General features: G+C 57.0%; 96 protein-coding genes, 1 other RNA gene and 1 riboswitch (2 of these 98 running past the window's edge). Of the genes, 51 read left to right on the top strand and 46 right to left on the bottom strand.

Going from position 1 to position 115,343, the window contains the following annotated elements; translation table 11 throughout:
- Positions 1–1,087 carry the 3' portion of an alpha-galactosidase gene (locus LIO64_RS00730; RefSeq protein WP_290547538.1) on the top strand. It extends 1,049 nt beyond the left edge of the window, so 1,087 of the gene's 2,136 nt are visible here — the last part of the coding sequence; its start codon lies off the left edge, out of view; it ends in the stop codon at positions 1,085–1,087.
- A 168-nt stretch (positions 1,088–1,255) separates the two neighbouring features.
- Here the strand turns inward: LIO64_RS00730 and LIO64_RS00725 are convergent, their stop codons facing one another.
- From LIO64_RS00725 to LIO64_RS00705, 5 genes are all read right to left on the bottom strand, one after another.
- Positions 1,256–1,813: a hypothetical protein gene (locus tag LIO64_RS00725; protein ID WP_290547537.1), complete on the bottom strand. Its 558-nt coding sequence runs from the start codon at positions 1,811–1,813 to the stop codon at positions 1,256–1,258.
- 341 nt (positions 1,814–2,154) lie between these two features.
- Complete coding sequence (locus tag LIO64_RS00720; RefSeq protein WP_290547536.1) at positions 2,155–3,768, bottom strand: aspartate:alanine exchanger family transporter; 1,614 nt, start codon at positions 3,766–3,768, stop codon at positions 2,155–2,157.
- Between the two features lie 11 nt (positions 3,769–3,779).
- Positions 3,780–4,496 carry an anaerobic ribonucleoside-triphosphate reductase activating protein gene (locus tag LIO64_RS00715; RefSeq protein ID WP_290547535.1) on the bottom strand — a complete coding sequence of 239 codons (717 nt, stop codon included), beginning with the start codon at positions 4,494–4,496 and terminating at the stop codon, positions 3,780–3,782.
- A gap of 26 nt (positions 4,497–4,522) precedes the next feature.
- Positions 4,523–4,717 carry an anaerobic ribonucleoside-triphosphate reductase gene (gene nrdD / locus LIO64_RS00710; protein WP_012419909.1) on the bottom strand — a complete coding sequence of 65 codons (195 nt, stop codon included), beginning with the start codon at positions 4,715–4,717 and terminating at the stop codon, positions 4,523–4,525.
- 50 nt (positions 4,718–4,767) lie between these two features.
- The gene (locus LIO64_RS00705; protein WP_290547534.1) at positions 4,768–6,864 is read right to left on the bottom strand and encodes a ribonucleoside triphosphate reductase; all 2,097 of its coding nucleotides are present in this window, start codon (positions 6,862–6,864) and stop codon (positions 4,768–4,770) included.
- Between the two features lie 151 nt (positions 6,865–7,015).
- A riboswitch (cobalamin riboswitch) is annotated at positions 7,016–7,199 on the bottom strand.
- Positions 7,200–7,426: 227 nt separating this feature from the next.
- Here LIO64_RS00705 and LIO64_RS00700 point away from each other — a divergent pair.
- Positions 7,427–9,661 carry a glycoside hydrolase family 88 protein gene (locus LIO64_RS00700; RefSeq protein WP_290547533.1) on the top strand — a complete coding sequence of 745 codons (2,235 nt, stop codon included), beginning with the start codon at positions 7,427–7,429 and terminating at the stop codon, positions 9,659–9,661.
- 71 nt (positions 9,662–9,732) lie between these two features.
- Here the strand turns inward: LIO64_RS00700 and LIO64_RS00695 are convergent, their stop codons facing one another.
- Positions 9,733–11,457 (bottom strand): phosphoethanolamine transferase, encoded by a 1,725-nt coding sequence (locus tag LIO64_RS00695; protein WP_290547532.1) that lies wholly within the window; start codon positions 11,455–11,457, stop codon positions 9,733–9,735.
- A 300-nt stretch (positions 11,458–11,757) separates the two neighbouring features.
- Here LIO64_RS00695 and LIO64_RS00690 point away from each other — a divergent pair, with 300 nt between their 5' ends.
- Complete coding sequence (locus LIO64_RS00690) at positions 11,758–12,177, top strand: hypothetical protein (RefSeq protein ID WP_290547531.1); 420 nt, start codon at positions 11,758–11,760, stop codon at positions 12,175–12,177.
- A 160-nt stretch (positions 12,178–12,337) separates the two neighbouring features.
- Here the strand turns inward: LIO64_RS00690 and LIO64_RS00685 are convergent, their stop codons facing one another.
- Positions 12,338–12,886 carry a ferritin family protein gene (locus LIO64_RS00685; RefSeq protein WP_290547530.1) on the bottom strand — a complete coding sequence of 183 codons (549 nt, stop codon included), beginning with the start codon at positions 12,884–12,886 and terminating at the stop codon, positions 12,338–12,340.
- Between the two features lie 205 nt (positions 12,887–13,091).
- On the opposite strand from LIO64_RS00685, the gene LIO64_RS00680 reads away from it, so the two are divergent.
- Positions 13,092–13,604, top strand: a complete 513-nt coding sequence (locus LIO64_RS00680; protein WP_290547529.1) for a hypothetical protein — start codon at positions 13,092–13,094, stop codon at positions 13,602–13,604.
- A gap of 239 nt (positions 13,605–13,843) precedes the next feature.
- Here the strand turns inward: LIO64_RS00680 and LIO64_RS00675 are convergent, their stop codons facing one another.
- On the bottom strand, positions 13,844–14,992 hold the full coding sequence (locus tag LIO64_RS00675) for a M42 family metallopeptidase (RefSeq protein ID WP_290547528.1): 1,149 nt from the start codon (positions 14,990–14,992) through the stop codon (positions 13,844–13,846).
- A 78-nt stretch (positions 14,993–15,070) separates the two neighbouring features.
- Positions 15,071–16,693 (bottom strand): beta-N-acetylhexosaminidase, encoded by a 1,623-nt coding sequence (locus tag LIO64_RS00670; RefSeq protein WP_290547527.1) that lies wholly within the window; start codon positions 16,691–16,693, stop codon positions 15,071–15,073.
- 155 nt (positions 16,694–16,848) lie between these two features.
- Here LIO64_RS00670 and LIO64_RS00665 point away from each other — a divergent pair, with 155 nt between their 5' ends.
- Complete coding sequence (locus LIO64_RS00665) at positions 16,849–18,048, top strand: MFS transporter (RefSeq protein ID WP_290547526.1); 1,200 nt, start codon at positions 16,849–16,851, stop codon at positions 18,046–18,048.
- 28 nt (positions 18,049–18,076) lie between these two features.
- Here LIO64_RS00665 and LIO64_RS00660 read toward each other — a convergent pair whose 3' ends face one another.
- Positions 18,077–19,237, bottom strand: a complete 1,161-nt coding sequence (locus LIO64_RS00660) for an alkaline phosphatase (protein WP_290547525.1) — start codon at positions 19,235–19,237, stop codon at positions 18,077–18,079.
- 90 nt (positions 19,238–19,327) lie between these two features.
- Complete coding sequence (gene mscL / locus LIO64_RS00655) at positions 19,328–19,741, bottom strand: large conductance mechanosensitive channel protein MscL (RefSeq protein ID WP_290547524.1); 414 nt, start codon at positions 19,739–19,741, stop codon at positions 19,328–19,330.
- 187 nt (positions 19,742–19,928) lie between these two features.
- Between mscL and LIO64_RS00650 the strand changes: the two genes are divergently transcribed.
- The 4 genes from LIO64_RS00650 to LIO64_RS00635 all read left to right on the top strand — a co-directional run bounded on the left by LIO64_RS00650 (position 19,929) and on the right by LIO64_RS00635 (position 23,178).
- Positions 19,929–21,185 (top strand): acetylornithine transaminase, encoded by a 1,257-nt coding sequence (locus LIO64_RS00650; protein ID WP_290547523.1) that lies wholly within the window; start codon positions 19,929–19,931, stop codon positions 21,183–21,185.
- Positions 21,186–21,215: 30 nt separating this feature from the next.
- Positions 21,216–21,674, top strand: a complete 459-nt coding sequence (locus tag LIO64_RS00645; protein WP_290547522.1) for a hypothetical protein — start codon at positions 21,216–21,218, stop codon at positions 21,672–21,674.
- Positions 21,675–21,796: 122 nt separating this feature from the next.
- On the top strand, positions 21,797–22,363 hold the full coding sequence (gene efp / locus LIO64_RS00640) for an elongation factor P (protein ID WP_022396830.1): 567 nt from the start codon (positions 21,797–21,799) through the stop codon (positions 22,361–22,363).
- 161 nt (positions 22,364–22,524) lie between these two features.
- Entirely contained in the window at positions 22,525–23,178 is a 654-nt protein-coding gene (locus tag LIO64_RS00635) for a GDSL-type esterase/lipase family protein (RefSeq protein ID WP_290547521.1), read from the top strand.
- A 105-nt stretch (positions 23,179–23,283) separates the two neighbouring features.
- Here LIO64_RS00635 and LIO64_RS00630 read toward each other — a convergent pair whose 3' ends face one another.
- Positions 23,284–24,249, bottom strand: coding sequence for a glycoside hydrolase family 16 protein (locus LIO64_RS00630; protein WP_290547520.1), 966 nt, complete (start codon positions 24,247–24,249; stop codon positions 23,284–23,286).
- A 181-nt stretch (positions 24,250–24,430) separates the two neighbouring features.
- On the opposite strand from LIO64_RS00630, the gene LIO64_RS00625 reads away from it, so the two are divergent.
- Positions 24,431–26,668, top strand: coding sequence for a heavy metal translocating P-type ATPase (locus LIO64_RS00625; protein ID WP_290547519.1), 2,238 nt, complete (start codon positions 24,431–24,433; stop codon positions 26,666–26,668).
- A 70-nt stretch (positions 26,669–26,738) separates the two neighbouring features.
- Here the strand turns inward: LIO64_RS00625 and LIO64_RS00620 are convergent, their stop codons facing one another.
- Positions 26,739–27,155, bottom strand: coding sequence for a hypothetical protein (locus LIO64_RS00620; protein WP_290547518.1), 417 nt, complete (start codon positions 27,153–27,155; stop codon positions 26,739–26,741).
- A 61-nt stretch (positions 27,156–27,216) separates the two neighbouring features.
- Here LIO64_RS00620 and LIO64_RS00615 point away from each other — a divergent pair, with 61 nt between their 5' ends.
- The 3 genes from LIO64_RS00615 (at position 27,217) to LIO64_RS00605 (ending at position 28,727) form a co-directional block, all read left to right on the top strand.
- A complete protein-coding gene (locus LIO64_RS00615) occupies positions 27,217–27,402 on the top strand; it encodes a hypothetical protein (protein ID WP_290547517.1) in 186 nt (61 codons plus the stop codon).
- Between the two features lie 24 nt (positions 27,403–27,426).
- Positions 27,427–28,083 (top strand): outer membrane beta-barrel protein, encoded by a 657-nt coding sequence (locus LIO64_RS00610; protein WP_290547516.1) that lies wholly within the window; start codon positions 27,427–27,429, stop codon positions 28,081–28,083.
- 170 nt (positions 28,084–28,253) lie between these two features.
- Positions 28,254–28,727, top strand: a complete 474-nt coding sequence (locus LIO64_RS00605; RefSeq protein WP_290547515.1) for a hypothetical protein — start codon at positions 28,254–28,256, stop codon at positions 28,725–28,727.
- 286 nt (positions 28,728–29,013) lie between these two features.
- Here LIO64_RS00605 and recN read toward each other — a convergent pair whose 3' ends face one another.
- Positions 29,014–30,672 (bottom strand): DNA repair protein RecN, encoded by a 1,659-nt coding sequence (gene recN, locus LIO64_RS00600; RefSeq protein ID WP_290547514.1) that lies wholly within the window; start codon positions 30,670–30,672, stop codon positions 29,014–29,016.
- 64 nt (positions 30,673–30,736) lie between these two features.
- Here recN and LIO64_RS00595 point away from each other — a divergent pair, with 64 nt between their 5' ends.
- From LIO64_RS00595 to LIO64_RS00570, 6 genes are all read left to right on the top strand, one after another.
- Complete coding sequence (locus tag LIO64_RS00595) at positions 30,737–31,510, top strand: MBL fold metallo-hydrolase (protein WP_290547513.1); 774 nt, start codon at positions 30,737–30,739, stop codon at positions 31,508–31,510.
- Positions 31,507–32,322, top strand: a complete 816-nt coding sequence (locus LIO64_RS00590; protein ID WP_290547512.1) for a WecB/TagA/CpsF family glycosyltransferase — start codon at positions 31,507–31,509, stop codon at positions 32,320–32,322. Before LIO64_RS00595 ends, LIO64_RS00590 begins: the two co-directional genes overlap by 4 nt.
- A 162-nt stretch (positions 32,323–32,484) precedes the next feature.
- Positions 32,485–33,192, top strand: a complete 708-nt coding sequence (locus LIO64_RS00585; protein WP_290547511.1) for an MmcQ/YjbR family DNA-binding protein — start codon at positions 32,485–32,487, stop codon at positions 33,190–33,192.
- Between the two features lie 149 nt (positions 33,193–33,341).
- Entirely contained in the window at positions 33,342–33,668 is a 327-nt protein-coding gene (locus LIO64_RS00580) for a hypothetical protein (protein WP_290547510.1), read from the top strand.
- 78 nt (positions 33,669–33,746) lie between these two features.
- Positions 33,747–34,076, top strand: a complete 330-nt coding sequence (locus LIO64_RS00575; protein WP_290547509.1) for a hypothetical protein — start codon at positions 33,747–33,749, stop codon at positions 34,074–34,076.
- A 55-nt stretch (positions 34,077–34,131) separates the two neighbouring features.
- Entirely contained in the window at positions 34,132–34,305 is a 174-nt protein-coding gene (locus LIO64_RS00570; RefSeq protein ID WP_290547508.1) for a hypothetical protein, read from the top strand.
- A gap of 90 nt (positions 34,306–34,395) precedes the next feature.
- Here the strand turns inward: LIO64_RS00570 and lpxI are convergent, their stop codons facing one another.
- From lpxI to LIO64_RS00545, 5 genes are all read right to left on the bottom strand, one after another.
- Positions 34,396–35,259 (bottom strand): UDP-2,3-diacylglucosamine diphosphatase LpxI, encoded by an 864-nt coding sequence (lpxI, locus tag LIO64_RS00565; protein ID WP_290547507.1) that lies wholly within the window; start codon positions 35,257–35,259, stop codon positions 34,396–34,398.
- Positions 35,260–35,289: 30 nt separating this feature from the next.
- Positions 35,290–36,564, bottom strand: coding sequence for a 2-oxo acid dehydrogenase subunit E2 (locus LIO64_RS00560; RefSeq protein WP_290547506.1), 1,275 nt, complete (start codon positions 36,562–36,564; stop codon positions 35,290–35,292).
- Positions 36,565–36,582: 18 nt separating this feature from the next.
- The gene (locus tag LIO64_RS00555; RefSeq protein WP_290547505.1) at positions 36,583–37,557 is read right to left on the bottom strand and encodes a transketolase C-terminal domain-containing protein; all 975 of its coding nucleotides are present in this window, start codon (positions 37,555–37,557) and stop codon (positions 36,583–36,585) included.
- A gap of 21 nt (positions 37,558–37,578) precedes the next feature.
- Positions 37,579–38,580, bottom strand: a complete 1,002-nt coding sequence (locus LIO64_RS00550) for a thiamine pyrophosphate-dependent dehydrogenase E1 component subunit alpha (RefSeq protein ID WP_290547504.1) — start codon at positions 38,578–38,580, stop codon at positions 37,579–37,581.
- Positions 38,581–38,775: 195 nt separating this feature from the next.
- Positions 38,776–39,588, bottom strand: a complete 813-nt coding sequence (locus LIO64_RS00545) for a MerR family transcriptional regulator (protein WP_290547503.1) — start codon at positions 39,586–39,588, stop codon at positions 38,776–38,778.
- 333 nt (positions 39,589–39,921) lie between these two features.
- Between LIO64_RS00545 and LIO64_RS00540 the strand changes: the two genes are divergently transcribed.
- Together LIO64_RS00540 and LIO64_RS00535 are read left to right on the top strand one after the other, a co-directional pair.
- Positions 39,922–41,040: an efflux RND transporter periplasmic adaptor subunit gene (locus LIO64_RS00540; RefSeq protein WP_290547502.1), complete on the top strand. Its 1,119-nt coding sequence runs from the start codon at positions 39,922–39,924 to the stop codon at positions 41,038–41,040.
- 6 nt (positions 41,041–41,046) lie between these two features.
- Positions 41,047–44,151: an efflux RND transporter permease subunit gene (locus LIO64_RS00535; RefSeq protein WP_290547501.1), complete on the top strand. Its 3,105-nt coding sequence runs from the start codon at positions 41,047–41,049 to the stop codon at positions 44,149–44,151.
- 262 nt (positions 44,152–44,413) lie between these two features.
- Here the strand turns inward: LIO64_RS00535 and LIO64_RS00530 are convergent, their stop codons facing one another.
- Together LIO64_RS00530 and LIO64_RS00525 are read right to left on the bottom strand one after the other, a co-directional pair.
- Positions 44,414–45,085 carry a zinc metallopeptidase gene (locus LIO64_RS00530; RefSeq protein WP_343230513.1) on the bottom strand — a complete coding sequence of 224 codons (672 nt, stop codon included), beginning with the start codon at positions 45,083–45,085 and terminating at the stop codon, positions 44,414–44,416.
- A 202-nt stretch (positions 45,086–45,287) separates the two neighbouring features.
- Positions 45,288–45,746: a PepSY-like domain-containing protein gene (locus LIO64_RS00525; protein ID WP_290547499.1), complete on the bottom strand. Its 459-nt coding sequence runs from the start codon at positions 45,744–45,746 to the stop codon at positions 45,288–45,290.
- A 140-nt stretch (positions 45,747–45,886) separates the two neighbouring features.
- On the opposite strand from LIO64_RS00525, the gene cobA reads away from it, so the two are divergent.
- The gene (cobA, locus tag LIO64_RS00520; RefSeq protein WP_290547498.1) at positions 45,887–47,407 is read left to right on the top strand and encodes a uroporphyrinogen-III C-methyltransferase; all 1,521 of its coding nucleotides are present in this window, start codon (positions 45,887–45,889) and stop codon (positions 47,405–47,407) included.
- A 74-nt stretch (positions 47,408–47,481) separates the two neighbouring features.
- Here cobA and LIO64_RS00515 read toward each other — a convergent pair whose 3' ends face one another.
- Positions 47,482–47,916, bottom strand: coding sequence for a hypothetical protein (locus LIO64_RS00515; protein ID WP_290547497.1), 435 nt, complete (start codon positions 47,914–47,916; stop codon positions 47,482–47,484).
- Positions 47,917–48,158: 242 nt separating this feature from the next.
- On the opposite strand from LIO64_RS00515, the gene topB reads away from it, so the two are divergent.
- The 3 genes from topB to LIO64_RS00500 all read left to right on the top strand — a co-directional run bounded on the left by topB (position 48,159) and on the right by LIO64_RS00500 (position 53,060).
- Positions 48,159–50,792 (top strand): DNA topoisomerase III, encoded by a 2,634-nt coding sequence (gene topB / locus LIO64_RS00510; protein WP_290547496.1) that lies wholly within the window; start codon positions 48,159–48,161, stop codon positions 50,790–50,792.
- A 326-nt stretch (positions 50,793–51,118) separates the two neighbouring features.
- Positions 51,119–52,297 carry a hypothetical protein gene (locus tag LIO64_RS00505; RefSeq protein WP_290547495.1) on the top strand — a complete coding sequence of 393 codons (1,179 nt, stop codon included), beginning with the start codon at positions 51,119–51,121 and terminating at the stop codon, positions 52,295–52,297.
- Positions 52,298–52,463: 166 nt separating this feature from the next.
- On the top strand, positions 52,464–53,060 hold the full coding sequence (locus LIO64_RS00500) for a hypothetical protein (RefSeq protein WP_290547494.1): 597 nt from the start codon (positions 52,464–52,466) through the stop codon (positions 53,058–53,060).
- A gap of 281 nt (positions 53,061–53,341) precedes the next feature.
- Here LIO64_RS00500 and LIO64_RS00495 read toward each other — a convergent pair whose 3' ends face one another.
- The 6 genes from LIO64_RS00495 to acnA all read right to left on the bottom strand — a co-directional run bounded on the left by LIO64_RS00495 (position 53,342) and on the right by acnA (position 59,660).
- The gene (locus LIO64_RS00495) at positions 53,342–53,632 is read right to left on the bottom strand and encodes a hypothetical protein (protein WP_290547493.1); all 291 of its coding nucleotides are present in this window, start codon (positions 53,630–53,632) and stop codon (positions 53,342–53,344) included.
- Positions 53,633–53,840: 208 nt separating this feature from the next.
- Entirely contained in the window at positions 53,841–54,356 is a 516-nt protein-coding gene (locus tag LIO64_RS00490) for a hypothetical protein (RefSeq protein WP_290547492.1), read from the bottom strand.
- A gap of 27 nt (positions 54,357–54,383) precedes the next feature.
- Positions 54,384–54,890, bottom strand: a complete 507-nt coding sequence (locus LIO64_RS00485; RefSeq protein ID WP_290547491.1) for a hypothetical protein — start codon at positions 54,888–54,890, stop codon at positions 54,384–54,386.
- Between the two features lie 203 nt (positions 54,891–55,093).
- Positions 55,094–55,966: an aldo/keto reductase gene (locus LIO64_RS00480; RefSeq protein WP_290547490.1), complete on the bottom strand. Its 873-nt coding sequence runs from the start codon at positions 55,964–55,966 to the stop codon at positions 55,094–55,096.
- An 84-nt stretch (positions 55,967–56,050) separates the two neighbouring features.
- A complete protein-coding gene (locus LIO64_RS00475) occupies positions 56,051–56,716 on the bottom strand; it encodes an N-acetylmuramoyl-L-alanine amidase (protein ID WP_290547489.1) in 666 nt (221 codons plus the stop codon).
- Positions 56,717–56,906: 190 nt separating this feature from the next.
- Entirely contained in the window at positions 56,907–59,660 is a 2,754-nt protein-coding gene (acnA, locus tag LIO64_RS00470) for an aconitate hydratase AcnA (RefSeq protein ID WP_290547488.1), read from the bottom strand.
- Positions 59,661–59,975: 315 nt separating this feature from the next.
- Here acnA and LIO64_RS00465 point away from each other — a divergent pair, with 315 nt between their 5' ends.
- From LIO64_RS00465 to LIO64_RS00450, 4 genes are all read left to right on the top strand, one after another.
- Entirely contained in the window at positions 59,976–60,149 is a 174-nt protein-coding gene (locus LIO64_RS00465; protein ID WP_290547487.1) for a hypothetical protein, read from the top strand.
- Positions 60,150–60,225: 76 nt separating this feature from the next.
- Positions 60,226–60,564, top strand: coding sequence for a DUF2752 domain-containing protein (locus LIO64_RS00460; protein WP_290547486.1), 339 nt, complete (start codon positions 60,226–60,228; stop codon positions 60,562–60,564).
- 119 nt (positions 60,565–60,683) lie between these two features.
- On the top strand, positions 60,684–61,259 hold the full coding sequence (locus LIO64_RS00455) for a L,D-transpeptidase (protein ID WP_290547485.1): 576 nt from the start codon (positions 60,684–60,686) through the stop codon (positions 61,257–61,259).
- Positions 61,260–61,417: 158 nt separating this feature from the next.
- Positions 61,418–61,822: a hypothetical protein gene (locus LIO64_RS00450; protein ID WP_290547484.1), complete on the top strand. Its 405-nt coding sequence runs from the start codon at positions 61,418–61,420 to the stop codon at positions 61,820–61,822.
- A gap of 865 nt (positions 61,823–62,687) precedes the next feature.
- Here the strand turns inward: LIO64_RS00450 and msrB are convergent.
- Together msrB and LIO64_RS00440 are read right to left on the bottom strand one after the other, a co-directional pair.
- Positions 62,688–63,686 (bottom strand): peptide-methionine (R)-S-oxide reductase MsrB, encoded by a 999-nt coding sequence (gene msrB / locus LIO64_RS00445; RefSeq protein ID WP_345779554.1) that lies wholly within the window; start codon positions 63,684–63,686, stop codon positions 62,688–62,690.
- Positions 63,687–63,961: 275 nt separating this feature from the next.
- Positions 63,962–64,444 (bottom strand): hypothetical protein, encoded by a 483-nt coding sequence (locus LIO64_RS00440; protein ID WP_290547482.1) that lies wholly within the window; start codon positions 64,442–64,444, stop codon positions 63,962–63,964.
- Between the two features lie 215 nt (positions 64,445–64,659).
- On the opposite strand from LIO64_RS00440, the gene LIO64_RS00435 reads away from it, so the two are divergent.
- Positions 64,660–66,852, top strand: coding sequence for a M60 family metallopeptidase (locus LIO64_RS00435; protein WP_290547481.1), 2,193 nt, complete (start codon positions 64,660–64,662; stop codon positions 66,850–66,852).
- A 73-nt stretch (positions 66,853–66,925) separates the two neighbouring features.
- On the opposite strand, the gene LIO64_RS00430 is transcribed toward LIO64_RS00435, so the two are convergent.
- Complete coding sequence (locus LIO64_RS00430) at positions 66,926–67,306, bottom strand: RtcB family protein (RefSeq protein ID WP_290547480.1); 381 nt, start codon at positions 67,304–67,306, stop codon at positions 66,926–66,928.
- On the opposite strand from LIO64_RS00430, the gene LIO64_RS00425 reads away from it, so the two are divergent.
- Entirely contained in the window at positions 67,305–67,433 is a 129-nt protein-coding gene (locus LIO64_RS00425; RefSeq protein WP_290547479.1) for a hypothetical protein, read from the top strand. The two genes, LIO64_RS00430 and LIO64_RS00425, sit on opposite strands and share 2 nt — an antisense overlap.
- Before the next feature lie 13 nt (positions 67,434–67,446).
- Here the strand turns inward: LIO64_RS00425 and LIO64_RS00420 are convergent, their stop codons facing one another.
- Positions 67,447–68,679, bottom strand: coding sequence for an MFS transporter (locus LIO64_RS00420; RefSeq protein WP_290547478.1), 1,233 nt, complete (start codon positions 68,677–68,679; stop codon positions 67,447–67,449).
- Positions 68,680–68,758: 79 nt separating this feature from the next.
- Positions 68,759–69,505: a hypothetical protein gene (locus tag LIO64_RS00415; protein ID WP_290547477.1), complete on the bottom strand. Its 747-nt coding sequence runs from the start codon at positions 69,503–69,505 to the stop codon at positions 68,759–68,761.
- A gap of 179 nt (positions 69,506–69,684) precedes the next feature.
- Between LIO64_RS00415 and LIO64_RS00410 the strand changes: the two genes are divergently transcribed.
- The gene (locus tag LIO64_RS00410) at positions 69,685–70,242 is read left to right on the top strand and encodes a cob(I)yrinic acid a,c-diamide adenosyltransferase (RefSeq protein WP_290547476.1); all 558 of its coding nucleotides are present in this window, start codon (positions 69,685–69,687) and stop codon (positions 70,240–70,242) included.
- Between the two features lie 280 nt (positions 70,243–70,522).
- Here the strand turns inward: LIO64_RS00410 and LIO64_RS00405 are convergent, their stop codons facing one another.
- A complete protein-coding gene (locus LIO64_RS00405) occupies positions 70,523–70,792 on the bottom strand; it encodes a hypothetical protein (RefSeq protein WP_290547475.1) in 270 nt (89 codons plus the stop codon).
- Between the two features lie 179 nt (positions 70,793–70,971).
- Between LIO64_RS00405 and LIO64_RS00400 the strand changes: the two genes are divergently transcribed.
- Together LIO64_RS00400 and pbpC are read left to right on the top strand one after the other, a co-directional pair.
- Positions 70,972–77,073 carry an MG2 domain-containing protein gene (locus tag LIO64_RS00400; protein WP_290547474.1) on the top strand — a complete coding sequence of 2,034 codons (6,102 nt, stop codon included), beginning with the start codon at positions 70,972–70,974 and terminating at the stop codon, positions 77,071–77,073.
- A gap of 31 nt (positions 77,074–77,104) precedes the next feature.
- Positions 77,105–79,390: a penicillin-binding protein 1C gene (pbpC, locus tag LIO64_RS00395; protein WP_290547473.1), complete on the top strand. Its 2,286-nt coding sequence runs from the start codon at positions 77,105–77,107 to the stop codon at positions 79,388–79,390.
- A gap of 51 nt (positions 79,391–79,441) precedes the next feature.
- Here pbpC and LIO64_RS00390 read toward each other — a convergent pair whose 3' ends face one another.
- The 6 genes from LIO64_RS00390 to LIO64_RS00365 form a co-directional block, all read right to left on the bottom strand.
- The gene (locus tag LIO64_RS00390) at positions 79,442–79,780 is read right to left on the bottom strand and encodes a cupin domain-containing protein (protein WP_290547472.1); all 339 of its coding nucleotides are present in this window, start codon (positions 79,778–79,780) and stop codon (positions 79,442–79,444) included.
- A gap of 305 nt (positions 79,781–80,085) precedes the next feature.
- A complete protein-coding gene (locus LIO64_RS00385; protein WP_290547471.1) occupies positions 80,086–82,386 on the bottom strand; it encodes a VacB/RNase II family 3'-5' exoribonuclease in 2,301 nt (766 codons plus the stop codon).
- A gap of 128 nt (positions 82,387–82,514) precedes the next feature.
- Positions 82,515–85,025 carry a U32 family peptidase gene (locus LIO64_RS00380; RefSeq protein WP_290547470.1) on the bottom strand — a complete coding sequence of 837 codons (2,511 nt, stop codon included), beginning with the start codon at positions 85,023–85,025 and terminating at the stop codon, positions 82,515–82,517.
- 27 nt (positions 85,026–85,052) lie between these two features.
- Positions 85,053–86,267, bottom strand: a complete 1,215-nt coding sequence (locus LIO64_RS00375; protein WP_290547469.1) for a folylpolyglutamate synthase/dihydrofolate synthase family protein — start codon at positions 86,265–86,267, stop codon at positions 85,053–85,055.
- A 65-nt stretch (positions 86,268–86,332) separates the two neighbouring features.
- Positions 86,333–86,426, bottom strand: an RNA gene (gene ffs / locus LIO64_RS00370) — signal recognition particle sRNA small type.
- A 51-nt stretch (positions 86,427–86,477) separates the two neighbouring features.
- A complete protein-coding gene (locus LIO64_RS00365; protein ID WP_290547468.1) occupies positions 86,478–87,494 on the bottom strand; it encodes a hypothetical protein in 1,017 nt (338 codons plus the stop codon).
- A 165-nt stretch (positions 87,495–87,659) separates the two neighbouring features.
- Between LIO64_RS00365 and LIO64_RS00360 the strand changes: the two genes are divergently transcribed.
- Positions 87,660–89,081, top strand: coding sequence for a Gfo/Idh/MocA family oxidoreductase (locus LIO64_RS00360; RefSeq protein ID WP_290547467.1), 1,422 nt, complete (start codon positions 87,660–87,662; stop codon positions 89,079–89,081).
- Between the two features lie 234 nt (positions 89,082–89,315).
- Here the strand turns inward: LIO64_RS00360 and LIO64_RS00355 are convergent, their stop codons facing one another.
- The 4 genes from LIO64_RS00355 to LIO64_RS00340 form a co-directional block, all read right to left on the bottom strand.
- The gene (locus LIO64_RS00355; RefSeq protein ID WP_290547466.1) at positions 89,316–89,816 is read right to left on the bottom strand and encodes a hypothetical protein; all 501 of its coding nucleotides are present in this window, start codon (positions 89,814–89,816) and stop codon (positions 89,316–89,318) included.
- A 172-nt stretch (positions 89,817–89,988) separates the two neighbouring features.
- Positions 89,989–92,670, bottom strand: coding sequence for a DEAD/DEAH box helicase (locus tag LIO64_RS00350; protein WP_290547465.1), 2,682 nt, complete (start codon positions 92,668–92,670; stop codon positions 89,989–89,991).
- A gap of 78 nt (positions 92,671–92,748) precedes the next feature.
- Positions 92,749–94,206: a bifunctional UDP-sugar hydrolase/5'-nucleotidase gene (locus LIO64_RS00345; protein ID WP_290547464.1), complete on the bottom strand. Its 1,458-nt coding sequence runs from the start codon at positions 94,204–94,206 to the stop codon at positions 92,749–92,751.
- Between the two features lie 37 nt (positions 94,207–94,243).
- Positions 94,244–94,711 (bottom strand): septal ring lytic transglycosylase RlpA family protein, encoded by a 468-nt coding sequence (locus tag LIO64_RS00340; RefSeq protein ID WP_290547463.1) that lies wholly within the window; start codon positions 94,709–94,711, stop codon positions 94,244–94,246.
- Positions 94,712–94,898: 187 nt separating this feature from the next.
- Between LIO64_RS00340 and LIO64_RS00335 the strand changes: the two genes are divergently transcribed.
- The 16 genes from LIO64_RS00335 to LIO64_RS00260 all read left to right on the top strand — a co-directional run bounded on the left by LIO64_RS00335 (position 94,899) and on the right by LIO64_RS00260 (position 112,594).
- Positions 94,899–95,771 (top strand): NAD(+)/NADH kinase, encoded by an 873-nt coding sequence (locus tag LIO64_RS00335; RefSeq protein WP_290547462.1) that lies wholly within the window; start codon positions 94,899–94,901, stop codon positions 95,769–95,771.
- Positions 95,772–96,001: 230 nt separating this feature from the next.
- Positions 96,002–96,229: a 50S ribosomal protein L24 gene (gene rplX, locus LIO64_RS00330; RefSeq protein WP_012419972.1), complete on the top strand. Its 228-nt coding sequence runs from the start codon at positions 96,002–96,004 to the stop codon at positions 96,227–96,229.
- Positions 96,230–96,292: 63 nt separating this feature from the next.
- Positions 96,293–96,874: a 50S ribosomal protein L5 gene (gene rplE / locus LIO64_RS00325; protein ID WP_290547461.1), complete on the top strand. Its 582-nt coding sequence runs from the start codon at positions 96,293–96,295 to the stop codon at positions 96,872–96,874.
- 12 nt (positions 96,875–96,886) lie between these two features.
- A complete protein-coding gene (rpsH, locus tag LIO64_RS00320; protein WP_290547460.1) occupies positions 96,887–97,288 on the top strand; it encodes a 30S ribosomal protein S8 in 402 nt (133 codons plus the stop codon).
- Positions 97,289–97,309: 21 nt separating this feature from the next.
- On the top strand, positions 97,310–97,849 hold the full coding sequence (gene rplF / locus LIO64_RS00315; RefSeq protein ID WP_290547459.1) for a 50S ribosomal protein L6: 540 nt from the start codon (positions 97,310–97,312) through the stop codon (positions 97,847–97,849).
- Between the two features lie 35 nt (positions 97,850–97,884).
- A complete protein-coding gene (rplR, locus tag LIO64_RS00310) occupies positions 97,885–98,247 on the top strand; it encodes a 50S ribosomal protein L18 (RefSeq protein WP_022396876.1) in 363 nt (120 codons plus the stop codon).
- A gap of 16 nt (positions 98,248–98,263) precedes the next feature.
- A complete protein-coding gene (gene rpsE, locus LIO64_RS00305) occupies positions 98,264–98,935 on the top strand; it encodes a 30S ribosomal protein S5 (RefSeq protein WP_343230517.1) in 672 nt (223 codons plus the stop codon).
- Between the two features lie 62 nt (positions 98,936–98,997).
- Positions 98,998–99,456: a 50S ribosomal protein L15 gene (rplO, locus tag LIO64_RS00300; RefSeq protein ID WP_012419978.1), complete on the top strand. Its 459-nt coding sequence runs from the start codon at positions 98,998–99,000 to the stop codon at positions 99,454–99,456.
- 164 nt (positions 99,457–99,620) lie between these two features.
- Positions 99,621–101,099 (top strand): preprotein translocase subunit SecY, encoded by a 1,479-nt coding sequence (gene secY, locus LIO64_RS00295; RefSeq protein WP_290547458.1) that lies wholly within the window; start codon positions 99,621–99,623, stop codon positions 101,097–101,099.
- A gap of 38 nt (positions 101,100–101,137) precedes the next feature.
- Positions 101,138–101,788 (top strand): nucleoside monophosphate kinase, encoded by a 651-nt coding sequence (locus LIO64_RS00290; RefSeq protein WP_290547457.1) that lies wholly within the window; start codon positions 101,138–101,140, stop codon positions 101,786–101,788.
- A 13-nt stretch (positions 101,789–101,801) separates the two neighbouring features.
- Positions 101,802–102,599 (top strand): type I methionyl aminopeptidase, encoded by a 798-nt coding sequence (gene map / locus LIO64_RS00285; RefSeq protein WP_290547456.1) that lies wholly within the window; start codon positions 101,802–101,804, stop codon positions 102,597–102,599.
- Positions 102,600–102,617: 18 nt separating this feature from the next.
- The gene (locus LIO64_RS00280) at positions 102,618–103,691 is read left to right on the top strand and encodes an acyltransferase (RefSeq protein WP_290547455.1); all 1,074 of its coding nucleotides are present in this window, start codon (positions 102,618–102,620) and stop codon (positions 103,689–103,691) included.
- Between the two features lie 158 nt (positions 103,692–103,849).
- Positions 103,850–105,412, top strand: a complete 1,563-nt coding sequence (locus LIO64_RS00275) for an HD domain-containing protein (protein ID WP_290547454.1) — start codon at positions 103,850–103,852, stop codon at positions 105,410–105,412.
- Positions 105,413–105,447: 35 nt separating this feature from the next.
- Entirely contained in the window at positions 105,448–107,535 is a 2,088-nt protein-coding gene (ppk1, locus tag LIO64_RS00270) for a polyphosphate kinase 1 (protein ID WP_290547453.1), read from the top strand.
- 87 nt (positions 107,536–107,622) lie between these two features.
- Positions 107,623–108,918 carry a hypothetical protein gene (locus LIO64_RS00265; RefSeq protein ID WP_290547452.1) on the top strand — a complete coding sequence of 432 codons (1,296 nt, stop codon included), beginning with the start codon at positions 107,623–107,625 and terminating at the stop codon, positions 108,916–108,918.
- Between the two features lie 163 nt (positions 108,919–109,081).
- Positions 109,082–112,594, top strand: coding sequence for a VIT domain-containing protein (locus LIO64_RS00260; protein WP_290547451.1), 3,513 nt, complete (start codon positions 109,082–109,084; stop codon positions 112,592–112,594).
- 374 nt (positions 112,595–112,968) lie between these two features.
- Here LIO64_RS00260 and LIO64_RS00255 read toward each other — a convergent pair whose 3' ends face one another.
- Together LIO64_RS00255 and LIO64_RS00250 are read right to left on the bottom strand one after the other, a co-directional pair.
- A complete protein-coding gene (locus tag LIO64_RS00255) occupies positions 112,969–113,943 on the bottom strand; it encodes a glycosyltransferase family 2 protein (protein ID WP_290547450.1) in 975 nt (324 codons plus the stop codon).
- A gap of 496 nt (positions 113,944–114,439) precedes the next feature.
- On the bottom strand, positions 114,440–115,343 hold the 3' portion of the coding sequence (locus LIO64_RS00250) for a glycosyltransferase family A protein (protein WP_290547449.1). The gene runs 155 nt beyond the window's last position; only the last 904 of its 1,059 coding nucleotides appear in the window; its start codon lies off the right edge, out of view; the stop codon is at positions 114,440–114,442.

The following is a 115,343-nucleotide window of genomic DNA, read 5'->3' as shown; positions in this document are numbered from 1 at the left end:
TCTGGGGGACTGGAAGGTGAACCGTAACAAATTGCCCCATGGGCTGGAAGGCCTGGCCCGGCAGGCGGAAAAGCTGGGAATATGCTTCGGCCTCTGGGTGGAGCCGGAAATGGTGAACCCCCAGTCGGAACTGTATCAGGAGCATCCGGAATGGGTAATAGGCCTTCCGCACCGGGAAAACAGGCTGGAACGCAGCCAGTATCTGCTGGACTTGAGCAACCCGGACGTGCGCCGCTACATCCTCGGCGTGATGCGTGAGCTTCTCGGAAAGCATCCCGGCATTTCCTATGTCAAATGGGACTGCAACCGCAAGATTTCCGATCCCGGCTCCTCCTGGCTGGACGCCTCCCATCAGGGGAACCTGTCCATGGACTATGTCCGCGGCTATGAAATCATTCTGGATACGCTGGCGGCGGAATTCCCGGACGTGGTGTTCCAGGCCTGTTCCTCCGGCGGGGGCCGCGCCGATTATGGAACGATGCGGAGACACCATGAATTCTGGACTTCCGACAATACGGACGCCTGTGAACGCGTATTCATGCAGTGGGGCATCGGGCACCTGTTCCCGGCCATCTCCATGGCTTCCCATGTGACGGCTTCCCCCAACCATCAGACAGGCCGCGCAACGCCCCTCAAATTCCGGTTTGACGTGGCGATGTCCGGCCGCCTGGGTTTTGAACTCCAGCCCTGCGACATGACGGAAGAGGACATGGCTTTTTCCCGCAGGGCGCTGGCGGAATACAAGCGCATCCGCCTCGTGGTCCAGTTCGGGGACCTGTACCGCCTGTCCTCCCCGTATGAAAGCCGGGTGGTGTCCCTGATGTACGTCCATGAAAAAAGGGCCGTCGTCTTCGCGTGGCTGATGGACAAATGGCTGGCTGATTCCCCGCCTCCCCTGCGCCTGAAAGGCCTGGATCCTGACGCCAGATATCTGGTGAGGGAAATCAACATGGATGAAAACGGTCCCGTCACCGGCGCCCATGAACGGGTATTCGGCGGTGATTTTCTGATGAACGCCGGCATCCGCATCCCCTGGAGAAAAGTCTTCCAGTCCGTCTGCATGGAAGTGGTGGAAACAGGCAGCTGAACGGCAGTATATTGATGGGGAAGGAAGGAGGGTTATTTGCCGATAAACCGGAAGGCCCTCGTACATGCCTGTTTCAGTGCATCCCAGGCATGGTGAAACGGCATATGGTATTTTCTTTCCGGATTCATAGGAGGGATGGGCGCGTGTTTCTCTCTAATGGTTTGATCATTATCTGAGCACTTTCTTGGGAATCTTCGTAAACAGTATAAAGGAAGAACCGTCATGAAAAATAACGGCTTCCATATCGTACCAGAAATCGTCCGATCCTGTTATGGAATACCTTCCACGCCAATAAGCGTTAACATCCTTTTTCCTGATTTCAGGGTAGCCGTGATGATTTAGTACGGGATTAACCTTGTTAAGGAATTTCTTATTCAATGAATCTTTGACGGAAAATAACGTTATCTGGTCTGAATCAAAACTTCCCGGGAATGGCAGGGATTCAGAGGAATGAGTGAACACATTCCTGATGATGTCGTCATCGGGATAAATATGCATCAAAGTTCTCGGATTGGAATAATCGTTCATCTCTTTTTGAGACAGATCCCAGACGACATGGATGTGGGAGGCCTGCGGAAAATTCTTGAAGTCCTCTTTTTCACTCAATAATTCTCCCTTGTCTTCCCATGCATGCTTTTCCGGTTCCGGGCTGCAACTGGTTAAAACAAGGCTGAACAGAATTGAAATGGCAGGGATAATGGATAAAGCATGGGGCGTTTTTTTCATAAGCCAATCGTTTCAATCTATTTTGTTCCATAGTTTCCCGGTCCGGGTCTGGGTGGTCTTCCGTCTTGGTTTCTTCAAGGCTTGACGGCGGGAGAGCCTGTGCATCAACCTGCTTTACTCATTTAATATCTGATGGCCCCAAAAAACAACATCATTTTTTGTTCCTGGAGAGGGGATGGAAATTTTTGCCGCTCTCCTAAAACAATTTCATGGATAAAAAGATGGAATCAAAGCAATGGATAAATTCCACCTGGTGGGAAGAACAGGGGGCTGAGAACGGTTTTCCCCAGGAGAATGCGTATCTTCTCTTCTGAAGTTTGTGGCGCGTCCGGCCCTGCTGGCTAGATGCCCACCTGGCCGCCGATGGTCTGGATGATGACCTTGGCAATGATGGTCATCAGGATGAGGGCTACGGGGTAGGCGGTGGCGTAGCTGACCACGGGGGCCTGGGAGTCCGTCTTGCTGGCGATGGCGCCCAGGGCCGGGGTAGAGGTCATGCCGCCGCAGATGCCGCCCAGGCATTCCAGGATGTTCATCTTGAAGACCTTCATGCCGATGAGGTACCCGGCGAACATGCCGGAGCAGGTGACGATGATGCCCATGATGAAAACGGCCGCGCCGTGGGTGGCCACCGTATCCACCAGATCAGCGCCGCCCTTGATGCCGGCGTCAGCCAGGAAGAAGACCAGCCCCAGGTCCTGAAGAAGCAGGCGGGTGGGGCGGGGGATGTACCCCACGATAGGCCCCAGCCTTCCGAAGTGGCCGAGCAGCAGGGCCACGATCAGCGGACCGCCGGCAATGCCCAGGGAAATGCCCATGCCGTTGCCGAAGCTGAAGTTGACCAGCCCCAGGACAATGCCCAGGGAAAGGCCGAAGCCCAGGGAGAGCAGGTCCGTCTGGTTCATGTCCTGGCTGCGGTGGCCGATTTTATCTCCGTATTTGGTAAGGTTTTCCGGGGAACCTACGACGGTCAGCACGTCGTTGCGTTCCAGCGTGGTGTCCCCCGTGGGGACGAAGGTGAAGCCCAGGCGGGAGATGCGGGAGATGATAACGCCGTCCGTGCGCAGGGTTTTCAGGTCGCGCAGCTTGCGGCCGGCATAGTTCTTGTCCGTCAGGATCAGCTTGCGGCGTTCCTTCTGGGAGTCCATGGGGTAGGGATTCTCGCATGTTTCTCCCAGGAAGGCGATGTCATGCGGCATGGTGTCGCTGTTGCCGACGATGAGGACTTCCGTTCCTTCCCGGAACGTGTCTTCCGGCGTCAGGGGCATCAGCCTGTCATTGCGCACCACGCGGGTCACCATGCAGTGCAGGCCGTCCAGCAGCTTGCAGTCCGCAATGTTCTGGCCGATCAGGTTGGGCTGGGTGACGCGGACGAGGCGTGAAATAATGCTGGCCTCCTGCTTGGAGTGCATGACCTTGGCCTCCTTGTTCAGGTCAATGTGCAGCAGGCGCGGCAGAAGCTGGACGAACAGGACCACGCCCACCACGCCGAACGGGTAGGCGATGCCGTAGCCAATGCTGACGCCGCTGCCGGAGGTTCCGGGCAGGCTTTCCGTAGCCGCCGCCAGGGCCGGGGTACTGGTGCAGGCCCCGGCAAAGATGCCGGAGGAAATCCCGGCGGGAACCTTGAACCAGATGCCGCACAGGCAGGTGAAGAGGGCGGAAACGCCTACGATGACGGCGGCCATGACCGCCAGCTTGCTGCCCTGCTTGGCGATGGCGGAAAAGAAGCGGTTGCCCGCGCTCAGGCCCACGCAATAGACGAAAAGCGCCAGGCCCAGCTGGCCTACGCCGTTGGGGATGGCCAGGCTGTAGTGGCCGGCGGCAAGAGCTACGAAGAGAACGCCGGAAAGACCGAGGTTCAGGCCGTATATTTTAATGCTGCCAAGGGCGATGCCGAAGAAGATGATTCCAAAGAGAACCAGGGTGTTGTGATTGAGCAGGATGTCGAACATGGTCGGCTGGGTCAGTCTTTGCCCGGAGCGAACTCAAAGTTGCGGAAGCGGACGGGGATGGAGGACTGCTCCAGCCTGGTCCGGTCAAACAACCGGCTCGGCGCGGGGAGAGAGTTGAGTGTTTGTTGGGTCAGGTAAAAATTTTGCACGAAGTAGTTGCCCCCATACCCTCGCTTTGTCAAGTCGCGTATGATGTTGTTGACGTGATCTTCCGTCAATAAATCGGGATGGACGGTGGTTCTGACTTCAAAGGGGACATGGGAGGCGATCAGGTAGTCCAGCGTTTCGGAAAAGGAGGGGAACAGGTCGGGCCTTCCTGTAACGGTGCCGTATTGTTCGGCAGGCGCCTTGTAGTCCAGGGCGATGTAGTCGCAAAGACCCTCTTCCACCAGTGTTTTCACCACGCCGGGCCTTGTGCCGTTGGTATCTATTTTAATTGCGAAGCCGAGCTGCCGGATCTCGCGGCAGATGGGGATGAGGTCGGGACACAGCGTACACTCGCCGCCGGACAGGACTACTCCATCCAGAAATCCCACCCGATCTCTGAGAAAATCAAGGTAATCCGTCCGGTCTCCGGCAGGAGAACCCGTTCCTCTGACCAGGGAGACGTTGTAACAGTACTGACAAAACAAGTTACAGCCCCTCAGCCAGAAGATGCAGGCCACCTTGTTTGGAAAATCCAGCAAGGTGAGCGGCGTGATATCCGCTATGCCCCGACCCGTTCCCATTGACTTCGCATATGTTATTGGGAAAATTACCGCGGCTGTTCCGTTTGGGCGGAGCAGGAGCACGGCCGGCCCGGTTCCACAAAGTGGACGCGGTCATGGAATTCGCCCTGCTTGCCGGCGTTGAAGGTTTCCACAGGGCGGTGATAGCCCATGACGCGCGTGTAAACGGTGCAGCGGGTCCGGTCCTGTGCGTATTTGCTTAATATTTCCTGTTTGGTCATCGTCGTTTTAATGATTGGGGGTTTGAAATGGTGCGGTCGGTGGAAAAGAGTTATTCGTGCCTGTGGATGTGGAGCAGTTCCTCATCACAGAAGGGGCAGTATTGATGTTCCCCGCGCAGGTAGCCGTGCTTTTCACAAACGGAGAAAAGAGGCGTAACCGTCAGGTAGGGCATGCGGAAGCGGGTCAGCACCTTGCGGACGATGTCCCGGCAGGCTTCCGGAGAGCTGATGGCTTCATTCATGTACATGTGGAAGACGGTGCCCCCGGTGTAGCAGCACTGCAATTCATCCTGGAGCTGGAGCGCCCGGAACAGGTCGCTCGTGTGGTCCACGGGGAGCTGGGAGCTGTTCGTGTAATAACGCTGCCCCACGGGCCCGGCCTGGAGGATGTCCGGATAGCGTTTCTGGTCCTCGCGGGCAAAGCGGTGCGTGGTGCCTTCCGCCGGCGTGGCTTCCAGGTTGTACAGGTTGCCCGTTTCCTCCTGGTATTCCTGCATGCGCAGGCGGATGAATTCCAGGATTTCTTCCGCAAACGCCCTGCCTTCCTCGGAGGTGATGTCCATCGTGTCGTTGGAGAAGTTGCGGAGCAGCTCGTTCATGCCGTTGACCCCGATGGTGGAAAAGTGGTTGCGGAAGGTGGGCAGGTAGCGCTTGGTGTAGGGGTACAGGCCGCGGTCGTACATTTCCTGGACGAAGGCCCGTTTCTTTTCCAGGCAGGATTTGGCCAGGTCCAGCAGTTCCCCCAGCCGGGCGAACAGGGCTTCCCGGTTCTGCTTGAACAGGTAGCCCAGCCGGGCCAGGTTGATGGTGACCACGCCGATGGAGCCGGTCATTTCCGCGGAGCCGAACAGGCCGCCGCCGCGTTTGAGCAGTTCCCGCAGGTCCAGCTGGAGGCGGCAGCACATGGAGCGTACGGCGTCCGGCTTGTAGGCCCGCTCATCCGGCACGCGCTCCCCGTTTTCATTGACGGTGTACTGGCTGCCGATGAAGTTCTGGAAGTAGGATGAACCGATCTTGGCGGCGTTTTCAAACAGGAGGGGCACGTTTTCCCCCTCCCAGTCAAAGTCTTCCGTGATGTTGACGGTGGGGATGGGGAAGGTGAAGGGCTGTCCCGTGCTGTCCCCTTCCGTGAGCACTTCGTAAAAGGCCTTGTTAATCAGGTTCATTTCCTTCTGGAAGTGCTTGTAGGTCAGTTCCGTCAGCTTGTTCACGCCGCGTTCCCGGGCCAGGGCGAGCAATGCGGGGTCTTCCATTCCCTCAAAAAGGTGTTCCCCTCCGCTGAAGGGGGGCTGGTCCCGCAGGTCGCGTGGCACCGTCCAGTCAATGGTGACGTTGGTGAAGGGGGACTGGCCCCAGCGGGAGGGCACGTTCAGGTTGTAAACAAAGCTGCGGATGTCCTTCTTGATGCGCGTAAAGTCCGCCTGGTCCTTGAAGGCGTAAGGCGCCAGGAAGGTGTCAAAGGAGCTGAACGCCTGCGCTCCGGCCCATTCGCTCTGCAGAATGCCCAGGAAGTTGGCCATCTGGCCCAGGGCTTCCCGGAAGTGGCGGGGGGGCCTGCTGTTCACGCGGCTGCGCACGCCGTTGAATCCTTCATTGAGCAGGTTGCGCAAGCTCCAGCCGGCACAGTACCCGGTCAGGCAGTCCAGGTCATGGATGTGGTAGTCCCCCTCGCGGTGGGCGGCGCCTTCACGGGCGGAATAGACCTGGTCCAGCCAGTAGTTGGCAATCACCTTGCCCGCCGTGTTGTTGATCAGGCCGGCATTGGAATACGTGGTGTTGGAATTGGCGGCGATGCGCCAGTCGCTCTGGCCGATGTATTCCTCCACCGTCTGCTTGCAGTCCACATACGTGTTTCCGGAATAGAGGCCCCCCAGCTGCTCGCGCTGCATTTTGTGCAGGAAGCGGTAGGTGATGAAGGTCTTGGCCGTGTCAAAGTATCCGCAGCGGAACAGGGCGCGTTCAATCATGTCCTGGATCTCTTCCACATGCGCGCTGTCCTGATGGCTCAGCTTGGCTTCCACTTCTTCATAAATGGAGCGGTTGTAGGAGGTACCGGAGCTATGGAAGGCGTTCTTGATGGCTTCTTCAATTTTATAGCCCTGGTATTGTTCCTTTTTTCCGGAACGTTTAATGATGCTTGTTGCCATGGTGGATGTCTCGCTTGGAAGGGATGATGACCGTTCATCCGCGAGCCTGGGCAAAAGCCTGGAAAATCATAGGCAAGGGCCGCCGCATGCGTGCATTCTTCACAAGGGGCACGATGAGGACCTGTGCGTATGTTCATCCTGTCCGCGGGATGGGATACGGGGGCATCAGGTCGTCTTCTGGCTTCCGGTGCGACATGTGATGGGGACTTCCCGACTGCTGAGCAGTCAGTGTCCGGTCCATCGTCTACCGGTTACAGCGGCGCGTCCGCGACGGATTTTCACCGTCTTCCGTTACCTGCGCTGGAACGCAATGAAACATGGAAAGAGAGCTCTCGCAAGGAAAATGTGCAAATGATGTGTGAAATATTTATTAATATACTATATATAGTATATATTCCGTGGAGGATGGTTGGGAATGCGGCTTCCTTTTCTGTCATGGCACCATATGTGCCCATGTTTCCGCTTTTTCCAATGCCCGCGGAAAACAGAAACGGCTTGGGAAGGCGGGGGAGGAAATGCTCAGCAAGGAAATTTCCGGGCTGATTGTTCCGTATAGCATCTTATGTTCTCTTTCACTTCTCTATGTCGTCCATGGGCCAAAGGCGTCCTGGTCCCTGCGCTGTCCCTGCTGTTTGTGCCGCAGCCTGGTTCGGGAGCTTCTGCGGATTGGAAGGAGAAAACCATCCGGGACAATTTGAGCCTGGTTGCCCGGTGGCAGGTGGAACATCCCAAAAAACGCTCCCCGCTGCATTGGACCTATGGGGCGTTCTATTCCGGAATGGCGCAGTACGGCCTGGCCATTCCGGAGGGCATCGCGCTGTCGGTCCTGAGGAAGGCGGGGGAGGAGCTGGAATGGAAAACCTTGAAGCGCCATTATCATGCGGATGACCATGCCATAGGGCACGCCTGGCTGGAAATGGCCATGGAAGACGGGCGTCCCGCCGCGGCGGAAAAGATCCGCGCCGTGCTGGATCAAGTGATGACGCAGCCCTCTTCCGCCTCCCTGCAATTCCAGACCCCCGGATGCCAGGACCGCTGGAGCTGGTCTGACGCCCTGTTCATGTCCCCTCCCGTATTCGTGAAACTGGCGGCCTATACCGGAGACCGCCGGTATCTGGAGTTCATGGACAGGGAATACAAGGCTGCGTGCGATTATCTTTTTGACAGGAAGGAGGGGCTGTTCTTCCGGGATTCCCGTTATTTCACCATTCCGGCGGCCAATGGGAAAAAGATGTTCTGGAGCCGGGGCAACGGCTGGGTGATGGCGGGGCTCCCCCTCCTATTGCAGGATATGCCGCATGACTGGCCTTCCCGCCCCTATTACACGGCACTGCTCAAGCGCCTGGCGGCGTCTTTGAAAAAGCTCCAGTCGCCCGACGGGTCATGGCATGCCAGCCTGATGGACCCTGAACATCCTCCCTTGAAGGAAATGAGCGGAACTCTGTTTATCATGTACGGCATGATGTGGGGCGTGAACCAGGGGTATCTGGATGCGGAGGAATATCTTCCCGTCATCCGCAGGGCATGGAAGGCCGCCTGCGAGGCCGTGACTCCGGAAGGAGCCCTGGGATGGGTGCAGCCTATTGCCGACAAGCCGGGACATTATTCCGGGGAGGATACGGAGGTGTACGGCGCCGGAGCCTATCTGATGGCAGGCTGCGAATTGCGCAAGTGGGTCATTGGGCGGGACCATCCGCAGAAAAGAACCGTGACCGTCACGAACCCCCTCTTCATGTTCCGCCCGAATGAAACGGTGGCCGTTCCCTGGCCGCGGGGGGCTTCCGGGAATGACTCCCGTTTGCGCGTGTTTGATGTACGCCATGGGCGCGTGGTTCCTCACCAGCTGGCGGACACGGATGGAGACGGCCGGACGGATACCCTGCTGTTCCAGGGTAGTTTCCGTCCCGGAACGGTCCGTGATTTCTGGATTCTGGAAAATTCCTCCCTGAAGGCGGCTCCCTCTGCGGAAGTCTGTTTCAGCCGTCCGGTGCCGGAGCGTCTGGATGATTTCGCCTGGGAAAACGATCTTACGGCGCACCGGATTTACGGTCCGGCCGTTGCCAGGTCCGCTCCTGCGGGGGAAGGCCTGGTTTCCAGCGGAACGGACGTCTGGAGCAAGCGCGCCTGGCAACCCGTCATCAATGAATTTTACAAGAGGGGTGATTACCACCGTGACCATGGCAAGGGGCTGGACATGTACAATGTGGGGCGTGGCCGGGGCTGCGGCGGCATCGCCGTGTTCAGGGACAGGAAGCCGTATGTGTCAGGGAACTGGGTCAGCGCCCGGACGCTGTATAACGGTCCGGTGCAGACTGCTTTTGAGGTGGTTTATGCTCCGTGGGGCGTTGGAGACGGCATGCATGTTGCGGAGACGCGGAAGGTGACTCTGGATGCGGGCAGCCGTTTCTCCAGGGTCCGCAGCACGCTGGCCGTCCAGGGGGCGGACATGGTGAAGGCCGGAGTGGGATTGGATACGGGAAAAGGAAGGAATAAGTATGAAACCGTCATGGCAGACCGGGAAAACGGCGGGATCATCACCGCCTGGAGCACCCCTCGGAAGAACGACGGCTGCTTTGGAACCGCGGTGATCGCACCCTGGCTTCCGGAAGGCCGGGCGGAGGATGCGGAGGGCTGCACCTACTGGACCAGGGAAGTGGAGAGCGGCAAGCCTTTTGACTGGTACCTGGGAGCGGTTTGGGACAAGGCTTCCCCGGTTAAATCCGCCGCCGGATGGGAGGCGGAAGTGCGCCGCGTCCGCGAGTGCATCAGGCATCCCCTCCAGATCCGGGTGCGGTAGGATTCCCGGACTCCTTGCAAGTTTGCCGTCTCTCGCAGAAGGGTGGGATGTGCAGGGAGCCTCCGCCTTTTTTACGGGAGCGGCTGCGGCTGTGCGGGGGCGGCCATCCATTCGGCCAGTATTTCCGGCTGGATGGGGGCCGGAGTTTCCCGGACGTCCGGAGACGCCAGGTTCAACCCGTTTCTGACGACTTCCGAACGGATGGAGGCCATGGCAAGGAGGGTATGGAAAATATGGTCGTGGGAGACGGCTTTCAGGCGGTTGGCCTTCAAGGCGCGCACCATGTCCGGGTAGCGTGAGGCGAAGGCGTCCGAATACCAGACGAACATGGCGGGGCGGTAAACGGGCGGCAGCACGTGCCCCTGGAACATTTTCCCTTCTTCTCCCAGGGCCACGCCGTGGTCGGAGCAGTAAAAATAGATGGCCGGCCTGTCTTTCAGCTGCGCAATCATGCGGTGGATGGAGGCGTCCAGATCCACGATGGAGTTGTCATACGCATTGACGGTTTCTTCCAGCCGGGCCTTGGGGTCGTCCATATTGCAGGATGCCGGGGTAAAATGTCCGGCTTGCGCGGGATAGCTGAAAGCCATGTGGCTCCCGTTGTTGTAAATGACGTAAACCTGCTTGCCGCGGCCATGCCGTTTCAGGGCTTCCTCCATCACCAGGGAGGTGCGTTCCTGCATCATTCCGGGCGTCTGGTGCAGGGGAGGCGTTTGTTTCTGCTCCCGGCAGTTCCGGGTCAGGATGCCCATGGAATAGTCATGGATGGAATCCCCGTTCAGGTCCATGATCCGGATGGTACGGAAACCGTGCTTGTTGAACAGGTCGATGAAGGAGGAATGGCGGGGGCTCCGGCTGGACAGTTCCGCATCCGTGAACATGCCGATGGCGGAAATTCTGGTCACAATGCCGAAGGAGGTGGCATGCGGGAAGGAAACGACGTTGGATTCCTTCGAAAGCAGAGGCATCGTATTCCGGTGATAACCGTTGAGGGAAAGATGGTCGGCGCGAACGCTCTCGCCCATGTGGAAAACTACGGCAAGGTCATCCGGTGCGTCGCACCAGGAGAGGGGCTCCGCGCAGGAAGGCAGGCTCCGGAGTTCGTTGAAGCTTCCCGCGTCCTGGGTGATGTAGTCGTCCGTGAGCTTGTACGTCATCATGAAATCCACGAAGGGCCAGCCTTTGGCCTTGTCGGAAGTGTAGTAAAGGTAAAGGGGCTCCGAGCTGTAGGAGGTGGCCGGAATGCTGAGCAGCAGAAAGGCTCCGTACAGGCCCCAGATGCATGCCAGCGCGCTCCACGTGGCCTTTTGGCGCAGGGAACGGCGGCTCCAGTAAATAGCCAGGTAAATGAATGCCGCCAGCAGCAGGGCCCCCATGACGGAAGAGGCGGTGCAAAAGGCGCAGGCTTCCCGGAAATTCGTCTCCGCAATGCTGGAAAGGACGGAAAGGTTCAGAGTCAGGCCGTACCGCATCTGCATCATGTACAGGCCCGCATTGAACAGGATGACGGCCGGAAGGATGACGTACGCAGTGAAGCGGTATTTCAGGCAGAGGAGAATGGTGCCGCAGAGCAGGGAGGCGGAGCAGACAATGCCCATGCAGCTCATCAGCACGCTCTGTCCGTCATTGAGTACATACGGATTGACCACCAGCGCCGCCACGAGGCTGGCCGCCCACAGGCACCGCATGCGGCGCGGAATGAACGCGGCGCGGAGAGCCTGGCAGATGGCGGACAGAAAACCGTGTCTGTCCGGGTACCGTTCTACGGAACCGGTGGATGCATGGGGAGGGGTCATCGCAAAGAAGGAGAGAATTTCTTCCTGCTTGAAGGGGAAGCCATTGTAAGGGTTTCACAGTGATGCTCAAGCAGAATGTGACGGAACGCCTCTTCATGAAGGGGAAACCGTATCTGAAATGCCCGTGCTGATAGGGAGAGGAGGAGGGGAGATGAGAAGGAAATCCGGATATGGATGACCCGCAGGCGGATGACCATGGTGAACGGGGTCGTCTTCTCCCGCCATGGGGCTTTGACGGAAAAGGAAAGGGGATTCCCGTTGCGATTGACAAGTACTGTTCCCGGAGAGTATAGAGAAATTATGGAGAATCAATCCGTTGTGTTGCAATGTCTCCGGGCTGTGAAGGCGGCGGCCTGCATTTGCGTGGTGGCGGCTGTGACATTGCCGTGGTTTGCTGCGGCTTCCGACCTTGGGTTTGTTCCCGGAATGGTGCTGGGCATAGCCGGTGTTCTGCTGGCGGTGGCTTCCCTTGCCTGCTCCGTAGTCGCCTTATGCAGAAAATCCGTCGGATTCGGCGTCACCATGATTTTAGTCGGGGCGCTCGCCTGCGGCGTAGTTGAAGCAGAATGCATGTATTTGATGTATAACAAGAAGAGAGTTAACCTGATTGAACGTTCAGGACGGCCCCGGATGCACGTGGGAGAGGAAACCAGAACAACGCGGCCGGGAGGGAGTCCGGAAAAATCCGAAGGCCTGGAAAAAGATCGGGATACCCTTTAAAGCGCTGTTTCCAGGATGGTACGGAAGCGGAGGGCAGGTAAAACTTCTTCCATGGGGCCTTTCTGCGGGTGACGGCAGCTTTTGAAACGTAAAAAAACCGCCCGGAATGTTCCGGGCGGCTTGATGTGCCATGGACTGGCCTCCGGTGCTCAGGCGGAGTTTATCCAATGACGAGGAATTTTTCAGCCTTGGTCCCGCAGAGGGGGCAGGCGTCCACGCCTTCCAGGGATTTGAAGGTATCCCCGCAAACCAGGCAGATCCAGTACTGCTTGGGCAGCGCGCTGGTGTCTCCGCTTTCCAGCGCCTGGAGGGCGGCGGAATAAAAATCGGCATGTTCCTTTTCCGCTTCCGTGGCCCACGTGAAGGAACGGACGGCGGCCTTCTGGCCTTCTTCTTCCGCCACGGCGATGAATTCCGGATACATGCTTTCAAATTCATGGGTTTCTCCGGCAATGGCGGCTTTCAGGTTTTCCGCGGTGGTTCCCACGTGAATCTGGATGTCAATGGGGTCCATGGTGGCTCCCAGTTTTTCCAGCACCTTGTTATGGTTGGCGGCGTGTACGGATTCAGCCTTGGAAGCGGCTTCAAACAATTTCTGAATGAGGGGCTGCCCTTCCTGGGCGGCTTTGGCGGCATAGGCCGCGTAAGTGGCGGAGGCGGTGCTTTCGCCCGTAATGGCGGCTTTCAAGTTTTCTATGGTTTTAGTCATCGGGAGATAATTTATAATAATTCTAAAAAGATGCAACTGAAAAAATCCTTCCAGGGAAGAAAAAAGGCAAATTCCTCTTTCTGCGGCATCACGGGGATTCGTTACACAATGAGTCATTGACGCGTGCATGGTGAACCTGTACAAGGGAAACGTTATGAAGAGCATTGTAACAATTAGTTCGGCATGTGCCCTGGCATTTGCAGGTATGGCTTCCGCTCAGGATGCCCCGGCTCCGGCACCCGCCCCCGCCGCTGAAACCCCTGCCGCGCCCGCTGCGCCGGCCACTGAAGTTTCCAAGGAAGCGAAGGAAGCCGCTGACCAGATGCTGGCTTTGATGAAGGAAATGTCCGCCACGCTCAGCACGGTGAAGGACAAGGCCACCGCAGACGCGGCCGCTGAAAAGATGGCCAAGATCAATGAAAAGGGTGAAGCCCTTTCCAAGAGCGCCCAGAAGGTCCAGGCTGAAATGGATGCCGCCATGCAGGCGCGCCAGGCTGAACTCCTGCCCATTTTCATGGGCATGATGACCGATATGCAGCGTTTGCAGCAGGCCGACTTCTTTGGAAGCCAGGCTCTGAAGGACGCCATGAAACAGACCGGAGCTTCCGGCCCGGAAGAAGGCGTTGAAGTGGAGGAAGAAGAAGTGGAAGTGGACGCCGCCCCGGCTCCCGCTCCTGCTCCGGCCCCGAAGGAAGCTCCCGCTCCCGCCGCCAAGTAACTTTCTTTTTCAGAATTGATTCTCCTCCGGCATTCTCTGGATGCCGGAGGATTTTTTATGCCCGGATTGTCCTGAAAAAAACTCCGGGGAGCGTCGCAGGTTACTGCGGCCTTTCCTGCCGGGACACGGCAACGGTGTACCCGGCGTATTGCGGAACGCTTGAAGCATTCAACAACAGGCAGGCCGCCTCCGTTTCCGGTGCGGCCTGCGAGATGGTGGTGAAGAAATATTGAGGCTTTTTATTTGGCCTTTTTCTTCTTGGCGGCGGCTTTGGCCGGCTTGGCTGCCGCTTTGGATGCCTTGGCGGGTTTTTCCACAGGGCATTCATTGACGGAGTTCCAGGACCAGTCCCATTTGTCCACGTTCATGGCGCAGGCGGTCAGGAGCGCTACGGAGGCGTCCAGGTCATCCTTGTTCGCCATTTCAATCACCTGGTGCACATTGCGGGTGGGAACGGAGATGGCGCCTGCAATAGAGCCGCCCGGAACGAATTTCTGCATGGCGCCGGCATCCGTGCCGCCCGCCGGCAGCATTTCCGTCTGCCATTTGATCTTGTGGGCGTCCGCCATGGCCTTCATGAATTTCACCATGCGGCGGTCCGCAATGACGGAACCGTCATACAGCTTGATGGCGGCTCCTCCGCCCAGCTGGGAAACCTGGTCATGGGCCGGCGTGCCGGGAATGTCACAGGCGATGGTGACGTCCAGGGCGATGGAGAAATCCGGCTGGATGTCCAGCGTGCCGGCCTGGGCGCCTCTCAGCCCCACTTCCTCCTGGACGGTGAATGCGGCCACGAAGTTGCAGGAGGGCTTCTTTTTGGAAGCCTTGATGGCACGGAGGGCTTCAACCAGTACGTAGCATCCGGCGCGGTTGTCCAGGGACTTGACGTTCACGCAGTTTCCCATTTCCACCAGGTCCCGTTCGCGGGTGACGGAGTCGCCCACGGAAACGTATTTTTCCACTTCCTCCTTGCTCATGCCCAGGTCGATGAAGAAATCGGTCACTTCCGGCAGCTTGGTGCGTTCCGCAGGGGACATCACGTGAATGGGCTTGACGCCCATGACGCCAATAAGGTCTTTTTTGCCGTGAACGATGACGCGCTGGGCCGTCAGCGTCTTGGCGTCAAAGCCGCCCAGGGGCAGGAATTTGATAAACCCCTTGTCGTCGATATGACGGACCATGAAGCCGATTTCATCCATGTGGGCGGCGGCCATCATGGTTTTTTCCGTATCCTTGCCTTCCACAATGGCAATCACGCTGCCCATGTTGTCCACGCGCACGGCGTCCACCAGCGGGGCCACTTCCTGAATGATGAAATCACGGATTTTGTCTTCAAACCCCGGAGCGCCCGGAGTCACGCAAATCTGACGAAGCAGTTCCAAATTCATAATGCCGCCAATGTAATGGTTTTCGCGAAGGTTGGCTAGCCCATAATGCGGCCTCCGGAAGGACGCTCCTGCCAGTATTTACCGGCGCTTCCGGGTGATGACGGCTTCCGGTTGCGCGGGAGCCCCGTTGTCCGGGCGCTTGTAATTGACGCGCCGGGCGTCCAGATAGGGGAGCTGGCGGGTAAGGCGCTTTTGGAAATCCTTCTCATTTTTCAGTTCCCGCGGTGTCCAGGCGACTTCCGCCAATGCCAGGGCACGGGGGAAAACGTGGTACTCCCATTTAGGCAGGTTCGGGATGTATTCGGTCCAGATATTCGCCTGGCAGCCCAGCACCTGTTTTTCCCGTTCCCTGGGCGTGCCGTGCGGGATGGGTTCCAGCGCGTAGACGCGCTGCCAGGTCAGGTTGTCATTGTTGATGGTTTCATATTCCGGCGTGGAAGGTTTGCCGGGGCCCTGGTCATAATCAAAGTACAGGTGGCTGTTGGGCGTCATCACCACGTCATTGCCCTGTTCCAGCGCATGCCGGGCGCTGTCCGGCATCCAGCTCCGCCAGACCATCATGGTGGCGGTGGGGGAGAGGCCCCCTTCCTGGATTTCATCCCAGCCGATAAGCCTCTTGCCGTGGCTGTTGATTATTTTTTCCACGCGCCGGATGAAATAGCTCTGGAGTTCGTGCTCATTGGCAAGGCCGTTGTCCTTCATGACCTGCTGCGCCGCGGGGGACTGCTTCCACTGGTCCTTGGGCGCTTCATCCCCTCCGATGTGGATATAGGGACTGTCCGGGAACAGGCGGCACACTTCGTCAATCACGTCTTCCAGAAAGCGGAAGGTTTTTTCCGTGGGAGCGAACGTATAGGGGTGCACGCCCCAGGTTTCCTGTACTTTGGGCGCAAAGCCCGGGATGTCCGTGTTGCCCAGTTCCGGATAGGAGGCGATGGCGGCGGAAGCATGGCCCGGCAGTTCCACTTCCGGAATGATGGTAATGCCCCGGTCCCCGGCATATTGGACCACCTCCCGTATTTCGTCCGCAGTGTAATGGCCGGAATAGGGAGTGCCGTCCGCCTCGTTGCGGTTGCCGATGACGGGGGATTGCGCCCGGGTGGCGCCGATGGTGGTGAGCCTGGGGTACTTGGGAACGGGGAGCCTCCAGCCCTGGTCATCCGTCAGATGCCAGTGCAGGGTGTTGAATTTGTACCTTTCCATCAGGTCCAGGATCTTCTTGATGTCCCGCACGGGCATCATGTGACGGCAGCTGTCCATCATCAGGCCGCGCCATGCGAAGCGGGGCTGATCTTCCACGTTCAGCCGGGGAAGGGCGGGTACGCCGTTCTGGTCGCTGGCGATGCTCTGCACAAGGCTTTGAAGGGCGTACAGGCCACCGTTCAGGGAGCCGGAAGCAATGGAAATGGATCCCGGCGCTACGGCCACGCGGTAGCCTTCCCTGCCCAGGGTGGCATCTTCCGTAAAAACGACGTCCGCCCCGGTTTCAACCAGCTCCGTCTTGATTCCGTTATCGCGTAAAATCCGTTCCGCCTGTTTGGAAAGGGGATTTGCCTCCGGCAGCCTGATGCCGTCTTTCAGGGAAAACCCGGCTTCCCCGGTTTTGACGTGCATGGCGGCGGGGCGGGGAATGATATGGGGCGTTTCCAGAACCGGAGCGGATGGAGCGCCCCAGCAGAAAGAGGATAAGCTGAAAGCCATGGCAGAAAGAAGATGTTTGGAAATCATAGCGTAAGTACGTGGTATTTTCCAAAAAAATTCTGTCCGGGAACCGTTTTTTCCCTTAAGGAAGGAAAAGCCTGCCCGTAAAAATAGCGGTTGCCCCGCCTGCGTTCCTGTGAGAGTATCCCCGCGCTATGACTGATGCCGCTTCCCCTCCTATCAGGAAGACCATGGTGTTCGTGCTGCTGGCTCTCTTTCTGGGCCAGTTTGGAAGTGGCGTGTATGATTTGATTTTCAGCAATTTTCTGCGTGACGCCCAGCATCTGGACGTGGAAATGCGCGGGTTGATTGAACTTCCCCGGGAACTGCCGGGCATCCTGTCCCTGTTTGTGGTCAGCCTGTTTTTCATGTTCAATGAGGTGCGCATGGCGGGGGTGGCGTGCCTGTTGATGTTCGGAGGAATGTATGCGCTGGCCCTGTGCAGCGCCGGAACCAGCCTGTGGGTGCTGTCCGCATGGATTCTGACGGTAAGCCTGGGGCAGCATATCCTGATGGGCATGATTGATACCATTGTCATTCATACGGCGCGTCCGGAAAACCGTAGTCTGCGGCTGGGCCAGATGAAGGCGCTGGGAACGGCCGCCGCTCTGCTGGGCGCGTTGTGCGTCTGGATCAAGTGGAAGTTCAACCAGTCCTTTGCCGTGGATTTTTTCGTTACGGGAGGTGTGTGCCTGCTGGCGTTCCTATTCCTGAGCCGTGTGAAAACGCCTGTATTTCCGCAGCGGCGGGGTTGGCGGCAGTGCTTCGTCTTCAAGCGCAGGTACGCCGTTTACTACGGGCTGGAAATTCTGCACGGCATCCGCAAGCAGCTGTACCTGACCTTTGGCTTCTGGCTGATGGTCAGCACCCTGGGCCAGCCGCCGGGGTATATCGGGAAAACCCTGCTAATTGCCGGCATTATCGGGCTGGTCACGCAGCCTCTTATCGGCTGGAGCATCAAGCGGTACGGGGAAAGGAAGGTGACGATTTTCGATAGCATCGCGCTGTCCCTCCTGTGCCTGGCGTATGCCTTTGCGCCGGAGCTGCTGCCTCTGCACTGGGCCGTGGGAGTGGTGACGGCCTGTTTTGTGCTGGATAACCTGCTGTTCGCCCTGGGCATGGCGCGCAGCACTTACGTGGCCCGCATCTGCGAGAAGCCGGAGGACATCACGCCAAGCATTTATACCGGACTGGCCATTAATCATGTGGCTTCCATCACTTACGGCGTGCTGGGCGGCGTGATCTGGATGAACACGGGCGGTCCGCAGGCGGTGTTCCTGATAGGCGGCCTGGCTACCGCCGGGGCCGGGCTGGTGGCGCGGCATATGGATGGGCCGCGGAGGGCCGGGGCATAACCGGCCAGGGGCAAACGGAAGGGAAGGGTCAGGAGCCCCGGTGCGCGGGCGCAGGTTGGGAAGTCCCTTTTTCCATGGCTTCCATGATCTTGCGGAAGATGTCCGTATTTTCGTAAATTCCGGTGAATGCGCCGCTTCCCGCCCCAAAGGCGTAAACGGGCACCATGACGCCGTCATGATTGCCGGAACCGAATTGGGCGGTTATTTCTCCCTTCTCCCGGTCGCCTCCCGTAAGGGCAAACGCTCCCGTATTGTGGTCCGCCGTAATGACGACGAGGGTGCCGGGATGGCGTGAAGCCCAGTCCAGCACGGCGCCGGCAGTCCGGTCAAAATCAAGGAGTTCCTCCATCATTTCTTCCAGCTTGTTGCGGTGGGCGGCCTTGTCGATGTTGGAGCCTTCCACCATCAGGAAAAAACCGTTGGGATTCCGGGAAAGGTTCTCCAATCCCTTCAGCGTGGCCTGGCGGAGAACGTCTCCCCGTGCAGAAGGAGGGGGCAGATTCCCGGGAGCGGCGACGATGAGCGTTTTCCCGGGCGGCAGCGCGGCGGCGTCCTCCCAGCTGCGGGCTACGTGGTAGCCCTGCGCCGCCATTTCCCTGAACATGTCCCTGCCGTCCGGCCTTTGCGTAAAATACTTGCCGCCGCCTCCAAAAATGAAGTCGGCGCGGGAATGGGGATAATCCCCGATGATGCCGTAGGAATCAGACCTGTTTTTATTGTTGGCGCAGAAGGAGGCCGGGGTGGCGTCATTCAGCTCGCAGGTGACGATGACGCCGGTGGATTTGCCCATGCCCGCCGCCTTGTCCACCAGGGAATCCAGCTTGCTGCCTTGGGGACATACGGCCACCCTCTTGTAGAGAGTCTTGGTTCCCGTGGCCATGGCGGTGCCCGCGGCGGCGGAATCCGTGACCAGCTTATCCGCGCACCATGTTTTGGCAATGCCCGTCACCGGGCAGTTTTCCATGAACAGATGGCCGCGGTTGGCCGTCCATGCCGCGGAAAGGTGGTGAAGGCCCATGCCGTCCCCGATCATCAGGATCACGCTGGTGACGGGGATGTTCCGGTCCGGCTCCGGGATTTCCGTCACTTGATGGGGACGTTCCAGAACGAAGCGCTGGGAGTCCGCCGCCGGAAGCAGGGACGGAGCAAGCAGCAGGATACAGGCCAGCGGGCGCAGCAGGGAAATCATGCTGCCTACTTTCCCGCCCGTAAGGGAACAAGTAAAGAGGAAAAATGTGCCGGTTCCGTGGAGGAACCGGCGTGAACGGGGTTGTCCGGCTTATTTGGCGTCCGCCTGTTTTTGCAGGATGTCCCGGATCTGTTCCAGCAGGACAACGTTATCCGGTTTGGGCGCAGGGGCGGCCGGCGTTTCTTCGCTCTTGCGCCTCATCACGCCGATCAGCTTGATGGCTACAAAGATGGAGAAGGCAATGATGATGAAGTCAATGGTTGCCTGGAGCAGTTCTCCGTATTTCAATTCCACGTCCCCCAGCTTCAGGGTCAGGAAGGCCAGGTTCACTCCGGAGGTGAGGTAGCCGATGATGGGGGTGATGATGCTGGAAACGAAAACGGAAACGATCTTGTTGAACGCGCCGCCGATGACGACGGCCACTGCCAGGTCAATGACGTTTCCCTTCAGCGCGAAAGCCTTGAATTCCTCCAGAAAACCTTTGGGATTGAAAAAATGTGCCATAATGGATTGATGCTGGGTTCTGATTCATTCTGACGGCAAAATGATAAAAGAAAAGAAAAATGGAATGCCGCCGAATAGAGATGGGACTGCCCTGCGGGATAAAATGTGAGAATCATGACGTGCCTCCCAAAAAAATCATTTACAGACGAAGCCAGAAGAGCAAACTACACCCGTATCCCTTTAACTTATGAACACAGAAGAAAAACTTAACCAGTACGTACTTCATACTTATGGCCGTTATCCCATGGCTGCCGTTCGCGGAGAAGGCTCCCGCCTGTGGGACAGCGCGGGAAAGTGCTATCTGGACTTCTGTGCCGGCATCGCCACCTGCGTGCTGGGGCACTGCCATCCCGTGGTAACGCAGGCCCTGCAGAAGCAGGCGGCCACGCTGGTGCACTGCTCCAACCTGTACCAGATTCCCCAGCAGGCGGATCTGGCGGAATTCATCGTGACCCGGTGTGTGGAGCGGCCGGGAAAGGTCTTTTTTGCCAACAGCGGCGCGGAATCCAACGACGGCCTGATCAAGGTGGCGCGCCGTTACGGGCACCGGAAGCCCCAGCCGGACGGCAAGCCGCGGTATGAAGTGCTTACGTTCAACAAATCCTTCCACGGAAGAACGCTGGGCAGCATGTCCGCCACGGGGCAGGACAAAATCAAGATCGGCTTTGACCCCATGCTGCCGGGGTTCCGCCATTTGCCTTTCAATGACCTGGAAACGGCCCGTGAAGCCATCCGGCCGGAAACCGTAGCTTTTATGCTGGAAACCATCCAGGGTGAAGGCGGCGTCAACTGCGTGACCCCGGAATTCCTGCGCGGCCTGGTCCAATTGTGCCGGGAGCATGATCTCCTGCTGCTGATGGATGAAGTGCAGTGCGGCTTCGGCCGCTGTGGCAACATCATGGGGTGGCGCGCCGTTGCTCCGGAGGTGGAACCGGACGGTGTTTCCTGGGCCAAGGCGATGGGGGGCGGCTTCCCGATCGGCGGTTTCTGGATTTCCGACCGCGCCATCGATGACCAGGGCACGGAGCTTGCCTCCATCATGGACCCCGGCTCCCATGGCTCCACGTATGGCGGCAATCCGCTCGGCACTGCCGTCGGGCTGGCCGTGCTGCGTGAAGTCATTTCCCAGGACCTTCCGGAAAGGGCGCGGCGGCTGGGAGCGGAAATCCGCGCGGAAATAGAATCCTGGAATCTGCCCGTGATTCAGGGCGTGCGCGGCCTGGGGCTTCTTCTGGGCATCGGCCTGAACCCGGAGATGGTGGAAGCGCCGGAAGGCAAGACGATTGCCTCCGTGGTGGTGGAAGCCCTGCGGCAGGAAGGCCTGCTTTCCGTTCCCGCCGGGCCGGAAACCGTCCGTCTGCTGCCTCCGCTGACTGTAAGTGAAGAAGAAGTTCAGCAGGCGCTTGCCATCATCAAGCGCGTGCTTAAGACATACGTCAAATAGTGTAACCCAATCCCCTTTTGCTTTATTGTCATGAAGGATGAATCCATCAAAGCTCCCGGCAATGCGATAAGGCAATATTCCATCATGCTCCAGAACCGGGTGGGGGCGTTATCCGCCCTCCTCGGCCTGCTGGACATGCACGGTATTTTCTGCCTGGGGTTCAGCATGCATGACTGCCATGAGGCGACCATTGCGCGCCTGATCGTCAGCGATCCGGAACGGACGTCCGAAATCTTTCTGGAAAAGGGCGTCTGCTACACGGAATCCGAGGTTCTGGTGGCGGTTCTCCCCCATGGCCCCGCTGATCTCAAGAAATGCCTGGATGTACTGTATGCCGCGGAAATGAACGTCAACTTCCTGTACCCCCTTCTGCCATGCAGGAGGCAGGGTTCCCTGGTCGCGCTCCATGTGGACGACCTCAACTTCGGGCGTACCGTGCTGAATTCCAGCGGCATCAAGGTCCTGTTCCAGCAGGACCTCAGCCGGTGAGGAAGAGAGGTTTTCCCCCGTTTTACTCCACACGGATAAAGGCGTTTTCTCCAAGCGCATCAAGGGCTTGGCGGGTTTTTTCAGCTTGACGGGAAGGGAAAACGTGGTATGGTACGGGCCGCATGGCAAAAGTACCCGTAATCAATCTTCGCAAGGGACACGCGGTTAATCATAACAATGACGTTTGCGTCGTAGTCAGCATGGAGCACAAGTGCCCCCCCCGCATGGCTTCTTATGTGCAAATGAGCATCCGCAGCATTTCCACCAAGAAGGTGTATAACCTTCGCCTGACTTCCAATGAATCCCTGGAAGGCGTGAACCTCGCCCGTGAGGAATATGAGTTCAGCTACATTGACGGCATGGGCTACCACTTCATGAACCCCGATACGTACGAAGACATCACCGTGTCTCCCGACATCGTGGAACCCGTCAAGGATTACCTGATGGAAGGCAATATCTACATCCTGCTTTTCACGGATGAGACGGTTGTTTCCGTGGAACTCCCCGCCGCCATCACCATGGAAGTGGCGGAAGCCCCTGAAGGCGTCAAAGGCGACAGCGCGAACAACGTGTACAAGTCCGCCACGATGACCACCGGCCTGGTGGTGCAGGTCCCCCTCTTCATCAAGCCCGGTGAAAAGATCTCCGTGAAGACGGAAGACGGTTCCTATCTGGGCCGTGTGAACTGAACGTTCCATTTTCCCGTTTGAAAAGCCCTGTCCGGAAAAACCGGGCGGGGCTTTTTCATGCGGACACGTTCCGGAAAAAGACCAGAACCCCGTAAGCAGAGCGGGCTTTACATTCGGATTCGCTTCCAGTAGGTCATTTTCATCAGATGATGTTATATTCCATGAAAAAATTTATTGTCTTGTTGTGGATAGGCATGCTGGCCGCTTTTCTCCCGGTGGAAGGAGCTGCCGCAGTGAAACTGGCCTGTCTGGGGGACAGCATTACCGCCGGCATGGGGGTCAGGAAGGAAGACTGCTGGGTCTCCCGGATTGCCGCAACCCTGGGCAAGAAGGCGGAAGTAGGGAACTTTGGCGTATCGGCCCGTTGCCTGCTGTTCAAGGGGGACCGCCCCATCACGCGGGAAAAGGCCTACCGGGACGCACTGGCATTCAAGCCTGACGTGCTGCTGATCGGCATGGGCACCAATGACAGCAAAAAGCAGAATTGGATCCACAAGGATGATTTTGCCGGCAATTACAAGGAGATCATCGCGGAGTTCCGGAAGCAGAATCCCAAATTGAAGGTGTACTGCCTGCTGCCCATCCCGTCCCAGGAGGCCAGGGAAGGGGGCATCAGCAGGGAATGCATCGCCGGGGAAGTCATTCCGCTCATCCGGCAGGTGGCCAGAAGCACCAAATCCAAGGTGATCGACCTGAACAAGGTCATGAAAGACAAGGACAATCTGCTGGTGGACGGCGTGCATCCCAACGCGGAGGGGCACGCCCTCATGGCGGAACACATTCTCCTGGTTCTCAAAGGGAAGGCCGCTGAATAAAAGGCGGCTGCAAGGAGAGGCTTTCCCTCATCCCTTCCGCGCTATCGCCGGAAAACGGCACGAAGGCCATAGTCCGGCGAGGGAGAAAGGATTTTTCCTGCCCTGTTACTGTTTTCCGCGGGGTTCAAGCTTCTTTTCCGGCTGGTACGGGATGGTTCCCTTGTGGGGGGAATCCTTTTTCTGGTAAATGCGGACATAGTCTATTTCATACTTCTGCGGAAGGGGCAGCTTGTTCAGATCGCCGCCGGTGGCGCCCAGGGCCAGGTTCAGGATGATAAAATGAGGCTGACGGAAGGGGTTGGCGACTTCCTTGTAAACGGCGTTCACGGTGTTGTCCAGGGGCGTCCTGTTCAGCAGGATGTCGTCCGCGTACAGGCGCACTTCCTTTTCATCCCAGTCCATGCGGAAAATGTGGAAGCTGTCCGCCCAGTCCGCATGCCTTTCCTGGAGCCATTGGAGAGGCGTGTAGGTGGTGCTCCATTTGCCCACATGCTTTTTGGCGGAGGCCCAGCAGAGGTTGGCCAGGTAGGTGGACTGGTAGTATTCCATGATGTCTATTTCCCCGCACATGGGCCAGCCTTCCTTGACGCCCATGGTCCAGAAGGCAGGCCACATTCCCTCCCGCGGGCTGAATCTGGCCCGGATTTCAAACCGTCCGTACAGCCAGGAGCATTTGCCGCGCGTGGTGAGGGAGGCGGAGGTGTATTCCGCTTCCTTCCGCGTCGTCTGCCAGCTCTTTCCCTTCGGATTATAATGGGGGTTGGCGTGTTTTTCCTTTTTGCCTTCAATAATCAGCATCCCGTCCTGGCACCGGGCGTTTTCCGGCTGGTACCATTGCGCTTCCTTGTTGCGGACGAACCCGAGTTCGTAGTTCCACTTGGAGGGGTCCGGACGGCCGTCCTTGTCGAATTCGTCGTGCCAGACGAGTTCATAATCGGAATAACCCGCTTTTTCCACTACCCGCTCGGCTTTTTTGACGCCGTCTCCATGAAGGGTGTAAAGCTGGGCGTGGAGGGGGGAGGCGAGAAGAGCCGTGCAGGCCAGCATCCGGAAAAAGGAGGAAGCGTTCATGAGAAAAGAATAAAGGTGTTTTTTCTTCATACGGCGCAGGGGGCGTTTTTTTGTCATTTTTTATTGAAAAGGGGTGAAGCCGCGGAAGCGTCTTGAGAAACGGAATTGATGTGTTAGCTCTGTCTAACACCATGGGGCTTTTATTTGGCCCCGGAAAATGAAACGCCCGATTTTAACGACCATGGAAGAAAAGAATTATCTGGTTTCCGGCATGCATTGCGCCGGGTGTGCGGCCAAGGTGGAGCACGCCGTGGAAGAATTGGAGGGGGTGGAGCGCGTGGAGTTGAATTTGCTGACGGGGCGCATGACCGTTGTCTTTCAGGAACATGATTCTCCCGCCAGGGGCCGGATTGCGGCCGTTGTGGAGAAAGCCGGCTTCCACCTCTCGGAATGGAGGGAAGAACCGTTTTCCGGCCCGGAGGAAGAGGAAAGGCGAGAGGAAAACGGCGGGGCTCGCCTCGTCTGGTCCGTCCTGCTGCTTGTTCCGCTGATGTACCTGTCCATGGGGCCCATGTGGCATTGGCCCGTCCCGGGAGGGACCTGGGGCCTTTGGATGAATTTATGGGCGCAGTGCATTCTGGCGGGTGCGGTTTTGTGGCTGAACCGGCGTTATTTAATCAACGGGGTACGCCAGCTTGTCGCGCTGTCTCCCAATATGGATTCCCTGATTGCCATCGGTTCCGGCGCCGCCTTCCTGTACGGGCTGTATCTTTTGGTTGCAGGGGTGTGGCAGGGCGCCGACGTGGACGGAATGGAGCTGTACTTTGAGTCCGCAGCCATGATCGTCACGCTGATTTCCCTGGGCAAGTACCTTGAACGCCGCTCTTACCGGAAGACGAACGCCGCCGTGAAAGGGCTGGTGAAGCTGGTTCCCCGGGAAGCCCTGGTATGGCATGACGGAGCGGAACGTGCCGTTCCGCTGGAGGAACTTCAGGCCGGGAACTTGATTGTAGTGAAAACCGGGCAGAGGATTCCGGTGGACGGTATGATAGAAGAAGGGCAGGCCGCCCTGGATGAATCCGACCTGACGGGGGAAAGCCTGCCTGTGGACAAAACGGCCGGGGACCGGGTGATCAGCGGCACGTTCAACCGGGCCGGGTATCTCAAGGTACGCGCGGAGAGGGTGGGCGGGGATTCCACGTTGGCCCGCATGATCCGCCTGGTGGAGCAGGCCAGCCAGTCCAAGGCTCCCATTGCCCGGCTGGCGGACCGGGTGTGTTATTTCTTTGTCCCAGCGGTGATGGCCATTGCCCTGGTGGCGTTGGTTGGATGGCTGATGGCCGGGGAGGGATTTTCCTTTGCCCTTGCCAGGGCAATTGCGGTGCTGGTGATTTCCTGTCCCTGCGTTCTGGGGCTGGCCACCCCGATTGCCATCATGGTGGGTACGGGCCGGGGCGCGCGCCTGGGCATTTTGTGCAAGTCCGCCGGCGCCCTGGAGGCCTTGAGCCGGGTGGATACCGTCGTTTTTGACAAGACGGGCACCCTCACGGAGGGGGAACCCAGGGTGGTGGCCGTTCTGCCGGAACAGGGCATCAATGCGGATGAACTGGTGGAGATGACGGCATCCCTGGAACAGGGGTCGGAACATCCGGTGGGGAAGGCCGTTTATGAGCATGCCAGGCTGCTGGAACTTCCCGTTCGCGCGGTGGCGGATTTGTCCGTTGTTCCGGGGCGCGGCATTGCCGGAGTGGTGGACGGCGTGCCTTATGTGGTAGGCAATCTCGGCTTTATGCAGGACAGGGGCATCTCCTGGAAGGAGGAGGAAGGCCGCTTGAGGGAATTCATGCGGCAGGGCGCGTCCCCCCTGTATGTCGGCAGGGAAGGCCGTCCCGCCGGAGTGATCATGGTGGCGGATACCCTGAAGCCGGACAGCCGCGCCGCCGTGGACAACCTGAAGCGGATGAACCTGCGCGTGGTCATGCTGACGGGAGACAACGCCGCTACGGCGCGGCACATGGCCGGGGAACTGCATATTGATGAAATGATTTCCGACGTGCTTCCGGATGAAAAGGCTTCCCACGTCATGAAGATGGAGGAGAAGGGCGACAAGGTGGCGATGGTGGGGGACGGCGTGAACGACGCCCCGGCGCTGGCCTGCGCCCGGGTGGGCATCTCCATGAAGTCGGGAACGGAACTGGCTATGGAATCTTCCGACATTGTGTTGATGAAGAACAATCCCGTGGGCGTGGCGGAAGCCCTCCAACTGGGCCGTTCCACCCTGCACATCATCAGGCAGAACCTGTTCTGGGCTTTCTTTTACAACATCATCGGCATTCCGCTGGCCGCCGGGTGCCTGTATCCGGCCTTCGGCCTGACGTTGAATCCCATGATTGCCGCCGGAGCCATGAGCTTGAGCTCCCTGTGCGTGGTGTTCAACTCCCTGAGGCTGCGCGGTTTCAAGGCCCGTCTGGAAAAATAGGGAGTACTTCCCGAATGAAGAAAAATTTAGGAACTTATATACTTAAGCAGCCAAAGTTTTCAATGGCCTACTATTCGCCCCGTTTTGTACTGCCACTGGCATTTTGGGAAGCGTTTTCTTCTATAGCCTGAGCAATCCAGTCCTCTATCTTCATATTCGCTCTAACGGCCTCTCGCATAGCCAGATTTAGAATATGGCTGCTTAAAGGAACCACCAATTGAGACTTCATTTCCGTTGGGGAAAGTCGCTCACCCGCTATAATGCGGTGCAAAATGGCATGGAAATGGCTAGGGATGGAATTTCTTTTGCTGGAAAACCAGTTATCAACAGTAGACCTTTGTATGTCAAGAGCTTTTGCTAACGCGCTCCGGGAAACGGCATTCCCTTTCATCCATTTTCTTAATTGCTCAAGAGACACAACTGGAGCTTTTTCCATACCGTCATTTTCTGCCATGTGAGCGATTTTGTCGAAAAATAATCTCTTCATCCTGCAATTCTTTCTGGACAATCCGTCATACGATATAATATATACGCTCATAGGAGCGCATATGACTAATATCATAGCCAAAGAAGAACAGGGCAATTTGATAGTTCTGCCGGAATTATCCGCACAGGCTTACGAGTGGCTTTGCAAGAAGAGCATCAAGGAACGGATTTCTATTCCAGCTCTGATTGAGCAACTGATATTGGTCAAGCTGGTCCGCTCTCAACTACTGAGGAATACAACGCCGTAATAATTCATATTCACTATAATCACCATGAAGAGAAACTTATTTATAACCTGTATATTAGGTCTATTAACCTGTGCTTTTTCGGCTCAAGCATCCAACAATCCTTGGGAGTATTATTGGGCAGGAGGGAATTATAGTTCTTCCTATTTCCAGAAATACGATTCCACTTTTGGAGTTAGCCTTACTGGAATGCATGCATGGGCGACAGAAGAAGGTGAACCGAACCAATTTGGCGGCCTTCTAGATATCCATTCCAACATTGATTCAGGAAGCGTATATCATACGTTATCTTTGACTTCCGGGTATATGGGAGGAGAACATACGTATATGGGATTCAAATGCTTCCGTGAAATCGTGCCTGTTTTGGCAGGTTATACATTGAATCTGCCTTTGTCTGAAAAAGCCAGCTTTTACCTTGGTGGCAAAGCGGGAATTGCTTGGAGCTATGCGGAAATTAGAGGTTCTTCATCCTATGCAGTTTCCACCCCCGGAGGGGTAGCGACTGGCAGTTCTTCAGGAGTCCTTGCTTCTACTTCAGGAACAGCATTCACCTATGCCCTTTCCGCAGGTTTTTCCTTCGCTATTGGAGAAAAAACTGATTTTAAAATCGGATATGAAATGTTTTCTTTCAAAGGATTGGACCCATTTCATGCTGTAGAAATTGGGTTCAGTTGGAACTTTTAATCCCCTTAGGTGGTGAATTAACTGGCTTCCTTCCTTCCGGGGAAGGGAGCATATTCTAAGTTTTGATTTAGAAAGACTTTGGCTAATTAAATATATAAGTCCAAAAAAAAATCTTCCGGTATTTAGGACTTTTGGCAAGCTTGTTCTTCCATACAGTCGCATGAGGAGACATGGCCGACAACGGAGTGGAATGCTCCGTGGTGATGGAAAAGACCCAGTTCGATGCGAGAGCGGCTTTTCCGGACTTCAAGCTGGTGTTCGCCAACAAGGGAGAAAAGCCTGTGCGTCTTTTCGACGACTTCTATCCTCTGAAGGATGATGGCCCGCATATTTCCATAGAGATTTTTAAGAAACTGACAAAGGGGAAAAGGGAAAAAGCAGCAGCATATTATCCTAGGTATTGCATTGAGCGAGGACGTTTCTTGAGTTTCATTACACTGAAACCCGGAGAAAAGCATGAAGTGCTTATCAAGGATGCGTATCTGTTAATGCACTATTTCGGGCCTTTACGCCGTCTTCGCAACGGTGAAAAGTACGAGTTGGAAGTGACCTTTCGGGACGGATATGGAGATCCCGGTACTTGGAGAAAGTATGTAGGGAGAGAAGATTTTTCTGTGGTCGATCAGTCGCCTTGGAATCGGTAGGCGGTGATGAAGAAGTCAGAGAAAGGACTTATTACTGGGAACGCTGCCACATTGAGCGCCATGCGGAAAACATGAGGTTCATCGTGTTAAAGCATTGGATGCCCTTCCAGGTTTCCTCTGGAATTTTACAGAGCATGCCATCTATCTTCATCCCTTGGAAAAGGGGAAGAAGTATTTGATGAAAGTGATTTACCGGGACGATTATGGAACGCCAGGCCGTTCGGTAGGATATATGGCTGGAGAGGAATTTCTGACAAGATAACTTTTCTGGCAGAATCAGCCCTGTTCAGGAGGGTTGCAGCAGCGCCTGGGCCAGCGTGCGCGCGTGGTCTCCGCCTCCGCCCAGCATGCGGACCAGTTCATCTATCCGCTCTTCATGGCTCACCTCCCGCAGGCAGGAGATGGTGCGGTTGCCTGCGGAAGCTTTTTGGACCAGGTAGTGGTGGGAGGCCAGGGCCGCCACCTGCGGAAAGTGCGTGATGGAGATGACCTGGTGCCTGTTTCCGAGCTGCTGCATCTTGAAGCCTACGGCCCGCGCCACTTCCCCGCCCACGTTGGCGTCTATTTCGTCAAACACCAGCAGGGGGGTGGAATCCTTGTGAGCCAGGGCGCTTTTAATCGCCAGCATGATGCGCGCCAGTTCCCCGCCGGAGGCGATCAGCCGGAGAGGCTTGGAGGGTTCTCCCGGATTGGGGCCGAACAGGAATTCCACCGTTTCCATGCCCTGGGAGCCCGGTTCCCGGAGGGGGGACAACCCTACTTCAAAGACGGCTTGGCGGAACCCCAGTTCCCGGGAATGCCTGATGATGGAAGCCGCCAGTTTGGGAGCGGAAGCCTGGCGCGCCTTTGTCAGGGCTTGCCCGGCGGCGTCCAGCTGCTTGCGCAGAACGGTGATGGAAGCTCTGAGTTCTTCCAGGCGTTCCGTGCGGTGTTCGATGCGGTCCAGCCGATGGGCCGCTTCCTCCCTCCGGGCGCAAATGTCTTCAAAGGAGGGGCCGTATTTCATTTTCAGGGATTCCAGCAGGTTGATGCGTTCTTCCAGCTGAAAGAGTTCCTGCGGGTCACAGTCCAGTTCGGAGGAATAATCCGCCAGGCGGCCCTCAATCTCCTTGAGTTCCAGATTCACTGCCGCCAGGGGGGCCAGCCATGCGGCGGTGGACGCGTCCATGCGTTCCAGCTCATGGGCCGCCCTGGTCAGCTCCCTCAATTGGGAGCCCAGTCCGGGAACGTCCGTTTCCTCCAGCATGGAGAGCATTCTGGACACCTGTTCCCGGAGCCTGGAGCCATTGCGGGCCCGCTGCCAGCGTTCTTCCAGCGTAAGCACTTCCTCCGGCGTGAAGGCGGCGGCGTCTATCTCGTCCACCTGGTGGCGCAGCAATTCTATTTCCCGTGCGGTGGCCGCTTCCGCGTGTTCCAGGTCGTCATAGGCCCGGCGCGTGTCCTGCCATTGCCGCCAGGCGTCCGCATAGGCGTGCAGCAGAGGGGTATGTTCCCCAAAGGCGTCCAGCAGGGAAAGCTGCCTTTCCTGGGAGATGAGGGAGCGGTGGTCGCTGGGGCCGTGCATATCCACCAGGCAGGCGCCCGTTTCCCGCAGAAGGTTCAGGGTGCAGGGGCTGTCATTCAGGAATTGGCGGTTGGCCGCGGGGGAGATGATGCGCTTGATGATCAGGTTGCCGTCTTCACAGGGGGGCACGCCGTGCTCGTTCAGGATGGCGTGGACGGGGGAGGATTCCGGCAGATGGAAGACGGCTTCCACGCTGCATTGCTGTTCTCCGGAGCGGATGAGCGTTTTATCCGCGCGCTCCCCCAGCGCCAGGCGTATGGCGCCGATGATGACGGATTTCCCCGCTCCCGTTTCCCCCGTGATGCAGATGAAGCCGGAGCTGGGTTCCCAGAGCAGCTGGTCCACGAGAGCCAGGTTTCTAATTTTCAGCAATGTAAGCATTCGGGCTTTGGATTTTGAATGCATTATGGCATCATTCGCTCTAAACGCAATCATGACCTCTGTGATGAACATTCTCTTTCTGGGTACCGGAACTTCCACCGGAGTACCCCAGATAGGCTGTTCCTGTGCGGTCTGCACGTCGGCGGATCCCAGAAACAAGCGGTTGCGTTCTTCGATTTACGTGGAGGCCGCAGGTTCCCGCATTTTGCTGGATTCCTCTCCGGATCTGCGTCAGCAGGCCCTGCGGGAAAACATCATGGATGTGGACGCCGTGCTGTACACGCATGCCCACGTGGACCACGTGGGCGGCTTTGACGATTTGCGCGCCTTCTGCTGGCGCAGGACGGGCGGCCTGCCCATGTACGCCTCTCCGGAGACGATGGCCGCCCTGCGGTCCATGTACGGCTGGGCGTTTGAACCGAAAACGGGCCGGAGCGGCTATGTCAGGCCGGAACCTCATGAGATAACGGAGCCGTTCCGCGTGGGGAATGTGCAGGTCACGCCTCTTCCGGTGCTTCATGCCGGAGTGGAAACCTATGCCTACGTTCTGGAGGCGGACGGGCAGCGCCTGGCATACATGCCGGACGTGAAAAGCATTCCGGAGCCATCCCTGGAGGGGATGAAGGGAGTAGATCTATTGATTATTGACGGGCTGCGCTACCATCTGCACCCCACGCACATGTGCCTGGAGGAAACCCTGGCTGCCATTGACGCCATCCGGCCCCGGCGCGCCGTGCTCACCCACATGTCCCACGACATGGATTACGGGATTCTTTCCGGCAAGCTTCCGGAGAACGTGATGCCGGCCTACGACGGGCTGAGGCTGTCCCTGCCGTGAATTTTCTTTACTCTTATCAGGCCATGACTGTTTCCAATGACCCTGTCCAGCCCGGCGTACGGGTACCGTGTGAGAGCGGAAAGGTATTCGGCTTTTCCGTGGCCGTCAGTTCCGTGGAGAACATGTGCGCAGCCCTGGCGGAGCGCGCCTTGAAGGCGGACGCTCCTTATCTGGTGGCTGCCGCGGATGTGCATGTGGTGACTCTTGGCGTGCATGACCGGAGTTATGGGGCCGTGCTGGAAAAGATGGACGTGATTTGTCCGGATGGAATGCCGGTGGTATGGAAGCTCAACAGAACCCTCCCGGAAAGAGGAAAGGCCGCCGAACGCGTGAGCGGCCCTGACCTGATGGAGGCCCTGACCGGGATGGAGCATCCGGGTCTGCGCCATTTCCTGCTGGGCGGGGAGGAACAGACGCTGCAAATTCTGGCGGACAGGTTGAAGAAAAAACATCCCGGTTGTCAGCTGGCAGGCATGTATTCCCCCCCTTTCCGTTCCTGGACGGAGGAAGACCTGGCAAATATGCGGCAGGCCATTGCCGCCAGCGGGGCTAATGTGGTGTGGGTGGGCCTCGGCTGCCCGAAGCAGGAGAGGTGGATGGCGGAACAGAAGGAGCTGCTGCCTCCCGCCGTTTATGCGGGCGTGGGCGCGGCGTTCGCCTTCCATGCCGGCACGGTGAAGCGCGCTCCCCTGTGGATGCAGAGGAACGGCCTGGAATGGCTGTACCGCATTTACCGCGAACCGGGAAGACTGCTCAGGCGGTACGTGAAGTACAACAGCCTGTTCGTGTGGTACGTGCTGACGGGGAGGTAAAACCTTTTCTCCGATGCATACACTCCGGAGATAAGGGCATGTTATTTTGACCTTGTACCGTTTCCGTGCGGCTTTATCATAGCTTCGTCTGGACCTGCATGTCTGCAAAGGATGCGGGTGGCGGTTCTTTCTTCTTCTACAGCTTTTAACTTCTTTTGCCCCATGTTTTTCCGCCGCGTTCCCCAGAAAAGCTGGTATGAAAAAGCCGTGGAACGCGTGTTCAGGGACAGGAAGCTGTGCGGGGATAAACTGCTTCCCTTCGGCTGTGTTTGCGGGGAAAATGGTTTTTTATACAGGACAAAGCTGCTGCATGGCCGGTACCGCATGGAATTTGAAATACACGCGGACGGTTCCGTCCGCGTAGCGGTGCGTGGAGCGGACGGGGAGGAGGAAATGCCGCATCTGGCGCCGAAAACGGTGGACAGGTTGCAGGAAAGGGCGCTCCGCAGGGAATATGAGGAAGAGTTGTGGCATGTGGCGGAATGCTGCTTTGAGCCCGATTTCTTCAAGGCCGATCCTGCCCGGAGCCTCGTGGCGCACGTCCGGGAAGCTTATGGGGACGAACTGGAATTCCTGTGGAGGAAGTCGCCGGGAAGCGCTGTGGTGCGCCGGAAGGATACGGAAAAATGGTATGCCGTTTTTCTGGCCGTGCCGCGGTCGAAGCTGGGAGGCAGTTCCAGGGAGAGGGTGGAGGTGCTTAATCTGCGGGTTTGCCCCGGTGAGCTTGATGGCCTTGTGGATTATTCCAGCCGTTTTCCGGCCTACCACATGAATAAGAAGAACTGGGTGAGCCTCTGTCTGGACGGGAGCATTCCCGTTGAGGAACTGGCGGAGCGCCTGGAGACCAGCCGCCGGCTTGCCGGAAAGTGAGCGCTGTTGCCGGAGGTTTCCCGTGCAGGCTGTCCTTTCGCCTTTGGAATCCGCCTGGAGAATGGCGGTTGCGGATGCAGCGGAGTTCATCGGTGCAGGAAGTGGACCGGGCTCTTGACCCGGAAGGGGGGCGGGCCTACAGTGGTGGCATGAACGTTCAAGAAAAAGCGCTGTCCACCTTTCGCACGGAACCCTGGCGCCACAACTGCGCCCAGGCCGTTTGCGCGGCTCTGGGAAGAGAGGATTTGCTGGAAGCCGTTTCCGCGTGCGGAACCGGAAAAGCGCCTGACGGGGTGTGTGGCGCTTTGCATGGAGCCCTCCTGTGTACGCCCGTGCAGTCCAGGGAGGAGCTGAAGCGGCGGTTTGTGGAAAAGCTGGGTTATTCCCATTGCAGGGATCTGAAAAGGGAGGGCCGTGTTCCGTGCCGGGACTGCGTTGCCACTGCGGCGTTTCTGGCTTTTGATATGCTGGAGTGAACGTAGAATGACACGACAGGATTCATAGTTTTTCATGAAGAAAGAGTCTATTGGAATGAATCCAAATAGAACAACATCATGAAAAAATTGATATATGCTATAGCAGCGGTAGCCGTTGCAGTTCCGGTAGTGGCCCTGGCGCAGAGCGCCTGCGGCAGCGGTTCCTGCACCAAGGGTGACAAGGACATGACTGAAGCCAAGGAGCACATGAAAAAGGGCGCTAGAGCCGCCAAGGACGCCGCTTCCGAAAAAATGAAGGAAGGCAAGCAGGCGGCTAAGGACGCCTACGAAAAGAGCAAGGACGCCGTCAAGGATACTTACCAGGACAGCAAGGACGCCGTTGACCATGCGGCGGACAGGGCGGCCGATAAGGCCGAAGCTATCGGTGACGCTGCTAGAAACGGTTAATTCAAACAATTAAAAACAAAAACATTTATTTATTATGTGTGAATCAAATGATCATATGAAGAAGGGCTGTGGATGCTCGAAAGATGCTGCTTCCGGAAAAATGGAAGAAGGCAAGCACGAGATGAAGGAAAGCTATGAAAAGGGCAAGGATGCCGTCAAGGATATGGCTGACGGCATGGGCGACAAGGCCAAATCCATGATGGGTAAGGACAAGGACAAAAACGCTTAATTCCGACGGTTGAAACAAGCCGTTTTCCTATTCTGCATCCCGTATGCGGAATGATTTCCCCTTGTCCGGGTTTCCGGATGAGGGGATTTTTTATGCAGGCGGGTTTGCCGGAGAAGGGCGGCCCTGCTCTGAAGCCTCCAGGGCATGCAGGCTGATCTTGTGCTTTTTACAGAGTTCCGCCACCCGGCCGCGTTCCAGCAGAATAGTCTTGCCCGCTTCCAGGGCGATTTGCCGGACGCCGCATTCCGCGCACGTTTCAATGGTGGCGGGGCCGATCGTCGGGATGTCAAAACGCATGTCATGCCCCAGACGGGCCACTTTTGCCAGCGTGGCGGGTTTGCCGCTGCCCAGCTCTCCGCTGCGGCGTATGCAGTTGTTGGTTCCTTCAATCGCTTCCACGGCGACGACGGTGCCCCCGTGCACGACGACGGACTGCCCGATGTGGAGGCGGCTGATTTCCTTGGCCATCTGCATGCCGAAAACGGCGTCTTCCCATTGTTCAGGCGTGGGCTTCGGTCCGGCGATGTGCCCCGGCTGCGGCATGTGTTCTTCCATGTAGGTGGAGGCGGGCAGGATGGTGAAGCCTTCTTTTTCCGCTTCCGTGATGACGGCTCCCAGCAGGGAATCCGCGTTTTTTTCCGGCATGCGCATCAGCACGGAAAGGGCGCGCAGGTCCGGACGGAGGGAAAGGATGTTCTTCGGGTTGATGCCCCCCGCCATGATGACGTTCCGCACGCCGTGTTTTTTCAGGAAGGAAAACGGCTTGCTGATCTGGCCCACGCTGAATTCCTGATAAAAGTCGCACAGGGGGATGACGGCGGGATTGGTTTCCCCCTTGAAGCCCACGGCCACAATGCGCAGCTCCGGCGTCTGGCGGCGCGCTCCCCGGACAATGTATTCCGGATAGACGCCGTCTCCGGCTACCAGGCCTAATACGGGTGGGTCTGTCGTCATGCGGCGTAAAGCGTGCGGGAACGGGACGGGTTACAGGTATTCGGGGCGCTGGAGCAGTTCCGCCACGCGCTTGAGCAGGCGGCCGATGTCGGCGCCGTCCACCACGCGGTGGTCCCCCGTAGCCACGATGTTGGCTTTGGAGATGGGGATGAACGCCTCCACTTCGTCGCTCCAGACCGGAGTCTTGGTGACAGCTCCTACGCCCAGGATGATGGATTCGCTGGGCATCGGCATGGGTGCGGCAAACGTAAGGCCGAAGCCGCCGAAGTTGGTCACCGTGGCGATGCCGCCCGTACTGTCTTCAGGAGCCAGCCTGCGGCGGCGCGCCTGGGCGATCAGGCGGTTGTAGTCTTCCAGCAGTTCGTCCATCGTCCGTTCGTTCACGCGGCGCAGCACGGGAACCATGACTCCGTCCGCCACCTGGGCGGCAATGCCGATGTCAATCGTCTTGGGTGACAGGATGTTTTCCCCGACCAGGTAGCCGGCGCATTCCGGGCTTTCCGCCAGGGCCAAGGCCAGGGCGCGGGCAAAGTACAGGGTGATGCCGGGACGCAGCGGGGAATTCTGCCTGTGCTTGATGAGGGGGTCCATGAAGACGGGGCGCCCGGCGGAAGCCAGGGGGCGCGTCCAGCTGCGGCGCATGGCGTCCGCCACGGCCAGCCGCATGGAGGAGGCCTTGCGGTGAGGCCACTGGCTCACGTATTCCAGGAATTCTTCCAGGTCGTCAATGGTGACGCGTCCGCCGGCTCCGGAACCGGAGATGAACGCAATGTCGGAGGCGCTCATGCCCAGTTCATCCATGCGGGCCTTCATCCGGGGAGACATGTAGTGCGCGCCTTTCATGCCGGCAGGGACCGGAAGGCCGCGCACGCTGGGCTGGACTTTCAGGTCCGCGCTGTTTTCCTGGTAGGATTCCCCCGTCGCTCCAAAGTGGACTCCGGTGGGCTTCTCCTCCCGGCCGGAAGAGGCGGGCGCAGGCTGGGGCACGGATTCCGGGCTGGCCGGAAGGGAGGGCTGGGTGGATTCCCCGGCCGGGGTGGCGCCGGAGCGCTCGATTTCCTCTTCCGTGGCTTCAATCATGGCCATGCAGGCGCCGACCACGATGGATTCCCCTTCCTTGATAAATACATCGCTCAGGACGCCTCCGCACATGGTAGTGACGCCCATGGTCGCCTTGTTGGTCTCTACCTCAAAGATTTCCTGGTCGGCTTCTACGGTATCGCCCTGAGCCGCCAGCAGGCGCAGCACGGTGGCTTCTGCAATGGAATCCCCGAGCTGGGGCATCAGAATGGGTACTTTAGGCATGGTGGAAACTGGGTTGGATCAGATGGATAAAAGATGGCGGATGGAGTCTGCAATGGATTCCAGGGTAGGGCGGTGCGCCTTCCAGAGGTTGGGATGCTGCGGGATGGGCGTGTCTTTGGCATTGAGCCGCTGGGGCGGAGCGTCCAGCAGATGGAAGCCTTCCGCCACAATGCGGGAAACGACTTCCGCCGTGACTCCTCCCCACGGGAAATCCTCCCCGATGACCAGGACGCGGCCGGTGCGCGCTACGGAGGCGATCACGGTATCCATGTCCAGCGGGCGCACGGTGCGGAGGTCCACGACTTCCACTTCATAACCGCTTTCCTTCGCGAGAAGATCCGCCGCACGTACGGCTTCCGGCACCATGGCGCTGTATGCCACCACCGTGGCATGCTTTCCGGTACGGGCGATCCGGGCTATGCCGAAGGGAATGGCCGGGGCTTCCCGGTAGTTGTCTTCCGCTTTCAGCCAGCGGTAAAGGAACTTGTGTTCCAGAAAGATGACGGGATCGGGAATCTCCACGGCCTGGCGCAGCATCCAGTAGGCGTCCGCCACAGTGGCCGGGGTCATGACGTGCAGGCCAGGATAATGGGCAAAGAGGGCTTCCAGGCTCTGGCTGTGGAAGGGGCCCGTGCCGGGCGTTCCTCCGCAGGGCAGCCGTACCGTGATATTGGCCGGAATGCCCGTCCGGTAGTAATGGGTGGCCGCCATGTTCACGATCTGGTTGAACGCGATGGTGCTGAAGTCCGCAAACTGAACTTCCATGATGGGTTTCTTGCCCATGACGGCGGCTCCGGTGACCATGCCGGCCATGGCGTCCTCACTGATGGGGGCGTCAATCACCCGGTCCGGAAACAGCTCCTTGAGGCCCTTGGTCGCTTTGAAAGCGCCGCCGAAAACGCCTATGTCCTGCCCGTACAGGAAAACGTCCTTGTCTTCCGTAAGCAGGTCTTTCTGGGCGTCGTGAATGGCATCAATGTATGTTACGCTCATGGGAATGTTCCGTTTGCAGGCTTAATAAGGTCTCCATACCGTGGCGTTCCAGTCTTCCCGGAAAGGGTCCGGTTCCGGTTCCCGCTGTGCGGTAGCCACGGCCAGCTGGACTTCATCGGCATATTGCTTTTTCAGGTCCGCTATTTCTTCCGGCGTCAGCCAGCCGGCTTCCAGAAGCTGACGCTCCGCGACGGTGACGGGGTCCTTTTTGCTGTATTCCTCCTTCAGTTCTTTGGGAATGTAGAAGGAGTCATCATGTTCGCCGTGGCCGCACATGCGCAGGGTTTTGGCAAGGACCCACTGGGGACCCAGCCCTTCCCTCGCGTTGTTGACGGCGGTGTGGAAGGTTTCCAGCGTGGACATGAAATCCGTGCCGTCCGTTTCATGTACGGTGAACCCGTAGCCATGGCCCCTGTCCGCCAGGGAGGCTTCCCCGAATTCCCGGACGTTGGGCGTGGAATAGGCAAATTGGTTGTTGGTCACCACGAGCACCAGCGGGAGACGTTCCACGTTCGCCATGTTGGCCGCTTCATGAAAGGCCCCGGTGGAGGTGGTTCCGTCCCCGCAGAAGGCTACACCTACGGGGCCGGGCAGCTTGCCGTCCAGCCGCTTGGCAAAGAGGCAGCCGATCACGAAGGCCACTGTGCTGCCCAGATGGCTGATGGGTGCCATGTAGCCTTCCGCCGGCAGTCCGCGGTGAACGTTCCCGTCCCTTCCCTTCATATAGCCCAGGGCGGAACCCAGGTAGGAGCGCGCCGCTTCAATAATCGGTTCCCCCCAGGTGATGCGTGCCGCCTGTTCCCGGATGAAGGGAGCGATGATATCATAGCCCGCGGTCAGGAAAACGCCGCCGCACGCGGCAATCGCTTCATGCCCGCGGCCCAGGTAGACGCCGCCCGTGATTTTGCCCGCTTTATACAGGCTGGAAATTTTGGTGTCAAAGGCGCGCGCCAGCAACATGGCCTTGTAAGCCTTGACGGCGCTTTCCTTCAAGTCCGGTTGTGTAGTGTCGCAATGTGCCACCCCATTATTTTATATGCTGCATGGGGAAATGCAATGCCATTTCATGAAACTTCCGGAGAGGTTGCCGTCAGGAGCATGAACGTTTATTTCATCTGCTCCGCAGTGCAAAAGGAAGCGGACGGGAAAACCGGATTCCTGGAAAACCCGTTTTCCTTGCGCCTTGCCCCCTGCCTGTTCCGGAAATGCTTCTCCGTTTTATTTCTCTCCGGGCGGCAGGGAGCATCTCAGTTCGAATTGCGGATGCGCAACATCGTAATCTCCGGAAAACAATTCCGTTTCCATGATAATTTTATCATATTCCTGCGCGAACAGTTCCGAAAAGACGAAGGGGGCTTCCCCGATACCGCTTTCCCGCCTGATAGCGCAGAGGAAAGAGGCGGCAGGCAGGCGCATGATTTCCTTCAGCTTCCGGGCGTCTCTTTTTGTCGCTTCCACCTCCACATACAGGAACTGTTCCGTTCCGGTTCCCCGGTGGAAGGAAAGGAGGCCGGCTTCCGCGCCCAGCCGCAGCCCGTTGTGGTTGATGTCGTCGAACATGCTGGTAATGAGAATATTATAATCCGTACTGTGCTGTTTCCCGGAATAGGGAACCGCCCAGCAGTATTTTTCCGGCAATTGGTGGACGGTCTGCCCCTCATGGTGCCGGAGGCCTTCCATCCGGTCCATCTGTTTCTGGAATTTTTCCAGCAGATGCAGTTTTTCCTGAATCTCCCTGATCTTCTGGTGAGCCAGCATGGTACCGTGGGAAATCAGCTTCTTGTAATGGATTCTCTTCTGGTCCTTGGTCAGAAAGGTGGTGAATTCCTTCAGGGGAATGTCCAGGAAGATGCACGCGCGGATGGCGTCCACCACGGGAATCTGGGAAAGGGTGTAGTAACGGTATCCGGTATCCGGATCCGTATGGGCGGGGCTCAGGATCCCGAGCTGTTCATAATACCGCAGGGATTTGATATGTACGCCTGTCTGCCTGGACAGGCTGCCGATGGTGAGTAAATTCTGCTTGTCCATCCTGGTTGCAATGGGCGGGGGGACTGATTTTTCTTTCCGGGCGGGCTTCCCGGCAAAGACGGCTGGCGCCTGCAAGAGAAATCTTCATGAAGACGAAATCTCTGCGTCTTTCATTTAGTTTTTGCTGACAATAACTTACAACAAATGATAAAAAGCCGCTCCGCTTAATTCTTTCATTACCTCTTGACTCTCCCATTATGGGATACTTTACACCATATGACAATTGAAAAATCCCCGGTCTTGGCGGAAGCGTGGTTCCGGGGTCTTTTGCGGTCTTCTACAACGTTATTATTCATGAAAACAACTTGTCTTTTTTTCCTTTGCTCCGCTCTTTTGGCATTCCTGCCTTCGTGCCGGCAGGAGGATGAAACCCAGGGCGCCGGCTCTCCCGGAGAGACGGTGCCGGAAGTAAGCGTTCTGACGGTGCACAGCACGCAGGTTCCCGTAACCGCTAATCTTCCCGGCCGCATGGAGGCCTACCTTCAGGCGGAAGTGCGCGCCCGCGTGACGGGAATCATTCAGGAACGCTGTTATGAGGAAGGGCAGACGGTCCGGCCGGGCGACCTTCTCTTCAAAATAGATCCGGCCCCTCTTCAGGCCGTTCTGGATGAATGCCAGGCCGCGGTGGCCCGTGCCAAAGCGGTACTGGCGGATGCGGAGGACAAGGCCGCGCGTTATTCCTCCCTGGTGGCCAAGGGAGCGGTCAGCGTGCGGGAGCACAAGCAGGCCAAGGCGGAGGAAGACCGTGCCAGGGCGGAATATGCCGCTGCCGCCGCGTCCCTGGAGCAGGCCCGCCTGAATCTGGAATACACCAGGGTGGAGGCGCCCATCTCCGGCCGGGTGCGCCGTGCGCTGGTGACGGAGGGGGCGTTTGCCAACCAGAATGAATTCACCCATCTGACTACCATCGAGCAGATAGACCCTATTTACGTCCGATTCTCCCAGCCGGCCTCCCATTACAGCAGCCTGCGCCGGGCTGTCGTATCCGGGCTGTGGAAGGGAGTTCCCATTAAGGAGATCAAGGTGCGCCTGCTGCTTTCCAATGGAGAGGAATATCCCCATCCCGGCAGGATCATTTTTTCCGATATGGCGGTGGATCCTGATACGGATACCATTGAAATGAAAGCCCAGTTCCCCAATCCTGATGCCGAGCTTCTTCCCGGCGCCTATGTGCGCGTGGTGTTTGACAAGGCCATGCGGAGCAACGTATTCGCCATTCCCCGCGACGCCGTCATCCGGACGGCGCAGGGAGCCTCCGTTTTTGTCGCAGGCCCGGACGGCGTGCTGGAAGTGCGCCCCGTCAAGGCGGACACGCTGAATGGCCGGGAATGGCTGGTTTCAGAAGGTCTCAAGGACGGAGACAAGGTGGTCGTCAGCCACATCATGTCCCTCAGGCCCGGAATGAAGGTCCGCACTGCCGGTCCCCGGCCCCAATCCAACGCCCAGCAATAAACCTCCATGCCTGATTTCTTCATACGCCGCCCCATTTTTGCATGGGTAGTCGCCCTCCTGATTTCCCTGATCGGGCTGCTGGCTATTCCCAGCCTGCCCATTGCCCAGTACCCGGACATTGCGCCTCCGGTCATTACCCTCCGCACCACGTATCCGGGAGCTTCCGCCCTGGATACGGAAGAAGCCGTCACGGCCGTTATTGAAAAGGAAATCAACGGCGCGCCCGGCCTGCTGTACATGTCCGCCACCAGCAGTTCCAACGGCATGGTGGAAATTGCCGTCACCTTCAAGCAGGGCACGGACCCGGACATTGCCGCCGTGGAAGTCCAGAACAGGCTGAAAACCGTGGAATCCCGTCTGCCGGAATCCGTACGCAGGGAAGGCGTGTTTGTGGAAAAATCCTCCAACAACATTCAGGCGCTGATTTCCCTTTCCTCCACGGGGAGCCTGAATGATATGGAACTGGGGGAACTGGCTTCCGCCCGCATCATCCCGGAACTGAAACGAGTGAAGGGTGTCGGGCGCGTGGAACTGTTCGGCGCTGAAACGTCCATGCGCATCTGGCCTGATCCGGAAAAGCTGGAAGCCCTGGGACTGACGCCCACGGACATCGTGAATGCCGTGGCCGCCCAGAGCGAGCGCATCATCATTGGCGACATTGGCGGAGCGGCCGTTTCCGAATCCGCCCCCATCAATGCCAGCGTGGTGGCGGAGGAAGCCTTCCGCACGCCCGAGGAATTCGCTTCCATCGCCCTGAGGACGCTTTCAGACGGTTCCTCCGTGAAACTGGGGGACGTGGCGCGGGTGGAGCTTGGTTCCAACAGTTATGCGTTCTTCTCACGCTGCAACGGGCAGACCGCCACCGGCATGGCCATCAAGATGGCTCCGGGGTCCAACGCCGTGGAAACCATGAGGCTGCTCAAGGCCAAGATGGATGAACTGGCCAGGGACTTCCCTGCCGGAGTCTCCTACCAGATCCCGTATGAAACCACTCATTTCGTGGAAATCTCCATCCAGAAGGTCATATCGACCCTGGTGGAAGCCATTCTGCTGGTATTCCTGGTCATGTTTCTGTTCCTTCAGAACTTCCGGGCCACCCTGATTCCCACGCTTGTCGTCCCCGTGGCCCTGCTGGGGACCTTTGCAGTAATGTGGCTTTCCGGGTTTTCCATCAACATGCTCACCATGTTCGCCATGGTGCTCAGCATCGGCATTCTGGTGGATGACGCCATTGTGGTGGTGGAAAACGTGGAACGCATCATGATGGAGGAAGGGCTGGACGCCCGGCGCGCCACGATGAAAGCTATGAAGCAGATCGGAAGCGCCATTGTGGGCATCACCGCCGTTTTGGTGGCGGTTTTCATTCCCATGGCCTTCTTCAGCGGGGCAGTGGGGAACATTTATCGGCAGTTTGCCGTGACGCTCATTGTTTCCATCTCCTTCTCCGCGTTTCTGGCTCTTTCCCTGACTCCGGCGTTGTGCGCCGCCATGCTGAAACCCTCCTCCGTGGAGCACCAGGAGAAAAAAGGGTTCTTCGGATGGTTCAACAGGACGATTCACCGGTCCACGGACCGGTATGGCAGTGCCGTCTCCGGAATCATCCGCCGTCCCGTGCGCTCCCTGTTTCTGTATGCGCTCATCATAGCGGGGGCCGGCTACCTGTACCTCACGCTGCCCACCTCCTTCCTTCCGGAAGAAGACCAGGGCAACTTCATGGCGATGGTTTCTCTCCCGGCCGGAACTCTGCAGGAGGAAACCAGCACCCGGCTGAAGGAGGTGGAGGACTACCTGATGCAGCATGAACCCGTGGAATACGCCTACTCCGTGGGCGGGTTCAGTCTCATGGGTTCCGGCACCAACATGGCGATGCTGTTCGTCGGGTTGAAAAACTGGGAGGAGCGCGCCGCAGGCGGCAACTCCGCCCAGGAAATCATTGACCGCGTCAACGCCCGCTTTGCGGGAGACCATCAGATGATGGTCATGGCGTTGAATATGCCGTCCCTGCCGGAGCTGGGCAGTACGTCCGGATTCGACTTCAGGCTCCAGGACAAGGGAGGCCTGGGATATGACCGTCTGGTGGAAGCCCGGGACGAGCTTCTGGCCCGCGCCAATGCGGACCCCAACCTGATGGGCGTTTACTTCTCCGGCCAGGCGGACACGCCGCGGCTGCACGTTTCCATTGACCGGGAGAAAGCCTTCTCCATGGGAGTGCCCATCACGGAAATCAGCAACTCGCTGGCCGTCATGTTCGGGTCCAGCTACGTAGGGGACTTCATGCATAACAGCCAGGTGCGCCGTATCATCGTGCAGGCGGATGGGAAAAGCCGCCTGAACGGCAATGACATTGAAGACCTGCATGTCCGCAATGACCGGGGGAAGCTCCTGCCCCTGTCTTCCTTCGTCAGGCTGGACTGGACGGCGGGTCCTCCCCAGCTCACGCGCTACAACAATTATCCCTCCTTCACTATCAACGGTTCCTCCGCTCCCGGCAAAAGCAGCGGGGACGCCATGAAAGCCCTGGAACAGATTACCGCCACTCTGCCGCAGGGAGTGGGATTTGAATGGACGGGGCAGTCCTATGAAGAACAGCTGGCCGGTTCCCAGGCCACCCTTCTGTTCGCCCTGTCCATCCTGATCGTCTTCCTGGTGCTGGCGGCCCTGTATGAAAGCTGGTCCATTCCCCTGGCGGTGATTCTGGTGGTGCCTCTGGGCCTTCTCGGAGCCCTGCTGGCCGTTTTCCTGCGCGACATGCCCAATGACATCTACTTCAAGGTGGGCCTGATTACGACGATCGGCCTTTCCGCCAAAAATGCCATTCTGATTGTGGAAGTGGCCAAGGAATTCTACCGGGAAGGCATGGGCGTGATGGAGGCGGCCGTCGCCGCCGCCAAATTGCGGCTCAGGCCTATTCTGATGACTTCCCTGGCATTCGGGGCGGGCGTCGTTCCGCTCGCTCTGGCCCATGGGGCGGCGGCAGGCGCGCAGCGCGCCGTAGGCACGGGGGTGCTGGGCGGCATTATTACGGCTACGCTGCTGGCGATCTTCCTGGTTCCCCTCTTCTTCCGCCTGACGGCCGGAAAGAGGAAACAGGAGCATCCGGAAGAGGCATAAGGCAGGGAGGTTGCCGGGGAGGCGTCTGGAATCGCTGCTGTAGCGTTGGGGGCAAAGGCGCGGGGAGGCGGAAATCCCCGTGGGGCCGTAGCCCGCGCCTGATGCGTTAAAGGACGTTCAAGAAAGGGAGTCCGTAGGCAGGGTCTCCCGTTTTACGCAATGGAGGCGGGAAAAAGGGTAGGCCGCCGCTGCGGAGTTGGAGGCGGCTCCTTTCTCCGTCCCGTCCCGTGTACCTGTCATTTCATGAGGGCCGGACAACGCATCATTGCCTGCCGCGCGCATTCATGAAGATAAACACGTAGTACAGCAGCATGGCGAGGGAGGAAAGCGCACCCACCACGTAGGTCATGGCTGCCCAGAACAGGGCGCTCTTGGCCTTGCCGTGGTCGAAGTAGTTCATCAAGTGGGAACGGTCCAGCCATTTCAAGGCCCTGGCGGAAGCGTCAAACTCCACCGGAAGCGTGATGAAGGCGAAAATGGTGGTCATGGCAAACAGGCCGATGCCCAGCCCCAGCACCCACGGGGAACCGCCCATGGCCAGCAGGATAATGCCGAGAATCAGCACGATGCTCACCAGGTTGGAGGAAAACTGGACGATGGGAACCAGCGCGGACCGCAGCCCCAGCCAGTGGTAGGCCTGGGCGTGCTGCACGGCATGCCCCACTTCATGGGCCGCCACGGCCGCGGCAGCGATGCTGTTGGAATTGTAAACGGACTCGCTCAGATTAACGGTCTTGTTCGCGGGATTGTAGTGGTCCGTCAGGTGGCCGGGCGTGGAAATCACCTTCACGTCCGTAATGTGGTTGTCCTTCAGCATCTGTTCCGCCACTTCCCGCCCGGTCACCGGAATGGGAATCTGGGAATATTCGCTGAAGCGGCTTTTCATCCGTGCGCTGACCAGCCAGCTCAGAAGCATGGAACCCAGCAGAATCATCCAGTAAATAGTATAGGAATGCTGCGGGGCGGTTTCCGCCGTCTGGGTGTAATAGGAAAGGAGGTCGATATTGAATAACTCAATCATTGCAAATTAGACCTTATATCATAAGGCTTTGTTGAATCCAGCAGGCGCCGTGTCAGTCTCCGGAAGATTGGTCCCCGGCTTCTGTCATACGGAAACATGCTGAAGAACGGCAAATTCAATCGTCCGCTTTCCTGGAAAGGAGCTTGCCATCCGGGGCATAGTAAAGTTCCAGTTTACGGATGGCGGCGGACTCGGATCGGCAGTCCACCCGGTACTTCAGGGTGCCCCGGACGGTCATCTGCTTGGCCCGGCGGGGAGCATACCCCGGGAAATTGCGGGCGATAGCCGCCGTAACGGGGGCGGGAAGATTCTGAAGGGAGATGTCCGCCTTGGCCATGCAGATGGTGCCGTCAGGATAAAGCTTTACTTCGTATTCCAGGCCGTTGAGGTGGAATTCCGCCTCGTAGATGTCTTCATCGTTGTCGAAATCCCATTCGATGGCGCCTGCGTTCGGATACTGCTTCTGCACCTGCTCCTTCACGGGGGCTGGAACGCGGGAGGCCGGAATGTCCGCCAGAGCCGGCAGGGTGAATGCGGCGGCAAGAGTGGCTGTAAGGATACGTGAAATATGCATAAGTACGCAATAATTGTATTTATTCAACAAACAAGAAGCTTTTGCGCCTTCCCTGTGACAATTCAGCCATCAATGTAATGAATCCGGGCATGGCGGGGTTTGTTGTCGCCAACAAGAGGGTAATGGAGTTGAATGACAGCATGCAACAGGGTATTGTTTATTTGCTTGGAGCGGGTCCCGGAGACCCCGGCCTGATGACTGTCCGCGGCCGGAAGCTGGTGGAAACAGCGGAAGTGCTGGTATATGATGCGCTGAGTTCCGCGGAAATGCTGAACTGGGCTCCTGCCGCGTGTGAAAGGATTTTTGTAGGCAAGCGGGCTTCCCGCCACGCCCTGCCGCAGGAGGAAATCAATGCCCTGCTGGTCAGGCTGGGCAGTTCCGGTAAAAGGGTGGTGCGCCTGAAAGGGGGCGATCCCTACGTCTTCGGACGCGGCGGAGAGGAAGCGGATGCCTTGCATGAAGCAGGGGTGCCGTTTGAAGTCATTCCGGGCATTACTTCCGCCATTGCGGGGCCGGCCTATGCGGGTATTCCGGTGACGCACCGCAAGCATTGCACGCAGTTTACCGTGTTCACGGGCCATGAGGACGTCAACAAGAAGGAATCTACCCTGGATCTGAAAGGAATTGCGGCAGCGCAGGGCACCAAGGTCATGCTGATGGGGATGCAGAAGCTGGCGGAAGTGTGCGAAGCCCTGATCGGGTACGGCCAGGAGCCGTCCACGCCTGCCGCCGCTGTCCAGTGGGCCACCACGGGCATTCAGAGAACGGTCACGGGCACGGTGAAGACGCTGCCGGCCAAAGTCCGGCAAGCCGGACTGGGCGCACCCGCGGTTGTGGTGATCGGGGATGTGGTGAGGGAACGGGAGCATTTGGACTGGTTTGAAAAATTGCCCCTGTTCGGAAGGCGCATCGTCGTGACACGCACCCGTTCCCAGGCCGGGGAATTGAGTGAGCGTCTGCGCCGACTGGGTGCGGAGGTGTTGGAAATACCCACCATCCGCATTGCTCCCCCCACCAACAGGCGGGAATTTGCAGAAGGCGTGGTGCATGCCCACACGTACGACTGGCTGGTGTTTTCCAGCCCCAACGGGGTGGAACGCTTCTTCCAGGCGTTCTTTGCCGTGTACCAGGACATCCGGAGCATTGGGGGGGCCAGGATTGCCGCTATTGGCCCAGGGACGGAGGCGAAACTCCGGGAATACGGGCTGGCCGTGGATATCATGCCTAAAAAATTTGTGGCGGAAGGGCTTGTCAAGGCATTCAAGGATGCCCGTGAAGAAATCGGCACCATTGAGCACAGCACGTTCCTGTGGGTGCGCGGAGAAGAAGCGCGCCGTGTGATTTACGATGGCCTGACCGCTCTGGGGGCGATTGTGGATGAATGCATTGCCTACAAGACGGAAGCGGAGACGGAAGACGTAACGGGAGCACAGGCCGTTTTCCGGGAGCAGGGGGCGGATATTGTAACGTTCACCAGCTCCTCCACGGCGGAGAACTTCTTCAAGCTGGGGCTTCCGTGGCCGGACGGCTGCAAGGCCGCCAGCATCGGACCCGTGACTACGGCGACCCTCAAGGAGCTGGGCCATGCGCCTGCGATCACGGCGAAAACGCACGACATCAACGGACTGGTGGAAGCCATCGTCAAAGCCTGCGGAAAGTAAAGACCCCAATGAATTTGCCCGGGTTAAGGACTAGATCCGGGCGGATGCAGGACAAACGAGGTTGCGGAACCGGCTTAAAAGCCGTTTACGGCTTCCCAGCTGACTACTTTTCCGTTTTCAAACAGGACATTATAGGAAACGGGAGGGCGGCTGCCCATGGGCATCGTAACGCCGATCCCGGTGCCTATGCCGGCATCCCTGCCGCGGAATCCGCCGCCGCCCAGGCCTACGGACCAGCCCGTGCCGCTGCGCGTGTAAAGCCACCGTTCCGTATTTTTACCGTCCATCCTGCCTACCATCTTCTGTTCCGGTTCTCCCCACGCCAGCAGGACGGCCATGGGGGACATGCCTTTTTCCAGCTCTCCGCGCGCCACTTTCACCTGGTGTTCCTTCGGCAGCTGTTCATAGGCCGGCATGTTCTTGGCGATCCGGTCGGACGGCGTGGGGGAACAGGCTGCCAGCAGCGCAAGGCAGGCGGGAAGCAGGATGGAAGGAAGGCTCGTTTTCATCGTCCCACGAATAGCACGGCGGAATGCGGCTGGCAAGGAGGCAACGCGGCTTTTCCGCAAAATGGAGGACGGGAAATTCATTATTCTGACATAAAAAGGGCGCTTTTCCCGTAAATACATAATTGGTTATTGACAGGCATGGGGGGTAGGGGAGTAGGAATTCACTTCCAAATGCAACGCGCCGCCAATGCGGGCTGTGCTGCCTCCACTGTTTACCACTTTTATTTTTCCGAGCCGCCCATATGTCCAAAACGTTAATTATAGCAGAAAAGCCGAGCGTCGCCACTGATTTGGCGAGGGTTCTCGGCAAGGAGCTTGGAAAATTCACCCGGGACAAGTCCGGGGCGTTTTACCAGAATGACCGTGCCATCATCACGTCTGCCGTGGGTCATCTGCTGGAACAGAAAAAACCCATGACGGAAGGCGGCAAATCGCTGCCCTGGAAATTCGATTACCTGCCCGTCATTCCCAAGGCTTTTGAACTGGAACCCATCAAGCAGTCGGAAGACCGTTTGAAAAAAGTGCTTCAGCTTGCCAGGAGCAAAGAGGTCACGGAAATCGTCAACGCATGTGATGCCGGCCGCGAAGGGGAGCTGATTTTCCACAACCTGGTGCGTTACGGAAAGTGGAACAAGCCTGCCCGCCGCCTCTGGATGCAGTCCATGACGGATGAGGCTATCCTGAACGCCTGGCACAGCATGCGCAGCGAGGCTGACATGAAGCCCCTGACGAATGCCGCCGTCTGCCGTTCTGAATCAGACTGGCTGATTGGCCTGAACAGCACCCGCGCGCTGACCATTCTCCAATCCCGCGGCGGTTTCAACGTCACCCCCGCCGGCCGCGTCCAGACGCCCACGCTGGCCATTCTGACGCAGAGGGAACTGGAAATCCAGGCGTTTGAACCCGTGCCCTATTCTGAGGTATGGGCGGAATTCGACGTGCAGTCCGGTTCCTACTCCGGCCGCTGGATTGACCGGGACTGGAAAAAGAATGACGACCCCCAGTCCCGGGCGGAACGCATCTGGGACGCCGGACTAGCGACTGTCATCCGTGACCGCTGCCGCGGCAAATCCGGAACCGTGACCGAGGAAAAGAAGCCCGTCACTACGATCGCCCCGCTGCTGTACGACCTGACCTCCCTCCAGAGGGAAGCCGCCAACCGCTACGGTTTTTCCGCCAAGCGCACGCTTCAGCTGGCCCAGGAATGCTATGAAAAGCACAAGGTGCTTACGTACCCCCGTACGGACTCCCGCTACCTGCCGGAAGACTATCTGGGCAAGGTGTACGGCATCGTGGGAACGGTGGCGGAGCAGAATCCCGAATTCGCCCCTTTTGCCAAGGACATCCTGGACAACAAGCGCATCAAGCCCAACCGGCGCGTGTTCGACACTAAAAAGGTGAGCGACCACTTTGCCATCATTCCGACCGGGAAGATGGAAAAACTGACCGGGGACGCCCAGAAACTCTTTGAAATGGTCATGGCCCGCTTCCTGGCCGTCTTTTTCCCTGCCGCCGTTTTTGAAGATACGCGCAGAACGACGCTCATTGCCCACCAGGACGGCGTAACGGACGCCTTCCTGACCACGGGCCGCGTGCTGGTGGAACCGGGCTGGCAGGCCGTCTACGGACGCAAGGCGGGCAGCTCCGGCAAGGAAGAGCTGGTGCCTGTCCGGGACGGGGAAGAAGCCGCCGTACGCGAAATCGAGATCCGCAACGCCATGACCAAGCCTCCGGCCCGCTACAATGAAGCCACGCTACTGGCCGCCATGGAAGGCGCTGGAAAGCTGGTGCATGACGAGGAGCTGGCCGCTGCCATGAGCGAACGTGGCCTGGGAACGCCCGCTACCCGCGCCTCCATCATTGAAGGACTGATTTCCCAGGAATACATTGTCCGGGACGGACGCGACCTTCTGGCGACGCGCCGTGGGATTGAGCTGATCGCCCTGCTGGAACGCATCGGCCTGAAGACGCTCACTTCCCCCAGCCTGACCGGGGAATGGGAATACAAGCTCAAGCAGATGGAACAGGCCTCCCTGGGCCGAGATTCCTTTATGGACGGCATCAAGAATCTGACCGGGGAAATCGTGAAGAGAGTGAAAGACTTCCGGGAAGCCCAGCAGCAGGTGGAACTGCCGGAAATGGAACTGGACTGCCCGTCCTGCCATGCCCACGGCCTGAAGAACACGCTGGACGCCGTTTCCTGCCGTTCCTGCAAGTTCAGCATCCGCAAGGTCATTTCCGGCCGCGACATGACGGATGAAGAGCTGAAAACCCTCATTGTGGACGGTAAAACGGGAATCCTCCAGGGATTTACGTCGCGCTTCGGCAAACCCTTTGAAGCGGGGCTGGAACTCAATGACAAATTCCGCGCTACGCTCTACTTCCCGGCACGGGAGGAAGATGAAGCCGCAGGGGCGGAAGAAGCCGTGAAAGTAGCCACCGTGACCATTCCGGACATGGGGGAACACGAGGTGATGGAGACGGCCAAGGCCTGGAAAGTGCCTTCCCTGACGATGGGGAAGGAAAACGCCACCGTATCCGTTTCCCGGACTATTCTGGGGCGTGAAATCCCTCTGGACCAGGTATTGAAAATTCTGGCGGAAGGCAAATCAGACCTGATGAAGGGCTTCATTTCCCAGCGCACCAAGCGTCCGTTTGACGCTTATCTGGTCTTCAATGCGAAGACGGGCAAAATCGGCTTTGAATTCCCGCCGAGGGAAAAGAAATATCCTGCCAAAAAAACAGCCGCCAAGGCGGATGACAAGGAAAAGGCTCCGGCTCCCAAAACGGCCAGGACGTCCAAAGCTGCCGGGAAAAGCGCGGTAAAAAGCGTTAAAACGACAGAGGCGGTTCCTAAAAAGAGGAAAAAGCAATAACTGCAATCCGCGGGTTTTCTCCGGATGCGCGGTCAGGGCGCATGAGGCCGCTGATTGGCGGAATGATAAGGGGCGGGAGCCCCTCACTCCCAGGCAAGCCAAATTCAGCTTCCTCTGCTTCTTCCAATTCCTCCCGGTTTGTCACGGTCTCTCACCTGGGAAAAAGGCCTCCCGGCCCTTTTCAACCTCCCATTGCTTCCAGATGGCGTGTGATGAGAACATGGTTCCCTTTCTTGTTCCGGGTTCCCGGTGCAGCAGCGGGCAATTAAAAGCTTTTATCTGGCCAGCACTGTTGTTAGGGTGGCAGTTGTAACCCTGTGCCTCTAATGATGAAACTTTTCTTGATTGCCATACTGATTTGGTGCGGCGCGGTTTGCGTTCCGGCTGATGAAAATGTCTTTCCGGGAGAACGGGAATGGATTTCCAAGCTTGGAGACGTGGTGACGGGCAGTTTTCAATCGTGTACGGGAACTAAATTAGCGATTAAAACGGGACGCAAACGTGTGGAAATTCCTCTGACCCATCTGGATGAAGAAGATGCGGCGCTGGTGCGTTCCCTGACGGGAACGACGGCGCGACGGGATCTCAAGCTGGCGGCGATGCTCTGGCCTTTCCTGATGAAAGAGCTGGAAAAGGTGACATGGACGCCGGTGGAAAAGGACATCTCCCCTAAATATAATGAAGCGGCCCGGAAAAACCCTACTAAGACCTTTACGGGAACCAGGAAAATAGACGGCCTGGTTTATACAACTTCTCTTTCCGCCATCCAGGGGCCTCCGTTCCGTATCCAGGAATATTGCCGTCCGCAGAACCGTCCGGAAAGCATGAGAGGACAAAAAAACTTCACCATGGTTCTGGAGGAGGGGACCATTTACGCTTACTATGATACGAAGACCGGGTTGCTGGCTCCTTCAAAACGTATGCCTGAGGAACGGATAGAGATGCGCGGGCCCGTTTCCTCGCTGCTTCCCCCAGGTGAGAAAATCGCGGCAAGGGAGATAAAATCCTATAGCAACATAGACTATTCCCTGTCCATGGAAAGCCGTCCCGTCAAGGGCGCTTATGAAGCGTGCAGACCCAATTCTCTGGGAAAGAAGAAGTTGACCATGTACTGGAATACGGAGGGCAAAATGGTGTGCGGCATCCTGAGGCTGGAATATGACAATATGCTTTTGAGTGCCCTGTTTGACGATCAGCGGAAGCTGATGAACGCCCCCGGCCTGGGATATGCCGTCATTCTTTCCCGTCTGGATAAGAAAGGCAGGGACCCCAAAGGACAGGATGGCCATTACTATCATGTAGCGCTGGCTGCTGACGGATTACCCGTATACCACTATGAAGGGGTGGAAGACGAAGCCGGCCTCGATCCCCTGCGTTACGGAAAACTCCGTGATTCCGAAAAGAAGGCGGCCCTGGCAAAGGAAAAGGAACGCGAACAGGAGCTCCGCGCCAAACAGGAAGCCCGGCAGCGCCTGGTGGAATCCGCCAGGAAGCGGTCAAGCTAGTTTACAATAATCTTCTTGTCAAAAGAAAGAAACTATAATAACAAGAAGCAAATGAAAGTCAAAATCATTCAACTTAAAACATAACAGGTATTTTTCATGTTTATATATTTTTGTTAAACGTATGAGCAACAGCTTAAGAATGAAAAAATCAAGGTAAAATAAAACAATGACAATGAAAAAAATATTTATTTCCCCACTAGTATTTTGTTCGTTTTTTGTGTTGAATCATCACTCAGCTGCCGAGGAAGCTGGGAACGATAAAAAAGTTGAAACATCTAGCGTTGAAAAAAATAGTCCTGTTGTTCTTAAAGGAATAACTAAATACTATCGCGTTAAATGGGAACAACAGGAATATATAAGAAAGCACTACGAAAACTATCATCTTGTGATGAGACTTGTTTCTCTCCCGAAAGACAAGAATGGCTCTTTTATTCAATCATTTGTTTTAAAAGATGATGATGGAAAAAGTGTTCAAGTAGATTTTGATGCTACTGATGCCTATAAGGCGCGCGGTAAGAAAGGCAATGAAGAACTCGAAGACCTGGTAAAGAACATAGAAAAAGACAGGAAACCATTAACGGCAGAAGAGCAGAAGAATTTAAATGCAATAAATAATGCGGCTAACAAGATAGCATTGGAAGAAGTTAAAAAATTAGGGAAAAATCCAAAAGAATTAACTAAGGAAGAATGGGAGAGGATAGATAAAATAGTTCAAGAAGTTGTAAAAAAAGAATCGGATAAGAGTTCTAATTTATCTAAATAAGGAACTAAAATTCTTCCTTTTGACAATTAAACTAAAGAGGCAGCCTCAATAATAAGAGAGGCTGCCTCTTTAGTTTAAGACATGGAAATAGAAGCAAAAGAGATGAGAAAATGAAGAGTGAATGGGCAATGCTTGCTTGATTTTCCTACGTCGTGAAATAAGCTATCCTTTCTCGAGGAATGATCAATTGTACAGTTAATCTTCTTGCTAATAGATTTTCTGCCATTTGGCAAGAAGATTAACTACACATGAAATGAGCTGTTCCCCATCACATCATTATCTCATTCTATATTAAAAGATGCAATATATTCTTTTATCTCTTCTTTTGTTTTTTTGTCGCCGGATTTAAGGAGTTTGCTGAATATTTCCGTGACGTCAAAAACTAAAATTAACATTTTATCGTTTTCGTTGAAAGTAGCACAGGTTAATATGTATTTATTATCTTCCTTTGATAATGAACTTCCTCTCATTATTTGACCGTCATGATTTTTCCTAATATAATCATCGATTAAATTTTCCATCTGTTTAAGATTTTCAATCTTCTTGTGATCCAAGATGATCGGATTTTCCATATTCTTGACCGACTCCTTCAATTCTTCTGTCTTGATGGGCTCCTTTAGTTCTTCTATCGCTTTATTCTGGTCTGAATAAGATAGATTCGCGAGGATGATGAAGATGCATCCCGCAATAATTATTTCTATATTTGATAGTTGCATTGTTCTTTTGATATTCTGAATCCTCCGCCAAAGAGCTTGGAACGGATCATTTTATTCAATCAGATCATGATTGCTGGAATATTAAACGCCTTATCCAATGATCAGATGAAAACAAATCAAGCAATTGAGACAGGACAAGATTAAAGAATTTGGATTCAGACAAAGGAGTGTGCTTCTCTTCCATTTCCTTTATTTTATTTCTGGTCTTTTCATCTTTCGATTTACTTAAATTTTTATATACATCAGTCATGTCAAAATATAATATCTCTTGTTTTCCTTCCTCATTTTTCAATGAAAAGATGAGGATAAAATGACCATCTTCATCCATCGTGAACATTCTTCCCAAGACTTCATAACCTTCATGATTTTTTCTAACGTATTCCTGCAGCGCTTCCTCTAGCTGGCTATAATTTTTGATGTCTTTGGAATCCAGAATTACAGGCCTGTCCCAATTACCGAGTTCGGAATCATCTACTATGATAACTTTGCCGGATGCATCTTCTGATCCCAGCGATTGAGAAACTAATGGTATCACGCCGCACCCTATAGCTAAAATAGTAATTTTTGATAATGATTTCATATTAAATTATTGGATTTAGATTATTGTTCAATAGCATCCGCGTTTGATCGCCTCTTCTGCTTTGATAGCTTCTTGCTCATGAAATTCAATTTCCTTTTTAAACCGCTCATTTTTCTTCAATTTCTTGAAACACTCCGTCACGTCAAAGAAAATACTTCCCAATTTACCGTCTTTTGTTTTGAAATCTATCTTTTGAAGAAATTGTTCCTGTTCTTTTGTTGTATTAGGACCAATCCATTCATAACCGGGGTACTGTTCTGCCAAGTATTTACACTGAATATTCTGTAAATCTTCATACTTGTTAACTTCCTTGGCGTCTATCACAACAGGATTTTTCCTAGAACCTTTTTGATCGGGAGCCAAGCGTAGTTTTTCGCTTACCGGCCTTACAGAAAAGACCTTTCCGTCACGCATACATGTTACGATTTCTCCATCAGTGATAATTTTCAGTTCCGGGATATTGCCGCTATAAGCTACCGTGAACATCAAACATGATATGGTTCCTGCCACCGCCAATTTAGAATATTTTTTCATTTTATTCTAATATTCAGATTATTATGTTACTCGGTTACACCATGGCAATATCAAACGTGTCAGATTCAACTACTTTGACATTTCTAACAACGACTCGGCAACATGCTTCTGCCGCATTCGCCCTATTTAAAATGCGGGAGCCATTGCTATTAAACAAAATATCAACTTTTTAGGAAGTATCAATATTTTCATAAAAATAATTGCTATTCCTCAGAAAGATGGTCCGGGTGGAGGGAATAGTGGCCGGGGGAGTCCAGTGTTTCAATGAGGGCCATGTCTCCTTCATCCAGGGAAAAGTTGAAGATGTCCAGATTAGTCCGGATTCTGTCTGCATGCACGGATTTGGGGATGGGCACGATGCCGCATTGGAGTTCCCAGCGCAGGCAAATCTGGGCCACGGATTTTTTGTGCTTGTCCGCAATACGGCACAGGATGGGTTCTTCCAGCACGCCTCCGCGGGCTAGCGGCCCCCATGATTCCACCAGGATATGGTGTTCCCGGCAGAAGTCTACCGCTTCTTCCTGATGGTATTTCGGGTTGATTTCCAGCTGGTTCACCATGGGCATGATGTCGGCATGCTCCATCAGGGCTTCCAGATGATGGGGAAGGAAGTTGCTGACGCCGATGGCTTTCACTCGTCCGTCCCGGTAAAGCCGTTCCATGGCTTTCCAGGTTTCCCTGTTGAGTTTCCGGTAGTCTTCTTCATATCCGGCGGGGATGGGCCAGTGGATCAGGTACAGGTCCAGATAGTCCGTTTGGAGGCGGTCCAGGGAGGCTTCAAAGGCGTTTAGCGTAGTTTCGTATCCCTGGTCCGTGTTCCAGACTTTGCTGGTGAGGAAGATTTCCTCCCGCGGTAGGCCGCTTTCCCTGACAGCGCGGCCTACCGTTTTCTCATTGCCGTACACGCTGGCCGTGTCAATGAGGCGGTAGCCTGCTTCCAGCGCGTCCAGAATGCTCCGGACACCCGCCGTATCATCCGGAGCCAGGTAGGTTCCATAACCGATGCCGGGCATGGGTAGTCCGTTGTTCAGCTGCTGCGTATCGCCGGGAAAAGTGATGATTTTCATACTCTTCATGAAGCACCCTGTCCCGGAAACGGTAAAGAGGGCGCCTTGTCATGAATGCGGCATGCGTTGCAGCGCTGCGGAGAGCAGGAAAAGTTATTTCCCGGCCTGGAGGCAGCGGTAGTAGTAGTCCACGCGGGAGATGAACCAGCTCCATTTATAGCCGGGGCGCCCGTTGGTCATCAGCGGGGCGGGGCAGTTTTTGCCGGACCAGTAGTTGTGAGGCACCACGTTGCGCAGGGGAACGTTGTAGCGCATCATCAGCAGGGCGGTCAGCTTGGCCGTCTTGTTGTAGATGACGACGGGGTTGTGCGTGGTGCATTCACACATTTCAATGGCTACGGAGTATTGGTCTCCCGGGCCGGAGTGGTCCGCATGGTGGCCTGTTTCCGTGGTGGGGATGTGCTGGTAGGCCCCGAACTGGTCCACGGTGAAGTGCCAGTTCAGACTGCGGGATTTGCCGCTGTTCAGGTAACGGGAGTGGGCGTGCGCGTCTCCCTTGGGGTTGGCGGTGCTGTGGATGGTGATGAAGCGGGGCTGCATGGAGGCCGCGTGCCTGCGGGCGTACGTGCTTTTGGGCATGTAAGAGACGCGGATGCCCACTTCACGGCCCATCTGGTTGGTCGTGCGGGGAACTACGGGGGCTTTTTGAATTTTGAAGGAGACGGCCGGCGGCCTCATTTTATCGTTCTGCGAGCAGCTGCAGAACGCCAGGGCGGTGAATACGGCAAGAAAGCCCGTCCAGACAGATCTATATTCCATGTGTTTGTTCTAGAAACAGCCCGAATGGATTGCAAGCAGAATTTGGAATTAGTTCAAGTGAACTAATCCGGCCGTGTCATGAAATTGCAGGCGTTCCCGACGCGGCATAAGCTACGCAGGCCGCCTCTTCCGGAAAAGGGCGGCCTGCGTACAAGCGGAGACTGTGCCGGGAGAAGCCGGCCATGCTGCGTTATTTGAGGATTTGAGTGAGCACGTATGGCAGGATGCCGCCCGCCAGGTAGTATTCCTTTTCAATAGGCGTATCAATGCGGACGATGACGGGCACGTCAAACGCCTCCGCACCTGCGGGCTGCACGCGCAGGGTGACCTGCTGGCGCGGCGTAATGTCATTGTCCAGCCCCAGGATGGAGAAGGTGGCGTTCTTCAAGGGGGCGATGCGGTCATAGTCCGCCTTGTCGGCGAAGTTGAGGGGCAGCACGCCCATGCCGATGAGGTTGGAACGGTGGATGCGTTCAAAGCTCTTGGTGATGACGGCCTTGACGCCCAGCAGGTTCGTGCCCTTGGCCGCCCAGTCGCGGGAGGAACCCATGCCGTAATCTTCTCCGCCGATGACGATGAGCGGGACGCCGTCCTGCGCGTAGGCCATGGCCGCATCATAGATGAAGGCGGGAGCGCCCGCGGCAGGGGTTATTTTCTTGTCCGGGGCGGGAATGGGGCGGTCGCCGAAGTACAGCGTGTAGCCGCCTTCCGTGCCGTCCACCATCAGGTTCTTGATGCGGACGTTGGCGAAGGTGCCGCGGGTCATCACGCGGTCGTTGCCGCGGCGGGAGCCGAAGGAGTTGAAGTCTTTTTTGTCCACCCCCATGCGTTGCAGGTACAGTCCGGCGGGGCCCGTTTCCCGGATGGCCCCGGCGGGGGAGATGTGGTCCGTGGTCACGGAGTCGCCAAAGATGCCCAGGGGACGGGCGTCCCTGATGTCCGCCAGCGTGCGGGGCTGCCCGTTGAAACCGCTGAAGAAGGGCGGGTCCTGGATGTAGGTGGAGTTTTCATTCCACTGGAAGACGGAGCCTTCCGGCGCATAGACGGCTGCCCAGCGCGGATTTTTGTCCGGCGTGATGGTGTAAAGTTCCCGGTAAGCTTCCGGATTGCGGGATTTGGCGACGGCTTCCGCAATTTCCCCGGCGCTGGGCCAGAGGTCTTTCAGGAAGACGGGGTTTCCGTTGCGGTCCGTGCCCAGCGGTTCCGTCTGGAAGTCAATGTCCACCCTGCCGGCCAGCGCAAAGGCGACGACAAGGGGGGGAGACATCAGGAAGTTGGTTTTAATGGAGGCATGGATGCGCGCCTCAAAGTTGCGGTTGCCGGACAGGACGGAGGCGGCCACGATGTCGTTCTCCCTTACCGCCTGTTCCAGTTCCGGATTCAGCGGTCCGGAGTTGCCGATGCAGGTGGTGCAGCCGTAGCCGACGGTTTCAAAGCCAAGGGTGTCCAGGGATTCCTGGAGCTGGTTGGCCGCAAAGTAGTCGGAAGCGATGCGGGAACCGGGGGCAATGGACGTTTTTACGTGCGGCGGCACTTGCAGTCCCAGTGCAACCGCCTTTTTAGCCAGCAGCCCGGCAGCGAGCATCAGGCCCGGATTGGAGGTATTGGTGCAGGAGGTGATGGCGGCGATGAGGATGCTGCCGTCTTTCAGTTCCGCTTCCTGGCTGAACCCGTCCACAGGGACGGGAACGCCCGCCGGGGAATGCATGGTGACCTTGACGGACGGGGATTCCTTCTTTCCGTAACCGCCTTCCGCCGCAGGCATGCGGACCAGCTTGCGGAAGCTGTCCCTGATGGAGGACAGGCGAATGTGGTCCTGAGGGCGTTTGGGGCCGGAAACGGCGGGTTCCACGGTAGACAGGTCCAGTTCCAGCTGGTCCGTATAGTCCAGTTCTCCATTGCGGGGCATTCCCCACAGGCCCTGGGCCTTGAAGTAGTTTTCGTACGTGGTGATGGCTTCCTCGCTTCTGCCCGTCTGGCGCAGATAGTCGGAGCAATGTTCATCCATGGGGAAGAAGCCCATGGTGGCGCCGTATTCCGGGGCCATGTTCGCTACGGTGGCGCGGTCCGCCAGCGGCAGGGCTGCCGCTCCTTCCCCGAAGAATTCCACAAATTTGCCGACGACGCCGTGGCGGCGCAACATCTGGGTGACATGCAGCGCCAGGTCCGTAGCCGTTACTCCTTCTTGAAGTTTTCCCGTCATGTGGACGCCCACCACTTCCGGCACCAGGAAGGTGACGGGCTGGCCCAGCATTCCGGCTTCCGCTTCAATGCCGCCTACGCCCCAGCCTACGACGCCGATGCCGTTGATCATCGTGGTATGGGAATCCGTCCCCACCAGAGTGTCCGGGAAATAAACGCCGTCCTTTTCCATGACGCCCGGCGTCAGATATTCCAGGTTCACCTGGTGGACAATGCCCACGGAGGGCGGCACTACGGAAAAGGTCTGGAAGGCCTGCTGGCCCCATTTAAGAAATTCGTAGCGTTCCGCATTGCGCTGGAATTCGATGTCCAGGTTCTTTTCCAGGACGTCCGTACGGCCTGCCCAGTCCACCTGAACGGAATGGTCCACGACCAGGTCCACGGGAACCAGCGGTTCAATGACGGAGGCGTCTTTTCCAAGCCCGGCTACGGCGGAGCGCATGGCGGCCAGATCCACCAGCAGGGGGACGCCCGTCAGGTCCTGCAGGACGATGCGGGCCACCGTAAAGGGGATTTCATAGGAACCGGGATTTTTGGCGTTCCAGGAGGCCAGGTTGTCCACATCCTTTTCCGTTACCTTCAGACCGTCGCAGTTGCGGAGCAGGGATTCCAGAACGATCCGGATGGAGACGGGCAGGCGGTTCAGACGCGGATAGCCGTTTTCCGCCAGGGCTGGCAGTGAATAAAACTGTCCCGGGGTTCCGGCTCCCGTGGCGAACGTGCTCTTGGCAATCTTGGTCATGATGCGGAATAGAGGGTTAACTGTAAACAGGCGGCTGCCCTCCTGGCAGTCGCGGGTACTATACAGGCCAAGTTTGATAAGGCAAGGACTCTGTGTGACGGAGGGAATTTTTTCCGGTTCCCTCCGTGGGAAATTTCACGTGAGAGCCGGGAAGCGGACGAGTTCAACGCAGGTGTTTTCAGAATAATTTGCAGAACCGCCAGGACAGAGTTTTGTTGAACGGGGGAAGGGGAGTTTTTGTCGCAATTGTTACATAAACCATATGAATCAATGAATCTGGAAAATAATTCTGAATCTGTAAGACTGAGTAACGCATTGGCTATTTGGGCTCTTGTTTTTTCCGTCCTGTGCAGCCTGGTGGGGCTGATTCTCGGCATTATCGGGCTGAGCAAGTATCCGAAAAGCAGCAACGGCAGGACGATGTGCATCATCGCCATCGTGGTGAGCGTTCTGTTCATGCTGGGCGCTGTGGCCTGGCGCGGCTATTAAAAAAGTGCGGAAGGCAATGTGCGGAGCGTCAAGGCGCGCCGCCGGACATGTTCCGCAATCCTTTTTATTGTGGTGCATGAAGGCGTTCTCATGGTATGTGGCGATTCTGGCTCTGGCGTGCGCCGTCCTGTTGTGGGTTGGAGATCCCTCACAATCGGGCTGGCTGCCGGAGTGCCTGTTTTACAGGACAACCGGGTTCCTTTGCTATGGCTGTGGTTCCACAAGAGCCCTTCATGCTCTCCTTCACGGCCACTGGGTGGATTCTCTGCGGTATAATGCGCTGCTGGTTCCCACGCTTGCGTGGCTGGGAACGCTGTTTTTCATCCGGGACAAGACCGTATTCATGCGGGTATTGCTCCTAGGGGTGTCTGTTCTTGTCCTGTTCACTGTCGCGCGCAACATTCCGCTGTGCTGACAGCTTGCTTTTTTCCGGTTTTCCTTGCTTCCGTTCATGCCGGAGCTGTAAACAGAGTGCGTCATGAAATAGGGAACTTGAGTTCGCGGCATTGTCCAATCCTGTGAAAGGATTGAAAGATGATGAATGCAAAAAGAACCTTGTCCATCATTGCAGGGGCGGCGGCAGGCGCGTTGACGCTGGCGTCTTGTTCAGGACCGCAGGAAGAGAATTTGCGCATGGTGCCCCTGACTGCGCCTGTGGCCATGCCCATGACCTCTTATGGACCAAATACAAGAGTGGTCGTGGCCGGAGTGGATTATACGGAGGTGCATGATGAGTGGATGAATCCGGATGTCATGAAAAAAGCGGCTTCCGGCAATATGCGCGTGGTGATCAGCCGCGGACGCCAGAGGGGACAGCTGATGGTGGGGGATGAAGTAGCCATGGATTTTCCCGTATGTCTCGGTATGTCTTCCCACCGGACTCCCGTGGGGCATTTCCACATTACGGAAAAGGCGGTGCATCACGTTTCCAATTTGTACGACGCCTCCATGCCCTATTTCATGCGGTTGACGGACAGCGGCATAGGAATGCACGTGGGGCCCGTTTTCCAGACGCCGCAGTCGCATGGGTGTATCCGCATGACCCGCTCTTCCTGCGTGCCGCTGTTTAAAACCGTTAAAATCGGCACGCCCGTAACGATTGTGCAGTAAGGCGGGAAAGGTGACGGGAGACCGTTTCAGAAGAATCCGTTCCGTTTTTTGGAAGGTTGTTTCCGCGGGAAAAGATGGTAGCTTGAAAAAAGACAGGCCACGTGATGATCATGACGGCGGGGTCTGGTTTCCTGTGAACGGTGGAGATGGACTGCATCATGAAAGAGGACGGTACTCAAAGTTTCCTCAAAGAGCTGAATGGGGAAAAACTGCCGCATGCGGGGGAATGGAAGTATATTGTGGAGTGGTGGGAACAGGACAGCCTTGATGTGGACAGCAACCAGCATTTGCTTTTTATTGACGAGGAAGGAGAAACGGATTTCCTGGTTCATGAGGGCAATGTGACTGAATTGAATGAATTGCTGGCGTCCACGGGACTGCTGGAAATTCAGGAAGTGAGCATAGTCCCGGAATTCCATGTGCAATTCCATAGCAGGATTCTTTATCCTCCGGAATGGGCCGGAGAAGCGTATTTTGAACCGGACACCGCGAGGACCTGGCTGAAAAAGCTGCACGGATGGATGGGCTTCGTGAAGATGGCCAAGCGGAAGAGTTTGCCGTAAAGGGGGGAAAAGTTTCCAGCCAGAACGCTGCGCTTAAGCCGATGATTGACTTTGGGAAAAGCCATTCCGTTTTATCGGGGCCAAGTCCGGATAAGGGGAACGGTTGATACGGGCCGCGAATTCCCGCATGGCCCGTGATATTCATCCATCCATTTTTTATGCAAGTGATGGAAATCCGGTATAGGAAGAGGATATTTTCTATTTTTATTATAAGGTTTTCATCAATCGGAAGTGATGGTTTTTAGAAATCTATGAGACATCAGCGATAAAAAATTTGTTTTTTTAACACAAAACGGATTTGGCCGTCGCTATCTCAAATGAACGGCATGAAGATAAACGGTCTCCGCCGCAAGTCGTATTGCCCCGACAACCCCAATCCTCCATGTTCTGCTGTCCGTTGGACGGTTTCCATTCATCGGCAGCGGCATGGATGGAGGATGCCTTCTTTTGGACACAGGTGTGTCCGGGACTGATGGGCCGTTTGTTCTTCAGGAGCACCCCATCGTGCAATCTCCATGAATGCCCATGTCCAATTTCTTGGACAGACCGCCAAAACGGCGGGTTTTGCTCAAGTCCGTCAACATCATGATTAACTCAGGATCATGATGTTGACTTCATTAAAACCTGTTATCATTCCGCAAGGTCTTGCAAGTTTTCTGAACTTGGAAAAATGACGGACGGCTGGGGATGATCTTGTTTGTTGCCTCTCTGCCCGGCACAGCATGGCTGCGGCTCTGCTTAACGTATGGAACCCTTGCAGGGAGCAAATGCCGCGGTTTTCATCTGGCGGCGTTCGCTCTCTCCGGGCTTTGCCGGGTGCATGATTGGTAGATGCAGCAGCTCTCCTTCTTCCCTTGTCCCAAGGTTATTTACTCTTGGATTCCGTTTTCCCGGTTTCCTGGCGCAGTTGCGGCAGATATTTTCCATATCCCTGTGCCTCCATGTCCTGTTCCGGAATAAATTTCAGGGAGGCGCTGTTGATGCAGTAGCGCAGGCCGCCGCGGTCCTTGGGACCGTCCGTGAAGACGTGGCCCAAGTGGGCGTCTCCCGTCTTGCTGCGGACTTCCGTGCGGTGCATGCCGTGGGAAAGATCCTGCTTTTCCTGAATCAGTTCTCCCTTGATGGGCCGGGAGAAGCTGGGCCAGCCGCAGCCGGAATCAAACTTGTCCGTGGAAAGGAACAGGGGTTCTCCCGTCGTGACGTCCACATAAATGCCGGGTTTGTCGTTATTGAAATATTCGTTGCGGAAGGCAGGTTCCGTAGCATTGTTCCGCGTAACGGCAAATTGCTCGGGGGTCAGGATGCGGCGCAGCTCCTCGTCCGATTTTTTCCGATAGGCGGGTGCGGTTTCCCGTGCCTGCGCCGCCGCCTGGAATTTTGAGGGGGGAATGTGGCAGTAGCCTCCGGGGTTGTTGTCCAGATAGTGCTGATGATATTCTTCCGCTCGTGAAAACTGGCGGAGGGGCTGAACTTCAATCGCCAGAGGCTGCTTGAAGTGTTGCTGGAGCCGTTTCACGGATGCGTCTATAACCGGCTTGTCCTTTTCATCCGTATAATAAATGCCCGTGCGGTACTGAACTCCCTTGTCGTTTCCCTGCTTATTAACGGAAACGGGGTCAATGATGGAATAATACTGTTCCAGCAGGAAGGGGAGGCTGAGTTCTTCCGGGTCAAAAACCACTTTTACCGTTTCCGCGTGGCCCGTACCCCCCCTGCAGACTTCTTCATACGTGGGTGCGGCTGTAGAACCGTTGGCGTACCCGGCTTCCGTTTTCTTGACGCCGGGAATCAGGGAGAAGAATTTTTCCACTCCCCAGAAGCAGCCTCCCGCCAGATAAATCGTCTTTAAATCCTTGTTGTCCATATGATGTTTGTTGTCGCTTGCCTGGCTTCTTTCCCCGCAGGAAAACAGGGAGAGCATGGCTATTGCGGCCAGAATGGCGCATGCCAGGCCGGCCAGGGTCCATGATTCGTGATAAATACGTTTCATAAATGCTGTATGGAGGGGCCTTCCGGTCCGGGGGCATCCGCCCCGCGGGCTGGAGAATTGGTCGTTCTGCAGCTTTTCCAGGAAGATGAAGGATTAGACAGTACAAAGTCTATACCGTTCGATGCTTGTGTCAACATTTCCCCTGGTTCTCAGGGACCTTCCGCCCGCATCATATTTTTCAGCCATTGATATACCGCCCGGTCGGCGGCGTCCGGTTTTCTGCTCGTCTGCATGCTGAACCCGTACCTGGTGTGGAAATTGAAAACCGCCAGGGAGGGGCTCAATCCAATGGAGAGTCCGTCCATCCGTATTTCCACTTCCTGCGGGGCATGGGTGGTGAAGTCAAGGTGCCCGGCGTTGCTGACGGATCCCGCATAGTGTTCCAGGAAAGGCTGGATGCCGGCCAGGAAGGAAGGGTCCAGGGCCGTGGCATGATTTTCCGGGGAAGAACTGTTCCTGACAAGAATGACGGGAGGTGTGGGAGCGGAATAAGCGGGTCTCAGTGTATTCAGCGGAACGTTCCACAAAAAGGAGAATAGCCCCGTTCCCAGAAGAAAGAGGGGAACGGCCAGGACGGCAATCCATTTGCCCGGCTTGTTTCCTGATTGATGACGGGACCGTCTTCCGTTCATGAAAGATAACATGGCATAATGTTCCGTGGGGGTCCATCAAGAACTGGATGGTGAAAAAGATGTGAATTCCGGTTGTCCCGTGAAGGGATTTTACGCCATAACATGAAAAACATGAAAGAAAACGCTGTAAATCATGTATAATGCCACCAGGCACTATGTAGTTTATGAGAAGGGATCCGATTTTATCTCCGTTTTTTTTATTTTTCGTTTTTTTAATGTTTACCGCGAATATGTCCTTTGCGGAAAAATATCCTTCACTGGATGTTCCGGAGGACATCCTGCTTCAAGTAAAGGAGGCTTCTTCCCCTCAGCCCCCCTATTCCGGGAACCATTCCGTAAAGCAGGCGGTGGACGGTTCTCTGGAATCCGCCAACTGGCATGTTCCCGGAGCGCGGCATGTGGAAGGGGAATTTGTGTTTGAAGCGCCGGATACCATTAACTACATCACCTTTTCCGGAGCCAATTTCAATGAGGTTTCCGTATCCGCCATGATCGGTTCATCGTGGAAGAACCTTGGAAAGTTCGATCTCGGCGGCTCCAAGATCATCAGATTTAAAAACCCTCTTCAGAAAGTTCAGAAAATCAAGGTGGCGGTTGATTACCCTGAAGGAGCCTCCCCGGCGTTTACCGTGCGGGAGATTGGTTTTTACAAAAAGACGGAATCCCCGCTCAACCGTCAATTGCTGAAAGTGTTCCGGGACACGAGCTGCTCTTCCATCAATCCCAGGTGCACCCTGGCGGATCTCAAGGCGCTGCCGGAGTTTTTGCAGATGATCGCGCGGAAAGTGAAATCCGGCGCCTATGAGGACAAGGAATTCCGCATTGCATCCTACAAGGCTTACAGCCATCCGGAGTTTGCCGCCAAGGTGAGAAACATCAACGCCCTGAACAAGTTTGACAATCCCACCGGAATTGTGGCGGAGGCGGGAGACGAAATCCTTGTATTCGTGGGGCCCACCCATGGAGAAGAGATTGGACTGGCTTCCGTTTCCCCGGCGGGGATCGAGTCTTCCACCTATCCCCTGAATGAAGGAGTAAACAAAGTCAAAATCAACCGTTCGGGCTTGCTTTATGTGATGTATCACACCGATATCAGCACGCCCAAGAAGCCCGTGACGGTGCACATCCCCCTGGGCAGCGGGATTGTGAACGGATATTTTGACGTGACCAGGCACACGGACAAGGACTGGAAGCGCATGATCAGCAAGGCCCCCCACAGCATGTTCGACATCGTGGGGCGGAATGCCATGATGATCCTCCACACGGAATATCTGAAGGCTTACAGCCCGGATTCCATCACGAAATCCGTCAAGGTGTGGGATGAGAGCGTCAGGGCCATGTGGAAAATCATGGGCTTTGACAAATATCCCCAGCCGCATAACAACCGGCAGCTTGGGGTTTCCGTAGAAGGCGGCGCCCATATGTTTGCCACTTGGTATTACTGCGGCTACAGCGTCGGGAATCAGGGAAATACGCTGAAAAATGAAGTGCTCGCCCCCGGCGTTCTTCAGGGGAACCGCCTCTGGGGAATAGGGCATGAAATCGGCCACTGCTACCAGCATCCGTTCAACTGGCGCAGCATGTCTGAAAGCTCCAATAACTTCTTCGCCCAGTTGATCTTGGACCAGGTAACCAATCCCATCAATGGCAATGAACTGGCCTCAGACATGGAAAACCCGTGCAAGTACCTGCTTTCAGAGGCGGTGAAGGGCATGCCGTTCCATGATTTGAACGGCTGGGCCAAGTGGGGATTTGCCCAATATTCCTTTTACCTGTATTTCCATAAGCTGGGAATCAATCCGGAATTTTATCCTACGCTCTTTGAATCATTGCGCCGCAAGCCTCTTTCCACTCAGGCGTATGAGGTTTCCGAGGCCCATCTGGCCCTGTATGAGCGCATTTGCAATGTCAGCAGGACGGACTTTACAGAGGACTTTGAAATTTTCAATTGGTTCGTGCCGATTGACCACAAAGGGAACCAGTATGGGGAGTACAGTTTCAAGATGACGGAGGAAATGGCCCGCGCCTCCAAGGCCCGGATCGCCGCCAAGCGGTACCCCAAGCCGAAATTCCGCATCGCCTTCCTGCATCAGCATGGGAAGACGGTTGATTTGTGGGGACAGAAACTGCATGGTTCCCAGCTCAACGGTTATTGGACCAAATACAAGCAGAACGCCAAGCTCAGCCCGTCCGTGAGCGCCTCCAAAAAGGACGGCATGATTACAGTGCGGAATGGGGAGAATGCGGCCGCTTTCTGCGTAGTGACCAACGGAAAGGTGGTGGGGTATTATGACCGCCAGAAGTTTGACGTTTCCGGCGTGGAATGGAATGATACCTCCAAGGTGTATGCCATTCCGATTCAGACCGCGGAACCCTATAAGCTGATTTATTCCGCCAAGCGCTCCTGATCCGGTTCCGGAGATTGGGAAAAGCCCCTTCCGGAAAAAATTTTCCGGAAGGGGCCTGGCGTTGGGGCGCCTGTTATTCGGGAGCCTTGAAGTTGTACACGGGCCTGATGCGTTCCACGATTTCCGCGGTTTCGTGGATGTTGTCCAGCACGCTCTCTCCATCCTTGTAGGCCATGGGGGCTTCATCCAGCGTGGCGGGGGAGACGCAGGTGGAGAAAATACCCTGCATGGAAGTCTCGAATTCCTCCAGGGAAAGGTTGGCTTTGGCCCTTTTGCGGGACATGATGCGGCCTGCGCCGTGCGGGGATGAGGAATTGAATTCCCTGTTCCCCTTGCCGATGCAGATGGCGGAGCCGTCCCTCATGTTCAGGGGAACGATGAGCTTTTCTCCAAGTCCGGCCCGGACGGCCATTCTCCCCTGCATGGAGGAGCCGGAACTGGGAGAGGGTTTCATGAAGGTGACCCATCCGGCGCTGGACAGGCTTTCACGCAGTATTTCGCTGGCATGGAATCCGCGCCTGCTGCGCGTACGGCCTGCCGCCCGGCGCGTGATTGACGTTTTTTCCCTACCGCAACAATGACGGCGCGGGGAAATCAATCGGAATCCACGCCCAGCTTGTTCTTCCGGTAATGGTCCAGGGAGATGCGGTAGAAGTAAACGATCGCCAGCAGGTTCAGCAGTGCGCCCGCGCCGAAGGCCCAGTTCAGGTTCAGGTACGCGTAAATCTTGCCTCCGAAGAACATGCCCGTGCCCACCCCGATGTCAAAGGCGGTGAAAAACGTGGAATTGACGGCTCCCCGGTGCCCGCGGTCCGCCATGTTCAGCTTCATGGTCTGGAAGGTGGGGATGAAGATGCCGAAGCCGAAGCCGATGAAAATGGCGGAGATATAGTAAACCCATTCCAGGGGCGCGCACGCCAGCGCGCCGAAGCTGACGGTCAGAATGCTCAGGGAGATGACGGAAAGTTCCGCCACGCGCCCGCGGTCGATCTGCCTGCCCACCATGAACCGGGAAACCAGCATGCCGAGCCCCATCAGCGCATAAAACAGCCCGGCGTACTTGAATCCGTACATTTTTCCATACAGGGCGGAATAAACGGCCACCACCCCGTAGGAGAAGGAGGCGATCATGACGTTCACCGCCAGCGGAATGCCTACGCGCAGCACCAGGCGGTCCAGCACCTTTTTGGGCGTTTCCTGCACGGATTCCTGGACAGGGCGTTTGGGCGCGCGGATAAGGGAGGCAATGCCCGCTCCGGCCAGGCACAGGACCAGGGAGCTCCACGTAATCACGTAAAAACCGTACTGCTGGTACACCTGGAGGCCGATGACGGGACCCAGGCACATGCCCAATGTCATCGTCATGCCGAAAAAGCCCAGGCCTTCTCCGCGGCGGGAAGGAGGGATAATGTCCACCGCCATCGTCGGGCCGGAGGTGGTCATGCCTCCCCAGATCAGGCCCTGGACGAAGCGCGTCAGGAAAAACGCCAGGGCGGTGGCGGCTACGGCATATCCTGAAAAGGAAAGCGCCAGCAGAATGTAAACCGTGATGTAAATTTTCTTGCGGTCCCCGGTATCCACCCGGTGCGCAAACCAGGGGCGCGAAAGAATGGCGGCCAGTACATAAATGGACATGATCCAGCCCAGCCAGCCGGAGGAAACCTGCAAATTACCCGTCAGGTACAGCGGAAGGACCGGCACCAGTTCAAAAAAGGCCAGCCCCATCATCAGGTTGGCGCAGCAGGCCAGGATGTAATCCTTTGTCCAGAGAGGCACTTTGACGGGCGGTGCGGTTTCCGCCGCCAATTCATCTCTGGTCCGGGTCATGCAGGGGTTGTACAGCCATCGGCAAAAGTTTCAAACGGTTGACGTGTCATGCCGTTGCCAGCGCAGGAAAAAGAAGGATTCACGAATTCTTTTCCGGAAAATTGCCGGGCTGGCTGAAGGATATGCCGACCAAGGTGCCTCTTCCGTCAATGGCGTTCAAGTAGTCGAAAACCTCCCCGCAGGGAACCCCATCGTCCACGTTGAAAATAAATGCCCTGTGCTGGTTGATGTCTGCATTTGCCATGTTGGCGAAAACTTGAATGTCATTTTTCCGGCGTTCCTCGGCATCCTCCTTGCGGATGCGCCAGTAAACAAGCTGGTAGGAACCCCTTTCCGGATAAAAAGACCGGATGAACTGCACGATGGGATAAGCGGGCTCCCGGGAAGGCCTTTTTTTGACGGAAAGGAAGACGTTCTCCCGGAAAGGGTGTTCCAAAACGGTGTCATCAGGAAGATAGGGAACATCCGTCTCATCGTTTTCAAGTTCTGTCTCCGTATCGACAACGACGGGAATGTCCCAGCAAATTCCATTTTCAAAGGCAGACACGACGGCATCCCCCCTTCGCAAACGCAGATCGTCCACACCATGCGCGTAAGCTTCCGCCATCCCCTCGGCAACATGGGACCAGGGGAGGCCCGGACGGTCCAGATTGATGGTCAGGATTCTTTCAGAGGCTGAATCCCCCTTCCATTCCTGTATAGGGCCGGGCAGTTCCGAGGCGTTCACGACCGTTTCTCCGGGCAGCAGCGCAACTTTCTCTTTGGAACATGTTCCAAAAAGAAAGCAGATGCAGAAGGGGAGAAAAACGGCGAGAAGGCGAAGCATGGCAACAGGCATCCAACTTGTTTTAAATAGATATTTTCACATTGAAAGTCAACAAAATATGATGGGAATGCCGTTGCCGTGCCGGGAAATGGTGTAGATTGGAACTTGTTCCGGGACATGCCTTCTTATGCCTTCTTTTTTGTGTTCAGAGCCGTGCTGGCATGGTAGGGTACGGAAGTATGAGCGTGATCACCAAGCGTGGAGACAGCGGAGAAACGGACCTGATGTTTGGCAAACGGAGCCCCAAGACGGCCCCTCGCATTGAAGCTTACGGGACGGTGGATGAATTGAATTCCCTGATCGGCGTGGTACGGCATTCCGGGGTGAGCCCCCGCACGGTGGAGACGCTGGATGGTGTGCAGGCGCGCCTGGTGGGCGCCATGGGAGAATTGGCTACCCTGGAGGAAGATTTGCCCAAGTACGATGCCAAAGGCTATGCCCGCATTACGGCGGACGATGTGGCCTGGCTGGAAGAACAGGCCCATCTGCTGGAAAAGGAATGCGACATCCGTTTCAAGGGGTGGGCCCGTCCCGGCAAGGAGGGGTCCCTGGGCGCGGCCCAGCTGGACTTGGCCCGTTCCGTTTGCCGCCGTGCGGAACGCCGCGTGGTGGCGCTGAGGCTGGACAATGCCCTGAGCAACGTGAATACGGCCCTGTTCCTGAACCGCCTTTCCGACCTCTGCTGGGTTCTGGCCCGCTTTGAGGCTCTTGAGGCCAAGGAAAAGGAGGAAGCCTGAACAATCCGTTTCCGCCGCCCGTTTTGCCGTGCAGCGGTTTGTTCCATCGCTGTCCAGGAGCATGATGGTGCCGCTTAGTGGCAGGAGCAGCCCGTAGTGACTGTCGAACCCGATGCCGTATACGACCGTTCCATCCGGGAATTCCAGAGTGGATACCTTAAAAAATGTTTTCTGATGGCTTTTTACGAGGTCCGGATCCCTGCCGCCTCTCCAGAGGATGATGGGCGTGGAAAAGAAATAGAGTGCTAAGCCTCCCAGCAACAAGACAGCAACAAGCAGTTTATGTTTTTTTAAAATGGCATGGATGAAAAAATTTCTTCTTCACGCCTTCCCGGAAAGCTTTGCCTTTCCAAGGGCAGACTGAATTCCATTTTGCGGGAGAGAAACGCCGGCTTATTGCAGGAGAGATGCTGGATTGCTGAAACGGTGTAAAACCGTCGCAGGAACTCATTCTTTCCTCTTCTTTTACAGTATAATGACAATGATTTTCATCAAGTTCGGAAGGATGAGTTTCTTCCGTTTCCTGTTCAGGAATAGATGAATCCGGCAAGCAGGTCAGAATTTCCGCTTTGTTTTTTGCTGTCCGCGGATTTTCTGCTTGTGCTGGAGGCTCAAAAAGAGGAGAAGATGGAAATATAGAATGATCCCTTCCCTATGAATCTCCGTTCTTTTGTTATTGGCTGCTTATTAGGAATTAGCGGCATTTGCTCATCGTTTGCCGCCACTGCGGTGCGTTATCCGTCTTCCTCCTCCCATCTGGAAAAGGGGAAGCCGTTTCAACTGGTATTTGACAAGGCCGTGGTGTCTCCCTCCGAGGTGGGAAAACCGGCGGATCCGGAGCTGACGTCTTTTTCCCCGGAGGAAAAACCGTTACAACTGGTATTGGATAAATCCGCCGTGCCGGGCGCCTGTCCGGCAATCCTGGAAAATGCGAAGCTGGCGTTCGTTCCCCCTCCCTTGAAAGTTTCTTCTCAATGGATAACTCCCAACGTACTGGAATGCCGTCCGCTGGCGGAGGTGCCTTTCCGTGCCTCCTATGTATGGAAACCTGCGGAGAATGCCCGGTTTCTGGATGGCTCCCCGGTACCCGCTGTTCCGCTGCGCCTTACGGGGCGCCAGACCTGGAATTTCTTTTTGTCTTCCGTGGACAGGGGCTGGCGGGGCAGTGAAGTTTACCCATGGGAAAGTTTTTTTGTGGTGATTCCCGATATCGTTCCGAATAGGGGCGACGTGGAGGCTGGCTTGTACCGCAACGGAACGGGGTTCCTGATGCTTCCCGGGTATTGTTCATGGGAGGAGGCTTTGGAAAAGAATCTCCATTTTACTGAAGAGCCTGATAAGAAACAGATAGAGGACGGAATTCCCGGCCGTTCCCTGGGCGTAGTGGTGCAGGTTGCTACGTTGAAGGAAGTGAGGAATGCCGAATCCTACCGTGTAAGAAATATCACGAGTGGGGGAAATTTTCAGAACAAGCCGGATAATATGCCTGTGCCCGGAGTGTATGTGATCCGTCCAAAAGAGATGTTCCGGCATGGCAGGGACTACCAGCTTGTAAGCCGGGACGGTTCCTTTCTGTCCTCCCGGCCCGGCGACGCGAAGACCGGGGAGGATGTGACCAGCCTGGGAGGGGTGCCCCGTTTTTCCGCCTCCGGTTATTATCACGCTTTTTCCAGCCAGGAAGGCCGTTTGACTCTTGAGTGGACTCTCCCTGTACTGATTACGGATTTAAACCAGTTCTGCAAGAACCGGATGGTGGGGCATGTGGAATTTTTTATTGGAGATGACCCTAAACCGATGGTTTACGACGAACAGGAAGAGGCTTTCGTTTCCGTCATTGCAGACGAAGACGCAAAGACGGAGAAGAAAATAATGATTCGGCTGGACCGGGAAAGGCTGGCAGGCATGAAGCTTATCCGCCCCCAGTGGTATAAGACGCTGCCTTTTCTGGTGAGCAGTGATGATGCCGTGTTTAAACTGGGATGGAAATTGAAAGGCGTCTGGTCCGTGGATGACCAGAAACTGACCGGAAAGAACGCAGAAGGTTTTGTGGAAGTGCGGCCGGAGGATCCGTCCCTGTATCTGGATGCGGGCAACAATGGCGTCATGTACGCCGGATCCCGCAAATTGAAAGCCTCTCTCAGCAATTTAAAGGATTTAACAGTGCGCGGCTACCGGATCAAGGAAGGCTACCAGCAGCAGACGCTGGCGGCCTACAGGAAGATTTATGAGCGGGACCAGGCCGTGGACCTTGCCCGGACGGTGACGGATGACGACCAACGGCATTTCCTGCCTGCGGAACTTCTTGCGGCGGATAAGGAAGGAGTGCTGACTCTCGACGTCCGCGGTAAAACGGAAACGGCCATTGCCCTGGACAGCCTGTTCGGAGGAACCGTGGAGCCGGGCATGTATTTCATTGAAGTGGAAGGCCATGTCAGTGATCCGGTGCTGGAGGCGTACAAATTGTTTGGCGCGCCGTCGGAGAACGGATCAAGAAAGAATTTTGACAGGGAGGAGGCTTCCTATGGCGTGCAGGCCGTCGTCCAGGTGACGGATTTGGGTGTCCTTCATAAAAAGACGGCGGACGATATTTTCGTGTACGTGTATTCCCTTTCTTCCGGAAAAGCGGTGGAGAAAGCGCAGGTGCAGCTGCTGGATGCCGGGGGCGCCGTTCTGGCTTCCGTTCCCGTGGAGCGTGGAGCGGTAAGCCTGCCCATGGCCGGAATGAAGGGAAAGGCCGCCTACCTGCGCGTTATGTCCGGAGCGGACAGTTATCTGAGTGCCCTGGCGGATTGGCCGGGGAAGGTGGAAATGTGGTCCTTTGACGTCAAGACGCTTCCCTATGGATGGGAGGCATTGGGGCTGAATCCCGCCACTACTGCGGAAACCAGGCTGTTCATGTTTTCTGACAGGAACCTGTACCGTCCGTCGGAGACCATGCATTTGAAGGGGATCGTGCGCTCCCTGCTGGATAACCGGCTTCTTTTCGCTCCCGTGGAGGAGGTAAAACTGACCATTACGGACAGCCGGAACCGGGAAGTTGCCGTCAAGAAGGTGAATTTGTCCGATGCGGGAACCTTTGACCTGGATTTCACGTTCCCTGAAGAGGAGACGGGAACCTACAGCATTCTTGCCAGCCTGCGGATGAAGGGGGATACCGTCAAGAAGCAGGAAGATGAACCCTCTGACGGCGAATACGATTCCAGCAAGTATTACCGGAAGGAGTTCCAGAAGAGCAACCGGGAGTTCCGGTATGATGTGGAAGTGGCCGAGTTCAAGCGGAACGAGTTTGAGGTGGAGGAGAAGATTCATGAACTGAAGCCCGGCGCCCCGCTTCTGAAAGCCGACGTGAAGGCCACCAATTTTACAGGCACTCCGGTTTCCCGCGGTAAGGTGAACTGGGCCCTGCGCAGCGTTTCGTCCAATTTCTATCCCGCCGGATACAGGGATTACCGCTTTGGGGATTACCGGGATGACGACGGAGGCTACTGGGAGGCTTATTACGGTTATTCCAGCGGCGGCTCCTCTTCTTTCATGAAACAGCAGGCCGCCGTGCTGGACGGGAAAGGCATGAATACCGTGGAGTTTTCCCTGGACGGGCAGTCTTTCCCCAGGGTCAGGCGGTTGTCTCTCCAGGCTTCCGTGGTGAACGGGAATGAACAGCTGGTCAAGACTTCCCGAAGCGTCGTCTGGAATCCGGCCTCCGTGTTTGTGGGGGTGAGGAACATTTCTTCCATCTGCCGCCAGGGAACGCCCCTGGATTTGCGCCTGATTGCCCTGGGGCTGGACGGGAAGCCCTATGCGGGAAATGACCTTGACCTGAACATGACGGTAACGCGCACCGCCTTCCAGCCTACGCGTTACGAGGGTGATGAGGCCACGACCGTCCGCAATGACGAGGTAAGGAGCACCGTACTGGAGAAGGCTGTGACGCTCACCCCGGCGGATTCCTCTGATATCCGGACGGGAGGGAAAGCCGTTTCCATCCCTACTGCGCGGGACGGCATTTACGAGGTGACTTTTTCCGGCCGGGACGCGGAAGGCCGGGAATTCCGCACGGCCGTGAAATACTGGGTTTACGGCAGCGACGTTTCCCCGTGGGAATATCATGACGGGCTGAAGGTGAAAATCATTCCTGACAAGCAATTGTATAAGCCGGGTGAGACGGCTCGTCTTCTGATCCAGACGCCCATTGAAGGGGAAGTGATGGTGACGGTGGAGCGGGAAAAGGTGCTGCGGAGTTTCGCGAGAAAGCTGACGCTGGAAAATCCGGTGGTGGAGGTCCCGCTGGAAGATGCGGACGCCCCGAACGTTTATGTCTCCGTTTTCCTGGTGAAGGGGGCGGACCTGAACAGCCGTAAAGCCCGCAACCCCCAGTTGAAACTGGGATATGCCGCGCTGAAGGTGCAGCCGGTACGCCATACCCTGAATGTCCAGATATCTCCCCCTTCCGGCATGGTCCGGCCCGGTTCCCCCTCCGTGATCAGCGGCGTGGTGACGGATTATCTGGGCAGGCCGGTGCGGAATGCGGAGGTATGCCTGTTTGCGGAGGATGAAGGCACCCTCCAGGTCATCGGCTACAGAACGCCGATGCCCGTCCGGTATTTTTATGCGGACCGTCCCCTGTCCGTAGGCACATGGACCACGCTGGAACAGATTCTGGATGAAGACTGGGGAGAACGCTCTACGGACAACAAGGGCGTTTTCATCGGCGGCGGGGATTCCTCCAACGGTTCCCGTAAAGCGCCGGACGCTTTGGATTTAAGAAAGAATTTCACTCCCTGCGCCGTTTGGCTGGCTTCCCTCCGCACGGACGGGGAGGGACGTTTCCAGGCCCGGTACAGCAATCCGGACACGCTGACCCGCTACCGGGTGATGGCGGTCGCCCTGGCGGGTGATTCCGATTTCGGCACCGGGGAAAGCGCTTACGTGGTGAACAAGCCCGTGATGCTGGAACCCGCTCCGCCCTTCACGGCAACCGCGGGTGATTCCCTGAATATTCCGGTGACGGTCAGCCAGACGGGGGATAGAAAAGGGCCGTGGGTGGTTACGCTGAAATCAGGTTCCGCAGCGGCCTCCGTGCCCCAGCCTGTCCAGACGCTGACCTTGAACGGGAACCAGCCGGAGACGCTGGTGTTCAACGTGAAATTTACGCAGCCGGGAGAGGCCCGTCTGACCTGGGACATACGTGCCGCAGATGACAGCGGCAATCCTTATTCCTCCGGCGTTTACGCGTTGTTGAAGGATACCGTGGAACACACGTTTGAGGTCGTTCCTCCTTTCCCGGATCTGCGGGAGCTGCGCTGTTTCTCTCTTTCCTCCGGCCAGACGCTGGATCTGTCGGGATTGGTGACGACTCCCTTCCTGAAGGGGACCCCCATCCGTGTAACGCTTGGCACGTCTCCGCTGTTGTATGCGGACGGCAGCGTGAACTACCTGCTGCATTATCCGTACGGCTGCCTGGAACAGCTTTCTTCTTCCACGCTGCCCTGGATTTATGAACCGCTCCTGGCCAAATATCTTCCCGGGTTCAAGGGGAAATCGCCGGAGGACCGTTCCCGCGCCCTCCGGAGCGGCGTTTACAAGATCCTGAAGAACCAGCTTTCCTCCGGCGCGCTGGCCTACTGGCAGGGCGGCACGGAGGTGAGCGAATACTGCCCGTATGCCGCGCTGGTGCTGACCCTGGCGCGGGAACAGGGAGTTTATGTTCCGGAGCGGGACCTTGGCAAGCTGTACGCCTATCTGGAACACCGCCTGTCCGGGCATCCCCGGGAGGGGCTTCTGGCGGCATGGGTGCTGGCCCGCGCGGGACGCATGCCCGCCTCCCTGCTCAACCGCCTGCTGGACCATGCCCGTGAATTGAAGGGGGAAGACCGCCTGTACCTGGCCCTGGCCGCGGCTCTTTCCCCCCGTGCGGGGGTCAAGGCCCAGGCCCGGCTCCTGATGAATGTTCCCAGAGAGGAAATGAAGTCGTCCCGCTGCCGCCTTCTGCTGGTTCTGGCGGAGATGGCGCTGGCTCCCAATGAGCATGCCGTCCGTGAAAAGCTGGGGAGCCTGATCGTGGACAGAATGTCCGGCTCCTTTGGGGGAAGGGCTCCCTATTCCACCTGGATTTCCGGCTGGGACGTCATCCTGCTGGGGGAATACCTGAAAGGATTGCAGGAAGTTCCCCTTTCCGCCTCTTTCCATGTGGATCGCGGCGGCCAGCCACTTGACGGGACGTGTTCCATCTCTTCTCCGGCTCAGTTCCTGACTGCGGTTGGGGAAAAAGCCATGCTCAGTCTTCCGGAGGCGGGAACCAGGGTATATGGCATGGCGGAAGCCCGCGGACGCAGCAGAACGCAGCAGGACGGCGCCGCCGTCAACAAGGGCTTTGCCGTTTCCCGCGTCTATGAAAAGCTTTCCCCGGAAGGAACGTGGACGCCCGCGGCGGAGTTTGCGGTGGGGGATCTGGTGAGGATTACACTGCATGTGGACAAGTCCGCAAATCCCCTGACGTATGTGGTGATGGAGGATTACCTGCCTTCCGCTTTTGAAGCCGTCAATCCGGCGCTCCTTTCCCAGATACCGGGAGGGCGGGAGAGCGAGGCGGGGAATGAAGGCGAACGCTGGTTCTACTGGAGCGGATGGGTGTCCCACCGGGAATTCCTCAAGGACCGGGTGCGCTTCTTCGCCAATTCCTGGCACGGAGGCCGTTTTACGGCGCGCTACCTGGCGCGGGTGACCAAGTCCGGCGTCGTCATCGCCCCGTCCGCCAAGGCGGAACTGATGTACAGGCCGGAAACCTACGGATTGAGCATTCCCCAGAAGCTGACCGTTTCTCCGGGGCACTGACGGCCGCGTTTTCACGATGCAGCGGAGATCCATGATCAAGGCGTTTTTCAAAAGGCTTTTTAAACGGAAAAACCTTCTTTGGGCTGTGGGAGGGCTGGCCGCCGCATGGCTGCTTGCATGGTATGCCGTGCCCTGGCTGGTTCCCCTGCCGGAAGGACTGCTCCATCCGGAAGAGCGGGGCGCCCTGGTTCTGGACAGGGACGGCGGAAGAATCGCCACGTTGCCGGGGCCGGATTATTACCATACGGAGCCCGTCCGGCTCCGGGAGGTGCCGGACATGCTGCTTAAAGCCACCCTGGCGGCGGAAGATAAACGCTTTTTCAGCCACGGGGGAGCGGATTTCCTGGCGTTGGCCCGTGCCGTGACGGAGAACGCCGCTGGCGGGGAGGTGGTATCCGGTGCGTCCACCATCACCCAGCAGCTTGCCAAGAATGCCAATCCTCCCGTTCCCAGGAGCCTGCCTGCCAAGGCCAGGGAGTTTTTCCAGGCGCGGCGCATGGAGATGAGCATGAGCAAGGAGGAAATTCTGGAAGCCTATTTCAACCGTCTGGATTACGGCAATTTGCGCCGGGGGCCTGCCGCCGCGGCGCGTTTTTACTTTGGCCGGGAAATGGCCCGCCTGTCTCTGGCGGAGTGCGCCCTGCTGGCGGGTCTGCCGCAGGGGCCGTCCTACCTGAATCCCCTCCGGCATCCGGAACGTGCGCTGGAACGGCGGAACCGTGTGCTGCGCCGGATGAGGGAGGAAGGCATGTTTCCCGCCGACATGGTGAACCGGGCTTTGCAGGAGCCCCTGTTCAGCGCGGGAACGGAAGAAGAACGGCTGCCGCTGGCCCCACATGTGACGGCCGCGCTGGCGCATGCCGGGCGTACGGGGGAAGTGCGGACGACTCTGGACGCCTCCCTGCAGCGCGGCGCGCAGGAAATCGTAAAGCGGGAACTGGACCGCCTGAAAGGCCATCATGTGACGCAGGCCGCCGTAGTCGTGGTGGAAAACGCTACGGGAAATATCCTCTGCCTGGTCGGATCCGCCAACCGGAACCATCCTGTTGGCGGCCTGCTGGACGGGACTTCCCTGCTGCGCTCCCCCGGATCCGCCCTGAAGCCTTTCGTGTACGCCCAGGCGTTTGTCCTGGGTGCCTATCCCGGAACCGTCCTGCCGGACGTTCCCACCACGTACCGGAGCGCACACGGACTGGAAGCCCCGCAGAATTACAACAAATCCTACATGGGGCCCATTTCCATCCGGCAGGCGCTGGCCTGCTCCCAGAATATTCCCGCCATGAGGGCGCTGGATACCTTCGGCGGTACGTCGCGGCTGCTGAAACTGCTGAAAAACCTGGGCATCCGGGGGATCTGGGGAGACGCCGCGCATTACGGGCTGGGGCTGGCCATCGGCAATGCGGAGGTAACCTTGAGAGATTTGACGGGCGCCTATGCCTGTCTGGCGCGCGGGGGGGCCTTCCTCCCCCTGAAACTGGAGCATGGCGTTTCCGCCCCGGAACGGCCCGTGCTGCCTGCGGAGGCTTGCTTCATGGTGGCGGATATTCTGGCGGACCGGGAAGCCCGGATGGCGGCGTTCGGCGATGAGGAACTGATGAACCTGCCTTTCCGGTATGCCTGCAAGACGGGCACTTCTTCCGATTTCCGCGACAACTGGTGCATGGGCTTCACCCGTGAAATCACGGTCGGCGTCTGGGTGGGCAATTTTGACGCTTCCCCCATGAAGCAGGTGGGAGGCATGGAGGGCGCCGCACCCATTTTTGCAGAGGTTATGAGGCTGGCCCACCGGGACCGCACTCCTTCCTTTCCTCAGGCCGTCCCCGGCATGGTCCGCATCCTCATAGACGCGCGTACGGGGAAACGGGCGGGCGCGCTGCCTCTGCCCCGGGCCCATCTCCGGGAGGAATGGACTTCCCTGGAAACGATGCCGCAGGAGGCCACCCCTGCGGATTATGATGCGGCGGGGCGTGCATATCTGGACAGCCGTTATACGGAATGGTTTACCGGCCCTTCCTGTACGGCGGCGGACGCTTATTGCCTGCTTCCGGCGGCGTGGTCCGGGGAATCCCCGCGCATCCTGGTTCCGGCTGACGGCTCGCGCCTGGTTCTGGATCCGGAAATGCCCGGAAAGGCGCGCCGCCTTAAACTGCGCTCCAATCTGCCGGCGGGAGCGGTCTGGTCGTCCTCCACCCTGTCCATCGTGCAATATGGAGAAGAGGCTTCCGTCCTGCTGGAACCGGGCGTGCACGTTATCACCGTACGCCATCCGGAACTGAATCTGGAACAGAGTTCATCCATCACCGTCAGGGAATTGTAGGAACGGACCGGGATTTTTCCTCCGGAATGCCCGAAACCCGGCGTCCTCTGTTCAGTCCAGCGGCAGGATGGAGGTGACCAGCATCTTGAACCGTTCCTGGGCGATGACGGAATGAGGAACTCCAGCCGGGATCAGCAGCGTCCTGCCTTGCGTCAGGTTAATCTCTTCATTGCCTACGGTGAAGTACGCCGTTCCGTCCAGGATCTGCACCAGGGCGGGGCCGGGCGTCTGGTGGGTGGGAAGAAGCTGCTCGTCGTCAAACGCCAGAATGGTCATATTGACGCCCTTGGAGCGCACCAGGGCCAGACTGGTGATTTGTTCCTCGCGGTATTCGATCAGGTCGGCGTAATTGAAAGGCGTCCGTTCGGGGATATGCTGAATGGCGGTCATACAGGTTGGACACGCTTATTTCCCCTCTCCGCTTTCGTCATGACAGGCTTCCGGGAAAAAGGCCCGCTCCGGACCCTGGAGCGGACCTTGGCATTCAGCATTCACATAGCGCCTGCTTACGGGTTCAACGTCCTGATTTCATAGGCGTGGGGTCGGATTCACAAGTAAACAGCAGCCATTCTATAGATGAAAAGGGGATTTTGCTTCAAGAAAATTTTGGTGGAAAAGTCCGGATTTGATTCTGCTGCAAGGAAAACCGCCGTTGACGGACCCTCCGGCACCTTTCTACATTCGTCCGTGTGCCGTCAGCGGGTCCGCCGCTGGCGTCCGGGAGCATGTTTTTCTTTCCTGCCTTCCTTTCTGCCGGTCACGGCCGTCTTTTTGGGCTGCTGCCTTTTAGGCTGCTGCCATTTTTCCTGGGATGCGATGGCGAAATCCGCCCATTGCTGCTCCCTGTCCACTTTTACGGGAATGACGGGAACGCGCAATCCTGCGCACAGCACGGAACCGTGATCGCTCTTCCAGCGGTTGGCAAACGCCTCGTATACCCAGCGGCCGCCGGGGAGTTTGTCCGGCTTGATCAGTCCCTTGATCTGGAGGCGAGGGATTTCCAGCAGCACGCCGAAATGGCGCGTTTCCGTCACCAGGGCCTCGTGCACTTCCGGATGGTCCGCGTAACACTGGCCTTCCAGCCATTCAAAGAGCTTCATCCGGTTGGCGTCTTTTTCCGCACTGGCGGACGTGCGTTCCGTCTCGGAAATATGTTCCGCATCTTCCTCCAGCCTGCCCACGCTGCCGGCGCCTTTGGCCCCCTTGGGGGGATTGGCCAGCAGGGGATTCAGGGAACGGTGCACCACCAGGTCCGCATAGCGGCGGATGGGGCTGGTGAAATGGCAGTAATTGGAAGTGGCCAGGCCGTAATGGCCCAGGGGCTCCGTGTCGTACCTGGCCCGCATCAGGCTTTTCAGGAGCGCCAGCTTGAGCAACTGCTCGTCCGGGGAGCCCTTGATGGACTTCATCAGCTCATTCAGGTACTGGCGCTGGCTGATGTCGTGGACGGAGTGGCCGTACAGCTTGCACAGCTGGCCGAATTCAAAGAGCTTGGCGGAGTCCGGTTCTTCATGAACGCGGTAGATGGTGGGGCGATTTTTGTTTTTCAGCGTCAGGGCTACGGCCTCATTGGCGGCCAGCATGCATTCTTCAATCAGCTGGTGGCTCTCATCATACTCTTCCGTGATGATGTCCGTCACGCGGCCGTCCTTGTCCATGACGGCGCGCACTTCCGGGAAGTCCAGATCCAGGGCTCCCTTGGCATAGCGGTTGCGGCGCAGGATGGAGGCCAGTTTCCACGCTTCCCGGACCATGGAGGGAACCTTTCCCTTGTCATGGCCCTTGATCATGGTGAAGGCTTCCTGGTAGGTCAGGCGCGCCTTGCTGCGGATGAACGCGTCTGCAAAGCGGGCGTGCAGCATCTTTCCCTTTTTATCAAACTTCATTTCGCATACCTTGGTCAGACGGACGACGTCCGGCCGCAGGCTGCACAAATCGTCGGAGAGGCGGGGAGGCAGCATGGGAAGAACGCGGTCCGGCAGGTAGGTGGAGTTGCCGCGGCGCAGGGCTTCCTCATCCAGTGCGCCTCCGGACTTCACGAAGTGGGAGACGTCCGCAATGTGGACGGCCAGCGTCCAGCCCTCCGGAGTGGCTTTAATGGAGATGGCGTCGTCAAAATCCTTGGCGCTTGCCGGGTCAATGGTGATGACGGTGCGGTCCGTCCAGTCCTCCCGGCGGGCGAGCTCCCCGGAGGAAGGATCCTGGGGAAGGCTCTCCAGCTCCCGGAGCACGGAGGCGGGGAATTCCACAGGCAGGTCATACTTCCGAATGACGGACTCCATGTCCACATGAGGATCGTCCGGGTAGCCGAGCACTTCCACGATTTTTCCGCGGGGGCTCTTCTTTTCTTCTCCGCGGGACACGGGTTCCACGGAAACCAGCTGCCCCGGAAGTACCTCCATGGCAGGCTTTTCCACCAGTTCAATATATTCCGGGGAGCCAACGCCGTCCCCCATTACGCGGCCCAGCTTGCCCTTCCCGGCGCGGAAAACGCCCAGCCATCGGGACCGGGCGCGTTCCGTCACTTCCTCCACCCGCGCTTTCATGCCTGTATCCGGAGAAGAGAAGCGATGCCTGCGGACGTTCCTCCGTCCCCTGGCCTGCGCCTTGCGCTCCACGCGCACAGCCACCCGGTCTCCGTCCAGGGCGGTTCCCAGGTGATTGGGCTTGAGCTCCAGTTCCGGGATGGCGTCCAGGTCCCATCCCAGGGCCGCTGCGGCGGGGTCCCCCTTTTTAGGGAGAAAAAGAATCTTGCCGGAACGCAGGATGCGTATCATGCCGTGCACCAAGTGTTGGCGTTCCCTCTTCAGGGCATATCTTCCCTTTTGCAGGCGCACGAGCCTGCCTTCCTCCTCCAATTGGTCCACCAGGGCGCGGAAATCCAGCTTCTGCCGGGAATCCACGTTCAGGGCCCGCGCCAGTTCGGACTTGCTCTGGGGTTCATAATGCCCGTCTTCCATGTGACGGAGCAGGCGGTCTTTCAAGGGAGTATTCATACTGCAAAAGTTCCGGGAAAGGAGTTTTCCATTCCCATTAATGCCATCATAAGACGGTTTTTACACTGCTTCAAGGCGCGGGCGGTGCATGTTGTCCATTCTTCCGCTTTCCGGGGGGCCAGCCTTCGCTATCGGGGCCGCAGCGTGCCTTCCGTGGTGCCCAGCTGTTCTGCGACATCCAGTTCCCGGATGAGGCGGCCCGCGGTGCAGGAGCCGTCCATGAGGCCCCGGTAGCGGGACACCAGAAGGCTCACTTTATCCGGAGAGTCATCCAGCAGTTCCAGGCGGAAGCGGAAAAGGCCCAGGCGGCGGAAGTCCCGGAAAAAGCCGGCTCCCGTCTGGGCGCGTCCGTTGAACAGGGTGTTCCGGCAGCCTGCGTCCGCCAGCAGGGGATGGAGCTGGCCCACGCGGTCCCGCAGCTGCACCTGGTATTGTTCACAGGGGCGTCCGCAGTTTTTATAGTTGGTGCCTTCTGACAGGAAAGTGCAGAATACGCAGTGCTCCATATGGAACATGGGCATGTGCTGGTGCAGGGTCAGTTCAAACCATTCCGGAGGGGCGTTCCGGAGAAGGTCCGCCACTTGCCCGGCATTCAGGTCATAGGAGATGGTAAGGTATTCCAGATTTCCCTGTTCCTTTAAAATGGCTGCGCTGTAAGGGTTGGCGACGTTCAGGGAAAAATCCCCGAGGCGCCGCAGGGAGGCATGGCGGAAATACTGGGCCGCGCCCAGGTTGCGGATGAGGACGCCGTCCGGTTCCGCCCGTTCCATGAGTTTGAAGTAACCGGTTTCCGACGGCTTCTGGATGCGCGGCGTTGCCAGAAAGACGGGCGCGCTTTTTCCATGTTTCCGCACGGTTTCCACCCCCGCCGCATAGTCCCGGATGTCTTCAAAATCCAGATAGACGGCGTCCGCCCCGGCATCCAGGGCGGCAGGTATCTGTTCCGGCCTGCGGCACAGCACGGACAGGAGAGGAGCCGTGTTCGGAGCTTCTGCGGCCGCCGGGAGCGCGGGAAGGGTGAACGGTTCCGGAAGGCGGCGGGAGCCGGAGGCTTCCCTCTCCCTCCGGGCCGTCTGAATCTGTTCCACCAGGGCGCGGCGCATCTGGTTGAGGATGCTCAGCGGGAGCATTACGCCTTCCGGCAGGCGGCATTCACAGGAGGCCAGGCGGAACCCCGTTCCTCCCAGCCTGCCGAGCTGTTGTTCCAGCGTTTCAGGAGTCAGGGGCCGTTTTTCCGCCGTTTGGAGGGGGAGGGCGGATTGCACGGAACAACCGTATTCCGGGCACGAGACCGTAAGAGGCTCCCCGACGGAGCCGGTGCATGTCCAGTGAAGGGGGATGGCGGTTTCCGGCAGGTGTTCCCGCATCTTTTTCAGTTCCGCATTCAGGGCCGGATCATCCGTTTTCCAGAGCTTTTGCCCCGGCCGGACTCTGTTCCAGTCAATGCTGGAGGCTTTCCCGTGGAAGAAGAGGCGGTTCCTCTGCACTTTCCAGATGCGGCCTCCCTGTTCTTCGTTGCGGTCCTCCCCGGCGTCAATCACGAAGCCGTCGCCGGGCGCGAGCGGAACGTTCCCCTCCGGCCTGATGTCCAGCCAGCCTTGGCCGCAGCCTGTGATGACGCCTGCATAGGCGCCGCGCTTCTTGCCGTGGCGGCCGTGAGTCAGGCGCGGGTGGTCCGTGCCGTCCAGCCAGCCGGTGGAAAAGCCGCGTGAAAATACCATTTGCAGTGCATAGCGGTCGCGTGCCGTAACCATCCTGTCTACGGGCATTCCGGCGCAGGCGGCGTCCAGGGCCTTCCTGTACGCCGCCGTCACCGCCGCCACGTATTCCGGGCTTTTCAGGCGTCCCTCTATCTTGTAGCTCTTTACGCCCATGCGGACCAGGTCCGGAATGCGGTCAATGGCGCACAGGTCCTGCGGGCTGAGCAGATAGCGCCTTTCCCCCAGCGGAACGTGTTTGCCGTCTACGATCAGGGCGTAGGGCAAACGGCAGGCCTGCGCGCATTCCCCCCTGTTGGCGCTGCGCTGGCCCAGGCTCTCCGACGTGAGGCACTGGCCGGAGTAAGCCACGCAGAGCGCTCCGTGCACGAAGACTTCCAGGGGAACGTCCGTATGCCGTACGCATTGTTCAATCTCCTTCAGGCTCAGCTCACGCGCCAGCACGGCCTGTTTCAGGTCCAGAAAGCCGGAGACGAATTCCAGGCCGTCCGGGGAAGTAAGCGTCATTTGGGTGGAGGCGTGCAGTTCCAGCTGCATGGCAGGATCCTGACGCTCCCATTCCGTCAGGCAGCGGGCAAGCCCGATGTCCTGCACGATCACGCCGTCCACGCCGGCGGCGTTCAAATGGCCCAGGTACGCAAGGGCGTCCGGCAGCTCGGAAGTGAAGATGAGCGTGTTCATCGTCACGTATCCCCTCACGCCGTGCGCGTGAAGAAAGCGCATCAATTCCGGCAGGGAATCCAGCGTGAAATTGTTCGCGCGCAGACGGGCGTTGAAACGGTCCAGGCCGAAGTAGATGGCGTCCGCGCCATTGGCTACGGCGGCGCGGGCGCAGTCCATGTCCCCGGCGGGGGCCAGCAGTTCGGGGCGCAGGTCTCCGGGCCGGAGGGAAGAGAGGGTTATGTCGTCGTCAGGGGTCACGGGATGGAAAGGGAAAAAGGAAAAGATTTACTGGACGGTGCTGCGTTTTTCCGCGTGGGAGAGCAGCGCTTTCAAATCCCCCAGCAGGAACAGGGAGCCTGCCGCCAGGGCGGGTAGGGGGGAGGACAGGGCTGCGTGCAGCCCTTCCGGAAGGGTGGGATGGATAAAGACAGGCCCGGTTTCCAGTTCAGTCAGCAGGGCTGCCAGTTCTTCCGCCGGCATGATGCGGGGAGAGGAACAGGACACCAGGTGCCATTCTCCGGTGATTTCCCGTAAAACGGGGATCATGTCCCGGATGTGCTTGTCTGCGGAGGCGGCAAAAACCAGCGCCGCTTTCTGTCCGGGGAATTCTTCCTTCCACGTGGCCGCCAGCACGCGCGACGCGTGTTCGTTATGGGCGCCGTCCAGGACCAGCGGGGGCGCAGCGAGGCGTTCGAACCGTCCGGGCCACTGTACCTTTGACAGGGCCGCGGCGGCGCCGGAAGGGGAGGGGAGGGCGTGGAGCTGCCTCATGACCTCCAGCGCCAGGGCGGCGTTTTCCCGCTGATGAGTTCCGGGCAGGGAGGGCCGCGGCGTTTCTCCGTTCATCCGCGCGACAGTGAGGGGGGAATGGCGGTCCCGCGCCGTCTGTTCAATAACGGCCATGGCTTCCGGGTGCTGGACGGCGGTTACAGTCGGCTTTCCGGGGGCGATGATGGCCGCCTTTTCCGCGGCGATTTGCGCCAGCGTGTCTCCCAGGTACTGCTGGTGGTCCAGGCCGATGGGGGTCAGCACGGCGATGTCCTTGGGCACGGCGTTGGTGGCGTCCAGCCTGCCGCCCAGGCCCGTTTCCAGAATGATGAAGTTCACGCCGCTTTTGCGGAAGTGGCGCAGGGCGATGGCAAGCGCGAGTTCAAAGAAGGTGGGGGACTGTTCCCAGCTTTCCGTCAGTTGCTTGAGGCAGGAAATTTCTTCCGCAAGAGCGTCCGGAGGAATCATCCGTCCGTTCACGCGGATGCGTTCAGAAAACTCCACCAGGTGGGGGGAGGTGAACAGGCCGGTCACGTATCCCTGCGCCCTGGCCAGGGCTTCAATCATGGCGCAGGTGGAGCCTTTGCCGTTGGTGCCGGCCACATGGACCACCGTGGCGTCCGTCCGGTCCGCATCGGCCGCCGCCAGCAGCTTCCTGGTATGGTCAAGCCCCAGCTTGATCCCGAAAAATTGAGTGGAAAAAAGCCAGTCAAGGGCGGCGGATACGTTCATGGGCGGTATTCTACCATGGGAAGGCTCCCGTTCAATCCCGGTATGGAGAGGGGATCAATAAAATACCGCCGGGAACGGACGCGGCAAACACGAACAAGCTACCGTTGCTACCTCTCGGTCCTGGCGGGGTTTGCCAGTCGTGCCTCCACGGGTTCCCGGCGGCCCACACAGTAAACTAGGTTTGCAGTATGCTGTCAACCATCAAAGAGATCATCTCCTTTTGGTGAAAGAAAGCAAAATGGAGATCAGCAGGATCACGCCGACGACGGCCGCCGCGGTGAAAAAAATCTCCTCTTCCTGCCTTAGCAGGCTGCGCTCCCCTTCTATTTTCCCCTCCTTGATGCGTTGAAGCCCGTGCAGGACCTTGGCTTGTTCCTCCACGTCCGCCTCCGTCCGCATGGCCAGCGCTTCCTCATGGCTGACAGCCTGGTCATAAGGGGCGATCAGGGCGCGGAACTGGGGGTCTTCCGAAAGGATTTCCGTCTCATCATACTCTTCCGCGAGAGGGGAGTCCATGGCATCCCGGAGGCTGGCGATTTGCCTGTCCACCTTGTTCTGGAACAGCGTCAGCTCCCTTCTGGCCTTTTCATAGGCGGCCGTTTGTTCACGCAGCATGGCTTCTCCCTTGCGGGTGATACGGTCCAATTCCTGGGGAAGGCTGGCCTGGAGCTTGAGCAGGTCCGCGCGGTTTTCCGTCACTTTAAAATCCTTGCTCTTCGTGTTGGAAGCTTCCGCTCTCTGGATGCGGTTGATGTCCAGCCGGGTTTCCACCTGGCGTATCTGCTCCTGGAGCCGGTTCTGGGCGCTGGCGAGCTGCTGCCTGGTGGTGTCCAGTTTGCTTTTAAGCTCTTCCACATCCGCAGCGCGGCGGTCATATTGTTCCAGAAGACGGGCTATCCGGGTTTCCACGGCACCGGCACTGGGTTTCTTCTTTGCCTCCGGAAGTTTTTTCCCCTTGGCGGCGGCCTGGTCGGCCTTTTCCATCTGGGCGTCCCAGTATTTGCGGACGGCCTCCTCCTTGCGCTGGATGGCTGCCTGAAGCCGTGCGGCCTGCTGTTCATGAAGATCCGCTATTTCATCAAAACGGGCCTGGGCCGCATCCAGCTCCGGATAGGGTTCCTGCTCCATGGCTGTGATGGCTTCATGCCGGGGTGCGAGGTTGGTCTGATAATAATCCCAGCCGTAATAGCCGCCGGCGAGCAACAGGATAAGAAGAAAATAACGCATAAGTTGAAGCAGGGTAGAGGCAGAAGTTAATCTTATAGTGGAAGTTCCGCCGGATTTTGCAAACCTTAAAATCAGCCATCCGGAGCTTTTTTCTTCTGGAGCGGGAAGGATGATAAATCTGCGGCCCGTGGATCGTAATGTTCTCTGAAGTTATACTTTCAAGCCATGTCTATTTTTTCATCACGCAGACAATTTCTCAAATCCCTGGGGCTTGCGGCCGGAGCGGCTGCCGCCGGAAACGTTCTCCCCGGCCAGGCCCTGGAGATTCCTTCCGGAAACAGCCTCTGGCAATCCGGCTCCCAGGCGTCCCCGCGGCCGTCCGGCTCTATCTACATGGGGGGCTTCAAGGCTCCCAAGCTGGACCGGATCAGGCTGGCCTTCATCGGCGTGGGCGGCCGCGGATTCTCTCATCTGGCTCAAATGTGCGTGATGGACGGCGTGGAGATCGTGGGCGTATGCGATTTGAAGGAGGACCTGGTGAAGCGCGGAGTGAACCGCGTTCTGTCCAAGATGGGGAAAAGCCCGCTGGGCTATTCCGGCGGCGAGACGGAATATCTGACCATGCTGAAAGAGTTGAAACCGGACGCCGTCATCATCAGCACGGATTGGAGCTCGCACGCCCGGATCGCCTGCGACAGCATGAAGCACGGCGCGCACGCCTTTGTGGAAGTTCCTCTGGCCGTTTCCATGGAAGAACTCTGGAGTCTGGTGGACACCAGCGAGGCTACCCGCAAGCACTGCATGATGATGGAAAACGTCAACTATGGCCGGGAGGAACTCATGTTCCTGAACATGGTCCGTCAGGGTGTCATTGGAGAGCTGCTTCACGGGGAGGCCGCCTACATCCACTGCCTGGTGACGCAGCTGGGGGATACGCAGGGGGAAGGGGCCTGGCGCCCGGAATACCATACCCGGATCAACGGAAACCTGTACCCCACCCATGGCCTGGGGCCGGTGGCGCAGTACATGAATCTGGCGCGCAGGGAGGACCATTTTAGCCGGGTAGCGGCATTCGCTTCTCCTGCCCTGGGGCGCAACGCCTATGCCAAAAAGCACCTTCCCGCCGACCACCGCTGGAACCGCACCCCCTTCATCTGCGGGGACATGAACACGGCCATCGTCAAGACGCAGCTGGGGCGCACCATCCTTGTCCAGCTGGATGAAACGTCTCCGCGGCCCTATTCCCGCGCCAACCTCATTCAGGGTACGGAAGGCACCCTGGCCGGCTTCCCGACCCGCGTGGCCGGAGAAAAGCTGGGCAACGGCAATTATCACGAATGGATAGAAGGCAGGGAGAAGCTGGCCGCCATTTATGAAAAGTACGACCACCCGCTTTGGAAGCGCATCGGGGAATTGGCCGTGAAGATGGGCGGCCACGGCGGCATGGATTTCGTGATGCTTTCCCGCATCGTTGAATGCCTCCGGAACGGAGAACCGATGGACCAGAACGTGTATGAAGGCGCCACCTGGTCTTCTCTGCTGCCGCTGACGGCCCATTCCATCGCCCAGGGCGGCATGCCCGTGGAATTTACGGACTTCACCCGCGGAGACTGGAAAACCACCGCCCCGCTTGGCGTGATTTCCTGAAAAGGAAGATATGGGAAAACACGGTAAAGTCAGTTGCACATTATTCCGCTCCCGGGGACCATGGAAATGGTGTCTGTGAGCTATGTTGCTCAAAAGACAAGGGTTGATTAGGAAATACAGGTTTTATTTTTCTCGTTTTACACCACAGTCCACAGTGGCATTCCGATAAAAAATCCCTCGTTATGAAAATAGCGAGGGATTAAAAATTAAAATCGGAAACAACTGGTATTTACCTTATTTGACGATTTTTTTAGTTCTTACTATTATTCCTTTTTCCAGTGTTTCCATGACTTCCTTGTCGCTCATGGGCTGGTGATCTTTTTTTAATTCCTTTATTTTCTCGCGTGTCTGTTCGTCTTTCGATTGGCTTAATTTCTTATAAGCATCCGTCATATCGAAATAGACAAGTTTAAGATTGTTTACCTTATTTTCATCTTCATTCTTCGTCAGACTGACAATAAGGATATAACGGTCCCCGATCATGGTGAACCCTTCACCTAGAATTTGGTATCCATCATCATGTTTTCTGAGGTATTCATCACGTGCCAATTTTAGCATGCTGACATTTTTGATTTCTTTAAGATCAAGTACAACAGGGTTTTCATAGGAACCAACAGGAGACTGGGAGGCCTCGTCGGCCTGTTTTTGCACTTTGTCTGCCCCAAATGACGGAGGAATGGCCAGCATGGCACAGCATCCTAAGGTCCAAATGGTTATTTTCAGTAAGATTTTCATCTTTATTTCCATATATTATTGTTAATACGTAGTCAAATACCAAACCCGGGTTTTCCAGGTTGCCCGGAAGCAGTGGGGAAGAAATGCATGTTAGTTCGTTTTCCTGTTTTCTCTTTCCTTGCTCTCGCTGAATTGATTTCTATCAACTGCATCTTCAAAGCACGAAGTGAAATCAGCTTTTGCAAAGCAAGTCCTTAAGTTCTTCCGCACTCATGTTCATGAGCCATTGTTCGGGGCCGCCGGAGAACAGGTCGTCCGCCATGCGGCGTTTTTCCGCCAGCATGGCGTCAATGCGGTCCTCAATGGTGCCGCGGCAGATCAGGCGGTGCACCAGCACGTTCCGGTGCTGGCCGATGCGGTAGGCCCGGTCCGTAGCCTGGTTTTCCACGGCGGGGTTCCACCAGCGGTCCACGTGGATGACATGGGAAGCCTGGGTCAGCGTCAGTCCGGTGCCGGCGGCTTTCAGGGACAGGATGCAGAAGGGTGGGCCGGATTCCGTCTGGAAGGCGGAGACGATTCCCTGCCGTTCCGGAATGGGCGTGCCCCCGTGCAAGGCAAGCCCGGAACGGCCGAAAACCTTGGAGAGCAGGTCATGCAGATGGGGAATGATGGTGCGGAACTGGGTGAAGAGGATGGCTTTTTCCTGCCGGGCGGCGATGGAGGCGCATAATTCCTGAAGGCGCAGGAACTTCCCGGAGCGTTCCGGAGCGTAGTCGTCCGTGCCCTGGAACTGGGCGGGATGGTTGCAGATTTGCTTGAGGCGCGCCAGCACGGGCAGAATCAGCATGAGGCGGGTGGCCGGATCCGGTTCGTCCAGCATGGCGTGCAGCGTATCTATCTGCGTCTGGTACAGAGCGGCCTGTTCCGGAGTGAGGGGGCAGTAGGCGGGGATTTCCGTCTTGTCCGGCAGGTCGGGAACCAGGGCCGGGTCCGTCTTCATTCTGCGCAGGATGAAGGGGCGCACCAGGCGGCGCAGCGGGGCGTAGCCGCGTTCCAGGGAGCGCGTAAAGGCCTCAAAGCTTTTTCTGCTTCCCAGCAATCCCGGATTCAGGAATTCCATCAGGCTCCATAATTCATTCAGGTTGTTTTCCACCGGGGTGCCGGACAGGGCGGCGCGCCGTTCCCCGTGCAGGGAGCGGATGGCGCGGGAACGCGCGGAACCGGCGTTTTTAATGGCCTGGGCTTCATCCAGAATGATAGCCGGGAAATACAATCCGGCCAGCGCAGGCGTGCGCGCGGCCATGCCGTAAGTGGTAATGACGGCGTGGCAGTTTTTCCGGAGCGGAGTTTCTTCCGGCTGCCATGAGTCCGGAACGGAGGGATGCATGATGTGCAGGACGAGTTCCGGAGCGAAGCGTTCCGCTTCCTCCTTCCAGTTGGACAGGAGGGAAGCCGGGACTACGATCAGGGCTGGAAGGCCGTTCAGACGGCCTTCCCTGCGCAGTGCATCCAGCCATGCAATGGCTTGAAGGGTTTTTCCCAATCCCATGTCATCCGCCAGACAGGCTCCGAACCCGTGTTCCGTGACCCGGTACAGGAAGGAAAATCCCTTTTTCTGGTAAGGCCGCATCCATGCGTTCAAATGCGGCGGCAGTTCCGGGACGGATGCCGGGGCTTCTCCGGCCAGAATATCCAGGGCCTCCTGGAGATTGCGGCCCGGTTTCATCACGCAGTCCTCGTCCGGTTCCGGAAGCTGCGCCAGCTGGCCGGAAGGGCCGTTGACCAGCAGCCTTAATCCCTGGACCAGGGGGATGCCCAGGGAACTCATCATGCGCGCCGCCTTGTTCCACCGCTCCATCAGGTCCCGAACCTTCTGGGCATCCACGCGCACCCATTCTCCTTTAAAGCGGATCAGACCGTCTCCGTTATGGAGCAGTTCCTCCAGTTCCTCCGGAGCCAGGTCCCTGCCTCCCAGCGTGGCGGATACGGAAAACCTCAAAAGGCTGTGGACGTAAAGGCCTGAGGAGTGGGCCGTTTTTTCACCGCCGGACGCGTCCGCCGTGACTTTCACCTGTAATTTGGGAGGAGACTTTTTCCACAGGTTCACCATGCGGACCATGATGCCCGCGCGTTCGTAGGACGGCGTATCCTGCAAAAAATCCCGTGCTTCCGTGGCGCTCCAGGCCAGCGGTGCGTAAATCTTTCCGTTGTCCAGCAACCGCTGGAGCAGGGGGCTTTCCCGGGCTGCCTCTTTCAACGGCTGGAGCACGGCCAGAAGGGCAGTGTAGTTCCCTTCATGGAGTTTCAGGGCAGTGGAGAGGGGAAGGTGGCGCACCTGGTTGTCCGCCGCGCTTTGATGCGCAAAGGTGGCCATGAAGGCAAAGGGGCGTGAGCCTGTGGCGTCGTCCCGGTTTTCCGCAAGATGGAAGAATACCTTGCCGATCTGGTTCCAGGGGGCGCCCAGGCCGTTCAGCCACGCTGCGGGCGTGATGCCGCGGACGGTGATTTCTTTTTTAATCAGTTTGCGGAGGTCCTGGATCCACTCCTCGATGACGCCGGGGGTGACGTATTCCGCGCCCGGTACGGGAGGGAACTGTTCCGCCAGAAGCGCCCTTTCCGCTGTCGTAGTCGGCAGGTGGTCCAGAACGGTGTCCACCTCATCCGGTCTTTCCGCGGCGGCGTGCGCCATGCGGGTGAGCGCCTGGCGCGCCATGTTCTTGATAAAAAAGGTGCCCGGGTCCGGTGCGGTTTCCCAGTTGGAGACTGCCAGGGCGTAGAGGCCGTTTCCGGTTCCTTCTTCAAACAGGCGGTCAAAGGGAGGGGTGTCTGTCACCGGAGTTCCGGAGGGGAGGATGCGGAATCCGCTGAAGTTCCTCTCTTCTTCCGGAGCTGTGGAATGGGGGGCCGGCTGCATGACTTCCGGGAATGTAACATGCCGGCGGGGCCTGTTCAATCCATCCTGCCGTCCTGAGGCATGTGGCGCCCGTACGGGTTACAGGGCAAACGTCGTGTCTTTGATGATGGGCAGTTTGGGCGGAGGAGGATTGAAAAGCTCCTTGATTTGTTTCAGATAGGAAATCAAGGCTTCGCGGACGCTTACTCCCGTCGGTTTTCCATTTCCCCGTTGAGGGAATTTGAAGTTGTTGCATACGTAATCCCCCATGGCAACGGTATAGGTGACGTTATTTTTCAAGGTGCTGGTGATGCTTGGCGTAACGCCATCCATAATCTGGTAGGAAAAACCGCAGCAATAAACTTCCAGAATACCTCCTTCGTCATCCGACGGGGACATGAATTTGGTCAGGATCAGTTGTTCAATGTCCGCCTTGCTCATGGAGCAGGTGACGATTTTATCCCGGAAAGGTTCCATTTCATAAATATCCCTGATCGTGATGGGACCCTTGGGGAGGTGGCTTTTGGCCCGTACGCCGCCGCGGTTGTAAATGGCAATGTCCGCATTCGCGGCCTGCTGAATGGCCTTGCAGAAAAAGGTGCCCAGGGTGACGTGAGCGATGTCTTCCCCGGCAACGCCCACTTCCTGATTGAAGAACGTATTTCCAGTGAACTGCCGGACAATCTTCTTTACTTCCGGGTCGTCGGGAATCTTTTCATTCAGGGAAACGGCCTTCGTTGATTTGGAAAGGATGGAGGCAGGTTTTTCCGTGGAAAAGATGATCTCCGTGACGCCTACATGGCTCAGTCTGTGACCTGTGTGGCTGAGCAGCGTGCCGGTTCTGAGATGGCCGTCGGGAAGCGTCACATGGGTATGGCCGCCCAGAATGACGTCGATATTCGGCGAATATTTCATCATTTTCAGATCGTGGTCGTACCCCAGGTGGCTGAGGATGATATTGATGGTGTTGTGGTGGAGGCGGAACCTGTCCATGATTCCCTTGTAATCATCTTCATCCGGCAGTTTCCATGAAATGCCTCCCATCTTCCGGACGTCCGTAGTCTGCAGGTCCACCAGCCCGATGACTCCTACGGAAATCGGCGTGCCCTTGATGGGGATGCTGGCGTAAGGAGAAAAACACTTTTCCAGGGTGGGAGAGGGATTGACGTTGGTAACGACGAATTTGGTGCCGGGCATTCCCTTTATGTGCTCCCGCAAGGCTTTCTGTCCGTAATCCAGATCATGGTTCCCGATGGTCGCCATGTCATACCCCAGTTTGTTCATCAGGATGGTAAGGGGTTCTCCCTGTTTTTCCCAGTCGTCCACATAGGGATTGCCTGTAAAATAATCCCCGGAATCAACCAGCAGCACGTGCGGATATTTGGCGCGGTAGTTTTTGACCAGAGTCGCCAGTTTGGGAAATTTGTCCAGATTGCCGTGAATATCGCCGGTGGAAATAATGATCAGCGTCTTGTGGGGATCTGATTTAAGCTTCTGGGCCAGGGAGAATGGGCACAGACAGGCCAGACCGACAAGGAGAATGCGTGGCGGAATCATGGATGGGGAAAGTGATGCGGAGGATGATGAAATGGGATTAACGGGCGAAAACCTCATACGGGTCGTCACCCACGGAAATGACTTCCAGACGGACTTTGGATACTCCGCGGCTGTGCAGGCCGATGCGTTTTGCTGCGGACGTGGTGAGGTCGATCAGGCGGTTGCTGTGGAAAGGTCCGCGGTTGTTGATCCTGACGATGGTGGATTTTCCGGTTGCCAGGCAGGTGACTTTCACTTTGCACGGCATCGGCAGGGTTTTGTGGGCCGCCGTCATGGAACGCTGGGGATTGATGTACTCTCCGGAGGATGTCTTCATGCTGCGTCCTTTTCCGCCGTACCAGGAGGCATAGCCGGTTTCGGTATATTGCAGGGCGTCCGCCACGCTCATGGGAGTATATCTTTTCCCCCGCACCCTGTAGGGCGCGTTTTTTACACGCGCCTCTGCCGCCTGCACGGCCGGAGCCGTTTTCTGAGCGCTCTTCTCCGTGGTGGAGCAGGCCGGCATCAGAAAAAGCAGTAGAACAGGGAAGGGACATTTCACGCTTTTTACCTTTAACATACGTTTATAAACTTGTATAACAAAAAAAGAAACAGGAATTGGAATTTAATGGATAAGGACAATTGAGAGGAATCTTCCCCCGGGCGTGGTTTACCAGTTGAGCGGCGCGGGAAAATACGGTATGCTTGCCCGCATGAATCCTTCCAAGGTAATCGGCCTGGTCGCATTGGCGGAAAAACCGGGACTGGGGGAAGCGCTGCGCATCATGCGCCGGGAACTTTCCCGTCACGGTCTGGGTTCCTGCGTCATTGAAACCCCGGATGCCCTGGAACAGGTCATCGGCCGGTGCAGCATGCTGGTGACCTTCGGGGGAGACGGCACCATGCTTACCGTCTCCTCCCTGGCGGCCATGCACCGCGTGCCTCTCGCAGGGGTGAACCTGGGGCGGCTGGGATTCATGACTACCTGTTCCGTTCAGGAACTGCCGCTGCTGGCGTATGCGCTCCAGGAGGGTTCCTACCTGACGGATGACCGCTCCATGCTGGAGGTGGTCAAGATGGGGGTTGACGGCTCCGCCGTTCCTCCCCGCAAGCTGGCGTTGAATGAAGTTTCCCTGATCCGCGCCCAGTCCGGCAAGATGGTGGACCTGGATGCGGAGATTGACGGCGAGTTGCTGAACCGCTACCATGCGGACGGCGTTCTGGTCTCCACCCCCACCGGTTCCACGGCGTATTCCCTTTCCGCAGGGGGGCCCCTGGTATGGCCCATGTCCTGCGTGGTGTGCGTCACTCCCATCTGCCCGCACAGTTTAACCAACCGTTCCGTGGTGCTTCCGGATACCATGACCATACGCCTGCGGCCCCGTGAGCGCCGCGGCCGCTTTGACTCCATGGTCTATTCTCTGGACGGCCGTTCCGCCTATCCCATTGAAGTGGGGGAAAGCCTCATGATCCGGAAGGCGCCGGAAACCCTGTCCCTGGTTCATCTCCGCAAACAGAACTTTGGCGCTCTTCTGAGGGCCAAGCTGCGCTGGCAGGGGGCGGAAATTCCTACGGACGATGAGTAAAACCGTTCCGGAGGTGCCGGAATCCGGATCCGCCAGTGGTGTTCCCGCGTTGGCGGGATTGGCATGCCGGGATGCTTTTCATTTTCCGTTCCGCATTGGCGCAGGGGCGGTAAAACGATTTTTTTAGGATGCGGGCTTGACGAAAAGGTCCATCCTATAATACTCTTCCAGCCCTGCCACCAAGGGGGTGGCAGATCTTAATCGCATAAACGCGTAAGAAATAGTCATATATGAAGACCCACGTGAAAAAAGGTGATGAAGTAGAAATCATCGCCGGACGTAACCACAAGGGCAAGCGCGGCACCGTTCTCGCCGTGAATGCTTCCAAAGGTACTGTCATCGTCGAAGGCGCCCGCACCCTGAAAAAGGCTGTGCGCCCGACCGAGCAGAACCCGGAAGGCGGCATTCAGGAGATCAACGGCCCGATTCACATCTCCAACGTGAAAAAAGTAGGCTAGGCCTCCGGCCTGACCCTGCGCTTAAGCCATCAAATCATTATAAAGAGCTGACCCGCTAAAACAATGAGTACACCAACACTGCAAACATACTACCGTGAAAAGGTCGTTCCCGGCCTTCAAGCGAAGCATGCATACAAGAACGTGCATCAGATTCCCCGCCTGGAGAAGATTGTTGTCACCTCCTGCATGGGCAAGCACCCGGACCGCAAACAGGCCGTGGAAGATGCCGTCAACGAAATTGCCAAAATCACCGGACAAAAGCCGTCCGTCACCTTCGCCCGCAAGAGCGTAGCTAACTTCAAGGTGCGTGAAGGCGAACCTCTGGGAGCCCGCGTCACGCTGCGCGGAACCCGCATGTGGGAATTCCTGGACCGCTTCATCAACGTGACGGCTCCGAACATCCGCGACTTCCGCGGTCTTCCCTACAAGTCCTTTGACGGCAACGGGAACTATGCCATCGGCATCTCCGACCAGTCCATCTTCCCCGAAATCGAACTTGACCAGATCAAGCGTCAGATCGGCTTCGACATCATTTTCGTGACTTCCGCTCCTACGGACGATGAAGGCCGCGACCTGCTCCGCGCCCTGGGCGTTCCCATGCGCGAACCGAAGAAGGCCGAAGAAACCCAAACCGCTAACGCCTAACTATTTCTTACCATGGCCGTATTAAGTGACCCCATTTCCGACTTCCTCACCCGCCTGAAAAACGCCAGCCTGGCCGGCAACGAGGAATTTACCGCTCCCTGCTCCAACATCAAGGTGGAAATCGCCCGCATTCTGCAGGAAGAAGGCTACATCTGGAACTATGAAGTGATCGGTGAAGGCACCAAGAAGCAAATCAAGGTGAAGACCAAGTTTACCTCCCAGGGCAAGCCGGTCGTTACCGACGTAAAGCGCAGCTCCAAGCCGGGCCGCCGTCAGTACGTTTCTTCCGAGGACATTCCCCGCGTTCTCAGTGGGCTTGGCATTGCCATCGTCTCCACCTCCCGTGGTGTGATGACCGGTGCGCAGGCGCGCAAGCAGAGCATCGGTGGCGAACTTCTCGCCCTTGTATGGTAACCATTAACATTTCCTAAACATATGTCCCGAGTTGGTAAAAAATCCATCACATTGCCGGACAAGGTAACGGTAAAGGTTAACGGCTCTTCCGTTCAGGTGGAAGGCCCCAAAGGCAAGCTTTCCTGGACGCTCCCGGAAGGCATCACCGCCACCGTTGAAGGCAATCAGCTGTCCGTTGACCGCGCTGGCGAAAGCCGCCAGCTTCGCGCCCTGCACGGCACGAACCGTTCCCTGTTGAACAATATGGTCATCGGCGTTTCCGAAGGCTTCGTCAAGAACCTTGAAATCGTCGGCGTCGGTTTCCGCGCCGCCGTCAAGGGCAACATTCTGGACCTGAACCTGGGCAAATCCCATCCGATCAACCAGGTGATTCCCGAAGGCCTCAAGGTGACCGTGACTGAAAACACGAAAGTGACGGTCGAAGGCGTGGACAAGCAGGTCGTAGGCCAGTTTGCCGCTGAAGTCCGTGCGTACTATCCCCCGGAACCCTACAAGGGCAAGGGCGTGCGCTTCGCCGGTGAAGTTATCCGCCGCAAGGAAGGCAAGAGCGTCGGTAAGTAATTCAGGTAATAACTATTACAACATATTTATACACGATGAGTACTATCAATCGCAAAGCCATCCGCTCCAAGGTTCGCCGCCGCATCCGCAGAAAGCTCTCCGGAACGGCTTCCCGTCCCCGTCTGGCTGTCTATTTCTCCAACCGTCACGTCTATGCCCAGATCATCGACGACACGGTAGGCAAGACCATCTGCTCCGCTTCCACGGCCGATGCTTCCATCGCCGATCCTTCCAAGCTCGCCAACCGCGCCTCCGCCACCAAGGTGGGCAACCTGATTGGTGAACGTGCGAAGGCCGCCAATGTCACTGAAGTCGTCTTCGACCGCGGTGGTTTCAAGTTCTGCGGCAAGGTGAAGGCCCTGGCCGATGCCGCCCGCGAAACTGGTTTGAAATTCTAATTGAAAGATTCCCTAAATGAATAACGAAACGGAAAACACTGCTCCTGCTACGGAAGCCGCCGCTCCCGCTCAAGCGCAGCAACCCGCACCGGGCGGCCGCGACTTCCGCGGTCCCCGCGGACCCCGTCGTGACGGTCAGAATGGCCGCGGACCCCGTGGTCCCCGCCGTGACGGCCGCCGTGGCCCCCAGGCTGAAGCTCCCGTGGAAGAAGGCCCCCAGCTGGCTGAAAAGGTTGTGTTCATCAACCGTTGCGCCAAGGTCGTCAAGGGCGGCCGCCGCTTCTCCTTCTCCGCCCTCGTCGTGAGCGGCGATATGGAAGGCCGTGTAGGCTTCGGCTTTGGCAAGGCCAATGAAGTGGCAGACGCTATCCGCAAGGCTACGGAAGCCGCCAAGCGCCAGCTTCGTCCGGTCTCCATTGCCAACGGCACGATTCCGCATGAAGTCTACTCCGAATTCGGCGGTGGCAAGGTGCTCCTGAAGCCCGCCTCCCCCGGTACCGGTCTGATCGCCGGCAACACCATCCGTGCCGTGCTGGAAGCAGCAGGCGTGCGTGACATCGTTGCCAAATCCCTCGGTTCCTCCAACCATGCCAACGTGGTGAAGGCCACCCTGCAGGCTCTCGCTTCCCTGCGCACGAGCGACCAGGTTCTTGCCGACCGCGGCAAGAAGAAGGAAAAGGCCATCTAACCTGACAAGGAGGCGGCTGCCCGGTGCCGCCGCCTCCACGAAATCCAACCATTGTAAATAACATGTTACAGCTTCATACGATTAAGCCCAATCCCGGAGCCAAGCACCGCAAGAAGCGCCTCGGCAACGGGGAAAGCTCCGGTCTCGGCAAGACTTGCGGCAAAGGCAACAAAGGCCAGAAAGCCCGTTCCGGCGGCACGATCCGTCCGGGATTTGAAGGCGGCCAGATGCCTCTTCACCGCCGTCTGCCCAAGAAGGGGTTCAACAACACCCGCTTCCAGGACAAAATCCTCATCGTCAACCTCTCCCAGCTCGAACGCGTGTTTGAAGCCGGCGCTACGGTTGATGAAAACACCCTGCGTGCAGCCAAGCTCGTTCAAGGTCCCTGTGACGCCGTGAAACTTCTCGGCAACGGCACCCTGACCAAGAACCTGAACGTGGTCGTGGACTTCGTGAGCGCCAGCGCCCGCGAAAAGGTGACTCAGGCCGGTGGCACCGTCACCGTGCTTAGCGAAGCCTAATCACATTTGGCGGACCGGGTCATGCAGCTTGACCCGGTTCGCATCATTGTGTTTACTGTTGCGGTTCCCATGGATGCCCCGGGTACAAGCCGCCGTGACAGGCAAGCCAAGCTGCGCGACAATTTTTATAATACAGGACCATGATATCCGCATTTGCAAACTCCATGAAAGTACCGGAGCTCAGGCACCGGATTTTGTTCACACTGGCGATGATCGTCGTCGTCCGCCTGGGGGTACAGATACCCCTTCCGGGCATTGACGTCATGGAGCTGCAGAAAGTGATTGAAGCCTCTGCGAACGCCAGCGGCCCGGGAGCAGGCCTGGCTACCGTGCTGACCATCTTTTCCGGCGGCGGTTTGCAGCAGTGCGGCATTTTTGCCCTGGGCATCATGCCCTATATCTCCGCTTCCATCATGACTCAGCTTCTTTCCGCGGTGGTTCCCCAGTGGGCCAAGATGGTGCGGGAGGAAGGCGGTCGCCAGAAGATGACCAAATGGACGCGCGCCATTGCCATTGTCATTGCCATCGTGCAGGGCTGGTTCCTCGTCGGCACGCTGGAACATCCGGACCGCCTGAAAGCCGTGGGCCTCAACATTCCTGCGGATTGCCAGCTCGTCATTGATCCCGGCATGCAGTTTGCCCTGATGACGGTGCTCATCATGGTGGCGGGAACCATGTTCCTGATGTGGATAGGTGACCAGATCACGGAGCGAGGTGTCGGCAACGGCGTTTCCCTCATCATTTCCGTCAACATTATTCATGCCCTTCCGGGTGCGGTGACCCTGGCCTGGAAAACGCTGGTGTACAAGGACGGCGCTGTCGTTCCGATGGGAGCCATGCTCCTCGTGGCCCTGATCGCCTTCCTGATTGTCGTGGTGGCCCTCGTTGTCACGGTAACGCAGGCCCAGCGGCGCATTCCCGTGCAATATGCCAAGCGGGTCATGGGCAACAAGATGTTTAACGGAGCCACGCAGTACCTGCCGCTCAAGCTCAACTACTCCGGCGTGATGCCCGTCATCTTTGCCACGGCCATCCTGTCCCTGCCGCAGGTGCTCTTTGCCCAGATCGCCCATTACAATACCACCCTGCAGTGGATCGCCACCAAGATGAATGACTGGATGAACCCTGCTTCCTCCGGGTACTACATCATTTCCGGCCTCATGATCTTCTTCTTCTCCTATTTCTGGGTGGCTACCATGTTCCAGCCCTCCCAGATCGCGGAAGACCTGAAGCGCAACGGCGGCTACATCCCCGGCATCCGTCCCGGCCCTCCCACCGCCCTTTTCCTGGACCAGACCATGCAGAGGCTGACCTTTGCCGGGTCCGCGTTCCTGACCCTGATCTACTTCCTGCCTTCCCTGCTGAACATCGGCGGTAGCATCCCGTACCTGGTTACCCAGTTCTTCGGGGGCACCAGCCTTCTGATTCTGGTCGGCGTGCTGCTTGACATGATGCGCCAGGTGGAAACCACTCTTCTTTCTCGCAACTACGACGGCTTCCTGAAGAAAGGCAAGCTGAAGGGCAAATACAGCCACATCCAGGGCACCGGCGCTCCCGCAGGCAGCCGCACGGTCACGGTCATGTGGGTTGTCATTGCATTGCTTGTTCTGGCCGGAGCCATCGCATACAATGCCATGCAGTAAGGAAGTTCCTCATCCCCCCTACGTTGGAAAGTAAAGACATGAAGGATCTCAAGCATTTCATTCTGGTTGGGGCTCCCGCATCTGGCAAAGGAACTCAGGGCCGGTTTCTGGCTGATACTTTCAACCTGAACTCCCTGAGCACGGGATCCCTGCTGAGGCGGGAAATCGAATCCTGCACGGAATTGGGACGCAAGGCCCTGGGCTATATGGACAAGGCCATGCTGGTACCGGACGAGATCGTCAATGACATGGTGCGCGGATGGCTTTTGGAAAGGGACAACGATGCGTGGTTGCTGGACGGTTATCCCCGCACGGTTGCGCAGGCGGAAGCCCTGGACCATTTTCTGAACCAGCGTGGAATGTCCGTGGACGTCGTCGTCTGGATGGACGTAGCCAGGGAACTTATCGAACAGCGCATCCTGCGCCGCCGGGAATGTTCCACGTGCGGTTATGTGGTGCAGACCCCGGAGGAGGTATGCTCCAAGTGCGGAGGCAAGATGGTCTCCCGCAAGGATGACAATGTGGAAGCCTTTGCGCGCCGCTGGAAAGACTTTGAAGCCATGACGCTGCCCGTAGCCAGATACTACGAAGCCCGCGGCCTGGTAGTTAAAATGACGGTGACTGAGGAACGGGAACCTTCCGAGGTTTTCCATGATCTGGTCCGCAGGCTGGAAGAATACCGGCAATAGAAAAGCGAATCCCATGGCAGAACGAATCTACATCAAGTCTCCCGGCGAAGTTGCCAAGATGCAGAAGGCCGGAGCTGTAACGGCGGAAATCTTGATGGAGATCGGGGCCGAGGTCCAGGCGGGCCGCACCACGCGGGAGATAGACGACATTGCGCGTGAAATTTTTAAAAAGCACAAGGTAGGCAATGCGTTTTACCAGTACCGAGGGTTTCCGGGCCAGCTGTGCATTTCCATCAATGAGGAAGTAGTGCATGGCAGCGCTGGCCCCCGCCGCATTCAGAACGGGGATATTGTGAGCCTGGACGTGGGCGCCATTGTGGACGGCTGGTATGGAGACAACGCCATGACCGTGCCGGTAGGCATGGTGGATACTGAAAAGCTGCGGCTGCTGGCCGTGACGGAGGAATCCCTGTTCCGCGCCATTGAACTGGTGAGGCCGGGCGTTCCGCTGGCGGATGTTTGCGCGGCTGTAGAAGGCTTTGTGCGCCCCCGCGGGTATACTGTCGTCAGGGACTTTGTAGGGCACGGCATAGGCCGCCATCTGCATGAAGAACCCCAGATTCCCAATTACCGCCCCCATTACAAGCTTCCGCGCCTGAAAAAGGGCATGGCTCTGGCCATTGAGCCGATGGTGAATGCCGGGAGGCCTTCCGTTAAAATTCTGGATGACGGCTGGACGGTCATCACGGCGGACGGCAAGCCCTCCGCGCACTTTGAGCATACGGTCATTGTCACGGACGGAGCTCCCCTGATTGTGACGGAGCGCCCGCGCATTGCGCTGCCGGAGCAGCTCGGAATCGCTCCTTTGTAATTCCAGCCCCATATGGGAATGACGCAGACTGCCGCCCCTATTCCCGAGCCCGTAATTCTGGAAAAGACGGCCACCCGCCGGATGGTGTGGGTGGATGTAGCCCGCGTGATCGCCTGCATCCTGATCATTGCGAACCACATGGCTTTTTATTCGGCGGAGCTGTACCGGTGGATATGGGCGGAATTCCTGGCGGCCCGCACGCCCTTTTTCCTGCTGGTGGCTGGTTATTTTGTAGGGCGCGGTGCCTTCGGTCCATTGGACGGGGGGAGCCTGTTCCTGTGGAAGCGCAGCTGGTTCCTTTTCCGGCCGTACCTGGTGTGGTGCCTGATGGCCGCCGTCCTGATCGGGTGGTCTCCCCTTCATGAATATTACGCATCCTACCAGCCCATGTATGCATGGCTGAAGGGGGAAGCCGGCAGCGGCTTCTGGCCCGCTCTTGCGGCATTCGGACGCTGCCTGGGTATTGCCGGGCACCCGGTGGACGCTCCCATGTGGTTCCTGCGGGATATCATCATTTATACCGCCGTGGCCCCCCTCCTGTACCGGCTGGGGAACTACCTGCTCTGGGTGGGGCTCATCATGCTTTCCCTGAACTACTTTGCGCTGGACTTGGCGGATCATGACTATCCCATTGCCAACAGCCTGGGGTTTTTCCTGCTGGGCATGTACATTTCCCGGTATTCGCTCCCGTTCCTGACGGAAGCCGTGCACCGGTATGCGGTCCCGTTCCTTCTTGCCACGCTGGCTCTTACCTGGTGGCTGGTGGGCCACCGGGAGCAGCACAACTCCATGCTCATTGCGCTGGGCATGCTGGGACTGATGTCCCTGGCCATTCTGTTTACGGAATGGTTTCCGCGAGCGGCCAAATGGCTGGCGGGACTGGCCCCGGCGTGCTTCTTCATCTTCGGAACGCACTACATTGTCATCATCCTGCTGCGGGAAAGCGGCTGGATTACATGGAAGGGAGTGGCCTGGGACGTCTTCTGGCTTTGCCTGGTGCCCGTTATCTTTTCCGTGCTGGCAGGACTCTTTTTCTGCATGAAGCGGTTCGCCCCCCGCCTGGTTCCCTTGCTGGGAGCTTACCGGAAATAGCCGTTCTGCAAGACCGTTCCGCCGGACCGGAAAAGGAGCCGCGCTTCTCTCTTGCTGTCAAAAGGCAAATTCCTTATTCTACCCCTTGCGGGAATGGGTGGTTTGGCGTTTTTGTCACGCTGCCATTCTTGCCCCACGGCTGGGAAACAATACATGGTATGGCAATGACTCAAGGCGAGCAGGTTCACGATTCGGAATTATCAACGCAGGCGGTGATCTACCTGGGGCCGAGCTCCATGAGCCTGATGGTGGCTGAGGTGGTTCAGGACAGGATCCGGCTGCTGGATTTTCTCCAGCAGCCCGTGCCCATGGCGCGGGATATTTTCCGTTTCCGCCGTATTTCCCGGCATACCATGGACCGCTGCGTGCAGATCATCGGCGACTATCTGGAAATTCTCAAGGAATACGGGACCGGCAGCAGGCTCTCCGTCCGGTTCATGATTTCCAACATCATTTCCGAGGCGGACAACGTAGACGTGTTCGTCAACCGCATGCATGTGGCCCACGGCCTGCGGGGGCGCCGCATTGATGACGGCAAGATGACGCGCCTTATTTACGTGAAGGTGCAGGAAACGCTGGCTCAGTACCCCGGCTTCAACAAGAAGAAAGTGCTCGTGGTCCATACGGGGCCGGGCAATACCCGCGTGCTCCTGTTCCAGAAGGGGCGCATCGTGCGCTATTCCTGCTACCGGCTGGGGACGCACCGCACGGGTGAAGCCGTCGGGGAAATTGAATACGGGGACGATGTGGCGGAACTTTCCCTGCTGCGGGAACACATGCGCGGGCAGGTGGACCAGATTTGCCTGGATTACGGAGGCGTGAAGGGTCTGGAAGGCCTCATTGTCATTGGACAGGAAATGCAGCAGCTCCGGGAACGCCTGGATCCGACGCCGGAAGGCAAGGTGGCGTGCTCCGCCCTGGTGGCGGAAGCGGAACGGATGTCCCGCACCACCCTGGAACAGCGCATGAACGTTTACGGGGCGGACTTTGCGGGGGTGGATTCCCTGCTGCCCGCCGTGCTGATGACGGAGATGATTGCCCGCAGCCTGAATCTGAATGACGTGATCATTCCCGGAAGCGGCTATGACGAGGAATTTTCAAGCAGCCTGATCCGGGCGGAGCAGCACCCGGGAGACCTGGAAGCGGAAGTGCTCCACTTCGCCGGCATCCTGGCGGACAGGTACCAGGCGGACAAGGGGCACCGCGAGCATGTGGCGCGCCTCTGCATGGAAATGTTTGACCAGCTCCAGGACCTGCACCGTCTTTCCGAGCATGACCGGCTGCTGCTGGAGGTGGCCTCCATCCTGCATGAGGTGGGGTCTTTCATCAGCCAGCAGGATCACCAGCTCCATTCCCAGTACATCATCCTGAACAGTGAAATCTTCGGCCTTTCCCGGGACGACGTGGAAACCATTGCCCTGCTGGCCCGCTACCACCGGCATGAGGTGCCCGCCAATTCCGACCCCATGTACGGGGAGCTGGAACTGACGGACCGCATGCGCGTGGCCAAGATGGCTTCCATTCTCCGCGTGGCGGATGCCCTGGAGCGCGGCCATGCCCAGCGCGTGAACGGCGTCAGGGCGCACATTCACGGGCGCGTGCTTGAGCTGGAGCTTCAGGGCGTGCGGGAAACCGCCGTGGAAGACCTGGCCCTGCGGCTGAAAGGCGACCTGTTTGCGGACATCTTCGGTTATGACGTCGTGCTGGTGCCCCAGCGGTAGGCTGATTCAAAAAACTCTCATCCTTTATTTTCTCCATGTCGAACGAATATATCAATAGAGAACTTTCCTGGCTGGAATTCAACCAGCGAGTGCTGGACCAGGCCGTAAGAACGGATCTTCCGCTGCTGGAACGCTTGAAATTCCTGGCTATCACCGCTTCCAACCTGGACGAGTTTTTCATGGTGCGCGTAGGGGGGCTGCAAATGCTGCGGCATTCCGGTTCCCGCGTGAAGGATATTTCCGGATTGACCCCCACCCGCCAGCTGAAGAGCATCCGCTCCCGCGTGGGCCGCATGATTGAGGACCAGTACCGCCTTTTTCATGAGGAAATCCTGCCGTGGATGGAAATCAACGGAATCAATCCCCTGGCTCTGGAAGACCTCAGCACCTCCCAGAAGCTGACGCTGGAACAATACTTCAACAACCAGATCTTCCCGCTGCTGACGCCGCTGGACATGGATGCTCCGGAGGCCCCCGCGCTCCCGTCCCTGAAGCTGCTCATGGGCGTGGAACTGCGGGACAATGAAACCGGAGAAAGCCGCGTCAGCGTGGTGGCCCTGCCGGACGGCCTGCCGCGGCGTGTGCCCGTTCCTTCCGCGGAAACGGAACGCTACGTGATGCTGGAAGATTTGGTCCGGGAGTGCGTAGGCACCGTTTTTCCCGGAGAAACCGTTCTTTCCGCGGCGGTGTTCCGTGTTACGCGCAATGGAGACATTGCCGTGCAGGAGGAAGACGCCCTGGATCTGGCGGATGAAATGGAAGAAGTGCTGGTGGCCCGCAAATTCTCCGAATGCGTGAGGCTGGAAATAGAATCCTCCGCTCCCGCCCCCCTCCATGACCGGATCATGCAGATCGTCGGCGCAGGAAAGGAGGAGACCTATGACCTCAAGGGCCCTCTGATGCTCTCCGACTTCATGGAAATGGCCTTTGCCCCCGGCAATGACCAGCTTAAAGTGGAGCAGTGGTCCCCGCAGCCGTCCCCTTCCGTGGACCCTGCCGTCAGCATCTTTGAAAACATGGCCAATGGGGACATTCTGCTCAACCATCCCTATGAAAGCTTTGAGCCCGTCCTGCGCCTGGTGGAGGAAGCCGCGGAAGACCCGAACGTCATTGCCATCAAGCAGGTGCTGTACCGCACCGCCAAAAACTCCCGCATCGTGGCCGCCCTGAAAAAGGCTGCGGAAAGCGGCAAGCAGGTGACGGCACTGGTGGAATTGAAAGCCCGGTTTGATGAAGCGCGCAATCTGGAAAAGGCGGAGGAATTGCAGCGTTCCGGCGTGCAGGTGGTTTATGGCGTCAAGGGACTGAAGACCCATGCCAAAATCTGCCTGGTCGTGCGCCGGGAGCAGGGCATGCTGCGGCGTTACTGCCATTTCGGCACGGGGAATTACAATGAAACCACCGCCAAGATTTACACGGATATTTCCTACCTCACCTGTGACGAGCAGCTGGGGGCGGACGCCTCCCAGTTCTTTAACTCCGTGACGGGGCGCACCAAGCTCATGCGTTTCCGCAAGCTGTATCCCTCCCCGGCGCTGATGAAGGCGCGTCTCATTGAACTCATTGAAGGAGAGGCTGAACGTGCCAGGCAGGGGGAACCCGCCCGCATCTCCGCCAAGATGAACAGTCTTCAGGATGTGGAAATTATTGATGCCCTGTACAGGGCCGCAGACGCCGGAGTGGACATTGAGCTGAATGTTCGCGGCATCTGCTGCCTGAAGACGGGCCCGCGGCCCAACGGCAAGGTTATCCGCGTGGTGAGCATTGTGGACCGCTATCTGGAACATGCCCGCATCTTTTTCTTCCACCATGGCGGCAACCACCAGCTCTTTATTGCCAGCGCGGACTGGATGACCCGCAACCTGGACAAAAGGGTGGAGCTCATGGTGCCCGTAACCAATGGAAAACTGGCGCGCCGCCTCAAGTCCATCCTGGACGCCTGTTTCAAGGACAACGTGCAGGCGTGCACGATTCTCCCGGACGGCACTTCCCAGCATGTGGTGCGCAAAAAGGGACAGAAGGCTTTCCGTCTGCAGCAGTACCTGACCAAGGAGGCGCGCCGCCTGGCCAAGGACAAGGAACGGGAACGCCAGCAGATGCTGGAGCCTCACACGCCGCATTAACCCGGTCCGGAGCGTCGCACGGGATGCGCGGCATCCTCCGGCATCCCTTCAACGGAAGCGCAAGCGAAACGTGTCTCTTCATGGGATATGTCAGCCCGTATTCTCTGTTTTCTTCTGGTAGTCCTGGTTTGGGGGCAGGACTTTGCGCGGGCGGAAGGTTCGGCATGGAAGGCGTCCGGTCCGGCAGGTCCCGGAGCTTCCAAACCAGCTCCTTCCCATCCGGCGGAAGACGGCTTGTACTCCCGCCTGAAGGAGATGCCCTATCTCTACAAAAACAAGGATGCGGAATTCCTGAACCAGTTCAAATTGCTGTTGACGGGGCAATACCAGGGGGCCTGGGTTTCCCCCTCCGGAGCCAATCAATTCCGGAAGGGGTCGCATGGCCGTGAGGACGAATGGCGGCGTCTCCAGGTGGGCTTTGAGGCCATTTTCTTCAAGAACCGCCTGACGCTGCACAGTTTGACGAACATGGGAGAGCTGGACGGCATGTACAAGGTGGAAAATGGCCGCTGGCGCAGGACGAAAACGGACTGGAGCATTTTTGAACTTTATCTGAAATACAAGGTCAATCCCTCCTTCTTCGTGCGCGCCGGGAAAATCACTACAAAGATGACTACGGAATTCCGTGAGACGGCCAGTGAAATCAAAACGCTGGAACGGTCTGACCTGGTCAATCAGCTGGGTACTATTTCCAACTGGGGAGTCGTCCTGGAAAATCCGCGGCAGGATGTGCCCGTGGGGTGGGAGGCGTCCGTTTTTCTGAATGACACCAGCAGCAGCCTGGCCCATGAAATCAGGTTTAACACGGAGGACAGCGCTTTTGCCAAGGCGTCCGTTGACTTGGACGCCCGCGGCTTTCTGCCGGGAGAGAAAAGCCGCGTCTGGCTGACGTATGCTCATAATTTCACTCATTACGCGGGGCGCCCCCTGCCGGAGGATTCCTATTACTCCGGGTTGGGAGCCCGGGATGTGGCGGCAGTGGACTGGGTTATGTCCCGGGGGAAATTTTCCATGGTAACGGAACTCATGGCCGGGTTCAATGTAGTAGGAAACGCCTTGGGAGAGAATGTTGGCGGCCTGGTAGTACTGCCTTCCTACAGGTTTTCTCCCCATTGGGAAGGAGTATTCCGCTACCAGCTTTCCCATGGCAGGGACGCCGTGAAAATGTACGCCCGTTATGTTCCTGCGGTGACCACGTATCCCAAATGGGTCAGCACGATGAACTCCTTTTACATGGGCCTGAATTATTACTTTTTCCCGGAAGATCCGGACATGCTGAAGCTGATGGCGGGCGGGGAATATACGACGACCGGCGGGGCGCCGGAAGGTGCCAGGTGCTTCAGCGGCTGGACATGGTTTGCCGCTGTCAGGTTTCACTTTTGAAGAAGAGGGGCGGCTTCCTTGCTCTCCGGAGGGGTAGTCCTTTGAATTCAATAACGGAAAGGTCGTTGATAACAAATAGTTTGCCACGGACTTTTCCTTATGGTAGGAAGAGAGGGATGGGAAAAGCCTGTTTTTCCTGTCACCCACCCCTCCCCCTCCTCCTATGATGAATTTTTTATCTTCTTTTTGCCTGTGCATTCTTGGCTGCTGTATTTCGCTGGGCCAAACGGCTTCGTTACGTTCCCCCGTTCTTCCACCTCCCTCCATGAAGGTGGAATGCCGGGGGGGGGAGCGTCCCGTTTCCATTTCCCGGGCGGAAATCAACTCCCGGGTGATGGATTTTCTGTCGGAAACGGAAGTGACGCTTGTCTTCCACAATCCCAACACACGTGTGATGGAAGGGGATTTGACGTATCCGCTTCCCGCCGGAGCCACCGTACAGGGGTATGCGCTGGACATTAACGGCCGCATGGTGGACGGCGTTCCCGTGCCCAGGCAGAAGGCGCGCGTGGCGTTTGAAGAGGAAGTGCGCCAGCAGGTTGATCCCGGTCTGGTGGAATGGTCCGGCGGCAACATGTTCAAGACGCGCGTATATCCCATTCCCGCCGGAGGCACGCGCACCGTACGGTTGCGTTATTCCACTGTACTTCCCATAGATTCCTCCGGGGTTCCATCCCTGCAGCTTCCGATGAATTTCAAGGAAAGGCTGGATTCCTTCAAGCTGAGGGTGGAAGTATTCAGCGGCCGGAAGCCCGTCATCGTCTCTTCGCCTCTGGACAATGTGGAATTCAAGGACTGGCGCAGCGCCTTCCTGGCGGAGAAGGAGTGGAACGGCCTGTCTCTGACGGAAGACCTGTTCATCTCCCTGCCGCGTGCGCAGGGAAAAGAGGCAGGGAAAGCGAAGGTATTTGTGGAGTCTTTTGACGGGAGGGACTATGCCGCCGTGATTATTCCCCGGCCTGTGCGGGCAGACAGGAAGAGCGGCGTGGAAGCCGCGCCCACGATGGAGCTGGTTTGGGACGCTTCCGGTTCCATGAAAGAAGCGGATGTTCCGAAATTTCTGGATTTTCTGAAACGGTATCTTGCCTGCGGCAGAACGCAGGGGCAGCAAATCCGAATCAATCTGACTGTCTTCCGGGACCGGATCATGCCGTCAAAAACATTCGAGGTGACTCCGGACAATCTGGATGAACTGGCCCGCGAACTGCTGGCTCTGGACTATGACGGCGCCACTTGTGACTGGAGTATTCTCCGGGAAAAGCTGAACGCTCGTTCCGGGGCCTGGGATTGCCTGATTGTCAGCGATGGATTTATCAATTTCAGCCCTTTGCCGGAAAAGAAGGGGATTAATTCCGCTAAAACCTTTGCCCTGATGGTGACTCCGCGCAAGGATGCAAATACGTTCATTCGGATGGGCATTCCTGTGGTTGATTTGGCCAGTCAAACGGTGGAGCAGGCGATGGAGCGTCTTGCCGGGGAGGAAATTCCCATCCGTTATATTGACAGTGAGAATATGCCCTGGGGAGCGTTTGTAAGGTATGATGCTCCTGGAATGCCATCGGATTCCGTCCTTTTGCTGGCGGAACTGGAGCCGGGTTCCTATTGCGGAACGGCAGAGGTTGCCGGAGTGGAAATTCCCGTGGCGGTGGATGCCTCCGGGGCGCTGCCCGGAACCATGCTGAGGGCCTTGTATGCCCAGGCAAGGCTCCAGGAACTTCTCTGCCAGTCCCCCTCTGCCGTGAGGGATAAAGCTGTCGGGAAACTGGGGATGGAATATGGAATCGTGACGCCCGGTACTTCTCTGCTCGTACTGGATTCTCTGGATCAATACCTGAAATACGGTGTGCGTCCTCCCGCTTCCGCTCCGGAATTGCGTGCGGAATATGATAAGAGAATGCTGAAACGCGGACAGGGGGAAGACATGGTTGAAGAGGCCGCAAGATTAAACCGCTTAAAAGAGTACCTTGCTTCCTGGAAAGAAATGCAGAAATGGTACGCAAGGGAATTTTTCAATCCGGAAGAAATGGAAAAGGTCTTGAAAGATGACCGGTTGAAACAGGCCTTGATTTATACGAGCCAGGGCAACGACCGGGAGGCGCTGGATATTTACCGGAAGGTGTTGAAAGAAGAGGGAAATAACCCTACGGCCTTGAAGGGCGTGGCGGCTATGGAAAAGCGCCTCAGGGAAAAAGAAGCGGAAGATAAAGAAGCAGCTGAGAAAAAAGCTGCCCGTGACAGGGAATTGGACAGGGAACCCGTGGATATAGCGGAAACCTTCCGCTTGGCATACGGTTTTTATGATCTTGGGGATTATGATAAGTCCCTTTTCCTGTTTAACAGGATATTGGAAAAAGATCCGAAAAATGTTTCAGCAAGAAAGGGGGTAGAGACGGTCACACACAGAAAAAGTGCCTATTACTCCGCAGCTTTTGATGAAAGCAGAAGTAATGCTCTGGCAGAAGTTGATTCTCTTTGGGAGCACCCGGTTCATTCTTCTTCAGAAAATGTCCTCCAGGAGGAGTCCGCCGTTGGTTCTGCCTCGTCACCTTTCTCGGAACCGGGGAGTACAGGAGCGGCAAGCGGGTTGCGTTTTTTGCCCCCTGCTTCCCCGGATCTGCTGGGGAACGAAAATCCGGCTCCAAATAATCAGGAGATAGACGGGCCCCTGTTTCTGGGAGGAGGAGAAAGTTTTACTGAATTAAAGGCGCGGGAACGAAATGCCGGCTCTGCTCCCGTGATGAACGTGAAGGCGTGGAATTCCAAGGCGCCGTACCTGGCCGCGCTGGATGCGGCGGACCGTCCTTTTGCGGTCTATATGAAGCTCAAGGAAAAGTACGGGGAAAGCCCCGGTTTTTACATGGACTGCGCGGACTGGTTTGCCGGAAAAGGAGACAAGGCCCTGGCTGTTCAGATTCTGTCCAACCTGGCGGAACTGGAACTGGAAAACCGTTCCCTGCTTCGGATGCTGGGCTACAAGCTGCGCTACATGGGAGAACTGGACCAAGCGAAATTCATTTTTGAAACCGTGAAAGACCTGTTCCCTGAGGAACCGCAGTCCTACCGGGATCTGGCTCTGGTGCTGGATGAGCTGGGGGAAGCCCAGAAGGCGTTCGACATGTACCGTGAGGTGCTGGAACGCCCGATGTCCAGCCGCTTCACCGGAATAGAGCAGATTGTCCTGGTGGAGCTGAACCGGCTCGTTTCCCGGAGCCGGGCGGCAGGGGTGGAACTGGATACCGGGGGAATGGATCCCGCATTCCTGCAGCCGGTGGAGGTTGATTTACGCGTGGTCATCAACTGGGACACGGACGTGTCAGACATGGACCTCTGGGTAACGGACGTTAGGGAGGAGAAATGTTATTACAGCCACAAGCGGACTTCTTCCGGCGGTCATTTGTCCCGCGATGTGACGCAGGGCTATGGCCCGGAAGAATACTTGATACGCAAGGCCCTGCCCGGTCCCTATCAAATCCAGGCGCATTATTACGGCACCCGGTCGCAGAAAATGCTGGCCCCGGTTACTTTGTACGCGGAAGTGTACACGGATTACGGCCGTCCGCAGGAAAAGCGGAAAACGCTGGTGTTCCGCCTGAATGAGAAGAACTGCATCGTGGATGTGGGAAAGGTGGCGTACGGCCAGGCGCTCCCGGGGGAAGATGTGCGGGATTCCAGGTGAAAGCCGGAGAAACCCGGGCGTCCATTGCTGAAAAACGGTTGAAGGATGCCAGGCGTAAACAGGAGAACATCCCCCTGGAGAAGGACAAGGAACGCCAGCAGATGCTTGAACCGCAGGTGTTGTATTAGGCCCATGGGAGAGGAATGATGTGGCTGAGGGTGGCGGCTGGTTGTCTTTTGGCGTGGCCTTCTCCTTGTCCCGGTTGTTGGAACGGTGTTCCGGCATGATGGCCCATGATTCCTGTGCCAGATCTTTCTCTTTGGCATAATGCAAGTATTACCCGGGCCTAGATACGCGGAACGCGCGATTAAACTGAACAATCACGTTTTATATTGTGCCGACACGCTCTCGTGAAACCATCCGTCTCTTGCCGTTTATTTTCCGGCAATGCGGCAAAGAATTGTATGACGCATCCATGAGGGAAGAACCTTCCATAGCCGGAGGATGGCCCGTTTTTTAGAGGAAAGTATATGTTCTGCAAATGAAGTGGGCAGGAGGGAAAAGCAATGAGCCAGGGCAATATTCTTAGTAATTCCCTTGGAACTCATGGAAATATGGCCTCTCAGTTCATGAGCGAGAGTGAATACCCAAGGATCCATGGTATCCCTTTCTCCGGATTCATCCAGGATTTCCACCAGTTTCTGAATCATTTGAGCTATTTTAAAGCATTTATTCAAGTCTTTGCCGTCTGTGATGGAGCCGGTTCTGCAAACATAATAGTAGCAGACATAGGTGTTGCAGACGATCTTGTTCGCATGCAGGGCCAACCTCAGGCACCAGGGCCAGTCTTCGTGAAGATACCCGTCATCAAAGAAAATTTTGTTTTCCAGCAGCCAGTCGCGGCGTACCAGCTTGTTGCATCCTGAAATGTAGATATCAAGTATCCGCAGGGCATGCAGAATTTCCTTTCTACCCTGTAGAACCGTATTCTGCATGTGGCATATTTGATGATCAAGCGGTTTGTCTTCCTCATCTACTTGCAGAACTCCGCCTATGGTGACGGGAGCATCTTCCGCTTGAGCCAAATTCAGGAGAGTTTCCAAGGCGTTCGGGGCAATGTAGTCGTCACTATCCAGGAAATAGATGAATTCTCCCTGAGCATGAGTAATTCCCGTATTTCTGGCTGCGGATAACCCTTGATTCCGTTCATGGGAAATAATGCGTATGGTTTTATTTCCCGACCAGGTTGACGCTATTTGCTCAATAATGGAAAGGGTATTGTCCGGAGACGAATCATTGACCACAATGATTTCAATATTGTTCAGAGTTTGCCCCAGAACGGAATAGATGCAGCGTTCAACGTATTGCTGTGTTTTATAAGCGGGAATAATGACGGAAATCTGAGGCATGGGAGATCTTCTTTTCCCATCAAAGCTGTTTCTGTGTCAAGAAAGATCATATTAATTTTCCAGGTTCTTCAGATATTTCGTTGTATGTAAGTCAGCGTCGCTGTCTTTGTACTGTGAGGAAAAGATGAAGGTATCCTGTGCAGATTCATTCAAACCCTGTCACGGGCGAAAGATGATGTTTTAGTTACGACAAGAAATGACAATTACCTGTTTTTCACGGGAGACAGTCTTTTTCATCGAGGAGCAGACTGCAAATTTTGATGCTCAATACGCCGTTTTCTTTCTTGCCCTGAATGTCCCGTTTGTTTTTAATTTCTATTGCTATTTGCTAATAGCAGTTTAATATTCAATAAGGAACTATAAATTTAAAATAAAAATTTTCCATGAGTTGTGGAAAGCAAGGGAATGGATGCATGTGTCCATTTGAATATTTCCTTCCGGAGTGTGTGTATGGTAAAATATACGGTTTCCGGGGTATGAAAATGGGAAAGCAGTTTCAGAATGAAATATTTTTGTGAATATTGTCAATCATTTCCAATAATTCCTTTGCCTGCATCCTAGCTTTGCGCCTCCAAGAAGGAATAGGGCACAGGGTAGAGATTTTCCGGATCATTCGGGCACGTTGTTCTATGTGCCGGAGCTTTTTCTTAAAATCGGAAAAACCGGAAGATTGTAGAAACACTTGGAAAGGGAAATGCAGGCCGGAGGCCAGGCATTCTTCAGAGGAAAAATGTGAGTTGAGGAAACGGCGGATAATGGTGTCCAGACGTTCTCCTTCTTCCGGGGAAAAAGGCATGCCGAGCAGGCGGAATTCAAAAGGTTCATGTTCAATGAAGCGGATGATATGCCCGGATTTCTTTTTCAGAAGATTTTCCCTGCTACCGTAGAATTCTTCAAGCAGGGAAAACCACCGGGGAACCATATCCAGGATTTTCGCCGTTTGATTCAGTATCTGGTGATGGTTGCCCTGCTGATGCTGGCGGTAATGATAGACGGCTTCAGGGCAGAAGGCTATTCTGTCCGTCAGGGCAAGCAGGAAATGTGAAAAGAGGCCGTCTTCGCAAGGCTGGATTCCCTCTGGAAATTTGAGCTCGTTTTTCGCCACCACATCCCGGCGCAGGAACATGCCCCAGGTAGGCAGAGCCGGTATTTTATCCATTGGAAATTGGCGGCACAACCAGCTTCCGACGACTGTCAGGCTGCTTTGCTTTTCATGGGAGATGGTAACGAGGCATTCGAGAAAATCCGGGGCAATGGAGTCGTCCGCGTCAATAAAACACAAATACTCTCCAGTGGCCTGCTGTATGCCTGCGTTACGAGCGGAAGAAACGCCTCCATTCTCCTGCTTCAGGTAGCTGATTCTTGAGTCAATAACCGTAAAACGGACGGCTATTTCTCCG

It is taken from the genome of Akkermansia sp. (genome assembly GCF_020860705.1).
In the GTDB taxonomy this organism is placed as follows: domain Bacteria; phylum Verrucomicrobiota; class Verrucomicrobiia; order Verrucomicrobiales; family Akkermansiaceae; genus Akkermansia.
The sequence above is the reverse complement of the archived record's forward strand: the minus strand, read 5'-3'. Positions and strand labels throughout refer to the sequence as shown.

Excerpts from the sequence above, each read along its gene's own strand:
- LIO64_RS00725 (WP_290547537.1), bottom strand. The coding sequence starts at position 1,813 with ATGAAAAAAACGCCCCATGCTTTATCCATTATCCCTGCCATTTCAATT.
- LIO64_RS00720 (WP_290547536.1), bottom strand. The coding sequence starts at position 3,768 with ATGTTCGACATCCTGCTCAATCACAACACCCTGGTTCTCTTTGGAATC.
- LIO64_RS00715 (WP_290547535.1), bottom strand. The coding sequence starts at position 4,496 with ATGGGAACGGGTCGGGGCATAGCGGATATCACGCCGCTCACCTTGCTG.
- nrdD (WP_012419909.1), bottom strand. The coding sequence starts at position 4,717 with ATGACCAAACAGGAAATATTAAGCAAATACGCACAGGACCGGACCCGC.
- LIO64_RS00705 (WP_290547534.1), bottom strand. The coding sequence starts at position 6,864 with ATGGCAACAAGCATCATTAAACGTTCCGGAAAAAAGGAACAATACCAG.
- LIO64_RS00700 (WP_290547533.1), top strand. The coding sequence starts at position 7,427 with ATGTTCTCTTTCACTTCTCTATGTCGTCCATGGGCCAAAGGCGTCCTG.
- LIO64_RS00695 (WP_290547532.1), bottom strand. The coding sequence starts at position 11,457 with ATGACCCCTCCCCATGCATCCACCGGTTCCGTAGAACGGTACCCGGAC.
- LIO64_RS00690 (WP_290547531.1), top strand. The coding sequence starts at position 11,758 with ATGGAGAATCAATCCGTTGTGTTGCAATGTCTCCGGGCTGTGAAGGCG.
- LIO64_RS00685 (WP_290547530.1), bottom strand. The coding sequence starts at position 12,886 with ATGACTAAAACCATAGAAAACTTGAAAGCCGCCATTACGGGCGAAAGC.
- LIO64_RS00680 (WP_290547529.1), top strand. The coding sequence starts at position 13,092 with ATGGCTTCCGCTCAGGATGCCCCGGCTCCGGCACCCGCCCCCGCCGCT.
- LIO64_RS00675 (WP_290547528.1), bottom strand. The coding sequence starts at position 14,992 with ATGAATTTGGAACTGCTTCGTCAGATTTGCGTGACTCCGGGCGCTCCG.
- LIO64_RS00670 (WP_290547527.1), bottom strand. The coding sequence starts at position 16,693 with ATGGCTTTCAGCTTATCCTCTTTCTGCTGGGGCGCTCCATCCGCTCCG.
- LIO64_RS00665 (WP_290547526.1), top strand. The coding sequence starts at position 16,849 with ATGACTGATGCCGCTTCCCCTCCTATCAGGAAGACCATGGTGTTCGTG.
- LIO64_RS00660 (WP_290547525.1), bottom strand. The coding sequence starts at position 19,237 with ATGATTTCCCTGCTGCGCCCGCTGGCCTGTATCCTGCTGCTTGCTCCG.
- mscL (WP_290547524.1), bottom strand. The coding sequence starts at position 19,741 with ATGGCACATTTTTTCAATCCCAAAGGTTTTCTGGAGGAATTCAAGGCT.
- LIO64_RS00650 (WP_290547523.1), top strand. The coding sequence starts at position 19,929 with ATGAACACAGAAGAAAAACTTAACCAGTACGTACTTCATACTTATGGC.
- LIO64_RS00645 (WP_290547522.1), top strand. The coding sequence starts at position 21,216 with ATGAAGGATGAATCCATCAAAGCTCCCGGCAATGCGATAAGGCAATAT.
- efp (WP_022396830.1), top strand. The coding sequence starts at position 21,797 with ATGGCAAAAGTACCCGTAATCAATCTTCGCAAGGGACACGCGGTTAAT.
- LIO64_RS00635 (WP_290547521.1), top strand. The coding sequence starts at position 22,525 with ATGAAAAAATTTATTGTCTTGTTGTGGATAGGCATGCTGGCCGCTTTT.
- LIO64_RS00630 (WP_290547520.1), bottom strand. The coding sequence starts at position 24,249 with ATGAACGCTTCCTCCTTTTTCCGGATGCTGGCCTGCACGGCTCTTCTC.
- LIO64_RS00625 (WP_290547519.1), top strand. The coding sequence starts at position 24,431 with ATGGAAGAAAAGAATTATCTGGTTTCCGGCATGCATTGCGCCGGGTGT.
- LIO64_RS00620 (WP_290547518.1), bottom strand. The coding sequence starts at position 27,155 with ATGAAGAGATTATTTTTCGACAAAATCGCTCACATGGCAGAAAATGAC.
- LIO64_RS00615 (WP_290547517.1), top strand. The coding sequence starts at position 27,217 with ATGACTAATATCATAGCCAAAGAAGAACAGGGCAATTTGATAGTTCTG.
- LIO64_RS00610 (WP_290547516.1), top strand. The coding sequence starts at position 27,427 with ATGAAGAGAAACTTATTTATAACCTGTATATTAGGTCTATTAACCTGT.
- LIO64_RS00605 (WP_290547515.1), top strand. The coding sequence starts at position 28,254 with ATGGCCGACAACGGAGTGGAATGCTCCGTGGTGATGGAAAAGACCCAG.
- recN (WP_290547514.1), bottom strand. The coding sequence starts at position 30,672 with ATGCTTACATTGCTGAAAATTAGAAACCTGGCTCTCGTGGACCAGCTG.
- LIO64_RS00595 (WP_290547513.1), top strand. The coding sequence starts at position 30,737 with ATGAACATTCTCTTTCTGGGTACCGGAACTTCCACCGGAGTACCCCAG.
- LIO64_RS00585 (WP_290547511.1), top strand. The coding sequence starts at position 32,485 with ATGTTTTTCCGCCGCGTTCCCCAGAAAAGCTGGTATGAAAAAGCCGTG.
- LIO64_RS00580 (WP_290547510.1), top strand. The coding sequence starts at position 33,342 with ATGAACGTTCAAGAAAAAGCGCTGTCCACCTTTCGCACGGAACCCTGG.
- LIO64_RS00575 (WP_290547509.1), top strand. The coding sequence starts at position 33,747 with ATGAAAAAATTGATATATGCTATAGCAGCGGTAGCCGTTGCAGTTCCG.
- LIO64_RS00570 (WP_290547508.1), top strand. The coding sequence starts at position 34,132 with ATGAAGAAGGGCTGTGGATGCTCGAAAGATGCTGCTTCCGGAAAAATG.
- lpxI (WP_290547507.1), bottom strand. The coding sequence starts at position 35,259 with ATGACGACAGACCCACCCGTATTAGGCCTGGTAGCCGGAGACGGCGTC.
- LIO64_RS00560 (WP_290547506.1), bottom strand. The coding sequence starts at position 36,564 with ATGCCTAAAGTACCCATTCTGATGCCCCAGCTCGGGGATTCCATTGCA.
- LIO64_RS00555 (WP_290547505.1), bottom strand. The coding sequence starts at position 37,557 with ATGAGCGTAACATACATTGATGCCATTCACGACGCCCAGAAAGACCTG.
- LIO64_RS00545 (WP_290547503.1), bottom strand. The coding sequence starts at position 39,588 with ATGGACAAGCAGAATTTACTCACCATCGGCAGCCTGTCCAGGCAGACA.
- LIO64_RS00535 (WP_290547501.1), top strand. The coding sequence starts at position 41,047 with ATGCCTGATTTCTTCATACGCCGCCCCATTTTTGCATGGGTAGTCGCC.
- LIO64_RS00530 (WP_343230513.1), bottom strand. The coding sequence starts at position 45,085 with ATGATTCTGCTGGGTTCCATGCTTCTGAGCTGGCTGGTCAGCGCACGG.
- LIO64_RS00525 (WP_290547499.1), bottom strand. The coding sequence starts at position 45,746 with ATGCATATTTCACGTATCCTTACAGCCACTCTTGCCGCCGCATTCACC.
- cobA (WP_290547498.1), top strand. The coding sequence starts at position 45,887 with ATGCAACAGGGTATTGTTTATTTGCTTGGAGCGGGTCCCGGAGACCCC.
- LIO64_RS00515 (WP_290547497.1), bottom strand. The coding sequence starts at position 47,916 with ATGAAAACGAGCCTTCCTTCCATCCTGCTTCCCGCCTGCCTTGCGCTG.
- topB (WP_290547496.1), top strand. The coding sequence starts at position 48,159 with ATGTCCAAAACGTTAATTATAGCAGAAAAGCCGAGCGTCGCCACTGAT.
- LIO64_RS00505 (WP_290547495.1), top strand. The coding sequence starts at position 51,119 with ATGATGAAACTTTTCTTGATTGCCATACTGATTTGGTGCGGCGCGGTT.
- LIO64_RS00500 (WP_290547494.1), top strand. The coding sequence starts at position 52,464 with ATGACAATGAAAAAAATATTTATTTCCCCACTAGTATTTTGTTCGTTT.
- LIO64_RS00495 (WP_290547493.1), bottom strand. The coding sequence starts at position 53,632 with ATGGAAAATCCGATCATCTTGGATCACAAGAAGATTGAAAATCTTAAA.
- LIO64_RS00490 (WP_290547492.1), bottom strand. The coding sequence starts at position 54,356 with ATGAAATCATTATCAAAAATTACTATTTTAGCTATAGGGTGCGGCGTG.
- LIO64_RS00485 (WP_290547491.1), bottom strand. The coding sequence starts at position 54,890 with ATGAAAAAATATTCTAAATTGGCGGTGGCAGGAACCATATCATGTTTG.
- LIO64_RS00480 (WP_290547490.1), bottom strand. The coding sequence starts at position 55,966 with ATGAAGAGTATGAAAATCATCACTTTTCCCGGCGATACGCAGCAGCTG.
- LIO64_RS00475 (WP_290547489.1), bottom strand. The coding sequence starts at position 56,716 with ATGGAATATAGATCTGTCTGGACGGGCTTTCTTGCCGTATTCACCGCC.
- acnA (WP_290547488.1), bottom strand. The coding sequence starts at position 59,660 with ATGACCAAGATTGCCAAGAGCACGTTCGCCACGGGAGCCGGAACCCCG.
- LIO64_RS00460 (WP_290547486.1), top strand. The coding sequence starts at position 60,226 with ATGAAGGCGTTCTCATGGTATGTGGCGATTCTGGCTCTGGCGTGCGCC.
- LIO64_RS00455 (WP_290547485.1), top strand. The coding sequence starts at position 60,684 with ATGATGAATGCAAAAAGAACCTTGTCCATCATTGCAGGGGCGGCGGCA.
- LIO64_RS00450 (WP_290547484.1), top strand. The coding sequence starts at position 61,418 with ATGAAAGAGGACGGTACTCAAAGTTTCCTCAAAGAGCTGAATGGGGAA.
- msrB (WP_345779554.1), bottom strand. The coding sequence starts at position 63,686 with ATGGACAACAAGGATTTAAAGACGATTTATCTGGCGGGAGGCTGCTTC.
- LIO64_RS00440 (WP_290547482.1), bottom strand. The coding sequence starts at position 64,444 with ATGAACGGAAGACGGTCCCGTCATCAATCAGGAAACAAGCCGGGCAAA.
- LIO64_RS00435 (WP_290547481.1), top strand. The coding sequence starts at position 64,660 with ATGTTTACCGCGAATATGTCCTTTGCGGAAAAATATCCTTCACTGGAT.
- LIO64_RS00425 (WP_290547479.1), top strand. The coding sequence starts at position 67,305 with ATGAAGGTGACCCATCCGGCGCTGGACAGGCTTTCACGCAGTATTTCG.
- LIO64_RS00430 (WP_290547480.1), bottom strand. The coding sequence starts at position 67,306 with ATGAAACCCTCTCCCAGTTCCGGCTCCTCCATGCAGGGGAGAATGGCC.
- LIO64_RS00420 (WP_290547478.1), bottom strand. The coding sequence starts at position 68,679 with ATGACCCGGACCAGAGATGAATTGGCGGCGGAAACCGCACCGCCCGTC.
- LIO64_RS00415 (WP_290547477.1), bottom strand. The coding sequence starts at position 69,505 with ATGCTTCGCCTTCTCGCCGTTTTTCTCCCCTTCTGCATCTGCTTTCTT.
- LIO64_RS00410 (WP_290547476.1), top strand. The coding sequence starts at position 69,685 with ATGAGCGTGATCACCAAGCGTGGAGACAGCGGAGAAACGGACCTGATG.
- pbpC (WP_290547473.1), top strand. The coding sequence starts at position 77,105 with ATGATCAAGGCGTTTTTCAAAAGGCTTTTTAAACGGAAAAACCTTCTT.
- LIO64_RS00390 (WP_290547472.1), bottom strand. The coding sequence starts at position 79,780 with ATGACCGCCATTCAGCATATCCCCGAACGGACGCCTTTCAATTACGCC.
- LIO64_RS00385 (WP_290547471.1), bottom strand. The coding sequence starts at position 82,386 with ATGAATACTCCCTTGAAAGACCGCCTGCTCCGTCACATGGAAGACGGG.
- LIO64_RS00375 (WP_290547469.1), bottom strand. The coding sequence starts at position 86,267 with ATGAACGTATCCGCCGCCCTTGACTGGCTTTTTTCCACTCAATTTTTC.
- LIO64_RS00365 (WP_290547468.1), bottom strand. The coding sequence starts at position 87,494 with ATGCGTTATTTTCTTCTTATCCTGTTGCTCGCCGGCGGCTATTACGGC.
- LIO64_RS00360 (WP_290547467.1), top strand. The coding sequence starts at position 87,660 with ATGTCTATTTTTTCATCACGCAGACAATTTCTCAAATCCCTGGGGCTT.
- LIO64_RS00355 (WP_290547466.1), bottom strand. The coding sequence starts at position 89,816 with ATGAAAATCTTACTGAAAATAACCATTTGGACCTTAGGATGCTGTGCC.
- LIO64_RS00350 (WP_290547465.1), bottom strand. The coding sequence starts at position 92,670 with ATGCAGCCGGCCCCCCATTCCACAGCTCCGGAAGAAGAGAGGAACTTC.
- LIO64_RS00345 (WP_290547464.1), bottom strand. The coding sequence starts at position 94,206 with ATGATTCCGCCACGCATTCTCCTTGTCGGTCTGGCCTGTCTGTGCCCA.
- LIO64_RS00340 (WP_290547463.1), bottom strand. The coding sequence starts at position 94,711 with ATGCCGGCCTGCTCCACCACGGAGAAGAGCGCTCAGAAAACGGCTCCG.
- LIO64_RS00335 (WP_290547462.1), top strand. The coding sequence starts at position 94,899 with ATGAATCCTTCCAAGGTAATCGGCCTGGTCGCATTGGCGGAAAAACCG.
- rplX (WP_012419972.1), top strand. The coding sequence starts at position 96,002 with ATGAAGACCCACGTGAAAAAAGGTGATGAAGTAGAAATCATCGCCGGA.
- rplE (WP_290547461.1), top strand. The coding sequence starts at position 96,293 with ATGAGTACACCAACACTGCAAACATACTACCGTGAAAAGGTCGTTCCC.
- rpsH (WP_290547460.1), top strand. The coding sequence starts at position 96,887 with ATGGCCGTATTAAGTGACCCCATTTCCGACTTCCTCACCCGCCTGAAA.
- rplF (WP_290547459.1), top strand. The coding sequence starts at position 97,310 with ATGTCCCGAGTTGGTAAAAAATCCATCACATTGCCGGACAAGGTAACG.
- rplR (WP_022396876.1), top strand. The coding sequence starts at position 97,885 with ATGAGTACTATCAATCGCAAAGCCATCCGCTCCAAGGTTCGCCGCCGC.
- rpsE (WP_343230517.1), top strand. The coding sequence starts at position 98,264 with ATGAATAACGAAACGGAAAACACTGCTCCTGCTACGGAAGCCGCCGCT.
- rplO (WP_012419978.1), top strand. The coding sequence starts at position 98,998 with ATGTTACAGCTTCATACGATTAAGCCCAATCCCGGAGCCAAGCACCGC.
- secY (WP_290547458.1), top strand. The coding sequence starts at position 99,621 with ATGAAAGTACCGGAGCTCAGGCACCGGATTTTGTTCACACTGGCGATG.
- LIO64_RS00290 (WP_290547457.1), top strand. The coding sequence starts at position 101,138 with ATGAAGGATCTCAAGCATTTCATTCTGGTTGGGGCTCCCGCATCTGGC.
- map (WP_290547456.1), top strand. The coding sequence starts at position 101,802 with ATGGCAGAACGAATCTACATCAAGTCTCCCGGCGAAGTTGCCAAGATG.
- LIO64_RS00280 (WP_290547455.1), top strand. The coding sequence starts at position 102,618 with ATGACGCAGACTGCCGCCCCTATTCCCGAGCCCGTAATTCTGGAAAAG.
- LIO64_RS00275 (WP_290547454.1), top strand. The coding sequence starts at position 103,850 with ATGGCAATGACTCAAGGCGAGCAGGTTCACGATTCGGAATTATCAACG.
- ppk1 (WP_290547453.1), top strand. The coding sequence starts at position 105,448 with ATGTCGAACGAATATATCAATAGAGAACTTTCCTGGCTGGAATTCAAC.
- LIO64_RS00265 (WP_290547452.1), top strand. The coding sequence starts at position 107,623 with ATGTCAGCCCGTATTCTCTGTTTTCTTCTGGTAGTCCTGGTTTGGGGG.
- LIO64_RS00260 (WP_290547451.1), top strand. The coding sequence starts at position 109,082 with ATGATGAATTTTTTATCTTCTTTTTGCCTGTGCATTCTTGGCTGCTGT.
- LIO64_RS00255 (WP_290547450.1), bottom strand. The coding sequence starts at position 113,943 with ATGCCTCAGATTTCCGTCATTATTCCCGCTTATAAAACACAGCAATAC.